Raw genomic sequence first — 114,703 nt, 5'->3', positions numbered from 1 at the left:
GCCACTTCAACTGGTTTTGAATGGCGGGTATCGGCGGAAATCGAAAGAGGCCGGTACCGGTCGTTTAATGCTGTCTGGTTGATCGCATCTGCCAGATGGAAATTTTTATAACTCAAGGAGAACAGACGTGGCACGTATCGCTGGCGTCAACATCCCGACGAACAAGCGCGTTGTTATTGCGCTTCAGTACATTCACGGGATCGGACCGAAATTTGCTCGGGAAATCGTAACGAAAGTCGGCATTGCTGACGATCGTCGCGTTAACCAGCTGTCGGATGCTGAAGTCCTTCAGATCCGCGAAGCAATCGATGCTGACTACCAGGTCGAAGGTGACCTGCGTCGTGAAGTTTCGATGAACATCAAGCGCCTGATGGATCTGGGCTGCTACCGCGGTCTGCGTCATCGTCGTTCGCTGCCGGTTCGCGGCCAGCGCACGCACACCAACGCACGCACCCGCAAGGGTCCGGCGAAGGCAATCGCAGGCAAGAAGAAGTAATTTCGACGGGACATATGTTCCGTCGGGCCTTTCCGGTGCGCCGGTTGGGTTTGATGCTGGTCCTTTCTTGAGGACCGGTGTAGCCGCTGGAATTACGGCGGTGTAGAGATCGATTGAAAGGACTGTCATGGCCAAGGAAGCCACGCGCGTTCGCCGTCGCGAGCGTAAAAACATCTCGTCGGGCGTTGCCCACGTAAATTCGACGTTCAACAACACCATGATCACCATCACGGATGCTCAGGGCAATGCGATTGCCTGGTCGTCTGCCGGTGCTCAGGGGTTCAAGGGTTCGCGTAAGTCGACCCCGTTCGCCGCTCAGATCGCTGCCGAAGATTGCGCCAAGAAGGCTCAGGAACACGGTATGCGCTCCCTCGAAGTCGAGGTTTGCGGACCGGGCTCTGGCCGTGAATCCGCGCTGCGCGCCCTTCAGGCTGCCGGCTTTGTGATTACGTCGATCCGCGATGTTACGCCGATCCCGCACAACGGTTGCCGTCCGCGCAAGAAGCGCCGGGTCTAATCCTCGTTCACATGCCGTACGAGCCTCGGGCTTTTCAAGTTCGGGGTTCCTCTGCGGTTTCTACACTTGATCGCTACGATAGGATGGTAGCGACGATTGATAGAGGGATACTTACATGATCCAGAAGAACTGGCAGGAACTCATCAAGCCGAATAAGGTGGATTTCATCACCAACGGCTCCCGCACGCATGCAACCGTCGTTGCTGAGCCGCTGGAACGCGGTTTCGGTCTGACGCTCGGTAATGCTCTGCGTCGCGTGCTTCTGTCGTCGCTTCGCGGCGCTGCCGTGACCGCCATTCAGATCGATGGCGTTCTGCATGAATTCTCTTCGATCCCGGGCGTCCGCGAAGACGTTACGGATATCGTTCTGAACGTCAAGGAAATCGCCATCCGCATGGAAGGCGAGGGCCCGAAGCGCATGGTCGTCCGCAAGGAAGGCCCAGGCGTTGTTACGGCTGGCGACATTCAGACTGTCGGCGATGTCGAGATCCTTAACCCGGATCACGTCATCTGCACGCTGGACGAAGGCGCTGAAATCCGCATGGAATTCACCGTCAACACCGGCAAGGGCTATGTGCCTGCCGACCGCAACCGTGCGGAAGATGCTCCGATCGGGCTTATCCCGGTTGACAGCCTCTACTCTCCGGTTCGCAAGGTGTCGTACAAGATCGAGAACACCCGTGAAGGTCAGGTTCTCGATTATGACAAGCTGACGCTGAACATCGAGACAAACGGCTCGGTCAGCGGTGAAGACGCAGTGGCGTATGCTGCTCGTATTCTCCAGGACCAGCTGGCGATCTTCGTCAACTTCGAAGAGCCCCAGAAGGAAGCTCCGCAGGAACAGGTTGCGGAACTGGCTTTCAACCCGGCTCTGCTCAAGAAGGTCGACGAACTCGAACTGTCCGTCCGTTCGGCAAACTGCCTGAAGAACGACAACATCGTCTACATCGGCGATCTGATCCAGAAGACGGAAGCCGAGATGCTGCGGACTCCGAATTTCGGCCGCAAGTCGCTCAACGAGATCAAGGAAGTTCTGGCATCGATGGGTCTCCATCTCGGTATGGAAATCCCGTCCTGGCCGCCAGAAAACATCGAAGATCTCGCAAAGCGCTACGAAGACCAATATTAAGACCGGCAATCCGGCTAGAACTAATTAAGGAGAAGGCCATGCGCCACGGTAATGGACAGCGTAAGCTGAACCGCACTGCCTCGCATCGCAAGGCAATGTTCGCCAACATGGCGGCTTCGCTCATCGAGCATGAACAGATTGTGACCACGCTTCCTAAAGCTAAGGAAATCCGTCCGATCGTAGAAAAGCTTGTCACTCTCGGCAAGCGCGGCGATCTGCATGCACGCCGTCAGGCTATCTCGGCTATTCGCGACGTTAAGCTCGTTGCAAAGCTGTTCGATACGTTGGCTGCTCGCTATGCAACCCGCAACGGCGGCTACATCCGCATCATGAAGGCTGGCTTCCGCGCTGGCGACAACGCGCCTCTGGCGGTTGTTGAATTCGTGGAACGCGACGTCGATGCAAAGGGTAAGGCTGACCGCGCCCGCGTCGAAGCCGAACAGGCTGCTGAAGCAGACGCAGCATAATCTGCACTGTTTCTGATTATTGAAAAGGGCCGCCTTGAGCGGCCCTTTTTGTTTGTTCTTGCTGCTGTTCGGCTCTTTCGGATCGATATGTTTCACGAAAAATTGCCGTGCTGCACTTCAAGGTCACAATGTGGCCCTTTATCCTTGTCCTCAGTTGACTACATATGGACGACGAATCTCATATTTTTTCACGGAAGATATGAGTGCCCTCGGAAAGCGCGGAGTATGTGCATGAATTGGCGACGTTTAGGTGTATTGGGTCTTATGCTGACATCCGTGGGGCTGGTTATGCCGCAGGCAATGGCGCAGGATGCGCCTGCAACACCTCCCAAAGAAGTGCCGCTCAGCCGCGCTGATATGCAACTTTCCTTCGCTCCTCTTGTGAAAGAGACGACACCAGCTGTTGTGAATGTCTATGCGGCGCGACAGGTGCAGGCACGGGCACAATCGCCATTTGCAGGCGATCCGTTCTTCGAGCAGTTTTTCGGGCGGCAGTTCGGGGAAAGCAAGCCACGTATCCAGCAGTCGCTCGGGTCCGGCGTGATTGTCGATAGTTCAGGCATTGTCGTGACGAACAATCACGTCATCAAGGATGCCGACGAAATCAAAGTCGCCTTGTCGGACGGTCGCGAGTTCGAAAGCAAGCTGCTTCTGCGTGATGAAACCACGGACCTTGCCGTGTTGAAAATTGAAGCCAAGGACAAGTTTCCAGTGTTGGGCCTCGGCAATTCCGACGAAGTCGAAGTTGGCGATCTGGTGCTGGCCATCGGCAATCCGTTCGGCGTCGGACAGACTGTGACGAGCGGTATCGTGTCGGCGCAATCCCGAACACAGGTTGGCATTTCCGATTTTGATTTCTTTATCCAGACGGATGCGGCTATCAATCCCGGCAACTCCGGTGGCGCATTGATTGACATGCGCGGACGCCTGATAGGTATCAACACAGCGATCTATTCACGTTCTGGCGGTTCCGTGGGCATCGGCTTTGCTATTCCGTCCAATATGGTCCGCGCTGTCGTGGAAGCTGCGCAGAATGGCAGCAAAAGTTTCGAGCGCCCCTATATCGGCGCGACTTTCCAAGGGGTCACCTCCGATCTGGCCGAAGGGCTTGGAATGGAAAAGCCCTACGGTGCCCTGATCACGGCAGTTGCAAAAGGTGGTCCTGCAGAAGCCGCAGGGCTGAAGATCGGCGATGTGGTTCTGTCCGTTCAGGGCGTTCGTGTCGATAATCAGGATGTACTTGGTTATCGTCTATCGACGGCTGGCATTGGTAACACCGTGTCGGTCGAAATCATGCGGGATGGAAAGAACCAGACCATCCCGGTGAAGCTTTCCAAAGCGCCTGAAGTCAAGGAAACTGCGCCGCAGGTGATCAAGGGCGATAATCCCTTCGCCGGTGCAGCTGTTCTTGTGCTGACGCCATCCACCGCTAAAAAGCTGCGTCTCAAGAGTGAAAGCCAGGGGGTGGTCGTTGTTGACGTCTATTCCGGCTCGCCGGCGGCACGGCTCGGATTGCGCCCGGGCGACATTGTTCGAAGCATCAACGGAAATCCTATCCGCTCCGTGGAGGACATGACCGCGATTCTGGATGGGGGACGTGGTCTTGCCTGGCGGCTTGAGGTGGAACGCAACGGAACGTTGTTGCGTCAGTTCGTGCGTTAAAACTGTCGGCCAGTATATCGCCAAAAGTTGCATGCCGCTTCGGGTAGCATTATGCCTGAAGCGGCATTTAATTTATCGATCGAGCGAATGAAATGAGCGATCTTTTCTCAGCAGCGGCAGACCCGAACGCGGACCGCAACCGGCCGCTTGCTGACCGTCTGCGCCCGAAGCATTTGTCGGAAGTAACCGGTCAGGAACATCTGACCGGGCCAGAAGGTGTGCTGACGCGCATGATTGCATCCGGTTCGCTCGGTTCCATGATCTTCTGGGGACCTCCGGGAACCGGCAAGACGACCGTTGCCCGCCTGCTTGCCGGAGAAACTGATCTCGCGTTTGAGCAGATTTCGGCGATCTTCTCCGGCGTTGCCGATCTCAAGAAGGTTTTCGAGACTGCTCGTGCGCGGCGTATGTCGGGCCGGCAGACACTGCTTTTCGTAGACGAAATTCATCGCTTTAATCGCGCCCAGCAGGATTCATTTTTGCCGGTCATGGAAGACGGCACTGTTATCCTGATCGGCGCCACGACGGAAAACCCGTCTTTCGAGCTCAATGCTGCTCTTTTGTCACGGGCGAGGGTGCTTACTTTTCATCCCCATGATGGCGAGAGCATTGCAACACTTCTGACCCGTGCCGAAGAGCAAGAAGAACGTCCATTGCCGCTGGACGAGGAAGCACGGGTAAGCCTTGTTCGCATGGCTGACGGCGATGGACGTGCTGCGCTGACGCTTGCCGAGGAAGTCTGGCGTGCGGCCCGTCCCGATGAAGTTTTTACTGCCGAAAAGCTGCAGGATGTCGTGCAACGTCGCGCCCCGGTTTATGACAAGGGGCAGGACGGGCATTACAATCTGATTTCGGCGCTGCATAAATCCGTTCGGGGATCGGACCCTGACGCAGCGCTCTACTATCTTTCTCGTATGTTCGATGCGGGCGAAGATCCGTTATATCTTGGGCGGCGGCTGGTGCGTATGGCGGTGGAAGATATCGGCTTGGCCGACCCGCAGGCACTGGTCATCTGCAACGCCGCCAAGGATGCCTATGACTATCTTGGTTCGCCGGAAGGCGAACTGGCGCTCGCACAGGCCTGTGTTTATCTTGCAACGGCTCCGAAATCGAACGCCGTCTATGTGGCCTATAAAGCCTCAATGCGTGCGGCCAAGGAGAACGGTTCACTGCTGCCGCCGAAGCATATTCTCAACGCGCCGACCAAGCTTATGAAGAATGAGGGCTACGGCGATGGCTATGCCTATGACCACGACCAGCCAGACGCGTTTTCAGGACAGGATTATTTCCCGGAAAGCATGGGCAGGCAAAAATTCTATGATCCGCCGGAGCGGGGTTTTGAGCGAGATATCCGCAAGCGCCTCGAATACTGGGCGCGGTTGCGACAGGAGCGCCAGGGACGCCGTTGAAGTTTGGAGCAGTTCTGTTCCGGCGCAATCGCTCTAACCATTGGTTTTCACGCAGTTTCGACCGTTGAAAATGCGCTATCCCCATAGTTATCCACATTCATCCACAGTTCGGGCCGCTGTCGTGTTGGCAGCGGCTTTTACTTTGCTTCTTCACGCGAGTTTGAAGGCCCCGGAAAGGGGTGACCTGTCGTTAGAAAGGTCTTCTTAATTTTTACGCTTTATCAATCTTTGCAAAGAGACGAGGTTTTCCATGATGCGCGTTTTGTTTCTCGTCGCGCTCGTGATCCTAGGAGGCTGCGCGACTGCCCCACGGCAGGTCAACAATGTGTGTGCGGTCTTCGATCAACGCGACGGTTGGTTCAATAACTGGCAGACGGCTGCCACGCGGGTTTCGCGCGAGTTCGGCGTGCCGGTTCCGGTTCTGATGGCCACAATCTATACCGAATCCGGCTTCCAGCCCTATGCACGCCCGCCACGGACCAAGATTCTCTGGATCATACCGTGGAAGCGGGCTTCCAGCGCCTATGGCTATTCCCAGGCGCTGAACGGCACGTGGGATCGTTACAAGCGGGAAACCGGTCGCTGGACTGCATCGCGCACCAATTTCGCGGACGCTATCCATTTCATTGGCTGGTATCACTATCAAAGCTATCTGAAAAACGGCATCAATCGCGCCGATGCATATAGCCTTTATCTCGCTTACTATTCGGGTCACGGCGGTTACGCTCGTGGTGTCTGGCGCGGGAATGCTACAGCGCTCAATGGCGCAAAACGTGCCCAATCCATGGCCAATCGTTACGCCACGCAGTTGCGCAGTTGCGGAGGCTTCAGTTAAAAAGCGAAAGGCTGGATTCAAACTCGCATTTGAGACACCATCCGGCCTTAATCGCTATTATCATGCGACGGATTCGCTAATTGAGGATGACCATTTCATGCTGAAGAAGATCGGTATTGCCCTTTTCGCCGCCACATTTCTGGCAGGCTGCACCACCGACCCCTATACCGGGGAACAGAAGATGTCGAACACCGCAGGTGGTGCTGCGATTGGCGCGGCTGTGGGCGCTCTTGGTGGCCTGATGGTCGGCGGTTCCAGCCGTGCACAGCGCAATGCCGTTCTGATTGGTGCCGGTATTGGTGCACTTGGCGGCGGCGCAATCGGCAATTACATGGATCGTCAGGAAAACGAGCTCCGTGCACAGTTGCAGGGCACTGGCGTGTCTGTGACCCGTAACGGCGACCAGATCATCCTTAATATGCCGTCCAGCATCACTTTCGATACCGATCAGGATCAGGTGAAGAGCCAGTTCTACCCGACGCTTAATTCGGTCGCGATTGTACTGCGCAAATTCAACCAGACACTTGTGGACGTTTATGGCCACACCGATTCGACCGGTAGCGTCAGCCACAATCAGGCTCTTTCGCAGCGCCGCGCCGCGTCGGTCGCGAGCTATCTCGGTTCGCAGGGTATCGATCCGCGTCGCTTCGCCGTTATCGGCTATGGCGCGAGCCAGCCCGTTGCCACTAACGCAACACCGGAAGGCCGTGCGCAGAACCGTCGCGTGGAAATCCAGATTTCTCCGCTTCGCGCCGCCAGCTGATTCCCTTCCGAGGGTTAATAGGCTTCAAACAACGCAGTTCTTCGATAGAAGGGCTGCGTTTTTCTTTGCTTTTCCGAATCGGTGGATGGGCAGTTTGGTTTGAATTAAGTTAATTCGTGGATAGTTCGATTATTTTCGTAATTGTTGATGTTAGAGAACGATTATAGAACAAAATTTCGGAACTGTTTTTAATCAATGAGTTAGCCCTATTGTCAAATGAGAACAAAACGAATACAAATAGATCATAGCAACGAGCCTGCCGGGCTTCTAGCGAGACAAGAGGATGGTGTAAGATGTCTCAGAATTCATTGCGACTTGTTGAGGAAAATTCAGTGGACAAGACTAAGGCTCTCGATGCGGCATTGTCGCAAATCGAAAGGGCGTTCGGTAAGGGCTCGATCATGCGTCTGGGGAAAAATGCCCCGGTTATCGAGATCGAAACTGTTCCGACCGGCTCGCTTTCTCTGGACATCGCGCTGGGTGTCGGCGGCTTGCCCAAAGGACGTATTGTTGAGATTTACGGACCGGAAAGCTCCGGTAAGACGACACTCGCGCTGCACACGATTGCGGAAGCACAGAAGAAGGGCGGTATCTGTGCATTCGTCGATGCGGAACATGCGCTTGATCCTGTCTATGCACGCAAGCTGGGTGTCGATCTGGAAAACCTGCTGATTTCGCAGCCAGATACGGGTGAGCAAGCACTTGAAATCACCGACACGCTTGTGCGTTCGGGCGCCATCGACGTTCTCGTCGTCGACTCCGTCGCAGCCTTGACGCCACGTGCGGAAATCGAAGGCGAAATGGGTGACTCCTTGCCTGGCCTTCAGGCTCGTCTCATGAGCCAGGCGCTGCGCAAGCTTACTGCTTCGATCTCGCGGTCGAACTGTATGGTGATCTTCATCAACCAGATTCGTATGAAGATCGGTGTGATGTTCGGTTCGCCGGAAACGACGACTGGCGGTAACGCTCTCAAGTTCTATGCTTCGGTTCGTCTCGATATTCGCCGTATCGGTTCGATCAAGGAGCGCGACGAAGTTGTTGGCAACCAGACCCGCGTGAAGGTCGTCAAGAACAAGCTTGCGCCGCCCTTCAAGCAGGTCGAATTCGACATCATGTACGGTGCTGGCGTTTCCAAGACCGGCGAGCTGGTCGATCTTGGCGTAAAGGCCGGTGTCGTCGAGAAGTCCGGTGCGTGGTTCTCGTATAATTCCCAGCGACTGGGACAAGGCCGTGAAAACGCCAAGCAATATCTCAAGGACAACCCGGAAGTGGCCCGCGAGATCGAAACCACGCTTCGTCAGAATGCCGGTTTGATTGCCGAACAGTTCCTCGAAGATGGCGGACCAGAAGACGATGCGAGTGACGCTGCCGAAATGTAAGATCGCCAGCATCGAATGAATTATCGAAGCCCCGTGCAATTGCATGGGGCTTTTTGTTTAGCAGTGGGTGTTTTTGCGAAGTGAATGGTGCTGGTTTTATCGCTTTCCGGCAGAAATTGCTTTTATGGCGCAGCGTACTTATCTGGACAGAAAAGCAAGGCACCGCTAAAAGCGGTCAACCGAAAACTCCACTTTACCTCCTGGCAGTGCGGGAGAGCCTCGGGCCTTCAATAACGGTTGGCGGCTATGGGAGTTTGAACAGGATAATTGATACAGCTTTCTGCAGAGCTGTATCCGTGCAGGGCAAAAAAGCCCAAGGGTGACTTATGGCTGGCGTCAACGAGATTAGGTCCACATTCCTCGATTATTACCGCAAGAACGGGCATGAGGTCGTTCCATCGAGCCCACTTGTCCCACGCAACGATCCGACGCTGATGTTCACCAATGCGGGTATGGTTCAGTTCAAGAACGTTTTTACGGGTCTTGAACACCGTTCCTACAATCGCGCGACGACTTCCCAGAAGTGCGTGCGTGCCGGTGGCAAGCACAACGATCTGGACAATGTCGGCTATACCGCTCGTCACCATACGTTCTTTGAAATGCTCGGCAATTTCTCGTTTGGCGACTATTTCAAGGAAGATGCCATCAGCTTCGCCTGGAACCTGATCACGAAGGAATTCGGCCTTCCGAAGGACAAATTGCTCGTCACCGTTTATCACACGGACGACGACGCTGCGAATTATTGGAAGAAGATTGCGGGTCTTTCCGATGACCGCATTATCCGCATCGCTACAAGTGATAACTTTTGGGCTATGGGCGATACCGGCCCGTGCGGTCCATGCTCTGAAATCTTCTTCGACCACGGCGACCATATCTGGGGCGGACCTCCCGGATCGGCTGACGAAGACGGTGACCGTTTCATCGAAATCTGGAACCTCGTTTTCATGCAGTTCGAGCAGATTACGCCCGAACAGCGCATCGACCTGCCGCGTCCGTCTATCGACACCGGAATGGGGTTGGAGCGCGTCGCTGCGGTTCTGCAGGGCGTGCACGACAATTACGATATCGATCTCTTCAAGGCATTGATCCGCGCTTCGGAAGAAGCAACCGGCGTCAAGGCTGAGGGCGAATTCCGCGCCAGCCACCGCGTGATTGCCGATCATCTGCGCGCTTCGAGCTTCCTGATCGCTGACGGTGTTCTGCCGTCCAACGAAGGCCGCGGTTATGTGTTGCGCCGCATCATGCGCCGCGCAATGCGTCATGCCCAGCTCTTGGGCGCCAAAGAGCCGTTGATGTGGCGCCTGCTGCCAGCCTTGATCCGCGAGATGGGACAGGCCTATCCGGAACTGATCCGCGCCGATGCCTTGATCTCCGAAACGCTCAAGCTTGAGGAAACCCGTTTCCGCAAGACGCTGGATCGCGGTCTTGGCCTCCTGTCGGATGCGACGGAAAGCCTTGTTGAAGGGGATCGCCTCGACGGCGAAACCGCTTTCAAGCTTTACGACACCTATGGCTTTCCGCTGGATCTGACGCAGGATGCACTTCGTCAGCGCGGTATTGCCGTCGATACGGATGGCTTCAGTGCCGCCATGGAGCGCCAGAAGGCCGAGGCCCGTGCGAACTGGGCTGGTTCTGGTGAAGCTGCAACCGAAACGATCTGGTTCGGTATCAAGGATAAGGTCGGTGCGACGGAATTTCTCGGATACGAGACCGAGGTTGCCGAAGGCGTTATCACTGCGCTTGTCCGCGATGGCGCGGAAGTACAGTCCGTTGCTGAAGGCGATGTTGTTTCGGTCGTAGTCAACCAGACCCCGTTCTATGGAGAATCCGGCGGCCAGCAGGGCGATACCGGCACGATCTCCGGAGAAGGTTTTGCTATCGCAATCAAGGATACGCAGAAGAAGGGCGAGGGCGTCTTCGTTCACATCGGCGAAGTCACCAAGGGGACGGCGAAGACCGGCGATGCGGTCGAGCTGAAAGTGGATTCGGTACGCCGCACGCGCATCCGCTCTAACCATTCGGCGACGCACCTTCTGCATGAGGCGCTGCGTGAAACGCTCGGCAGTCATGTTGCACAGAAGGGTTCGCTCGTTGCACCGGATCGTCTGCGTTTCGACTTTTCGCATCCGAAGCCGATTTCGGCTGAAGAGCTGACGCAGGTGGAAACTCTCGCCAACGAAATCATTCTGCAGAACGCTCCTGTCAGCACCCGCCTGATGGCCGTTGACGATGCCATTGCCGAGGGTGCCATGGCACTGTTCGGTGAAAAATATGGCGATGAAGTTCGTGTTGTTTCCATGGGCACCGCCAAGCACGGTTCGAAGGAAGGCAAGGCCTATTCGGTGGAACTTTGCGGCGGTACGCATGTGCGCCAGACCGGCGATATAGGTCTCGTCCGCATTGTTTCGGAAGGCGCGGTTGCCGCTGGCGTTCGTCGTATGGAAGCGCTGACGGGTGAGGCAGCACGTCTTTACCTTGAAGAGCAGGACGAGCGCGTAAAGGCCATCGCCGGTGCATTGAAGACGACACCGTCTGAAGCACTGGAACGTGTCAACGCATTGCTTGATGAACGCAAGAAGCTGGAACGCGAACTTGCTGATGCGCGCAAGAAGCTTGCGCTTGGCGGTGGTTCGGCAGATGGCGGCAGCGCCGTTGAAGCTGTGAATGGCGTCAACTTCCTCGGCAAGATCGTAACTGGCGTTTCCCCGCGTGATCTCAAGCCGCTTGCCGACGAAGGCAAGAAGCAGGTCGGCTCCGGTGTGGTGCTGTTCATTGGTATCGGCGAAGATAGCAAGGCCAGCGCGGTGGCCGCGGTGACGGAAGATCTGGTTGGTCGCTTTAGTGCGGTTGATCTGGTTCGCGCTGCTTCTGCGGCCCTCGGTGGCGCAGGTGGCGGCGGTCGCCCGGACATGGCGCAGGCCGGCGGGCCGGATGGCGATAAGGCCGACGCCGCGATTGCAGCAGTCAAGGCACTGATCATCTAATTCAAAAGGCCGGGTTAACCCGGCCTTTTTTATCGGTGGAATTAAGCCGCATGAATTGTGCGGCTGTCGTCAGGCGCTTCGCTTCGTTCATCCAGACCATAGTCACGCATGACGCTGGCTACACGCAAACGGTAGTTTTCAAAAACACCATTGCGGCCTTGCCCCTGTGCTACCCTATGAGATGGCAGGTTGCGCCATTCACGCACCGCATCGTCGTCGGGCCAGAACGAGAGCGAAAGCAATTTGTCGGGATCGGCCAGGCTTTGAAAACGCTCGATCGACAGAAAACCGTCAATCCTGGAAAGATCTTCGCGCAGGCTTGCGGCAATATCCAGATACTGTTCACGCCTGTTGCCATCGGCTGGCCAGACTTCGAATATGACGGCAATCATGGCTTGATGAACTCCTCATGCGGTGCGGATTGGAGTTTAAGGAAGATGCGGTCTTCGGATCGGATGAATTGTTCTCTGCGCGCAAACTCGTAATTCTCGCGTCCCAGCGGATCGGCGGCAAGCCGTGCCCGATATGCTTCATACGCGGCAAGGTTTTCGACTGAATAGACGCCGTAGGCTGTGGTCGACGAACCTTCATGCGGCCCGAAATAGCCGATGAGATCAGCGCCGCAGCGCGGAATCGCCTGTCCCCAATTGCGCGCATATTCTGCAAAGGCATCCGCTTTGAACGGGTCGATCTGATAGCGGATGAAACAGGTAATCATGCGTGTCTCCTTCAAAAGCATGTCTTCGATGCTGACAATGTAGCAATTGAAATTTCTCCATAGTTCGGTTAGCATCGAAGTATGAAAGATGGCCCGATCATAGCTTCTGTTGCCGCGCTCCTAGGTGATCCGGCGCGTGCAAACATGCTCACGGTGCTGATGGATGGTCGTGCGCTGACTGTCAGTGAACTCGCGTCAGCCGCAGGCGTGACGCTGCAAACCGCCAGCGGACATCTTGCAAAGCTCGATGCGGCCAATTTGTTGGTTGCGGAGAAGCAGGGGCGGCGCCGCTATTTCCGGCTTTCTGGAACAGACGTAGCGCAGGTCCTGGAAGGTTTGATGGGGCTTGCGCAACGCACCGGCGCTGTGCGGGGGCGGACCGGCCCGAAAGATCAGGCACTACGCAAGGCACGCATCTGCTATGACCATCTGGCCGGTGAGCGTGGCGTGGAAATGCTCGATGCCTCGCATCGGCTTGAGCTGATTGTTGACGACAATGAGCCGGTGCTGACAGAGAAGGGCAAGTCGTTTTTCAGTTGCCTTGGCGTTGATGTGACTACTCTGGAGCAGGGCAAGCGCCCGGTCTGTCGTCACTGCCTCGACTGGAGTGAACGTCGCAACCATCTGGGCGGAGCGCTCGGTGCAGCGCTGTTGAACCATTTCATTTCAAAGGGCTGGGCACGCCGCGAAGCGGGGCGTGTCATCGCGTTTTCGCCAAAAGGTGCACAGGCATTCTCACGCACGTTTGAGCTGGCTGGCCAGATTACGTGACCTGAACAGCCAGCATTATGTTGTTAATGCTGTGTGGCTGCGGCTGCTGCCTCGTCCAGTTCCGTGGCGCGCTTCATGGCAGGACGATCTTTTAGTCGGTCCCAATAGGCGACGAACGCTCCTCTGGCCGGCAACGTGCCGAAGCGCAGGCCCCAGCCGATGTGCGAGCCGACATAAACGTCAGCCGCCGTGAAGCGGTCGCCGGTGATGTATGGATGGTGCGAAACCGCTTTCTCCAATGTGTTGACCACTGTATCGTAATTGCCGTAGCCGACCATTCCCTGCTTGTCTGCGGGGATTTCAAAGCCGAGCGCATGGTTGGACAAGGCGGCTTCCACAGGACCAGATGTAAAGAACAGCCAGCGGAAGAAATCCGCGCGCTCATTGGGGTGAGGCGCCAGACCAGCTTCGGGAAATGTTGTTGCCAGATAGGCGCAGATTGCAGCCACTTCCGTCACCACCGCATCGCCGTGGCGCAGGGCAGGAACTTTGCCCATCGGATTGATTGTGCAGTAGTCAGGCCCCTTCATCGGTGGCCCGAAATCCAGAATTTCCACATCATAGGGTTTGCCGATCTCCTCCAGCATCCAGCGCGCGATGCGTCCGCGCGACATCGGGTTGGTATAGAGCTTCAACTCAGCCATTTCATCCTCCCTGTAAGCGGTGGCAGGATGCGCTTTTTCCCTTGAAAAGGAAATGAAAAAACCCGGCAGCGAGGCTGCCGGGTTTTCCATATCGACGATAAGCGTCGAATATTTTATCAGGCGGCCATGGCCTTCTGAAGGTTCTCGTCGATCTTGTCGAGGAAACCGGTGGTCGAGAGCCAAGGCTGATCCGGACCGATGAGCAGAGCCAGATCCTTGGTCATGTAGCCGCTTTCAACGGTGTCGACGCAGACCTTTTCCAGCGTGTCGGCAAAACGCTTAAGCTCGGCATTGTCGTCGAGCTTGGCGCGGTGTGCGAGACCACGCGTCCATGCGAAGATCGAAGCGATCGAGTTGGTCGAGGTTTCCTCGCCCTTCTGATGCTGGCGGTAGTGACGGGTAACGGTGCCGTGTGCAGCTTCTGCTTCAACGGTCTTGCCATCCGGCGTCATCAGAACCGAGGTCATCAGGCCGAGCGAGCCAAAACCCTGAGCCACGATATCCGACTGCACGTCGCCGTCGTAGTTCTTACAAGCCCAAACATAGCCGCCGGACCACTTGAGCGCCGAAGCGACCATGTCGTCGATGAGGCGATGTTCGTACCAGATCTTTGCAGCCTTGAACTTGTCAGCGAATTCGGTCTGGTAAACTTCTTCGAAGATGTCCTTGAAGCGACCGTCATAAGCCTTGAGGATAGTGTTCTTGGTCGAGAGATAGACCGGGTAGTTGCGCTGCAAGCCGTAGTTCAGCGAAGCACGGGCAAATTCGCGGATCGATTCATCGAGGTTGTACATGGCCATTGCCACACCAGCCGCCGGAGCCTGATAGACTTCGTGTTCGATGGTCTCGCCATCTTCACCGACGAACTTGATCGACAGCGTGCCCTTGCCCGGGAATTTGAAATCGGTCGCGCGGTACTGATCGCCGAAAGCATGACGGCCAACGATGATCGGCTGGGTCCAGCCCGGCACGAGGCGCGGAACGTTCTTGCAGATGATCGGTTCGCGGAAGATCACGCCGCCGAGAATGTTGCGGATCGTGCCGTTTGGCGACTTCCACATTTTCTTGAGCTTGAATTCTTCAACGCGGGCTTCGTCCGGGGTGATGGTTGCGCATTTTACGCCAACGCCGTGTTCCTTGATGGCATTAGCCGCATCAATGGTAACCTGGTCATTGGTGGCATCGCGGTGCTCGACTGACAGATCGTAATATTTCAGATCAATGTCGAGGTAGGGATGGATCAATTTGTCCTTGATGAACTGCCAGATGATGCGGGTCATTTCATCGCCGTCGAGTTCAACGACCGGGTTCGCAACCTTGATTTTTGCCATGGATGAAGCCTCTTTTTCAATGCGTCGCGCCCGTATAGCACTCACGACGAATAAGGCAAAGCGTAAGAGGCTTATTCTTTGGCCTATAGAGCGTTTAGGCGGTCAAAATTTCGGGAGAGACTTGCGAAAAGCGTGAAATGGCTTTTGACGGCACCGATTATGCGGCGCGGTGTGCAGTGCGATTGTCATCACGAGATTTCTCCCAGGAAGATTGCCGCTGGCGATAGTTTTCCTGTTCCCTGACCAGAATGGTATCTGCATCCAGTGTAGAGATGGCGGTCGACTTGTCTGTGGGAACAAGGCCGTTCAGCTGCAACGAAAGATAGCGTCCACAGCAGACCCGCAGGAACGACGCGAAATTGTCGAGGTCGTGCCCCTCATTCCGGGATTCATCGTAAAGCTTGCCGATAAGGCGGCTGACCGTGAGATCATCGCGTGCTGCAATATCTTCGAGAGCCCACCAGAAGAAATTCTCAAGCCGGACGCTTGTCACGACACCATCGATGCGTAGCGAACGTGTTACGCTCAGCCAGAGCTCAGGATCGGCACCGATGAACAGCCTGCACATGATTTCCTCCGGATCATTCTCCCAAACTTACTGTCGCGCAGTTTCGCCCTGCCTGCAACCTTGTTGGGAAACAGGCAGGGCGTTGCGATCAGCTGTGGGTGATCCTGGTGCCGAGCACAGTAAGGAACTGTGACAGCCACGCCGGATGGGCGGGCCATGCGGGCGACGTGACGAGATTTCCATCCGTAACCGCCTGATCGACCGGAATATCGGCATATTTGCCACCGGCGAGTTCAACTTCCGGGCGACAGGCCGGGTAGGCAGAACAGGTGCGACCTTCCAGAACGCGCGCTGCGGCCAGCAATTGCGCGCCGTGGCAGACTGCAGCGACTGGCTTGTTCGCTTCAAAGAAATGCTTCACCACGGCGATAACCTTATCGTCGAGACGCAGATATTCCGGTGCCCGACCCCCGGGAATGACCAGAGCGTCATAGTTCTCAGGCTTAACATCGGCGAAGGTCGCGTTCAGCGTGAAGTTATGGCCGGGCTTTTCTGTATAGGTCTGGTGGCCTTCGAAGTCGTGAATGGCTGTCGCGATATGATCGCCAGCCTTCTTGCCGGGGCAGACCGCATGAACCGTATGACCAACAGTCAAAAGCGTCTGGAACGGGACCATGGTTTCATAGTCCTCACCAAAGTCGCCGCAAAGCATGAGTATCTTCTTACCGGACATGGTTTCCTCCCTTTGATCCTGTATCTGGTGGAACAGTCTGGCATGAATGGGCAGCAAATAGGTGTTATCGGGCTACTACACAGGCTTTTCCCTAAAACACGTAAGGGGAATCTTTGCGATTCTGCGTCAATTATGTAAGGGAAACGCCACGATACGATAGCTAATGCGGAAGAGATCATGGCAGGAACAGATAAACAGCGCCCCTTCATCGCGGAAGGACCGGCAATCGTGCTGGTGGAGCCGCAATTGCCGGAGAATATCGGCATGGTGGCGCGCGCCATGGCGAATTTTGGTCTGGCTGAATTGCGCCTCGTCAATCCGCGCGAAGAGTTTCCGAGTGAGAAGGCAAGGGCGGCAGCCAGCAAGGCCGATCATGTGATCGACAATGCGGTAGTCTATGACGACCTGCCGTCCGCTATCGCCGATCTCAATTTCGTCTATGCGACGACGGCACGTGAACGTGATGGCTTCAAGCAGGTTCGCAGCGCCGTGGAAGCGGGGGGCGAACTGCGCCGTCGTTTCCGGACTGGTGAGAAGACCGGCATCCTGTTTGGCCGTGAACGCTTCGGTCTCAGCAATGAAGAGGTCGGTCTTGCGGATGAACTGGTGACGTTTCCGGTCAATCCGGCTTTCGCATCGCTGAATATCGCTCAGGCCGTTTTGCTGATGTCCTATGAATGGATGAAGTCGGGCCTTGAGACGGAAACGGAGACCGTGTTCCGCGGGCCGGAGCTTGAGATGGCGCCAAAACAGGAGTTGCAGGGGCTCTTCAATCATCTCGAAGAAGCCCTTGATGTTCGGGGATATTTCCGTCCGGAAGCCCGCAAGGAAATCATGGTCAACAATCTGCGCGCCGTGTTGACGCGTGCTGGTTTCGCATCCGCAGAACTCAAGTTGCTGCGCGGTGTTGTCACGTCGCTTGACGTGTTCACGCCGAAGAAACCACGCGGTTCCGGTGCCCCGGAAGGACGTGCGCGTAAGCCTGCGAGTGAGGCTCCGGCAATGAAGGACGAGGACGAATGAAAAACGCACCCGCTGTGAGCTTTGCCGCCATGCCTTCTGCCGATGTCGAAAGACCTATTTTGGTTTTCGACAGCGGTATCGGAGGCCTGACGGTTTTGCGCGAAGCGCGGGTGCTTATGCCGGATCGCCGCTTTGTCTACGTTGCCGACGATGCCGGGTTTCCCTATGGCGGATGGGAAGAGGATGCGTTGAGGGAGAGGATTGTCGAGCTGTTCGGCAAGCTCATTGCCGCCTATGACCCCGAGATCGCGGTCATTGCCTGCAATACGGCCTCCACGCTGGTGCTGGATGATTTGCGGCAAGCCTATCCTTCGGTGCCGTTTGTCGGCACAGTGCCAGCAATCAAGCCCGCTGCCGAAAGAACATCGTCGGGGCTTGTTTCCGTGCTGGCGACCCCCGGTACCGTCAGGCGTGCTTATACGCGCGATCTCATTCAATCTTTCGCCACCCAGTGCCATGTTCGTCTCGTTGGTGCCGATCAGCTTGCGACAGTAGCGGAAGCCCATATTCGCGGCGAAAAGATCGACGAGGCGCTGGTCGTGGAACAGATCGCCCCCTGCTTCATTGAGCAGGATGGTAACCGGACCGACATTGTCGTGCTGGCCTGCACGCACTATCCGTTCCTTGCCAATGTGTTTCGCCGTCTTGCGCCATGGCCGGTTGACTGGCTCGATCCTGCGGAAGCGATCGCCCGGCGTACCGTCTCGCTGCTGAAACCACGCCGCGCCGATGAAGAGCTGCATCATCACAACGATCTGGCGGTCGTGACATCCCGCAATCCGGACTATGCCATCCGCAGGCTCATGCAGGGTTTCGGTCTGCATTTTGCTTGAGCCCTTGTTCTCAAGGTCTTGAATTTTCCGGCTATGTAGCGATCATGGCAATGATCGTTTCATAGGGGAAGATGCAATGACGGGAACCATATCACAGATCACCCTGCCTTCGGGCCAGACGGTTCCAGCGCTCGGGCAGGGCACTTGGTATATGGGTGAGGACAGCACGCAACGCCGCTATGAAATCGAAGCACTGAGAAGCGGCATCGATCTCGGGATGACGCTGATCGATACGGCGGAAATGTATGCTGATGGAGAGGCGGAAGACGTTGTTGGCGAAGCCATTACGGGCCGTCGCGATGATGTGTTTCTCGTCAGCAAGGTATTGCCGTTCAATGCGTCACGGAAGGGTACAATCGAGGCCTGCGAGAGGAGCCTGCAGCGCCTTCGCACGGATCACATTGATCTGTATCTGCTGCATTGGCGTGGGCGATATCCGCTTGAGGAGACTGTCGCTGCGTTCGATGAATTACAGCATGCTGGAAAGATAGTGAGCTGGGGCGTCAGCAATTTCGATACGGATGACATGAAAGAACTCGTCGGTATAGCTGGCGGCAAGGCCGTTGCAACGAACCAGATACTTTACAATCTGACGCGGCGCGGCCCAGAATTTGATCTGATGCCATGGTGTGCCGGGCGTAAGATTCCGCTGATGGCTTATTCGCCTATCGAGCAAGGTCGATTGCTGGGCAATTCCGTACTGGCGGAAATTGCAAGCGAGACGGGAGGAACGCCAGCCTCAGTTGCGCTTGCGTGGGCAATGCGCAGCGGCAATGTGATAGCAATTCCAAAGTCGTCCAATCTGCATCATGTGCGGGATAACAGAAAAGCCGCAGACTTGCGGCTTTCCGAAGATCAATTGAAACGTCTGGACCGGGCTTTCGCACCCCCATCCCGAAAGACGGCGTTGGAAATGCTCTAACCCGCGTCTTTCTGGCGAGTGTCCTTCTTCGCCTGAGCGACACTTGCGGCCTTACGGAGTCGTCCACGCTCTGCAGGGCGGACAAGGCTGTCATATTTCTCGTTCGGGATGTTGCGCATGCCGTTCAGCGCATGACGCGTGTTGAAATCCTTGCCTTTCTTTTCGTTTGCTTCCTTGGTCGCAAGCGCGTTTCGTGCATTGGCGATCAGTTCGGCGCTGGCTGACATGCGACGACGGCGTTCAACTTCGGTGTTGATGCGACGCACCGCCATAGCCAGAACGGAAACTTTCAGATGTGAACCTTCATCCGCCTTGGAGGGTGTCGCGCCACGAGCGGCTCCCTTTCCGCGCACTTCGCGCCTGCGCTGGTGGGCCTGATCTTTTGCCTTCTTGCGGCGTTCGCGGATCAGTTTCGCCAGATGAGAAAGTTCTTCGTCGGGGACGTTCTGCAAAAAAGGATGGTGCGACTTTTCCACCAGCTCTTTTTCGTCGGCATTGAGAGCACGAGCTTCCTGCTTCTTGGTGACGGCCATGGGACATCCTTTCTGCTAACGATAAGAATTCTCCGGAGAAGATATAGGCGTGAACATCCCACCGGAAAGATCGGGTTGCTTATTCTGGTTCTTCGGTCGAGTTTTTTTTGCTTTGCTCTTCAAGGTGCTTCAAGATTGCCTTCAGCTTGTCGAGAGGAAGGTGTTCCGCACCTATGGTCTCACTCCTGGCTGTTGAGACGATGGTCAAAATTTCATCGAGTTTTGCCTGTGTCGCGCTTGCTTCGCGATCCTGTGCGTTCTGGATAAGGAACACCATCAGGAATGTGATGACTGTGGTCGATGTATTCACCACGAGTTGCCAAGTATCCGAGAAGTCAAAGAAAGGCCCGCTAATGCCCCATAACAGGATGAACAAGGTTGCCAGCCCGAATGCCAGATAATGGCCTGCAAGTTCGGCGGCTTTTTCGCTGAGCTTTGTGAAGAACTGTGACATCGCAACCTCCAGACGACAGGCGAGAAACGCTTGATGGAGGGACGCGGTTCCGTAATTGCATAGATATGCGGAACTTTCAGGCGCTGGTCGACTTTTGATCCTCATAGAAAACGCGGAGGTTAAGCGATGGAAATTGTCGAAACCCGCATCAGTTCGGTTGGGGGCTTCAAGCTCTATATGGTGGAGTTCGTCACCGAGGGCGAAGAGAAGATCACTGTCAAAGTTGAGAACGAGACGGAAGCGGAACTGGCGCGCGATGAAGTGATACGTCGTGCCGCGATCAAGCTCGGCGAAGCGCTGGGCGTTGCATGTATGGAATGCGGCATTCAGCCTGAAAACCTGTTGACACGCCCCAGCGCGCGCCGCGCGGGTGACCGGGCAGAGCTGGAGCGCCAGCTTGAAGAGGGCTTGGAAGATACGTTCCCGGCCAGCGATCCAGTATCCGTTACGGGCTCGACGATTGCCGGCTTCGCCGGGCCGAAAAACTGAATGATGGTTCTAGAGCGGTTTCGGTTGAAACGGAGTCGCTGGAACCGCTTTGAGTATTTTTTCGTCGCATTATCTGACGCATCGAAGCGGGATCAGAAATCAGTCCAGTGAACTGATTTCCCCGCGTAGACGCTTTGCACTTTTGCTGGAAATGCTCCAAGCAAGAAGCCGGGCTATTCACCCGGCTTCTGAAGTTGTTCAGAAAATGAGTCCTGTAAAGGGCATATCCATCTGAGAATACTACAGATTACGACGTTTGCCTTCCATCAGGTCGAGCACGGCGCGGGCACAATCAAGCACATTCGAGCCGGGGCCGAAAACCGCCGCCACACCGTGGTCGAACAGATACTGATAATCCTGACGGGGAACGACGCCACCACAGACGACAATGATATTTTCCGCGCCCTTCCTGCGGAGCGTATCCACAAGCTGAGGCAGAAGTGTCTTGTGACCGGCTGCTAGCGACGAAACTCCAAGAACATGCACCTTGGACTTGATCGCCATATCGGCAGCTTCATCCGGCGTCTGGAACAGTGGCCCGGCCAGTATCTCGAAGCCGATATCGCCGAAGGCTGACGCAATGATTTTGGCACCGCGATCATGCCCGTCCTGGCCGAGCTTTGCCACCATCACTTTCGGCGTTTCGCCGATCTGCTTTGAAAAATCGCCAAGCCGCTCAACCAGCGTCTGATATTCGGGCTCGTCCTTATAGGCCGCGCCGTAAACCTTCTTGACGACCTTCGGAACTGCAGCATGATCGCCGAATGCGCGGCGCATGGCGTCGGAAATTTCTCCGACGCTGGCGCGAGCACGGGAGGCTTCAACAGCGGCGGCGAGAAGATTGCCTTCGCCGGTCTTTGCAACTTTTTCCAGTTCTGCCAGAGCTGCTTCGACTTTTGCCTTGTTGCGCGTTTCCTTGATGCGATTGAGACGTGCAATTTGCGACTGGCGAACAGCCGAATTGTCGATTTCCAGAATGTCGATTTCGTCTTCCTGTTCCAGCCGGAACTTGTTGACCCCGACAATGATCTCTTCGCCCTTATCGACCGCCGCCTGCCGTTTGGTCGCTGCTTCTTCGATGAGGCGCTTCGGAAGGCCGCTTTCGACCGCCTTGGTCATGCCGCCCAGACCTTCGACTTCCTCGATCAGCGCCCAGGCCTTTTCGGCCAGCTCGTTGGTGAGGTTTTCGATGTAATAAGAACCTGCCAGCGGATCGACCACTTTGGTTACGCCGGTTTCGTTCTGGAGGATGAGCTGCGTATTGCGAGCGATACGAGCCGAAAATTCGGTTGGCAAAGCAATGGCTTCATCGAAGGAATTGGTGTGCAGCGATTGCGTACCGCCAAGAGCAGCTGACATGGCCTCGAATGCGGTGCGGACGATATTGTTGTAGGGATCCTGTTCCTGAAGCGATACGCCCGAAGTCTGGCAATGCGTGCGTAGCATCAGCGAGCCGGGCTTCTTCGGATCGAATTCCTTCATGATGCGCGACCAGAGCAGGCGCGCGGCGCGCAGCTTGGCGATTTCCATGAAGAAATTCATGCCGATGGCGAAGAAGAATGACAGTCGTCCCGCAAATTCATCGACATTCAGGCCCTTGTTCAGGGCGGCACGCACATATTCACGCCCATCGGCAAGCGTGAAGGCGAGTTCCTGAACCAGTGTCGCGCCCGCTTCCTGCATATGGTAGCCGGAAATGGAAATCGAGTTGAACTTCGGCATTTCGGCCGCCGTATAGGCGATGATATCCGCAATGATCCGCATGGAGGGTTCCGGCGGATAGATATAAGTGTTGCGGACCATGAACTCCTTGAGGATGTCGTTCTGGATCGTGCCGGAAAGCTGGGCGCGGGGCACGCCCTGTTCCTCGCCCGCCACGATGAAATTGGCGAGGATCGGGATCACCGCGCCGTTCATGGTCATGGAAACGGAAATTTGTTCCAGCGGAATGCCGTCGAAAAGGATCTTCATATCCTCGACGGAATCGATGGCAACGCCAGCCTTGCCCACATCGCCTTCAACACGCGGATGGTCGCTATCATAGCCGCGATGCGTGGCAAGATCGAAGGCAACCGAAACGCCCTGCTGACCGGCAGCGAGAGCCTTGCGATAGAAGGCGTTGGATTCTTCGGCCGTCGAAAATCCCGCATATTGCCGGATCGTCCATGGACGACCCGCATACATGGTCGCACGAGGACCGCGCAAGAAAGGCTCGAAGCCGGGCAGGGTGCCCAGATGGTCGATGCCTTGAAGGTCATCTTCCGTATAGAGCGGCTTGACGTCAATGCCTTCTGGCGTTTGCCAAATGAGGCTGTCAGCTGGCCGCTTCAGTTCCTTCTCGGCCAATGCTTCCCAGTCTGCTCGGGTTGTGGGGCGCTCGCTCATATCGACCTCACTCAAATTCCATAATCAGTTCGTCTACGGCAAGGCTGGAGCCAGCCTCCGCTGTGATGCGCTTTACGGTAGCACGGCGTTCCGCACGCAGCACGTTTTCCATCTTCATGGCTTCTACGGTGGCCAGTGGCTGACCGGCTTCGACAGTTTCACCATCCTTGACGAGGATCGATGTGATGACGCCCGGCATCGGGCAGAGCAGCATTTTCGACGTATCTGGTGGCAGCTTTACCGGCATGAGTTTTGCGAGTTCTGCGACACGTGGCTTGCGGACGTGAGCGACCATATCCATGCCGCGCCAGCGCAGGCGCCAGCCAGTGCCCACGCGCGAAACCTTGATGGCAATGGGCTTGCCGCCAACGGTAAATGAGCCCAGATGGCTACCGGGATGCCAGTCGCTGGCAACTGGCAGGCTACCGCCATCCACGAAATTGATCGTCGTTCCGCCTTCGCCTTCCACAATGCGAACCGGCAGGGTGAACCCGCCAAGTGTCGCCACCCAATCAGTCGCGACCGATTGCTTTTCGCTGGAAATCCGTCCGGTAATCTGCATGTTGCGCTGTTCGATCGCCAGATTGATCTGGGCAGCAACCGCAGCAAGCACCCGCGCATCATCTTCCGAAACCGGGACGCCGACAAAGCCGTCCGGATATTCCTCGGCAATGAATGCGGTTGTGAGTGCACCTTCGCGGAAACGCGGATGATCCATTACTGCCGACAGGAAGGGCAGGTTGTGACCGATGCCTTCAACCTCGAATGCGTCCAGAGCATCTCCCATCGCATCGATGGCGCTGGTGCGATCCGGCCCCCAGGTGCAGAGCTTTGCGATCATCGGATCATAATACATCGAAATTTCGCCGCCTTCGAACACGCCAGTGTCATTGCGCACGATCGTACCATCCGAATTGCGGCCTTCGGCTGGTGGGCGATAGCGGGTCAACCTGCCGATAGAGGGCAGGAAGTTGCGATATGGGTCTTCCGCATAGAGGCGGCTTTCCATAGCCCAACCGTTGAGCTTCACGTCGCTCTGGTCGAAACGGAGCTTTTCACCCGATGCAACGCGGATCATTTCTTCCACGAGGTCGATGCCGGTAATGAGCTCCGTCACCGGATGCTCAACCTGCAAACGCGTATTCATTTCAAGGAAGTAGAAGTTGCGGCTGCCATCAACGATGAATTCCACCGTGCCTGCAGAGTAATAACCAACGGCCTTTGCGAGAGCCACTGCCTGCTCGCCCATGGCTTTGCGGGTGGCTTCATCAAGGAATGGCGAAGGTGCTTCTTCAATGACCTTCTGATTACGGCGCTGGATGGAACATTCGCGTTCGCCGAGATAGACAACATTGCCGTGCTGGTCACCCAGAACCTGAATTTCAATATGGCGCGGCTGGGTAACGAATTTTTCGATGAAGATGCGGTCGTCGCCGAAAGAAGACTTGGCCTCATTGCGCGAAAGCTGGAAACCTTCGCGGGCTTCGTCGTCGTTCCACGCGATACGCATGCCCTTACCGCCGCCGCCGGCTGAAGCCTTGATCATGACCGGGTAGCCGATGGATGTGGAAATGCGAACCGCCTCGTCGGCGTCTTCGATCAAACCCATATGACCAGGTACGGTGGAAACTCCGGCTTCGGAGGCAAGCTTCTTCGAGGTGATCTTGTCGCCCATGGCCTCAATTGCGTTCACCGGTGGGCCGATGAAGGTGACGTTGGCGGCTTTCAGTGCTTCAGCGAAACGCGGATTTTCCGACAGAAAGCCATAGCCGGGATGCACGGCATCTGCGCCGGTTTCCTTGATCGCAGCCAGAATCTTGTCGATGACGATATAGGACTGATTGGACGGCGCTGGTCCGATGTGGACCGCTTCGTCGGCCATTTTCACATGCAGCGCATTGCGGTCGGCATCGGAATAAACCGCGACCGTCGCAATGCCCATCTTCTTTGCGGTCTTGATCACACGGCATGCGATTTCGCCGCGATTGGCAATGAGAGTTTTCTTGATCATTTTATCTACTCAACTGAACCGGATCACAGCGGAATGGTGTCGTGCTTTTTCCAAGGCGTGCTCTGCTGCTTGTTGCGCAGGCTGGCAAAAGCGCGTGCAATGCGGCGGCGCGAGGAATGCGGCATGATCACCTCGTCGATGAAGCCGCGCTCCGCAGCCACGAACGGATTGGCAAAACGCGCTTCATATTCCTTCGTGCGCGCGGCGATCTTTTCAGGGTCGCCCAGCTCCGAACGGTAGAGAATTTCCGTTGCGCCCTTGGCGCCCATCACGGCGATTTCCGCCGTCGGCCAGGCGTAGTTGATATCTGCGCCGATATGTTTTGAGGCCATCACATCATATGCGCCACCATAGGCCTTGCGGGTGATGAGCGTGACCATGGGAACAGTTGCCTGGCTATAAGCGAAGAGCAGTTTTGCGCCGTGCTTGATGACGCCGCCATATTCTTGCGCCGTGCCGGGCAGGAAGCCCGGAACATCCACAAGGGTAAGGATCGGGATATTGAAGGCGTCGCAAAAGCGAACGAACCGGGCAGCCTTGCGCGATGAATCGATATCGAGGCAACCGGCAAGCACCATGGGCTGGTTTGCAACGACACCGATAGTCTGACCATCCATACGGATGAAGCCGGTAATGATGTTCTTCGCAAAAGATTCCTGAATTTCGAAGAAATCGCTTTCGTCGGCCAGTGCGTGGATAAGCTCCTTCATATCGTAGGGCTTGGTGGCGCTATCTGGAATCAGTGTGTCGAGCCGCATTTCGAGCCGGGCCGGATCATCGAATACCGGGCGCACTGGCGGCTTCTCGCGATTGTTGAGCGGCAGGAAGTCGAACAGAATGCGGACCTGTTCCAGCGCTTCAATATCGTTCTCATAAGCGCCATCGGCGACCGATGACTTTCTGGTGTGGGTCGAGGCACCGCCCAGTTCCTCCGCGGTGACAATTTCGTTGGTGACGGTTTTCACCACGTCGGGACCCGTCACGAACATATATGAGCTGTCACGCACCATGAAGATGAAGTCGGTCATGGCTGGCGAATAGACTGCACCGCCTGCGCAAGGGCCCATAATGACTGAGATTTGCGGTACCACACCAGACGCATCGACATTGCGCTTGAACACGTCGGCATAGCCCGCGAGTGACGCGACGCCTTCCTGAATGCGCGCACCACCGGAATCGTTGAGGCCGATTACCGGCGCGCCGTTCTTCATGGCCATATCCATGATCTTGCAGATTTTCTGCGCATGGGTTTCGGACAATGAGCCGCCCAGAACGGTAAAATCCTGGCTGAACACGTAGACCTGCCGGCCGTTGATCGTGCCCCAGCCCGTCACGACGCCGTCGCCAGCGACCTTCTGCTTTTCCATGCCGAAGTCGGTGCAGCGATGCGTGACATACATATCGAACTCCTCAAACGATCCTTCGTCGAGAAGCACTTCGATCCTTTCGCGGGCAGTAAGCTTGCCTTTGCCATGCTGGGCATCGATACGGCGCTGACCACCGCCAAGGCGGGCTTCCGTACGGCGGGCTTCGAGTTGCTCAAGAAGTTCCTGCATAAAGTCCCCACTTTTGGGTGGCCTTTGGAAGGCGAGTTATGAAACTGAAAACATAGTCTTTTTCTCCTTCCTGCTTAAAATCCGAAGGCGTTCTGGAAAAGCTTGAAAAGGTGCGATTGTGTAAGATATAAATTTGCAAATAGCGAAATGCGAATTTGCGAAAATGGCACCGAGAAAACTTTATATCGGCAGAAAGATACGCGAAATACGCGAGCAACATAAGGCAACCCAGTCGGGCTTTGCTGAACGCCTCGGTATTTCAACGAGTTATCTCAATCAGATCGAGAATAATCAGCGGCCTGTTTCCGCAGCCGTTTTGCTCGCGCTGGCTGAAAACTACCAGATCGATATAGGCGCCATTTCACTGGGTGATGATGATCGATTGCTTTCAGCTGTTTCCGAGGCACTGGCTGACCCCGTTTTCGACAATTACAAGCCGAACCTGCAGGAACTGAAGCTCATTACGCAAAATGCGCCGGGGCTGGCTCATGCGCTGATTGCCTGCCATCAGGCCTATCGCCGCAACAGCGAACAGCTCGCAAGTCTGGATAATCAGCTGGGTCGCGCTCCGTCTACTGCGGAGCCTGCGCCTTATGAAGAAGTTCGCGACTTTTTCCATTTTATCGACAATTATGTACATGAGATTGATATTGCCGCAGAAAAGCTGGCAGCGGAGCTAAATATTCCGGGTCGGGACATCGGTGTAGCCTTGCCGCAATATATGGCGGAGCACCACCGTGTGCACATTGCGCGGGCCGGGCCGGAGGAGGCAGTCCTGCGTCGGTTCGATCCTGCAGCACGGGTGCTTTATCTCAATCCTTATTCACCCGCTTCGACCCGCAATTTTCAGATTGCGTTCCAGATCGCCGAACTGGAAATGGAAGAACTGGTGAGCACGATTGCTGGACGAGCGGATTTTCGCTCTGCCGAGGCTGTTGAAATTTGTAAGATCGGCTTGCGCAATTATTTCGCCGGGGCGCTGATGCTGCCCTATCAGACATTCCTTTCAGCAGCCAAGGAGCTGCGCCATGATCTGGAGCTGTTGGCATCGCGTTTCGGGGCAAGTCTGGAACAGGTTGCGCATCGGCTTAGCACCTTGCAGCGTTCCGGCCATCGGGGCGTACCGGTGTTTTTTGCTCGCATAGACAGGGCCGGAAACATTACGAAGCGACACAGCGCTGCCAAGCTGCAATTTGCGCGCTATGGTGCTGCGTGTCCGCTATGGAATGTGCATCAGGCATTCGAGACGCCGGGACGGATCATTCGGCAGCTTGCCGAAACGCCGGATGGTGCGCGCTATCTTTGCATTGCGACAGAACTGACCAAGAGCGAGGGGGGATTCAATGCACCTCAGCGGCGCTACGCTATCGCCCTTGGCTGTGAGGTGGCCTACGCGCAGGATTTTGTCTATGCGGATGGGCTCGACATCGCAGTGCGCTCTGCCTTCGATCCGATTGGCGTTTCCTGCCGTATCTGTGAACGCGCTGAATGTGTGCAGCGCGCCGTTCCGCCGCTTAAAAGCAGATTGGCGGTCGATCACGACCGCCGCGGAATATTGCCTTATCGGCTGCTCTAGATATTTGTTTAACGCGCATCCCGAAAACCGTTTCACACTTTTCGGGATGCGCTCTGAATTTCAGAAGCCTGTATGTTCCTTGAGGAACTCGGTTTCCTCGTGGGTGGTATCGCGACCAAGCACCTTATTGCGATGGGGAAAGCGTCCAAAGCGTTCGATGATATCGTGATGCTGGCGGGCGAAACCGAGCGAGAACTCGTCGCCGAGCCTTTCATAAAGATCGACGCAGCGCTTCTGGTCGCTCAGATGCTCACTATGCATGAATGGCAGATAGAAGAACTGGCGTTGTTCGGGCGATAGTTTGCGGTCGAAATCGTGATCGAGCGCCTGCGCCGCCACATCTCGGGCCAGCCCGTCACTTTCAAAAGAACGCGGTGAACCACGGAACATATTGCGCGGAAACTGGTCGAACAGAATGGTGAGCGCAAGCGCACTTTCGGGCTGTTGTTTCCAGTGTTCCAGCTTGTCGGCGCGAGCATCTTCGTAAGCCGTCAGAAATTTCTCACGAATTTCCGCGTCGATCTCATCACTTTTGCTGAACCAGTTCTCTCGCATCTTCGGCGAGAACCAGAAATCGAGAACGTCCTTGGGTTCGATAGCCATGACAGGCCTCCTTTCTGGTTTTACTGTGCCTTCTGGTTTGTAGCTTCCGGCTGCGGGCAGGGCGGTTCGCCCTTGAAATTGCGCGACATGCAGGCGAATCGATCAAAACTCTTGCCTGTATCCATGGCCGCCTTACCAGCTCCCCCGCATCCGGCAAGAACGGCCAGAGAAATCAGAATAGCGAAGTTTTTCATGGGGGTCCTTTCAGGGGCCATGTGGTCTGCTTCTATAATAGGGATCGTGATCTTCAGTCGCAACAGCGACTCCGATTAACTGGAGCGGTTCCAGTTAAAACGGGTTCACTGGAACCGCTCGATCTCTTTGTTTTCGCATTATCCTACGCAAAACTGCTTCGCACTTTTGCTGGAGATGCTCTAGCCTCTACCACGATAGTTGGGCACGCCTTGTTCCGGTATCCAGACGTTCTGCGGCGCCGCTCCGGTCTGAAAGAAAACGTCGATGGGTATACCGCCACGTGGATACCAGTAGCCGCCGATCCTGAGCCATTCCGGCTCCAGCAGCTCGACGAGGCGCTTGCCGATGGTTACCGTGCAATCTTCGTGAAATGCACCGTGATTGCGGAAGGAAAACAGGAACAGTTTCAGAGATTTGCTTTCCACCAGCCACTGGCCGGGAACATAGTCGATGACCAGATGCGCAAAGTCTGGCTGTCCCGTCATTGGGCATAGCGAGGTGAATTCAGGTGCGGTGAAGCGCACACAGTAAGGCGTTCCCGCTTGCGGATTTGCGACCCTTTCAAGGATGGCATCTTCCGGATTTTGTGGGATCGAAGCGTTGGAGCCGAGCTGCTTGAGATCGGAATATATCGTCTTTTCAGACATTTGCGTGCCTTTGTTTCAAGCCACGTCGCAGTCTTGCAGCGCTTGATTGCGCTCATCCTTGTTTTGACCGGGTAGGCTGCGACCGGTGGCAAACTGCCAATGACCGGGAGCTAGCAGACCACAACCGTCTCGTAAAGAGTGCAAACAAAAGCCCGCGCATTGAGCGCGGGCATAAGTATCAGGCTGTTCTTGCTGTTCAGCGGCGATCAGAAATGGCGCACCCGATGGCAACACCGATGAGAATACCGATAATTCCGGCAGTTCCGAAAAGGGTCGTGGCTGTGCCTGGGTTTTCGCGAACCGTTTCGGCAACGACCTGACCGCGTTCACGCACGGCCTGCGCGGCATGACGGAAACGACCGGACGCATCATCCATGACATCCTCCGCGCGTTCTCTCAGCTCGCCAGAATGTGACGCCAGCGACTTTGAAAGGCGCTTCAGTTCAGTGCGCATATCGGCAATCTGCTTTTCGAGAGCCTGCTGGATGTCGTTCGTGATCTTTTCGTCGGCCATTTGAAGTCTCCGTTGAATTGATGACGATAAAACGAGTGAAAACGCGTTCGGTTCCATGCTGCGACAATGCGGTTAACAAACATGGTAAACCGCTCGTAAACCATTTTAATTTATCATTTTCGAATACAAGAACGATCTGGAGCGGGGCCAGAATGTATATCGAAAAAGATACGTTTGTCGGTGGCTGCGAGCCGGTAGCTGCGCGCGTTGTCCGCACTGCTCAGTTGGCCCGGCAATGTATTGACCAGCTTCAGTCTGATCATGTTCGTGCACATGCAGAAGCCGCATTGACGCTTTTGCTTGATGATCCTTCCCCGAAAGTTCGCATGGCTATTGCAGATGTGCTTTCGACCAGCGTGCATTCGCCTTTGCATATCGTAACGGCGCTTGCAGCCGATCAACCTGAGGTGGCGGGATATATCCTTGCACGCTCAAAGCTTCTTAGCGACGCTGATCTGATTGATCGTGTGGCCTATAGCGCTCCATCGATGCAGGTTTTGATTGCCGCGCGCCCGCATGTTTCATTCGCAGTCGCGGCGGCAATCGCCGAAGTCGGGAATAATGAAGCTGTTGCTGAAATGCTCTTCAACAGCTGCGCCCGTATCGCCCCCGTTTCGTTTCGGCGCATCAGCGAGCGCTGCGGACATGATGCTGTCGTACGGGAAGCCTTGCTGGCCCATCCGCATCTTCCGGCTGAATGCCGTCATCTACTCGCAGTGAAAGTCGGAGAGGTTCTCCAATCTCTTCCACTGGTGAAATTGCTTCTGGGTCAACGCCGCGCCGATAAGGTTGTAGGCGATGCGACCGCTCGTGCCTCAATGCAACTGGCGGAAAACTGTTCACAAGAAGAACTCCCGGCGCTGGTCGAACATCTGCGTCTGCGCGGTGAAATCACGACCAGTTTTGTTATCCGTGCCGTTGCCGGAGGCCGTATAGATTTCTTCGCCAGCTTGCTGGGCGCACTTTCCGATCTCGATGATAGGCGGATTTGTGCGATTATTTCGGGCGGACGTCCTGCTGCCCTTGCTGCGCTTCTTCGCTCTTCCGGATTGAGCGATGCCACGCATGCGCCCTTGATTGTTGCCATCGAGGCCTGGCGGGCGGTTGCTGCCGGGCGAAAGCGTATGGGCGCTGCGGAAATATCAGCACTCATGTGTGAGGCTGTCGGGGGCGGCCGATTTGCTGCTGCCAATGACGATCTGGCCGCATTGCTACGTTCGATCCATCTGGAATTCATGCGTGAAACGGCAGGCGACAGACTGAAGGCTATTCCCGCTGCCTGATCAGCCTTCTTGCCGGAAAGGGCGCATAAGGCTGAGGCCATAGCCAACAGCAATGCCAAATATGGCTCCGGCCGCCTTGAAAACAAAGTCTATGAACTCGCCGTGACGCCCAGGTGCCAAACGTTGCATCAGTTCGAAAAGTGCGGCGCAGCCGACTGTCAGCAGAAGAACACCCATCCAGTGGCGAGGATAGGCGAGGGCGAACAAGGCTCCGACCAGAAAGAAAGCCGCAAACCGCTCTAGATCGACGGGCTCACCTGTCACGGGGCGGAATTTAATCGGGCTGATCGTAACTGCAAGGATGGCCAGAAGTATCATCCAGGCGCCAATGCGCAAAAATCGCTTCATGAAGAGCGCCTTTATTCATCCGTATGATCGCCGGGTGGTTCATCTTGCTTCGGATCGCCACAACGTTGGTACATTCGGTCGGTTATTGACTTTTTCAATGCGTTACCGAATGGCAACTCATAATGGGAAATGACATCGACGCCCATACACCATTTAACGTCGTGAGGCGACAGGGCATAATTGGTTTCGAGAAAGCCAAGCGCGTAATTCATGCCTTCGTCGCATTGCTCTGTCTGACAGAAATTACCGTCTCTGGCGAGCTGACGAATCGAACCTTCTCCGATCTTCACGACAATTGGTTCGACGGCAAATGGGGCCGCGCCTATCACAGCGATGACGACAAGTCCGATCAAGGTAAATTTTATAGAGCGCCGCATGAATCGCCATTTGTAACTGGTTTCCGCAAGTTCATAACGCATGAGCGGCAATATGATGGCAAGTCGCAATCCATGGGAAATCAGCGGAAATTAAGGGGTTTCAGCTCAATACCCTTTGGAAAAGCCTTCACCGTTTGTGGCGGTAAGTGAAATTGATTATTCCGGTTTTCGGCCAAATTGTAGCTAGATGTATTTTAGTTCGCATCGGTTTAATGTTGACTTTTACGTAAATGGGGGAGCACAACTTAGCCTCTGAACACAATTCGGTTTAGAGGCTGGTCCGCTTGATATAAGGCAGGAATGTTGTGGTGCGCGAATATTATACGATCACAGAGTTGACGCGCGAGTTCGGTATTTCAACCCGTACTTTGCGCTTCTACGAAGATGAAGGCCTGATCGCTCCTGTGAGACGTGGCCGCACACGACTGTTCCGTCCCGCCGACCGTCATCTTCTCAAGCAGATTCTGCGTGGCAAGCGGCTTGGTTTTTCGATCGCCGAAATCCACGAAATCATCCAGATGTATCGTGAGCCGCCCGGCGAGACGGGGCAGCTGAAGCTGCTCATGAAGCGCGTTGAGGAAAAACGCGCCGATCTTCGCCAGAAGCGACGCGACATTGAGGAGACGCTGGGCGAACTCGACCAGATCGAGGAATCCTGCATCGAACGTCTTGCCGAACTGGGCGTCAATACCTGATCTGTTTTACTGAGTATCGGGCACCGGTGAGCACATTTGTGCGATATCCTGGACCGTGCTGTTGTTCTCCTGATCAATCTTGCCGCTAAAGACATCATCAAACAGTTTTGCCTTGTCCAACTCTGTTACGACACAGCCACAGAACTGCTGGCATAGCTGTTCGCTTCCGTTTTGCAGGCATGCAGCCACACAGGATTGCGTGAAAGCTTCTCGCGGTGTTGGCTGTGCCGGAGGCATCAGTTGTGAGAAGACATAAACTAGCGCGATCAGAACTGGCTGATGAATGAGATAAAAAGCCAGACTATGCCTGCCGATAAATGTCAGCGGCTTTTCAAGAAACTGGGGTTTGATCCCGCCAGCCAAGAGCTGAAGCCATCCAAAACGCTGAAACATGCGCGCCGCCGCCATGCCGATAAGGACAGCTCCGAACCAAGGAAACAGCGGCACATAATCGTTCGAACGCGGCGCTACGGTCGAAAGGCCGACCCAGCTGAGCGCGGGATTGTTGAAAATATCGGCGCTTGCGTAAAGTGGGGCGCTGATGACCAACGCTGCAATGATCAATGTTGCAATGGCGGGCAGCCGCAGGAAAATAAGACCGAGCACACTTGCCAGAGCGATCTGGTGAAGGATGCCGAAGAAGATGAAACTGTCCGGCGACATATACCATGTGACTGCTGAAATCGCGGCCGCAGCGATTACGATTTGTGTCAGCCGTTTCGCCATTGATTTCCAGCGAATCCCGTTGCCATGCGCCAGAACGAGGCTGAAGCCGACCAGAAACAGGAAGCTTGAAGCAATACAGCGGGCGAAAAGCTTCCAGCCCCCATGGGCAGTTGTGGCAGGCGCCATATAGCCGAAAAACTCAAGATCCCAGCCAAAATGGTAGATCGCCATGGCAATCAGCGCGATCCCACGCGCAATATCGATGCGCCCGAGACGAATACGGGACGAAGGTGCAATATCCTGGGGCGTGATGTTAGACATGGTTCCTTCCGGCCGGATAGCGCTATCCGGCGTTTTTCGATTCCCGGCAAATCTCTAACACAGGCTTTTGCAACACTATAGTATGCGGTCGCACACGGATTCGTGCTGGCATGGGCACGGACAGAGGGCTGGATATTGGAGAGCTTGATTGTTTTTTAGTCTGTCGAAGATTTTCTGGCTGTTTTTCCAACCTGTTACGATAATTCTCGTTCTTGTCCTGATTGCTTTTCTGGCCATATGGCGAGGTTCCCGACGGCTCAGTATGAGTGTGCTGGGGTTGTCTATCGCCATTCTGTTTTTTGCGGCTTTCACGACACTGGGTTCTGTTCTGCTTGCCCCGCTGGAGGATCGTTTCGCGAAGCCGGATGCAATGCCACGACATGTGGATGGGATCGTTGTTCTTGGCGGCTATATGAATGGCGACGTTAATGCCGGGCGCAAAGGTTTCGAGTTGAATAGCGCGGCCGACCGCATTTTCGAAGCGATGCGGCTGGCGAGATTATATCCAGACGCCAGGGTTATTGTTTCCGGAGGTGATGGAGCCTTTTTCGAAGAATCCGTCAAAGAGGCAGATAGCACGCGGCAGATGCTGGTAGATTTCGGCTTTTCCGGCGAACGTTACATCTATGAAAACAAGTCTCGGAACACGGTTGAGAATGCAATTTTCTCGAAAGAACTGGCCCAGCCCAAGCCCGGCGAAACGTGGCTTCTGGTGACTTCCGCATATCATATGCCGCGATCCGTTGGCTGCTTTCGCAAGGCGGATTTCGATATTGTCGCCTGGCCGGTAGACTACAAGACGCGCGCCAGCGAGCGTTTTGCCCTTTATCTCGAATCCCCGAATGAAGCGCTTTCGCGGTTCAGCGTGGCCATGCGTGAGTGGGTAGGACTTGCCGCTTACTGGTTGGCGGGCAAGACAGATATGCTTCTACCTCAAACCTGATGCCGCATTTCTGCCGTCACTTTAAAGCTTTTGTTAAGGTTATCTATTGGTAACTGATTGATAAAGAAAGCTTTCATGAAGCGTATGTTCAATCCTGAAAATTCATCGCCACAATTCAGTCGCTTTTCGCCGTTGCGTTCCGTTGTTCACGAAGCTATATGATTGGTAACAGCGTTGTGAAGGACGCTGTGTAAAAGAGTTGCACAACAAGGTTGCCAAAATCTCCATGGACGAAACCGTTCAAAAATCCTGCTGGGGCGTTACGCTCTGGGCAGTCGTTGGTCTCGCTGCTGTCATCCTCATGGCCTATCTGTTCTCCGTCTAGAGCATGTCTCCCGAAAGTGGGAACCGGTTTCGGGATAAAGACATGCGTGAAAACAAACGGATAGAGCATTTCCAATGAATCAAACAAAACAGGAAATGCTCTAGAAGTCAGGCGGCGTTACGTATTCCGGAAATTTGATGCCGCATTTCAGCATTCCGTTTGCGTTGATCCTTTCCTACACTATCTGATAGAGATACGCGGTTTCTGCGTTAGCGACTTTTTGCCGATTTTTGTCTAGAATGGACGATCAGGCAAATCGCGGGCGACGCTGCGATCAGGAATCAATCAGCCTTTATGACGGCTGCAGAAGGTGTGGAATGTTTCTGTCGGTTTTCGATCTTTACAAGATTGGCATTGGGCCTTCCAGTTCGCATACGATGGGCCCGATGACGGCTGCGCGCATGTTTCTCAATGAAATTATAGGCGGAAACTGGCCACGGCCTGCGCATTCGAAAATCCACCGGTTGAAAGCGAGCCTGCACGGCTCTCTTGCATATACCGGCGTCGGGCATGCGACGGATCGAGCCGTTATTCTGGGGCTCTGCGGTCATCTGCCGGATACGATTGATCCCGACATTATGGACGTTGAAGTTGAGAAGGTTTTTACCGAGAAGAAGGTGAAACCCGAAGGACATCCGGCCTATCATTTCGATCCGAAGGTCGATCTCGTACTGGATCGGAAGACTCCTTTGCCGGGGCACGCCAACGGCATGGCTTTCTCTGCATTCGATGCCGATGACAATCTTCTCTTGCGTCGGGCATACTTTTCCATCGGTGGCGGCTTTGTGGTGACCGAAGAAGAGCTGAGCCGCGTTCAGCGCAGCGGTGCAAAGCAGGACGACAAGGCTGATGTGCCGTTTCCGTTCCGTAGTGCTGCTGAGATGCTTGAGATGGCCCACGACAGCGGGCTGTCGATCGCCGAAATGAAGCGGGCCAATGAAGAAAAGCATATGGCACGCGGTGATCTGGATAATGGTCTCGATCGTATTTGGGGGGCCATGCGTGGCTGTATCGAGCGTGGACTGAGCCGGGACGGTGTCATGCCGGGCGGCCTGAATGTCCGTCGTCGTGCGCGACAGCTTCATGATAAGCTTCAGGATGACTGGCGCAATAATCGCAGTAACCCGCTTCTGGCAAATGACTGGCTTTCGGTTTACGCGATGGCAGTCAATGAAGAAAACGCGTCCGGTGGCCGGGTAGTCACCGCACCAACAAATGGCGCTGCAGGCGTTGTACCGGCGGTTCTGCGCTATTATCTGCATTTTCATGATGATGCCGATGAGAAAGGCATTCGCGATTTTCTCCTGACGTCTGCCGCAATTGGTGGTGTCATCAAGCACAACGCATCGATTTCTGGCGCGGAAGTTGGTTGTCAGGGCGAAGTAGGATCAGCATCGGCAATGGCGGCAGCGGGTCTTGCCGCTGTGCTTGGCGGATCGCCTGAGCAAATTGAAAATGCTGCTGAAATTGCGCTCGAACACCATCTTGGCATGACCTGCGACCCGGTTGCCGGACTTGTGCAGGTGCCGTGCATTGAACGTAACGCGCTTGGTGCGGTGAAGGCGGTGACCGCAGCGTCACTTGCTGTCAAGGGCGACGGCAAGCATTTTGTACCTCTCGACGCTTGTATCGAGACAATGCGCCAGACCGGTCACGATATGAGCGAGCGTTACAAGGAAACCAGTCAGGGTGGTCTCGCCGTCAACGTGGTCGCCTGTTGATTCGCAATTCTGGGCGGAATGCGATGCTTCAGGCTTGAAGCGCGCATTCGTCTTGGCTAAATCACCCCTATGGCTCTCAATCTCGTCAAACTTTGTGTCGGCTGCGACAGTATCGAAGATCTCGCGGCTTGGATCGATTTCCGTCTCGCTGAACAGCGTGCGGCCGGTTTGGTGCCGGAACAGTTTCACACAACGAGAATGGTTCCGAAACGGATCGATGAGCTGCTGGAAGGTGGCTCGCTCTACTGGGTTATCAAGGGCAACGTCCAATGCCGTCAGCGCCTGCTGGATGTTCGTCCATTTACGGATGAGCAGGGTATCAATCGCTGTCACCTTGTTCTCGAACCCAAGGTCATTCCGACCGAGTGGCAGCCACGCCGTGCTTTTCAGGGTTGGCGCTATCTGGCTGAAAATGAAGTCCCGCGTGATGAAGCCGCGGGTAAAGCGGGCAGGGCTGCCTTGCCTGCTGAATTGCGCCAGGAGCTGGCGGCTCTGGGATTGCTTTGAAGATTGACACACTCATGTAAAAGGGCCTGCCGGGTAACCGGCAGGCCCTTTTTCATTTCATCTGGTGTTCATTCAGTTTTCTATCGTCAGGCGCACAGAAACTCGGTCGAAATTCACCGGCAGGGTCATCCGCATGGACGCCCGTGGCTGAACTAGTCGCTTGTTGCGGGCTGCATGGCAGATGAGCAGCCCGACCAGATCTTTGGTCTGAAAGCCGGTGCCTCGCCTTACATCGGCAATTCGCAGGGCAGCCTGCTTGAGGCCTTGCACCGAGAACAATGCACCGAAGGCTGAAGTCTTGCCTTCATCCTGTGTCCAGTCGGCAGTCTTGAACGGCGGCTGGCCGAAAGTTTCTCTCATATTTGACATCTCGAAACCCTCTACGCACTACAAATTCGGGTTTGAAGCTGGCAACGAGGGGGCAGAACCTCTCGCAATCGATTAGTTCGCGACTGCATAGCAGCCGAAGTTTTTCTTCTTCAGCGAGGCGCAGGCATCCCAAGCAGCCTGCTTGGAGGAGAAGCCAACAAAGCGCGCGCGGTAGAAAGTTGCGCTACCCTTGTTGAAGGTCTCGGTATAGGGCGACGCCGCACGCAGTGTGCCACCTGCTGTGGCAGAAGCCTTGGCAAGCATGTCCCGCGCCTGACCTTCGCTCGGGAGGGAGCCGATCTGGATTGCCCAGCCACCGGCAGCAGGAGCTGAGGCGGTTGTGACCGGATCGACTTCCTGAGCCTGTGCAGACGGGACGGCGGCCTTCGGTGTGGGGCGAATCGCAGCCTGCGCGGCCAGCGCAGCAGGACGCGCGGTCGGTGCTGCAAGTGCCAGAACCTGAGGCTGGTCGCTATCGCCTTCACCGCTTTCGTTGTTGATGATGTCATCCACGGCTGCAACCTGACGAGTTACCGGAACAGGGGCATTCTTGGCCTTGGGAAGATCGATCGAAGCAACGACCTGCGGTGCATCGTTGCGCATGGCGACGAGCGGTGCAGCGTTACGGCTACGCGTTGCCATAGGAAGATACTTGCGGATGAGCTGAGTCATATGGGCGTCGCGGCTGGCACCGGTATTGCCGCCCATGACCACCGCTACGAGCCTGCGGCCATCCAGACTGACTGAAGAGGCCAGATTGTAACCGGATGCATTGGTGTAGCCGGTCTTGATGCCGTCCACGCCCTCAACGCGACCGAGCAAACGGTTGTGACCGTTGATGGTCTGTCCGCGGAAAACGAAGCTGCGGCGGGAGAAATAGGAGAATTCGTTCGGGAAATGCTGGCGAAGCGCGATGCTGAGGATCGCCATGTCGCGTGCAGTCGTATGCTGCGCCATGTTCGGCAGGCCCGATGCGTTACGGAACGTCGTGTTACGCATGCCAAGACGGCGAGCCTTTGCTGTCATCATCTGCGCAAAGCGCTCTTCGGAGCCGCCGATATACTCGCCGACGGCAGTTGCCACGTCATTGGCCGACTTTGTGATCATGGCCAGCGCTGCATCTTCAGCACGAATGCTTTGCCCCGAACGGAAGCCGATTTTTGTGGGCGGACGTGCGGCGGCATAGGCGGACACCGGGATACGCGTGTCCTTGTTCATACGCCCTGCCTGCATTGCCTCGAAAAGCATATACAGAGTCATCATTTTGGTGAGGGAAGCTGGATAGCGCTGCGCATCCGCATTCGAGGCAAACAGCGTTTTGCCCGTGTTCGCATCGATCACGATCGCTGCATATCTATCGCTAGCCGCTATCGCCGGTATCGTTGTCGAAGCTGTCGAACACCCCGTTACAACTGCAAGAAGAAGGGTGGCTTGCGCCGCTCTTTTCAAGGCATATGCGACTTTACTAAATGCGGTACGCACGATGATGACCTACCTGTATCCCGGATTTTTTGAACTGCGACACAAAAGGCACACAGCGTCTAATTCGGTGATCCTACTGCCATCAGCGTTACCAATCCGTTTATGGTAACCGTGTTGTTCATAAATTTCGGAAAAATTTTGAGGAAGCCGTAACGCTGACAGTCCGTTCAGGCCCGGTGCGTTGCGAACGTTCACGCAGATGTGTCAATGAAATGCGGTGTTCGTATCAGGGGAAGGCAGTGGTGTCACAACACAAAAAAACCCGCTTGCGCGAGTTTAGTTTTGCTGCTGCCTTGTTTGGGTGGAAGGGGAGAGGCAGCCTCTAGAAATGAGCGGGTTTTAAAAAGTATGTTCTGTTAGTAGCCCTAATGCATTTATTAATGTTTTGATTATGTGAGAAAATTAGTACTTTTTTCGTATTCGTGAAACCGCAATTTGTGTTCCGCTTTTTATAGGGTCGAGTTTATTAGGTCCAATTATTAGTACCTATATTATTTGGCAGCGAAGTGCTCCGGCTATTTTACATAGAGCTGTTTTGTCATGACCTATCGTTCGGACGACATCATATAACTGTGTCAAGCCTCGTTATTGCAATAAGTCCCGGTTGCAAGTGCCAATGAAGGGCTTAAAATCACCACATGACGACCTACATAATAGGGCAAGTTGGGTCAGGCAGATGGGCATCCGGGTAATAGGTTTCATGAGGCATCTCGATATAGTCATGCAAAGCAAGACTGACGGCGGAAATGGTCCGGAAAACGGCACCGTTGTAGTTACGCGTACACAGCCGAAAACCAAGAAGCCCAGCCTCTATCGTGTCCTGCTCCTCAATGACGACTACACACCCATGGAGTTCGTCGTTCATGTCCTGCAGCGGTTTTTCCAGAAGAACCAGGATGATGCCACGCGCATCATGCTGCATGTTCACAATCACGGCGTCGGCGAGTGCGGCGTATTTACATACGAAGTCGCCGAAACCAAAGTTAGCCAGGTCATGGATTTCGCCCGCCAAAACCAGCATCCGCTGCAATGCGTGATGGAGAAAAAGTGAGGTCATATGCCATCGTTCTCCCCAAGCCTTGAAAGGGCCCTGCATCAAGCCCTCACAATTGCAAACGAGCGGCATCACGAATATGCGACGCTCGAACATCTTTTGCTTGCCTTGATCGACGATCAGGATGCGGGCGCAGTGATGCGTGCCTGCAGCGTCGACCTTGAGCATCTCAAACGTATCGTTACCGACTATATTGATCGCGAACTTGATAATCTCGTCACGGGTTATGACGAGGATTCCAAGCCAACTGCCGCTTTCCAGCGCGTCATTCAGCGCGCGGTCATTCATGTGCAATCCTCGAACCGTGAGGAAGTAACCGGTGCCAACGTGCTGGTTGCCATTTTTGCGGAACGGGAAAGTCATGCTGCCTATTTCCTCCAGGAGCAGCAGATGACACGTTATGATGCCGTGAACTATATTTCGCATGGCATCTCCAAGCGCCCGCAGAACAGCGAAACTCGCCCGCCGCGCGGTGCAGAGAGCGCAAGTGAAGAACGCACCAGCACAGAACAGGAAGAAAGCGCCAAGAAGAAGCAGGACGCCCTGTCTGCCTATTGCGTCAATCTGAATGAGAAAGCCAAGGCCGGGCGTATCGATCCGCTGATCGGTCGTGACAGCGAAATCAGCCGCACCATTCAGGTACTCTGCCGTCGTTCGAAGAACAACCCGCTTTATGTGGGTGATCCCGGCGTCGGCAAGACCGCGATTGCCGAAGGTCTTGCCAAGCGGATCGTTGAAGGACAGGTGCCTGAAGCGCTTGCCGATGCGACGATATTCTCGCTCGACATGGGTACGCTTCTGGCTGGCACCCGCTATCGCGGTGACTTCGAAGAGCGTCTGAAGCAGGTCGTCAAGGAGCTCGAAGAGTATCCGGGTGCGGTTCTGTTCATCGACGAGATTCATACAGTCATCGGGGCTGGCGCCACTTCGGGCGGCGCGATGGATGCATCGAACCTGTTGAAACCGGCGCTTTCATCGGGTGCTATCCGCTGCATCGGATCGACGACCTATAAGGAATATCGTCAGTTCTTCGAGAAAGACCGTGCTTTGGTGCGTCGCTTCCAGAAGATAGATGTCAATGAGCCTTCGATCCCGGATGCGATTGAAATCATGAAGGGGCTGAAGCCCTATTTCGAGGATTTCCATAAGGTCAAGTACACGGTCGATGCCATCAAGACGGCAGTGGAACTTTCTGCGCGTTATATTTCGGATCGCAAATTGCCAGACAAGGCAATTGATGTGATTGACGAAACAGGTGCCAGCCAGATGCTATTGCCTGAGAACAAGCGCAAGAAGACCATCGGCGTGAAGGAAATCGAAGCGACAATCGCAACGATGGCCCGTATTCCGCCGAAGTCGGTATCGAAGGATGATGAACAGGTTCTCTCGCATCTGGATGCTGAACTGAAGCGTGTCGTTTACGGTCAGGATCTGGCCATCGAAGCGCTGTCAGCGTCGATCAAGCTCGCCCGTGCGGGATTGCGCGAACCGGACAAGCCAATCGGCTCGTACCTGTTCTCCGGCCCGACCGGCGTCGGCAAGACGGAAGTCGCCAAACAGCTGGCAAGTTCGTTGGGCGTGGAACTCCTGCGTTTCGATATGTCGGAATATATGGAGCGTCACACCGTATCGCGGCTCATCGGTGCGCCTCCCGGCTATGTTGGCTTCGATCAGGGCGGACTCCTGACCGATGGCGTCGATCAGCATCCGCATTGCGTGCTGCTGCTTGATGAGATCGAGAAGGCACACCCCGATCTGTTCAACATCTTGTTGCAGGTAATGGATCATGGCTCGCTGACCGATCACAACGGCAAGAAGATCGACTTCCGCAATGTGATCCTGATCATGACCACCAATGCCGGTGCGTCGGATATGGCGAAGGCAGCAATCGGCTTCGGTTCCACGCGTCGCGAAGGCGATGACATGGAAGCGATCAACCGCTTGTTCACGCCTGAGTTCCGTAACCGACTGGATGCGATCATTCCGTTCGGTCCGTTGCCGGTTCCCGTCATTCATCAGGTTGTGCAGAAGTTTGTGCTTCAGCTTGAAGCACAGCTTGCTGAGCGCGGCGTGACCTTCGAACTGACCGAAGGTGCAATCGCTTGGCTTGCTGACAAGGGTTACGACGAGCGCATGGGTGCACGTCCGCTTGCCCGGGTTATCCAGGAACACATCAAGAAGCCATTGGCTGATGAGGTGCTCTTCGGAAAACTCAAGCATGGTGGCACGGTCCGTGTGGACGTCGTGACGAAACCGGACGGCAAGACCGATCTTTCGCTGGAAAGCGTGGCTGATAAGCCGGTAAGTCCGAAGAAGGATATTCCGGCTGAGAAGAAGCAGCTGCAACGCAAGAAGGCTGCGCCGAAGAAGGCAGAGAAGGAGAAGGTGCTGGCGGGCAAGGCCGAACCGGCGCCGAAATCTTCCTCGAAGTCCTCGGCGGCCAAATCTTCGGTGCCGAAAGTGCCACGTAAGAAGTAACAAGCAAGCGAAACGGCCCTCTCTGAGGGCCGTTTTGTTGTGAGCATGAGGCTGGTGTGAAGGAAAACTGAGTTTTTCCGATCTGAGCGGTAAAAACCGGGTGCAACTTGCTCGGACCTTGCTCTAACGTGACTCCATGCCACCGATTCATTCCGATTATCCTGAGCAAAATTCAGAAGACCATCGTCACCTGCGATGGTTCTTGCGCGGCTGCACACGCATTGGCAGTATTCCAGCTCTATTGTTGATGAGTTCGTTTATCGGTTTTGCGGGACTGGCAATTGAAAGCGGCATCACCGTTGTTCAAGCCGTCTTTATGACTCTGACCATCTGGGCGCTTCCGGCAAAGGTCGTTCTGATCGGAGCGATCAGTGCAGGTGTGGCTTTGCCTGCCGCGGCTCTCGCAGTGGGACTTTCGTCCGTGCGTTTGATGCCAATGGTGGTCGCGCTGCTTCCCGAGTTGCAGGGACCGAAAACGCGAAAACTGACGCTCGCTGCTCTGTGTCATTTCGTTGCCGTCACCGCCTGGGTCATGGCCATGGAGGAGCTGCGCAAGATCCCGCGTGATATGCGGACGAGCTATTTTGCGGGGATCGGTATGGTTCTGGTGGGAACCAATGCAATTGTCGTTGCTATCGTCTATTCGTTATCGACGTCTTTTCCGCCAATTGTTTTCGCGGCACTTTTCATGCTGACGCCGATGTATTTTCTGACGTCGCTCTGGCGTTCAGCCAGAGAAAGGGCAGGGCAGGTCGCAATGATTTCCGGGATCGTTCTGTTCCCCATATTTCATCATCTGGCTCCTGGATATGACCTGCTGATCACGGGGGTTCTCGGTGGGCTGATAGCATTTGGTTTTCACCGGATGCGCCGCGTATCGGTGGGGGCAACTGAATGAACTGGGACAGCTTTTCGACCTGGTGGTGGCCGTTTCTATTTATCCTCCTGGCTGGAGCGCTTCCAACCTATCTGTTTCGGCTGATGGGGGTGCTGGTTGGTGGGCGCGTGCGGGAGGATTCAGAAGTTCTCGTTTTCGTGCGCTGCGTCGCAACTGCGCTGGTTGCAGGCGTTATCGCGCAGCTTATTCTCTATCCTAATGGAGAACTGGCCAATTCGCCGCTCTGGCTCCGCGCTGGTTCCGCTGCGGCAGGATTTGCCGCCTTTCTCACTACCGGTAAGCGATTGCTCGTCGGCGTGCTCGTTGCGGAAATCCTGCTGGTAATCGGCCTGCTTACACTTTGAAAGTGTGAGTCTTATCAGAGCGCTGCACGAATCTTTTCAGCGTTTGCGGAAAGAACCGCTGCGTCTTCCATCTGTCCGGTATGGGGCTTGAGCGCCACGCCTTCAAAGCGCGGGATCACATGAAAGTGCAGATGATAGACGGTCTGGCCGGATGCCGGTTCGTTGAACTGCATGACGGTTACGCCATCGGCATTGAATGCCTTCTTCACTGCCTGCGCGATTTTCTGCACCACTTCAACAACATTCGCGAGGGTTTCCGGCTTGGCATCGAGCAGATTGCGGGAAGCAGTCTTTGGCACAACCAGCGTGTGGCCCGTGCCTTGCGGCATCACATCCATGAAAGCAACGACGTCATCGGTTTCGTAAACACGGGTGGACGGGATTTCGCCGCGCAGAATTTTGGCGAAGATATTGTTGTCGTCATAGGTGGCGGACATGCGATTCTCTCCAATGCGAAAATGTTTGACAGGATCAGACCGTATCAAGTCGCGTTAGGCAAGGTGGATAGAGCGAGCGCATCCCGAAAGGTGTGAAGCGGCTTTCGGATGAGATGCGCGTCAAAACAAACAATCAGGACGCATCCCTGAATGGCGAGTGTTCTTCCAGGGCGTCCTGAATTTGTTCGACTTCGCGACGTTCATGATCGAGATAGTCGCGTACGGCATTCCGAAAGCCTTCATGGACAATATAATGCGCTGAATGGGTTGTTACCGGCACATAACCGCGGGCGATTTTGTGCTCGCCCTGTGCTCCGGCTTCCACGACGCTGAGCTTTCGATCAATCGCAAAATCGATCGCCTGATGATAGCAAACCTCGAAATGCAGGTATGGGTGATCTTCGATGCAGCCCCAATGACGGCCGAAAAGTGTATCACCACCGATGAAGTTGATCGCGCCGGCAATGTAATGTCCGTTGCGTTTGGCCATGACGAGCAGAATGTCTTCCGCCATGGTTTCGCCGATCCGCGAAAAGAACTGCCTGTTCAGATAGGGCCGTCCCCATTTGCGGCTACCGGTATCCGTATAAAACGCGAAGAAGTCGTCCCAGACGGATTCCGTGAGGTCGCTGCCGGTCAACCAGTCGATTTCGATACCATCCGACAAGGCTTCACGTCGTTCTTTCTTTAACGCCTTGCGTTTCCGAGATACCAGCTCATTCAGAAAATCATCGTAGCTTTTAAAGCCATTGTTTTTAAAGTGAAACTGCTGATCCTTGCGATGAAGAAACCCTGCGCGCTCAAGCGCGATGATCTCACCTGGTAGTGCAAATGTGACATGCGCTGATGAGACGCCGGATTGATCAGCCAGTTCCCGCAGTCCGCCAGCCAGCGCCAGTCGAACGGTTTCGCTTTCATAGGCGATGTGATTGAGGAGGCGCGGACCGGTAGCCGGTGTAAACGGCACTGCGGCCTGAAATTTTGGATAGTATCGACCACCGGCGCGCTCGAAAGCATCAGCCCATCCATGGTCGAAGACATATTCTCCCTGACTATGCCCCTTGAGATAGTTCGGCACGGCTCCGATGAGGTGGCCCTGATCATCTTCAAGGCGCAAATGGCGCGGAAGCCAGCCCGCTTTTCGTGAAACCGAGCCTGATTCTTCCAGAGCCAGCAGGAAGTTGCGAGTAATGAAGGGATTGTAATGCGCGTCCTGCCGGGAAGCCCCGACAAGACTGTTCCATTCGCCTGCCGTGAATTCGCTGATATTCTCAACGACACGGAGAACAAAGCTTTGCTCATTCTGCGGATCTTCGTCGTTCACCGCTATTCCTTTGCCGTTATCGCACATATTTTGCGGCGTTCGGCGTGTTGTCGTCAAGCCACGAGGGCGCGTGGATCAAAGCCCTCGAACGTGATCTGGTCGACATTGAGATCGCTATGTTTCTGCATTTCCCGATCCCTCACTGTCCAGCTGATCACAGGCATTTGCAATTTCTCCCGAACGAAGGTGACGAACGGGTTGGGCAGGTGATGCACATTATAGGAGACGAAGGAGATGCCATGCGCCAGCATGGAGAAATGTCTTTCATAGTCTTCCCTGCGTGTACCTTCGGCTGTCAGACCGCCAGGAATTCCCGGTGCATCTGCCGCAAAACGGCGGATCAGGTGGTGATCGAAAGACATGATCGCGGCTTCGCCCTTATAGGACGCCAGTTCTTTGGCAACGGCGGCAACGAGACCGTCATCTTTACCTTCGATACCCTTCAACTCGATAACGAGGGGAACGCGACCATCGACCAGATCAAGCATTTGACGAAGCGTCGGCACATGATCGGCGGTGCCGCCAATCTTCAGTGCGGTGGCTTCCTTCAGTGTCAGATCGCTGATGTAGCCTTCGCGACCGGCAAGGCGCTTCAGTTCATCGTCATGAAAGACCACAACGCCGCCGTCAATTGTGAGATGCACATCGCATTCGATAGCGAAACCCGCCTTTGCTGCTGCCTCGAACGCTGAAAGAGTGTTTTCCCAGCGCTCTTTGTTGAGATCGTGCAATCCGCGATGAGCAACAGGACGCTTCTTGATCCAGTCGATGGAAGTCATGTCAGGCAACCTCGATGATCGCTTCTATTTCAACAGGTGCATTGAGGGGTAGGCTCGCAACACCAACAGCCGAGCGGGCATGTTTGCCAGCGTCGCCGAGAACCGCCACGAGGAGATCGGAGGCGCCATTGGCCACAAGGTGCTGTTCCACGAAATCAGGTGTGGAAGCCACGAAGGCGGTAATCTTCACAATCCGCTTGATGCGGCCAAGGTCACCAAGAGCAGCCTTTGCCTGGGCAAGGATGTTGACAGCACAGGCGCGTGCAGCCGCTTGTCCGTGCGCAACCGTCAGCTCATCACCAATCTGCCCCGTGTGCACAAGCTTGCCGCCTTCCAGCGGAAGCTGGCCAGATGTGAGAAGCAGAGAACCGCTTTGCGCAAAAGGAACGTAGTTTGCGGCGGGTGCTGCGGCCTCCGGGATAGATATACCCAGATTTTTGAGGCGGCTGTCGATCGTGTCGGTCATTGTATTAATCCTTGCTTGCAAAGGTACTTCGCGATCTACCTATAGGCAGAATCGGTGAAGCTTTTGGGAAGGGTGCGTTTTTTGCCTCGCTTCCGCCACGAGTTTTTTTATCATGCTCGTCAACTCATCGGGAGATTCATGTATGCGTTTTTTCAAGAGTGCGGTTGCGGCGAGTGGAACGGCTGCTTGTGTATGGGCTGGATTCGCTGGCGTCGCTCATGCGGCCTCGACGGTAACGTTGGTTCCACATCGCGCAGTCTATGATCTGACCCTGGATCGTGCCGATGAAAAATCGGGGATCAGTGGTTTGACCGGTCGTATGGTCTACGAGTTCAACGGATCTGCGTGTGAAGGCTACACCACCAATTTCCGTTTCGTGACGCGGATCGATATGGAAGAACAGCCGCAGCGTGTGACCGACCAGCAGACGACGACTTTCGAAGGTGCAGACGGAAAGAACTTCCGTTTCGTCAACAAGACCTTCGTGGACAAGGAACTGGTCAAGGAAGTGCGTGGTGACGCGAAACTCGAGGGCGGCAAGACAGTCGTTGAACTGAACAAGCCGAAGGAAAACAAGCTTGACCTCAAGGGAACGCAATTTCCGACCGGACATATGGAAGAGCTGATCGGCAAGGCGGAAGCCGGGCAGAAATTTTACCAGACGTCGCTTTTCGACGCGTCCGAAGATGCCGACCGGGTGGTTGCTACCACCGTTGTCGTCGGCAAGGAGCAGTCTCTGCCGGATGATGAGACCAAGGTCATGGGTAAATTTTCCAAGGATCAGGTCTGGCCGGTGACGATTGCTTATTTCGATGACAAGGAAAAGCAGGACGGCCTGCCGATCTACCGCATTAATTTCAAGCTCTATCGCAATGGCATCACCCGCGACCTCACTATGGACTATGGAGATTTCTCCATGCGCGGGAAGCTTGTGAAGCTTGATGTCTATGACGCGGCAAAACAGACCGCGACCTGCAAATAAGCACCCCGATTGGCGTGTTTGTTCGCCTGTTCGATGCTATATTGTGTAGACGACTTGCAATTTACGGCGTGATCAGTTAACAGCGCGCCTATTCCACACACGGGATTGGGCTTTTGTCGGGAGAAATCCGGCAAAAACCTCCGGTGGCGAGAAATCGCCTCAGCCCGTGGAGGTTAAACCGGAAAAGGAAAATAAAGATGGCATTGCCTGATTTCAGCATGCGCCAGCTTCTGGAAGCTGGTGTTCACTTCGGCCACCAGACCCATCGCTGGAACCCGAAAATGGCACCATACATCTATGGTGACCGTAACAACATCCACATTCTCGATCTGTCCCAGACCGTTCCTCTGCTGCACAATGCGCTGAAGATCGTTTCGGACACGGTTGCTCGCGGCGGTCGCGTTCTGTTCGTCGGCACGAAGCGTCAGGCTTCGGACATCATTGCCGATGCTGCCAACCGTTCGGCACAGTATTATGTCAATGCACGCTGGCTCGGCGGCATGATGACCAACTGGAAGACGATCTCCAACTCGATCCAGCGTCTGCGCAAGCTCGACGAACTTCTGGCTGGCGAAGCTCAGGGCTTCACCAAGAAGGAACGCCTGAACCTTGAGCGTGAGCGTGAAAAGCTTGACCGCGCCCTCGGTGGCATCAAGGACATGGGTTCGGTTCCGGACCTGATGTTCATCATCGACACCAACAAGGAAGCGATTGCTATTCAGGAAGCCAAGCGTCTTGGTATCCCGGTTGTCGCAGTGATCGACTCGAACTGCGATCCAGACCAGATCGACTACCCGATTCCGGGTAACGACGACGCTGCACGCGCTATCGCTCTCTATTGCGATCTGATTGCTCGCGCTGCTCTCGACGGCATTGCTCGTCAGCAGGGCGCAATGGGCATCGACGTCGGCGCGCAGGCTGAAGCTCCGGTTGAGCCAGCCCTCGAAGCTCCGGCTGAAGGCGCTTAATCAGCGTATGATTTCATCCATCCGTCATATCTGCGATAGGGCGGGTGGATAATCTCGTTTCATCCCGGTGCGGGATTGTGATTCCTGAAGTGCAATGCTCAGGGTGATCGCGATCCAGAAACCAAGCGCCGGTTAAAAGTTGGCACACCCATCCGGTGTGCCTTCGCTTTCATGAAAGGCGATATCATGAGCATTTCCGCATCTCTCGTCAAAGAACTCCGCGACCTCACCGGCGCCGGCATGATGGACTGCAAGACAGCACTTGCTGAAACCAATGGCGATATCGAAGCTGCCGTTGACTGGCTGCGTGCCAAGGGCATTGCAAAGGCTGACAAGAAGGCTGGCCGTACGGCTGCCGAAGGTCTGGTTGGCGTTGCAGCTTCCGGCAACAAGGCTGTTGTCGTTGAAGTCAATTCCGAGACCGACTTCGTTGCCCGCAACGATGCTTTCCAGGATCTGGTCCGCAAGATCGCCCAGGCTGCTCTGTCGACCGACGGTTCGACCGAAGCTGTGGCCAACGCCAACGTTGACGGCAAGACCGTTACCGAAACGGCAAAGGACGCTGTTGCCACCATCGGTGAAAACATTGGCTTCCGCCGTTCGGCTGCGCTGACCGTCCCGCAGGGCGTTGTCGCGACCTACATTCACAACGGCGTTGCTGATGGCCTCGGCAAGCTCGGCGTTCTCGTAGCAATCGAAACCGCTGGCGATGCAGAAGCTGCAAACGCATTTGGTCGTCAGGTTGCCATGCACGTTGCTGCAATCAACCCGCTGGCTCTCACCGCCGAGGACGTTGACCCGGCTGCTGCCGAGCGCGAAAAGGCGATTTTCATCGAGCAGGCCCGTGAATCCGGCAAGCCGGACAACATCATCGAAAAGATGATCGAAGGCCGTATGCGCAAGTTCTACGAAGAAGTTGTTCTTCTTTCGCAGGCTTTCGTCATCAATCCTGACTTGACGGTTGCAGCTGCCCTCAAGGAAGCTGAAAAGACCATCGGTGCACCGGCCAAGATCACCGGCTTTGTCCGTGTTGCTCTCGGCGAAGGCATCGAGAAGGAAGAAACCGACTTTGCTGCTGAAGTAGCTGCTGCTGCCAAGGGCTAAGTGGCTCCGTTTTTTCAGCGCATTTTGATCCGAAAACCGGTTTCCACTTTTCGGAATGCGCTGATTGCCTGAAAAGGCTTTTGATTATGAAGGGCATCGCGTGACAACGCGGTGCCCTTCGTGTATCGGAACCCAAACACAACCACTTGATCACAATCTGCGGAGAGCATCCAATGTCCGGTAAGCCCGCCTACAAACGCGTCCTTTTGAAAGCCTCGGGCGAGGCATTAATGGGCAGTCAGGGCTTTGGCATTGATGTTTCCGTTGCAGACCGTATTGCAAACGATATCAAGCAGGCACGATCGCTTGGCGTTGAAGTTGGCGTCGTGATCGGCGGCGGCAATATTTTTCGCGGTGTCGCTGTGGCGTCCAAGGGCGGAGATCGCGTCACGGGCGATCACATGGGTATGTTGGCCACGGTCATCAATTCGCTGGCGCTGCGTACTTCCCTGCACAAGATCGGCGTCGATTCTGTCGTGCTCTCGGCCATAGCCATGCCTGAAATCTGTGAGAGCTTCTCACAGAGACAGGCTACGGCTTACATGGATGAGGGCAAGGTCGTGATCTTTGCTGGTGGCACCGGAAATCCTTTCTTCACGACGGATTCGGCAGCAGCTCTTCGTGCTGCGGAAATTGAAGCGGATGCGCTTTTGAAGGGTACGCAGGTTGACGGAATCTATTCTGCCGACCCGAAGAAGGATCCGAACGCGACGCGTTTTGACAGTTTGACCCACAAAGAAGTTCTCGATCGCGGGCTCGCAGTCATGGATACAGCCGCTGTTGCCCTTGCGCGTGAGAACAACATTCCGATAATAGTCTATTCCATCCATGAAAACGGCGGCTTGGCCGAAATTCTGCAAGGCAAGGGACGCTGCACGATCGTTTCCGATAATTGATCGACCTTTGCTGCGTATCGAAGGAGAAAATGCATGAGTGATGCTTTCGACATCAACGACCTGAAACGCCGCATGGAAGGCGCTATCAACTCTTTGAAGCACGACCTTAACGGTCTGCGCACGGGCCGCGCTTCAGCAAGCTTGCTGGAGCCGATCGTGATCGAGGCCTATGGCTCGACCATGCCGATCAATCAGGTTGCCAATATCACTGTTCCCGAATCGCGTATGCTTTCGGTTTCCGTCTGGGACAAGAGCATGGTGGGCGCTGTGGAACGCGCAATTCGCGATTCCGGCCTCGGTCTCAATCCCATCACCGATGGCACGACGCTGCGCATTCCGCTGCCGGAATTGAACGAACAGCGCCGCAAGGAACTGGTCAAGATCGCGCACCAGTATGCTGAGCAGGGTCGTATCGCTGCCCGTCATGTTCGTCGTGACGGTATGGACACGCTGAAAAAGCTGGAGAAGGACAGCCTCATCAGTCAGGATGATGGCCGCGTTCTGTCTGAAAAAGTGCAGAAGCTGACGGACGAAACCATCGCGGAGATGGATAAGGTCGTTGCAGTGAAAGAAGGGGAGATCATGCAGGTCTAGTACCTGCATGGTTTTCATTGAGGGAGAGCTTCGCCATGTCCAATCCGCGCCACATCGCCATTATCATGGATGGCAATGGCCGTTGGGCGAAGGCGCGCAATTTGCCGCGCAGCGCCGGGCACCGGGCAGGCGTGGAAGCTCTTCGTGAGATTGTACGGGCGGCCGGGGATCGTGGCCTCGGCTACCTTACATTGTTTGCGTTCTCTTCAGAAAACTGGTCCCGCCCCAGCGGCGAGGTGAACGATCTTCTGGGGTTGCTGAAGATTTTCATCCGACGCGATCTTGCTGAGCTGCACCGCAATAATGTGCGTGTCAGTATTATCGGCGAGCGCGAGGAACTTGCCGCCGATATACGTGCGCTATTAGTCGAAGCGGAAACGCTTACGCGTCGCAATACAGGCCTCAACCTGATTATAGCTTTCAATTACGGTTCCCGCGACGAGATCGTCCGTGCCGTTCGAAGTCTGGCGCGTGATGTCGCTGCCGGACTGCTTGATCCTGCTTCCATTTCCAGTGAACTGGTTTCCGCAAATCTCGATACAGCCGGGATACCCGATCCCGATCTTATCATCCGTACGAGTGGGGAAATGCGCCTGTCGAATTTCCTGCTCTGGCAAGCGGCGTATTCCGAGTTTCTATTCCTGCCCATTCATTGGCCTGATTTCCGCGCGTCTGATCTTGATGCAGCCTATGAGGCTTTTCGCCAGCGCGAGCGTCGGTTTGGCGGCGTTGAAGTGCGCGCCGGACTGGAAGACCGTGAAGAAGAAATCGCATGCCCTTCGACCAAGGGGGCGGCAGTCTAAGGTGGTTCCCGAGAGTTGGGACGACTGAAAATGCTCTAATATGGCGTAAGCCAGTCCGTCGAAAGGTCTCAATGTCCAATCTGCAAACCCGCATCATTACTGCCATTGTCCTCGGTGCAGCCGCCTTGTGGCTGACGTGGGTCGGCGGTTTGGGTTTCACACTGTTTTCGATTGCAATCGGATTGGCCATGTTCCACGAGTGGACGAGCCTGACCGCACCGAAGCAGACAGTGTTCTCGCGTGTGTTCGGCTGGGCATGGCTGGTGCTCACAAGCGTTCTGCTTGTTATGGACCGGAGCGCTTTGCTGACGATTGGCGTTCTGTTGGTGGGCACCCTCATTCTTCTGGCCACGCAATGGCGGACAGGGCGCGGCTGGCCAGCGGCGGGGCTTTTCTATGCAGGTTTCTCCGCCGTTTCGCTTTCACTCCTGCGCGGCGATGAGCCCTTTGGCTTTACTGCGATTGTTTTCCTTTTCGCAGTTGTCTGGTCCACGGATATCGCGGCCTACTTCAATGGCCGGGCACTGGGCGGTCCGAAACTGGCACCGCGCTTTTCACCGAACAAGACATGGTCAGGCGCCATCGGTGGCGCCGCGGCTGCGGTAGCCGGTGGCATTCTGGTTGCCTCACTGGTGGCTGCTCCCGGCAGCTGGCTGGTACCGCTACTCGCATTGCTGCTGTCTGTCGTTTCGCAGATTGGCGACCTTGCAGAATCATGGGTGAAGCGCCAGTTCGGCGCAAAGGACTCTGGCCGTCTTTTGCCGGGGCATGGCGGTGTTCTGGATCGCGTGGACGGGCTTGTCGCTGCTGCCGCACTTTTGTACCTGTTTGGTGCAATTTTTGCAGAGCCAGACGTGCCGTCCGCTATATTCTTCAGTTTCTAAGGGTGCGACGGATGAGTTTGTGGGATTGCTCAAAACGCATTCGGTTCTTCGGAAGCCCACTAGCGTTGTGTAAGGAGTAGTGATTTGCAGGAGGCGTTGGCCTTTTTTCTGGGTGGCGAAAGTCTGCTTGTCGGGACCATCATTCCATTCCTCTTTGTTTTGACCGTTGTGGTCTTTGTTCATGAAATGGGCCACTATCTGGTTGCGCGCTGGTGCGGCATTGGCTCACAGGCATTTTCTATCGGCTTCGGACCTGAGCTGATCGGTTTCACGGACAAGCACGGCACGCGGTGGAAGATTTCTGCCATTCCGCTTGGTGGCTATGTCAAATTCATCGGTGACGAGAGCGCCACGAGCTCTCCAGTTGACGTCGATAATGCAAGCCTGAGCGCAGATGAGCAGCGAAGGGCATTCCATACCCAGCCTGTGTGGAAGCGTGCGGCGACCGTCTTTGCCGGTCCTGCTTTCAATATCATTCTGACGATCGTTATCTTCAGTGTCTTCTTCGCGCTCTATGGGCGTCAGATTTCCGATCCGCTCATAGCTGGCGTTCAGCCTGGCAGTCCTGCTGCTGAAGCAGGGTTTGAAGCCGGGGATCGCTTTATCAGCGTTGAGGGCGAAAAGATCACAACTTTTTCCGACGTGCAGCGCATCGTATCCGGACGGGCCGGGGACAAGCTGAACTTCACTGTCGAGCGTGATGGCAAGATGGTGGATTTGCAGGCCGTTCCGGCAATCGTCGAGCGTACGGATCCGCTTGGAAACAAGATCAAGCTTGGCGCCATCGGCGTGGAAACCACTGAAGCTGTCGGTAATTTTCGCCGGATTGAATATGGTCCCCTCGAATCAGTGGGACAGGCTGTCATGGAAACGGGCTACATTATCAGCCGGACAGGAGAGTTCTTTCAGCGTTTTGCGGTCGGGCGTGAGGATAAATGTCAGCTCGGTGGTCCGGTGAAAATTGCCAATATGGCTGGTAAGGCTGCAAGTCAGGGTTTTGACTGGCTTATCCAGCTAATGGCAATGTTGTCGGTTGGTATCGGGCTTTTGAACCTGTTTCCATTGCCTCCGCTGGATGGCGGTCACCTGGTTTTCTATGCGGTGGAGGCCATAAAGGGTAGCCCGGTATCTGTTGCGGCGCAGGAAATTTTCTATCGTGTTGGGTTCCTACTTGTTATGGGATTCATGGGGTTCGTACTTTTCAACGACCTGTTTGCCTGCTAGATGACTCTCCGGCTGGCTCAGGTGGTGATCTTGGGGATCGGTGCAGGCTGGAGGGTTCCAGTCAGCTAACCGCTATGATGCGCATCTTCTCTGGCGAGGATCGGGGAAGGTGTTAAACAGAAGTGAAAATTGGGAGTGACTGCTCGAAAAGCTAAGCGATTTGTTTACCATAACGCTCAAATCGCGTGGCGCGGATGCCACGCTGGTTGCTTAAGTAAACAGAATTTAACCGTGACGCTTGCTTGTATGGAAAAACCGGGTATGACGGTTGTATCTGTACGTGCTTTTCTGGGTTAATCGCCCCGGGGACAGAAAGAAACGAAGGTTCGGAAAGCCTATGACGGCAAGTTCTAAATTCTTTGGCGCCGCTTCTGCGCTCGCCATGTCAGTGGCTCTTGTGGCTTCGGGTACTGCTGCACTCTCGCTGGCTTCGGTCAATGTTGCCGAGGCTGCTGTCGTTAGCCGTATCGAGGTACGCGGTAATACACGCGTCGACGCACAGTCCATCCGTGACAATATCGACATTCGTCCGGGCAAGGCCTTCACCAGCGCTGATATTGATGCTGCGGTGAAGCGTCTGTTTGCGATGGGTCTGTTCTCGGATGTTCGCATCAATCAGTCCGGCAGCACGCTCGTCGTGAATGTTTCTGAGCGTTCCGTCGTCAACAACGTCCTTTTCCAGGGCAACAAGAAGATCAAGGATCCTGATCTTACTCGTGCTGTTCAGCTCAAGCCGCGTTCGCCTTATGACGCTGCGACGATGGAAGCTGACGTTGAAGCGATCAAGGGAGCCTATGCGCATATCGGGCGCAGCGATGCGACCGTGAATGCACGTACTGTTGATCTTGGTCAGGGGCGTGTGAACGTCGTTTATGAAATCAACGAAGGTTCGCGCACGAAAATCGCAAATGTCGATTTCGTTGGCAATCAGGCATTCGGCTCTCGTCGTTTGCGCGACGTGATTTCGACCAAACGTTCGAATCCGCTTTCGTGGCTGACGCGTAATGACGTATATGACGAAGGGCGTCTTCAGGCTGACGAGGAAACGCTCCGTCGTTTCTATTACAATCGCGGCTATGCGGATTTCCGCGTTATTTCATCGAATGCAGTTCTCGATCCGTCGACAAACGAATACACGATCACCATCACGGTTGATGAAGGTCAGCGCTATACATTCGGCAATGTAAGCGTCGAGAGCAACGTTGATGGCGTTGACGGGCAGGCCTTGGATCATCTGGTCAAGACTCGTTCGGGTAAGCCTTACAGCGCCAAGGAAATCGAAGATTCGGTTCTCGCAGTTACCGAAAATGTTGCCGGTAGTGGTTATGCTTTCGCCAAGGTTGAACCGCGTGGCGATCGTGATTTCGAGAACCATACGATTTCGGTCGTCTATAGCGTTGACGAAGGTCCGCGCGCTTATATTCAGCGCATTGAAATTCGCGGTAACGACAAGACGCGTGACTTCGTGATTCGTCGCGAATTCGATATGAACGAAGGTGATGCCTTCAATCAGGTCATGGTACAGCGCGCGAAGCGTCGTCTCGAAGCGCTTGACTTCTTCCAGACGGTCAATATCTCGACGGCGCCTGGCTCTGAGCCGGATCAGGTTATTCTTGTCGTTGATGTCGTTGAAAAGTCGACCGGCGAATTCTCGATCGGTGGCGGTTACACGACAGGCGGCGAATCGCCGGGTGCGCAGGTCGAAGCTGCTATTACCGAGCGTAACTTCCTCGGACGCGGCCAGTACATCCGTATCAGCGCCGGTGCCGGTCAGGATGATATGCGCAATTATGGCCTGTCGTTTACGGAGCCATATTTCCTCGGATATCGTCTCTCGGCTGGTTTCGATGTATTCCGTCGTACGTATCGCGTAAACGATGATTACGACGTCGAGCAGACCGGTGGTACGATCCGCTTCGGTCTTCCGATCACGGACAATTTCTCGGCAGGTATCGCGTATAACCTCGTTCAGGAAAAGTATGACCTGTTCCGTGCGGACGCTGACAACTACTATGCGCCTGCCTTGCTAGAGGCTGCTGAGCATAGTCCGTGGTTGCGTTCGTCGATCAGCTACTCGCTGACCTACAACTCCATCGACGACATGAAGAATCCGCATGACGGTCTTTATGGCAAGTTCACGCAGGAGTTCGCAGGTCTTGGCGGCGATGCCAAGTACATCAAGACCACGTTCAAGGGTAACTACTACAAGACGCTTTCTCAGGAAGCCGATATCGTCGGTATGCTGGGCATTGGCGGTGGTTATATCCATGAATTCGGTGATGATGGCGTCCGCATCTTTGATCTGTTCAAGAACAATTCGGACATCATCCGCGGCTTCAAGTTCAATGGTATCGGTCCATATCAGGATGCCGCGAACGGCAAACGCTACTGGATGGGCGGAACGACCTATATCAACGGTACGGCTGAAGTTCAGTTCCCGATGCCACTCGTTCCTGAAAGCTTGGGTATCCGTGGCGCCTTGTTTGCTGATGCCGCAACGCTTTATGGTAATGACTCCTCGCAGGGCGGTTCGCCAATCTATGGCGACGACAAGAAGCTTCGCGCTTCGGCAGGTATAAGCCTGATGTGGGCTTCGCCGTTCGGTCCTCTGCGTTTTGACTATGCGTTCCCGATCGCGAAGGCTGATACCGACAAGGTTCAGAACTTCAACTTCGGTGTTTCGACCAAGTTCTAATAGATTTGCCTTTTCCCGGGGTATAACAACCCCGGGGAAGAAAGTGTTTTGATGGCAGATCCTGTTTTTTTCGCGCCTTCGCGTGAACTCACGATTGGCGATATCGCAGATTTTACCGGTGCAAGACTTCGTGACCCGAAGCTTGCACCGCGTTCTGTTGCGCGTCTTTCTTCGCTTAAAGATGCTGTTGAGGGTTCTCTTGTTTTCGTCGAAGGCAAGAAGAATGCCGACGGTCTCTCATCGATCAATGCCGCGGGCGTTCTATGTAGTGAGGCTGTGGTGGATAGCGTGCCGTCGCACATAGCTGCACTGGTTACCCGCAATCCGCAACGGGACTTTGCATCCGTTGGTCGAATGCTGTTTCCAGCGTCCGTCAAACCGGTCAGCTGGTTCGGAGAAACTGGTGTTTCTTCAGCGGCGATTATTCATCCGACAGCACATATCGAGGATGGTGCGACCATCGAGGCCGGCGCAGTTATCGGCAGGGGCGTAAGTGTCGGCAGCGGTACGCTGATCGCGTCAACAGCGGTTATCGGTGAAGGCAGCCAGATAGGTCGCAACAGCTATATTGCCCCCGGTGTAACCGTTCAGTGTGCTTTCATCGGCAATCAAGTGTCTCTTCATCCTGGTGTGCGGATTGGGCAGGACGGTTTCGGCTACGTCCCAGGTCCCGCCGGCTTGGAGAAGGTTCCCCAGCTCGGCAGAGTCATCATTCAGGACAATGTCGAGATTGGCGCCAATACGACGATCGACCGTGGTTCGTTGAACGACACCGTCATTGGCGAAGGTACAAAGATCGATAATCTCGTACAGATCGCCCACAACGTGCGAATCGGCCGTTTTTGTATTGTTGCGGCTCATTGCGGCATTTCCGGCAGCTGTGTCATCGGTGACCAGACGATGCTGGGTGGTCGTGTGGGACTTGCCGACCATTTGATTATCGGTTCGCGCGTGCAGATTGCTGCAGCGAGCGGCGTTATGAATGACATACCCGATGGCGAGCGCTGGGGCGGTATTCCAGCTCGGCCTATCAAACAGTGGTTCCGAGATATCGCGAACATACGTAGCATCGGGCAATCGAGAAAGGAGCAATCCTCTGATGAGTGATGCAAATCAGACCAAGCTGGAAGCAGCAGATATCCAGGATCTTCTGGCAGTGCTGCCGCATCGCTATCCATTTTTGCTGATCGACCGGATTGTTGACATTGACGGCGACGTCTCCGCAACCGGCATCAAGAATGTGACGATCAACGAGCCGCATTTCACCGGACATTTCCCTGAAAAGCCGATTATGCCGGGCGTATTGATTGTCGAAGCCATGGCACAGACGGCGGGCGCTATTTCTCTGCTTCAGCGCAAAACCGGACGCCCTGGCGTGGTCTATTTCATGACTATAGATAATGCCAAATTCCGTCGCCCGGTCATACCGGGAGATCGACTTTTGCTTCACGTAAAGAAGATCAAGCAACGCGCAAATATCTCGAAATACGAATGCATTGCCGAAGTCGATGGTGTAAAGGTTGCGGAAGCTGAAGTCGCTGCCATGATCAGTACAGCTGAAGAAAGCCAGTGAGCATATCAATGAAAGAAACATTTATTCACCCCACCGCTCTTGTTGAGCAGGGTGTGGAACTGGGGCAGGGTGTGTCTGTCGGCCCCTTCTGTCACATTCAGTCTGGCGCCGTCATAGGCGACAATTCGGAATTGATGAGTCATGTAGTGGTGACTGGTGCAACGACGCTTGGCGCAGGTGGAAAGGTTTATCCGCATGCCGTTCTGGGTTGCGATCCGCAGAACAACAAGCATAAGGGCGGTCCAACGAAGCTGAACATTGGCACAAATTGCCTGATCCGCGAAGGCGTGACCATGCACAAGGGGTCAGACAGCGCACGTGGTTACACTTCGGTTGGCGACAACTGTTCGTTCCTGGCTTACGCGCATGTGGCACATGATTGTGACATTGGCGACTACGTCACCTTCTCCAACAATGTGATGATTGGTGGCCACACGACAATCGGGCATCACGCTATTCTGGGTGGTGGTGCCGCTATTCATCAGTTTGTGCGCGTTGGACATCACGCTTTCGTTGGCGGCATGGCTGCGGTTGTAAGCGATCTTATCCCGTACGGCATGGCGATTGGCGTGCACGCTCATCTCGGTGGATTGAACATCGTCGGCATGAAGCGTTCCGGTATGGAACGCAAAGAGATTCATAATCTCCGTCATGCAGTTCGGATGCTGTTCGATCGCACAAAGCCCATTCGGGACCGTGCAAAGGACGTCCTGACTGCGATACCGGATTCTCCGGCTGTCATCGATATGATCGACTTCATCAATGTCGATACCAAACGTGCCTACTGTACACCTCCGCTTGATGCGGTCCATGGTGGGGCCGGGCATGACAGCGGCGAAGATTGAGCAAATACCGCGTCTTGCAGATGATGCGGGACGCGTTGCAATTATCGCTGGTAATGGCCTGCTGCCGATCAGTGTGGCGGAGGCCCTTGAGGCTGCGGAGAAGAAGCCATTCCTCGTACCGTTGCGAGGGGAGGCTGATCCGGTACTCTACAAGTACGAGCATCAGGAAATTTCCATCGTAGAGTTTGCAAAGCTCGTGCGGTCGATGAAGGCTGCCGGTGTGGATCGCGTTGTCCTCGCTGGTGGCGTGACAAGCAGGCCCCATGTCAGTGATCTGAAGTTTGACTGGCCTACTCTGCGCGCAGTGCCTTACGTTTTACGTGCGTTGGGACAAGGCGATGATGCTCTTTTACGTGCATTTATCGGTCTGCTGGAGTCCTTCGGTTTCAAAGTTGTCGGGGCTCACGATGTTGTTCCGAATTTACTTTCTCCATCGCCAGCTCAAATTTTGACGCGAAATGCACCGGACGCGAGAGAACGTCATAATCTTGAACTTGCAATGGAATCTGCGCTTCGTCTGGGTGATCTGGATGTCGGGCAGGGTGCTGTTGCGGTTGGCGGACGTGTCGTTGCGCTCGAAGGGGCGGAAGGCACAGATCAAATGATAGAGCGTGTGCGCGAGTTACGTGCAGCTGGCCGCATACCTCGTCGTGGCGGTGTTCTCGTCAAGATGGCGAAGCCGCGACAGGACGAAAGAGCAGACCTTCCGACCATCGGAATTTCTACGATTGATAATGCCGTAAAAGCGGGATTATCAGGAATAGCTGTTGAGGCAGGCAGGACATTCATTCTAGGCTTCGGTGAAACCATCGCGGCGGCCAATGCAAGAGGCCTTTTCGTAGAGACGGTCAGTCGCGAGAAAAAGGATATCAAGAAGTGAACACCACCAGCCGGCCGTTGAAAATAGCAATAGTGGCCGGTGAAGAATCCGGTGATCTTCTAGGTGCCGACCTTATCGATGCGTTGCGGAGCCAGACAGACCGCTTGGTTGATATCATTGGTGTCGGTGGTGATCACCTTGCGGCCCGGGGAATGAAGTCCTTTTTTGATCCGCACGAGATTGCGCTTATGGGGCTGGGCGCAATTCTGAAGAACTTACCGGGTCTAATGCGGCGTATTGGCCAGACCGCTAGAAGCATCATCGCTGAGAAACCGGATTGCGTACTTCTGATTGACAGTCCGGAGTTTACACATCGCGTCGCCAAGAAGATCAGGGCTGCAAATCCATCGATTCCCATCGTGAAATATATAGCACCAAGCGTGTGGGCTTGGCGGCCGCAACGCGCGCGGGCGATGAAAGCCTATTTCGACCATGTGTTGACTATTCTTCCATTTGAGGTGGAGGTCATGCAGCGGTTAAGCGGGCCGAGTGCCACTTATGTCGGGCATCGCCTTTCCAGCTATGAACCGATACTGCGGGCACGGGATGAGCAAAAAAACCTGGAAGCGCGACGGACTGTTGAGTCCCGGAAAACATTGCTCGTTCTGCCGGGGTCTCGTCGTACTGAAATCCAGATGCTCATGGAACCGTTCGGGCAGGCTGTTGGTGAATTAGCTGCCCGGGTCGACAAGCTTGACGTCGTTCTGCCGACACTGCCACGCATTGAGGAAATGGTTCGCGATCTTTCAAAGGACTGGGCTGTCAAACCGCTTATGGTGTTGGGTGATGAGGAAAAGTGGAAAGCTTTTTCTAAAGCCGATGCAGCGCTTGCCGCTTCAGGGACGGTTTCGCTGGAACTGGCTCTATCGCGCATTCCAAGCGTGCTTTCCTATAAGGCGGACTGGTTCGCAAGCAAGTTTCTGATGCCCAAGATCACGATCTGGAGCGCTGCCTTGCCAAATATCATCGCCGACGAACCGGTCGTTCCTGAGTATTTCAATGAGTTTGTCCGTCCGGGAATGCTTGCACGCAACCTTGAACGGTTGATGCGGCCTGGATCGGCACGTCAGGCGCAGCTGGACGGATTTGATAAAGTTGCGTCGATCATGGCGACGGAGCAACCCTCTGGCGAGATCGGGGCGCGCGTCATTCTGGAATTGGCAGGCAATTCCAAGAGCTGATTTTGACTGTAGATAGAATACGAAAAACCCCGGTTGTTTTGGCAACCGGGGTTTTTATTATAGTCTGATACTTACTTACGCTTTGCGAGCGGCACGTAATCCCGCTCGGGAGCGCCGGTATAGAGCTGGCGTGGACGGCCGATCTTCTGCTGCGGATCTTCGATCATTTCCTTCCACTGTGCGACCCAGCCGACGGTGCGGGCGAGAGCAAAGAGAACCGTGAACATTTCGGTCGGGAAACCGAGGGCCTTCAGCGTGATGCCGGAGTAGAAGTCGATGTTTGGATAAAGCTTCTTCTCAATGAAGTATTCGTCCGTCAGGGCGATCTTTTCCAGTTCCATTGCAACGTCGAGCAACGGGTCGTCCTTGATGCCCAGTTCGCCCAGAACTTCATGGCAGGTCTTCTGCATGATCTTGGCGCGTGGATCGTAGTTCTTGTAGACGCGGTGACCGAAGCCCATCAGACGGAACGGATCGTTTTTGTCCTTTGCACGGGCGATGAATTCTGGAATGCGGTCCACAGAACCGATTTCAGCCAGCATGTTGAGCGCAGCTTCATTTGCGCCGCCGTGGGCAGGGCCCCAGAGGCAGGCAACGCCGGCAGCGATACATGCAAACGGATTGGCCCCAGAAGAACCGGCAAGGCGCACGGTCGAGGTCGAGGCGTTCTGCTCATGATCTGCGTGGAGAATGAAGATGCGGTCCATTGCACGAGCCAGAACCGGATTGACCTTGTAATCCTCGCATGGAACGCCAAAGCACATATGCAGGAAGTTCGACGCAAAATCGAGATCGTTCTTCGGGTACATAAACGGCTGGCCGATATGGTACTTGTAGGCCATGGCGGCAAGCGTTGGAACCTTGGCGATCAGACGGATCGACGCGACCATACGCTGATGCGGGTCGGTGATGTCGGTCGAGTCATGATAGAAAGCCGACATTGCACCAACGCAGCCAACCATGACTGCCATGGGATGAGCGTCACGACGGAAGCCCGTAAAGAACTTCGTCATCTGTTCGTGAATCATCGTGTGGCGTGTCACACGGTAGTCGAAGTCAGACTTCTGCGTCGCGGTAGGCAATTCGCCGTAGAGAAGCAGATAGCAGGTTTCCAGAAAATCACCGTGTTCGGCAAGCTGATCGATCGGGTAACCGCGATAGAGCAGGGTGCCTTCATCGCCATCGATGTAAGTGATCTTGGATTCGCACGATGCCGTGGACGTGAAGCCGGGATCGTACGTGAACATCTGCGAGTTTTTGTAAAGTGGACCGATATCGACGACGTCTGGTCCGACAGTGCCTTGTCGTACAGGCAGGTCGAATGTTTTGCCTTCTAGTGTAAAGCTGGCTGTCCTATCTGACATCGTGTTTCCTTTCATGTCCACTTTGCCGCCCGCACGACGGCAGAATTGTAATCGTCGTTATAATTTGTCTTTTATCTCTTGGCATGGTCCCCGCCCCTATGGGGACCATCAGCGTTTAGCGCATTATCCTAACGATTTTGCCCGTCAAACTATCCCAAACGGTTCGCGATGCAATGCGTAATTTGAACTATTTACGCCGGTTTTGTCACGTCAGCGTGAATGTTCCCACCTTAACCGATTTGATCGCGAATACGTCCGAGGGACTCTTCGCGTCCAAGGACGAAAAGCACGTCGAACACGCCCGGAGAGGTGGCGCGACCGGTCAGAGCTGCACGTAAAGGCTGTGCAATCTTGCCCAGTTTCAGGCCGGTTTTTTCTGCGTGAGTCCTTACGACAGCGTCTAGAGATTCAACGGTCCATTCGCCAGATGCTTCCAGATCCGGGAGTACGGATTTGAGCACGGCCCGGCCTTCGTCGTTCAGGAGAGAAGCTGCCTTTTCGTCAAGATCAAGAGGACGGGCAGCAAAGATGAATTTCGAACCATCAGCCAGTTCCACCAAAGTTTTGGCGCGGTCCTTCAGGCCCGGCATAGCGGCAAGCAATTGTGCGCTTCGCTTGTCGTCGAGAGCGTCGGCAATTTCCTTGCCACCCTCGATCTCCGGCAGAACAGCGATAAGCGCATCATAAAGCGCCTTGTCGTCACTGGCGCGCATATAGACGCCATTGATTGCCTCAAGCTTCTGAAAATCGAAGCGAGCTGCCCCCTTGTTGATATCCTTCACATCGAACCATTCGATCATCTGTTCGGTCGACATGATTTCGTCGTCGCCATGGCTCCAGCCGAGGCGTACAAGATAGTTGCGCAGAGCAGCAGGCAGATAACCCATCGCACGGTAGGCATCCACACCCAAAGCGCCATGACGCTTGGAGAGTTTTGCACCGTCCGCACCATGAATGAGCGGGATATGCGACATTTGCGGCACGTCCCAACCCATTGCATCATAGATGACTGTCTGCCGCGCAGCATTGGTCAGATGATCGTCGCCGCGTATGATATGGGTCACGCCCATATCGTGATCATCGACAACGACTGCATGCATGTAAGTCGGCGTACCATCGGAACGCAGAATGATGAAATCGTCCAGGTCTTTGTTGGGGAAGCGCACATCGCCCTGCACAGCGTCCTGCACGAGGGTTTCGCCTTCCTGCGGTGCCTTGATCCGGATGACCGGCTTTACGCCTGCAGGCGCTTCTGACGGATCGCGATCACGCCAGCGACCGTCATAGCGCGGCGGACGGCCTTCTTCGCGTGCTTTCTCGCGCATTTCGGCCAGTTCTTCTGGTGTTGCATAGCAATAATATGCCTTGCCGAGAGTGACGAGCTCTTCCGCGACTTCGCGATGGCGAGGCGCGCGCTCGAACTGAGAGATGGCATCGCCGTCCCAGTCCAGACCAAGCCAGGTCAGGCCATCAAGAATGGCAGCCGTCGCGGCGTCGGTGGAACGTTCCCGGTCGGTGTCTTCAATGCGCAGCAGCATCTTGCCGCCGCTGTGCTTGGCATAAAGCCAGTTGAACAAGGCAGTGCGCGCACCACCAATGTGCAGGTACCCCGTGGGCGAGGGGGCAAAACGGGTAACGACCGGTTTCGGCATGATAGCTCCACTATGTCGTGCGCCTTTTTAGAGCAGCGGCAAATGCCGGAGACACAGGCGCGAACTTGAATTCCTATGCCTGCGCGAGACTGCCCGGCAGGTAATCGGGGTTCGTTATGCGAACCCACTCGATTTCGGCTGCGGTTCATGTAGCATAGGCAGCAATGTGCGCAAGGGCCTCGCATCCCTTTCGCACGAATGTGCCGTCGTTCTTTCGGGGTATTCCGGCGGTTGGGCCAACTTTTGCGGTCAGGCGGGGGCATGACAGGCATCAGGGAAGCGAGCGATGCAAACGAACGGGCGCTTGTGAAAAGCTTGCCCGACGGTTTGGTGCGCGCTTTGTTGCCAGAGGTCTGGCCTCCAAATGATGTCGAGATTCCGGTAAATCCACCGCCGGTCAAGCCTCGTGCGCCAAGCTTGCGTGAACGACTTTTGTCTATACCGTCGGTCACAGGTCGACAGTTCAAGGCTGCGGCTGAAACTGAAGCGGGACGCGGTGTATTTTTTCTTCTGCTGCCGGTTTTTGCCGGTGTTGGCGCAATCATCTATTTCACGCTCTCATTCGAACCGGCATGGATACCGCTTTTGTCCATGCTCGGTATGGCCACTATCTTGCGAATTGCGACGCGCAAACAATTCGCCGCTGCCCAAGGCGTGACATTGGCAATCGCTCTGCTGGCGGGGTTTGTGGTCGGCAAATGGGAAACGGAACGTCGTGCCACGCCGATGCTGGGCTCTGACGTGGCAACACGTGTAACGGGTCGGGTTGTCGCTCTTGAATATCAGGACAATGGCAGCTGGCGGATAACACTTGATGTGCTCCAGACAGAGCGTCCAAAACTCCGTTTTCCACCGAAACGCATTCGTGTCAATGCGCGGGACATACCGGCGTCAACGGCCATTGGCAGCGGACTGGCAGGTTTCGTGCGATTGCGTATTCCGTCGGGTCCGGTTCGCCCGGGTAACTACGATTTCTCGTTTCATGCCTATTTCAATGGTATTGGTGCCAATGGTTTCTTTCTCGGAACACCCAAAGTGGCGACGGTTTCTCAGCCAGACGAACTGACTGCGGAAATTTCCCAATGGATCGCCATGTTGCGCGTGCGGGTGTCTGAGCGAATCGAGGAAGTGATCGGTGGCGAGGACGGCAGTGTTGCTTCGGCGCTTGTGGCAGGCACGCGTGCGGGGATCAGCGAGCGGACAAATGAAGACCTGCGCAAGGCGGGGCTCGCACATATTCTGTCGATCTCGGGCTTGCATATGGCGCTTGCCGCTGGCGTTGTCATGCTGACGTTGCGATCCGTCTTCGCGCTATTTCCGGCTTTCAGTGTGCGGCATCCGGTGAAGAAATATGCGGCCTTTCTCTCCCTGTTGAGCTGTACCTTCTATCTTGCCATGTCAGGTGCGGATGTCGCTGCACAACGAAGCTATGTGATGATTGCAGTCATGCTCGGAGCTTTGCTGGTAGACCGAGCGGCCATCAGTATGCGCAATCTGGCGATTGCGGCCATCGCTATGATTGCAATTTCGCCGCATGAGATACTGGGACCGAGTTTTCAAATGTCTTTTTCGGCTACGGCTGCGTTGATTGCCGGTTATGCCTGGTGGAGCGAGCGCTACGCGATCAGGCAGGTTGGCACGGAAAAACGTGGGAAGACCGCTTATAGCTTCGCTGGAAAAATCCTGAAGCCGATCTCAGCGGCGGCGGCTACTTCGCTCATCGCCGGATTGGCGAGCGGGATTTTTGCAGCTTATCACTTCAACAATACAGCGCCGTTCGGTCTTGTAGGAAATGTCCTCGCTGAGCCTGTAATAGCTCTTCTCGTGATGCCGTTTGCCGTCTTTGGTCTTGTGCTGATGCCATTGCAACTGGACTGGGTGCCTTTGCAGATAATGGGCTGGGGCATTTTCGCAGTCAGGCACATTGCTGCCTTTGTTGCAAAGTGGTCACCAGACGGTAATCCTGGGGCCATGCCCGCACTCACTATCGTTCTCTGGACCATTGCGCTCGTTCTGGTTGTTGTTCTGTCGACCAGATTGAAGGTGTTGGCGCTGCCGTTCATCGTTCTAGGGTTTGCTGCTTTCGTCAGGGAGCCCTTTCCTGACATCGTGATCTCGGAAGATGCCAAACTGGTGGGGGTTCGGCTCGCGGACGGGAAGTTCGCAGTCAATCGAAGCCGACCGTCACAGTTCACAATCGACAATTGGAAAACCGCTTATCTGGTGGAAGAGTTCATTGCGCCGCCATCCGGCAAAAACAAAAAGCGAACTGATGGGGACGGGTTCGAATGCGAAGATGGACTTTGCACGATCAGTCTGCGTGATGGTCGTACACTAGCCTACACCGCAGATGTCGCGATGCTGGAAATAGCCTGCAATATCGGCGATGTGGTTATTCTCGCCGTTTCCGGCAAAGATCTGGCGTGCGAACGTTCCACTATCCTGAGTATCAGCAAGCAGGAACTGGCACTAAAGGGAGCCGTCGAGATCAGGCTCGGAGAAAGGCCAGATCAAAATCGATCTTTCAGAGCTGTACCGGGCGACACCTACGACGTCGCAAAGCCCGGGATGAGCCAGCAAACATCTGAATTGCAGCCGGAGGACCGAATTACCTATGCAATTGATGCGCCAAGTCGTCCCTGGCATCTGCACCGCATCCATTCGCGTCCAGCACGTGGCTTGTCCGAGCGCGAGTACAAACCAAAATCCCACTCCGCTCAAAATGCCGGAGTTTGTTCATCAGGTGTTAGCGATGAACCAACGCGCTGCAACTAAATAAAGAGCGGTTCCACGTTTCTGTTCTTAACTGGAACCGCTCCATTGTTTGAACTCGGAGCTTATCTCCAAAACCGGCTACACTACGATCTAGTAGCGGCGGATCAGGCCCACAAGCTTGCCCTGCACACGAACCCGATCCGGGCCAAATATTCTAGTTTCGTATGCCGGGTTTGCGGCTTCCAAAGCGATGGATGCACCCTTGCGGCGAAAGCGCTTCAAAGTCGCTTCCTCGTCATCGACAAGTGCCACCACGATTTCGCCGGGGTTTGCTGAATCACCGCGTTTAATGATGACGGTATCACCGTCGAAAATGCCGGCGTCGATCATTGAATCACCTCTGACCTCAAGCGCGTAGTGCTCGCCCGCACCGATCATTTCGGGCGGAAGGCTGAGGGAGTGTGTCTGATTCTGGATTGCTGAAATCGGTACACCCGCAGCAATTCGCCCCATGACCGGTACGGACACAGTTCCAGACGTGTCGTCATTGGTAGCCACGGGGGCGGGGCGTGCCGGTGGCGGAGGCGTTTTGCCCAGGCTGCCTTCGATAACGCTGGGAGCGAACTTCTTTTGTGCATTGAGGCCCGGAGCGATGGAATCCGGCAGACGTAACACCTCAAGCGCACGCGCCCTGTTCGGCAGACGGCGAATAAATCCACGCTCCTCAAGGGCGGTGATCAGACGATGGATACCCGATTTTGAAGCCAGATCGAGCGCTTCCTTCATTTCATCGAAAGACGGGGGAATGCCCGTTTCTTTTAGACGTTCATGAATGAACAGCAGAAGCTCGTGCTGTTTACGGGTTAACATGCGCGACACCCTCCCGGCCAAGAATCGAGAAAAACAAAACCAGAACGAACACTATATGTTCCAGTCTTGTTCTGCAATGGTTTTAAAACCATTAACGCTCAGGGTGAGATTGAACGGAATACTTCAGGGCAAGACCATCACGGGCACGGCATGTCAGATGCTGCTTCGAATAACATATATTTTATGATGACTTAGGTCTGTTTTCTCAAGCTTTAGTGAGGCCGAGAATTGCGCTCGATCTACAGCATGAGAACGCGACAATCATCGCCAACAGTGGCAGCAGGAGCGTTTTCATCCCTGATGAGAAGCGCTTTTGAACCGACGAGAGCTGAAAGCATGGACGAATCTTGGACCGGAAACGGCTTTGCGGTCAGCGTTCCATCAGGGTTTGATTCGATTGTGGCCCGGATATAATCGCGGCGGTGGTCATTCGCAGGCAGGTCAGTGCCCAGCTTTGCAGGTCGGATATCGGCATCGAGGTTCGTTCCGGCAAGCTTGGCGACGAGCGGACGGAGAAAAACGAGGCTGCATACCAAGCTCGAAACGGGATTGCCCGGTAGTCCGATGACATGCACGATCTTGCCGTTCACTTCGATGCGCCCATACATCAGGGGCTTGCCGGGCCGCATGGCGATCTTCCAGAAGTCGAGATTGACGCCCTGTTTCTGCAGTGCTCCATGCACAAAATCCCGGTCACCGACGGAAGCGCCGCCGATCGTCACCAGAATGTCGATGCCGCTTTGCAGGCTGTCTGCTATTGCCCGTTCGATTTTGGCAGGATCATCCGGAATGATCCCTTTATCATGTGGCGCTCCGCCGGCTCGCCTTACTATCTCGGCGATTCCAACGCTGTTCGATGCAACAATCTGGTCTTTTCCGGGTGTTTCCCCCGGCGGAACCAGTTCATCGCCGGTCGCAATGATTGCTATTTTGGGCTTTTGAAACACGTCGATTTTCGCATTGCCACTGGCCGCTGCCAGCGACAGGGCTGCAGCATCCAGCGCCCGCCCGCTCGGAATGACGATGTTATCGGGTGAAAAATCGAGGCCTGCGCGGCGTATATGTCGTCCCGGTTCTATGCCTTCGTGAACGGTTAGCCGGTTATCCGAGCGCTCAGTGTGTTCCTGAATAACGATCGTGTCCGAGCCTTTGGGCAGTGGCGCGCCGGTGAAAATCCTGACTGCCTGACCAGTTCCCGTTTCACCTTCGAAACGATTTCCCGCTGCCGATTCGCCGATGATGTCGAACTCGACGGGATAAGAGATGTTGTCTGGCGCGATCAGGGCGTAACCGTCCATGGCCGATCCGTCGAACGGCGGCTGCAGAAAATGTGCCAAAACAGGTGTTGCAACCACGCGCCCACCTGCATCTGACAATGCGACCTGCTCTTTACCGTGCGGTTCTGCGGATTTCAGGATGCGGGCCAGTGCTTCATCGACCGGGAGAAGGGACATGGCGTTTCCTCTCGAACTGAATTGTTGACCCGTCTAGACCACAGAATCTGTCCAGATGAGTTGATCCAGAGCAAAGTCTAGCGGTTTATGCTTTCCAGTCACCTGATTTGCCGCCGCTCTTTTCGGTAACGCGGATACCGCCGATCTCCATATGTTTGTCGACGGCTTTGGCCATGTCATAGATCGTAAGACATGTGACAGAAACGGCGGTGAGGGCTTCCATTTCCACGCCGGTGCGCCCCTTGAGCTTGGCCAGCGCACGAACGCGCAAACCGGGCAATGTCTGATCCGGCTCGATTTCGACGGCTACTTTGGTCAGCATCAGCGGATGGCATAGGGGAATCAGATCGGCGGTCTTTTTGGCCGCCATGATGCCAGCCAGACGCGCAGCACCAATGACATCACCTTTCGCGGCGTTGCCTTCCAGAATGAGCGCCAGCGTTTCGGGCTTCATTCTGACCGATCCTTCGGCCACAGCCTGTCGTTCAGTCTCGTCCTTGGCACCAACATCCACCATATTGGCAGCGCCGGTCTGGTCGATATGGGTGAGTTTGGATGGCATCGATCAAGCCTTGCCAGTCAGCAGTTCACGGGTAGCCGCTGCAACATCGGCCTGCCGCATCAGGCTCTCTCCGATGAGGAATGTCCCGATTCCAGACTTTTTCAGACGCAGGCAGTCTTCGTGTGTGAATATGCCGCTTTCACCGACCAGAACGCGATCGGCTGGCGCCATTTTCGACAGCCGTTCCGAAACGGCCAGATCGACCTCAAATGTACGCAAATTGCGATTGTTGACGCCGAGCAGACGCGATGAAAGCTTTAGTGCGCGTTCCATCTCGGCTTCGTCATGCACTTCGATGAGTGCATCCATGCCAAGCTCGAACGCGGTTTCTTCCAACGCCTTTGCAAGATCATCGTCGACGCTTGCAAGAATGATCAGAATGCAATCTGCACCCCAACTACGGGCTTCGTGTACCTGATAGGTATCGAACAGAAAATCCTTGCGCAGAGCCGGGAGACTGCAAGCGTTGCGAGCTGCCGTCAGAAATTCCGGCGCTCCCTGAAAGGAAGGCGTGTCAGTCAGCACTGAAAGACATGCAGCGCCACCAGCTTCATAGGCTTTTGCAAGTGCAGGCGGATCGAAATCAGGACGGATCAAGCCCTTCGATGGGCTTGCCTTCTTGATTTCAGCAATCAGCGCGAATTCACCGGCGGCGCGTTTTGCCTCCAGCGCTTTGAGAAAACCACGCGGCGCTTCCTGATCCTGTGCGTGTGCCTTCAAATCAGCGACGGTGCGCTCGGCTTTTGCAGCAGCGATTTCTTCGCGCTTGTAAGCCTCGATCTTGCGCAGAATGTCGGTGGACATGAATTGATCCTTTCCGTCAGGCGGCTTTGTCGTTGGAAACGGCAATCACCTTCTGCAAAACATCAAGTGCTGCGCCGCTGTCGATGGATTGTGCCGCGAGTGCGATGCCTTCTTTCAGGTCCTTCGCGTTGCCAGCAATCACAAGCGCCGCGCCTGAATTGAGCAGGACGATGTCTCGATAGGCGTTTTTCTCGCCTTCAAGTACGCCCAGCAGAGCCTTGGCGTTTACCGAAGCCTCGCCACCTTTCAGTTCGGCCGGGTCGCAACGACGCAATCCAACTTCTTCCGGCGTAATTTCAAAGGTACGAATCTGACCGTTTTCGAGGGCGGCAACTTGTGTCGTTCCTGCGGTAGTCATCTCGTCGAGGCCGTCGCCGTAGACAACCCAAGCCGCTTCGGAACCCAGTTCCTTGAGCACTTCAGCCAGCGGCACAAGCCATTGTGGTGCGAATACCCCCACAAGCTGACGCTTGACGCTGGCCGGATTGGAGAGGGGGCCAAGCAGATTGAAGATGGTGCGGGTGCCGAGTTCTACGCGGGAGGGGCCGACATGGCGCATGGCGGAATGGTGCATCGGTGCAAACATGAAGCCGAGGCCAGCTTCTGTGATGCTGCGACCGATGATGCTCGCGTCGGCCTCGATATTGATGCCGAGCGCGGCGAGTGCATCGGCTGCACCAGAGCGGGAGGAGAGGGCGCGGTTGCCATGTTTTGCTACAGGAACGCCAGCTCCAGCAACAACAAATGCCGAGCAGCTGGAGACATTGTATGAACCCGACTGATCGCCACCAGTGCCAACAATATCGATGGCATTGTCGGGAGCGGAAACTCCCAGCATACGCGAGCGCATGGAGGCAACGGCACCGGCGATTTCCGGTACTGTTTCACCGCGTACGCGCAACGCCATCAACAGTCCGCCGATCTGCGACGGCGTTGCCTGTCCTGACATCATGATATCGAAGGCGGCTCTGGAATCCTCAAGCGAAAGCGGCTCGCCTGATGCAGCTTTCGCGATATAGGGTTTTAGATCAGCCATTTTGGATGCCCACCGTCCTTAAAACGCCAGAGCGTTGTTGATGACGGTCTGGTTTATCTTAACAGGATACTGCTTCTGCAATTCGCCGACGAGCTGTTCGAGAACATCATCCGAGAGCGATGTCGCCAGATATTTCTGCTGCTGTTCCGGAATAGCTTCCGGGCCAGCTCCGGCAGGTTCGGTCACTTCAACAACCTTGAACAGAATCTGGGCATCGTCCGAAGGTGCAGCAGCGCTACCAGTGAAACCATTCGCTCCCCGGAAAATCTGCGCCGCCGCCGCTGTTCCGATATCGGCATCGTTGGTCGTGCGGACAATACCACGCTTGGTCTGCTTTTCGACGCCCAGCTCTGTAGCGATCGCGTCGAGTGTCGCGCCGCCATCGAGGCGTTTCTTCAACTCGTCTACGCGCTGGTTGAGACGCTTGACTGCTTCTTCGCCCTTCCACGCCGCTGCAACCTTGTCCTTGACTTCGTCGAGCGTACGGTCGCGTGCCGGAGTTACACTGTCAACCTGATACCAGAGATAGCCAATATTGCCCATGGTCAGGGCGTCGTTGTCAAAACCCTGGTCGGCCTGGAAGGCAGCAGAAAGCAGCGCTTCGGAGTTTGGCAGCTGCACTGGATTACCAGAAGGATCGTTACCTTCGGCGTCGACGGATTCCACGATGACGGACTTGAGGCTTAGCTTCTTTGCCACATCAGCCATTGATGCGCCGTCGGAACGGTCCTGCTCATAAGAGTCATGAATGCCGCTGATGCTGCTTGCTGCGATATTGTTGGCAAGCGTGATGCGAATTTCGCCTTCAACTTCGGCTTGTGGCTTCACATGAGCCGGTTCGATCTGCGTCACGCGCAGGATAACAGGACCAAAGCCACCCTTCACCACCGGGCTCACGCCATTCTCTGCCAGTGCAAAAGCTGCATCGGCAACTGCCTGATCAGGAATAGCGGATTTCTCAAACGTGCCAAGCTTCAGGTCGTCTTCTGTTTTACCCTGTTCCTTGCCAATATCGATGAAGCTTGTTCCAGCGGCAATTTTCTGCTGGGCAGCTTCAGCTGCGGCGTCATCGGCAAAGCTCAACTGCTCAATAGTACGCTTTTCGATCGTGCTGAAGCGGTCCTTGTTCTTTTCGTAATATTCGTTGATTTCGTCCTGCGTGACGGCGGACGGATCAGCAATATCAGCCGGCTCCAGCTTCACATAGGTTATTTTCCGGTACTCCGGTGCCTTATACTCGTCCTTGTGTGCGTCAAAATAGGTCTTGAGCGCATCTTCGGACGGGGCAGGGACAGCATCGGCCTTTTCAGCCTGAATGGTCACATAGTCAACGCTGCGGGTTTCACCTTGATATAGAGCCAGCGCCTTCAACGCTGTATTCGGAAGCTTGATGCCGTCCGTTGCAGCTTCCACGATCTGCTGGCGGCGAGCCACTTTCGCGCGGTTGTCGAGATAATCCTGAGCACGAATGCCAGATTGACGAAGCACTGCATCGAACTGTGCACGATTGAAGTTGCCGCTTGCGTCATGGAAAGCCGGATCTTCACCGGTCAGTCGAGCAATTCCGTCCTTGGAAAGGCCGAGCTGCATGTTGCGCGCACCTTCATCCAGAACCACACCGGCTGCGAGCTGGGCGAGTACCTGATTTTCGACACCGAGCGTTTTTGCCTGTTCGCGCGTCAGACGCTGGCGAAACTGTTGAGACAAACGCATCATCTGCTGTTCATAGGCGAAACGATAATCAGTGGCGCTCACTTCGGAACCGCCAGCCGTCAAAGCGGCATTGCCTGACAGGCCGCCGCGAAAGACATCGGAGATGCCCCAGATCGCAAAGCTCAGTACAAGCAGGCCAAGCAGAAGTTTGGCGACCCAGGATTGAGCGGCAGAACGCAGGCTGTCGAGCATTGGAAACCCTTCAAGTATAAATCTAAGCTCGGCTTTCATAGATAGAGCCAGTCAGGGGATAACCTCAAGCCAGCCCTATATGCAAGGTCTCATTGCATGTAGGCACTCAAGAACATTTGCATTGCGGCACGAATACGCTTAGTCAGTGGCAAATTTTGGCGCTGGTCCGCTTTCAAGAGGTGACCGCGTCTACTGTTTTGAACAGGCGAGGAGAATGAAATGACTCCGGGAATCCGTCCGCTGGTTGCTGGCAACTGGAAGATGAATGGCACGGGAGAGTCCCTGACCGAATTGCGTGCGATTGCTGCCGGCCTGAGCTCCGATCTCGGCCGCAAGCTTGACGCCGTCATTTGTGTACCTGCGACGCTTCTTTCCCGCGCGGCGGAAACGCTCGAAGGCGAGACTGTTGGTCTCGGCGGTCAGGATGCTCACCATAAAGTGTCTGGCGCGCATACAGGCGATGTCTCTGCAGAAATGCTTAAGGAAGCGGGCGCTACGCATGTCATAATCGGTCATTCCGAACGCCGGACCGACCATCATGAAAGCAATGACACTGTTCGCGCCAAGACCGAGGCCGCATGGGCTGCCGGATTGGTTGCAATCGTTTGCGTCGGCGAAACTGCCGATGAGCGCAAGGCGGAGCGTACTCTGGATGTAATCGGCAAGCAGCTTGCTGGCTCTTTGCCGGATGGCGTCAATGCCGAGAATACGATCATTGCTTACGAACCGGTTTGGGCAATCGGTACAGGGTTGACGCCAACAGTGCAGGACGTGCGTGCCGCTCATGCTTTCATGCGTGAGCAGCTAATTGAACGTTTCGGCACGAAAGGCGCACATCTTCGGCTGCTCTATGGCGGTTCGGTCAAGCCTTCAAACGCATTGGAATTGCTCGGCGTCGCGGATGTTGATGGTGCGCTTGTTGGTGGTGCGAGCTTGAAGGCGAACGATTTTCTCGCCATATGCGAAACCTATCGTAATTTGTAACCGGCACATCACGTCTGTCTATCTTGGTCTCGGGGCTTGGATTATCGGACAATAGCGTGTAAAGAGCCGCTCTAGTTTTAGGGATATAAAGACCGTAACCCATGCAGACCGTAATCATTGTCATTCATTTGTTGATCGTGCTGGCGCTTGTCGGCGTTGTGCTTATCCAGCGTTCGGAAGGCGGTGGCCTTGGCATTGGCGGTGGTTCGGGGTTCATGACGGCTCGCGGCGCAGCCAACGCGCTGACCCGCACGACAGCCATTCTCGCGATCGGTTTCTTCGCGACCTCGCTTATTCTCGGCATCATGGCACGCTACGGCGAAAAGCCGACCGACATTCTCAATCGTATCCCGGCGGCAACCGGCAGTCAGTCAGCTCCGGCAGGCGGCAATGGCGGCGGTATCCTCAATCAGCTGGGTGGCGAGTCTTCGCGTCCTGACGCCAATCAGACTGCACCTGCAGTTCCAGGTGCTGCGGCACCGGCAACACAGCCCGACGCTACCCAGCCGCAGGCTCCGGTTGTTCCGGAAACCCCGGCCAACCCGGTTCCTAGCTCGCAGTAAAAGGTCGAGCAAAGTGAACAGAATGCGAAACCGGCCCTTGTGGCCGGTTTTCTTTTTGTTAATCATGAGACTGCAAAGTGTTGCAGCTAGGCAATACGCTGCCGCGAATCGCATTGCAGAACGATGGCAGCGAATTGAGAACCGGATCGCTTTGCAGTAAGGAAAGCGAAAGTCTGGTCGCAATTAATGCGGCAGACATTTTTCCCTTGTGCTTGAATTTTCGGGAACCGAACATGTTTTCACGCCGTATTTTGATGGCAGGTATTGCAACTCTCTGCATCGGAGCGACCGCTCCTGCATTTGCAACTTCGCCGGTAAGCGCTGAAGCGCAGCTCAATGAAGCTGCTGCGTCTGTTCAGCAAGTTGCTCTCTCAAGCGATGCCAAGGCCAATCCTGAAAAGCCGAAGAAGAAAAAGGCTTCCAAGAGCGGCAATGCAGTTAAGGCCAACAAGTACAACATCGATCCGAAGTTCCGGGCGCAGGAAGTGGCTTTTACCGGCTATAAGCCTGGTACCATCGTGATCGACCCGAAGCAGCGTTTCCTTTACCTTGTTGAAACGTCGACGACTGCTCGCCGCTATGGCATCGCTGTCGGCAAGCAGGGATTGGAATTCAAGGGCACTGGAACAATCAACGCGAAGCGGGAGTGGCCGCGCTGGATTCCGACCAAGGAAATGATCGAGCGTGATCCGGCTCACTATGGTCGTTTCAAGAACGGTATGGATGGTGGTCCAGGCAATCCACTTGGTTCGCGCGCTCTGTACTTGTTTCAGGGCAACAAGGACACCTACATCCGCATTCATGGCACGGTACAGCCATGGACTATCGGTAGCTCGGCTTCCAACGGCTGCTTCCGCATGATCAATGAGGATGTGATGGATCTTTATGAGCGCGTCGGTCTGGGTACCGAAGTGGTTGTTCTCTGATCTGTAAATGACTATGTGAATGTGGCCGGGCTTATGGGCTCGGCCTTTTCTTTTGTGCCAATGGCTATTCTGGCAGGTGGAAGCTGTGGATTTCGAGCTTCGACATGGCTTTATGTGAATAGGGGCGCTAGAGAGTACAGACGTATTCGCTCCGGGGTTTCTGGCTCCGGTTTTTCTTTGTGCAACGACGATTACCGCTTGGCTTCGGTGAAAAAACACTGCCGGGGTGCATTTTTTTGTGGCGGAATCAATCAAGAAAGTCTAACGAGATAAGCCCATGGCGCGATATGTATTCATCACTGGCGGCGTGGTTTCTTCCCTTGGAAAAGGCATAGCTGCCGCAGCACTGGCTGCACTCCTTCAGGCACGTGGTTACCGCGTGCGTATCCGTAAACTCGACCCTTATCTGAATGTCGATCCCGGCACGATGTCGCCTTACCAGCATGGTGAGGTGTTCGTCACTGACGATGGTGCCGAAACCGACCTTGATCTGGGCCATTACGAGCGGTTCACCGGTCGTCCTGCCAACCAGCAGGACAACATCACCACCGGCCGCATCTATCGGAACATCATCGAAAAGGAACGCCGCGGCGATTATCTCGGTGCGACGGTTCAGGTCATTCCGCATGTGACCGACGAGATCAAGAACTTCGTCCTTGAAGGCAACGAAGACTATGATTTCGTTCTTTGCGAAATCGGCGGCACGGTTGGCGACATCGAAGCCATGCCGTTCCTCGAAGCGATCCGTCAGCTTGGCAATGAACTGCCGCGCGGAACGGCAGTTTATATCCATCTGACCTTGATGCCGTATATTCCGGCAGCTGGTGAACTGAAGACCAAGCCGACCCAGCATTCGGTCAAGGAGCTGCGCTCTATCGGTATTGCTCCAGATATCCTTCTGGTCCGCGCCGATCGCGAGATTCCGGAATCAGAACGTCGCAAGCTGTCGTTGTTCTGTAATGTCCGCGAAAGCGCGGTCATTCAGGCGCTCGACGTAGCAACGATCTACGATGTGCCGATTGCCTACCATAAGGAAGGCCTTGATTCGGAAGTTCTGTCGGCATTCGGTATCGACCCGGCTCCGAAGCCCCGTATGGACCGCTGGGAAGAGGTCTCCAACCGCCTCCACAATCCGGAAGGCGAAGTGACCATCGCTATCGTCGGCAAATATACCGGCCTTAAAGATGCCTATAAGTCGCTGATCGAAGCGCTCTATCATGGTGGTCTTGCCAACAAGGTAAAAGTCAATCTCGACTGGATCGAGGCTGAAGTCTTCGAAAGCGAAGATCCGGCCCCATATCTGGAAAAGGTTCATGGCATTCTGGTGCCGGGCGGTTTCGGCGAACGTGGCGCGGAAGGCAAGATTCTTGCAGCGAAGTTCGCTCGTGAACGCAAGGTTCCTTACTTCGGTATCTGCTTTGGCATGCAAATGGCTTGCATTGAAGCAGCACGTAATCTCGTTGGTATCGAAAACGCATCTTCGACCGAGTTCGGTCCGACCAAGGAGCCGGTTGTCGGTCTCATGACCGAGTGGCTGAAGGGCAATATGCTCGAGAAGCGCGCTTCGGCTGGTGATCTTGGCGGTACAATGCGCCTTGGTGCATATGAAGCGGCGTTGAAGTCGGGCTCGAAGATTGCGGAAATCTACGGATCGACCGATATTTCCGAGCGCCATCGTCATCGCTATGAAGTCAATATCGACTACAAGGAACGTCTGGAATCTGCCGGACTGAACTTCGCAGGCATGTCACCGGATGGTGTTCTGCCGGAAACAGTCGAATATCCTGACCACCCTTGGTTCATCGGCGTTCAGTACCACCCTGAACTGAAGTCTCGACCGTTCGAACCGCATCCGCTGTTTGCTTCCTTCATCGAAGCGGCAATCGAGCAGAGCCGTCTGGTCTGAAAATCTAACGCGCCTTTCGGGGCGCGTTTTCATTTCCGCTTTCAGGCCGTGGTCTTGTTTTCGACCCACCTTTACGCCAGATAAGGTGCCTGCAAGGCATTCAATATCGAGGTTCACGTCATGGCGACTGCCAATTCATCCGTAAAAATCGGAAACGTTACTTTTTCAAACAGTGCGCCGTTTGCCCTGATAGCGGGCCCGTGCCAGATGGAAACGCGTGAACACGCTTTCGATATGGCAGGCCGTCTCAAGGAGATGACCGATAAGCTCGGCATCGGTCTTGTCTACAAGTCCAGCTTCGACAAGGCCAATCGCACATCCTTGAAGGCTGAGCGTGGAATCGGCCTCGAAAAGGCAATGGAAGTTTTTGCGGATCTCAAGAAGGAGTTCGGCTTTCCGGTGCTGACGGATATCCACACTGAAGAGCAGTGCGCCGCAGTTGCTCCTGTGGTCGATGTCCTGCAGATCCCGGCATTTCTCTGCCGCCAGACCGATCTGCTGATTGCTGCCGCCAAGACGGGACGTGTCGTGAATGTCAAGAAGGGCCAGTTTCTGGCGCCGTGGGACATGAAAAATGTTCTTTCCAAGATTACGGAAAGTGGCAATCCGAATGTGCTGGCGACCGAACGCGGTGTTTCGTTTGGCTATAATACGCTCGTTTCCGATATGCGTTCCTTGCCGATCATGGCAGGCCTCGGTTCGCCAGTAGTCTTCGATGCGACTCATTCCGTACAGCAGCCGGGCGGGCAAGGTGGTTCGTCGGGTGGTCAGCGCGAATTCGTTGAGACGCTGGCACGCGCAGCTGTAGCCGTTGGCGTTGCCGGGCTCTTCATCGAAACGCATCAGGATCCGGACAATGCTCCTTCCGATGGCCCGAACATGGTGCCGGTGGATAAAATGCCCGCGCTCCTCGAAAAGCTGATGGCTTTCGATCGTATCGCGAAAGGGCTTTAAACAGTTCTCGGAGAATTTAAAAAGGCGGGGGATTTTCCTCCGCCTTTTGTTTCGCTAAGCCATTCTCGCCGCTTTTTTTGCGGTTAGGGCTTAAAAATTGGCCTGGTGCATAATCTTTTCTGAAATGTCTGCAAAGTTTCAGGATTATGCGCTAAGAAATGGCCGCATCGGATTTGTTAAGCGCCTCGCACATCTGGCGGGGCAATCTATAGGGAAGGACTGGTTCCTATGACTGCAATCATCGACATCGTCGGCCGCGAAATCCTCGACAGCCGCGGCAACCCGACCGTCGAAGTGGACGTTGTGCTTGAAGACGGCTCTTTCGGACGTGCTGCGGTTCCGTCTGGCGCATCGACTGGCGCGCATGAAGCTGTAGAATTGCGTGATGGTGGCAGCCGCTATCTCGGCAAGGGTGTGGAAAAGGCCGTCGAAGCTGTCAATGGCAAGATTTTTGACGCTATTGCGGGCATGGATGCGGAAAGCCAGCTGCTCATCGACCAGACGATGATCGAGCTTGACGGCTCGGCCAACAAGGGCAACATCGGCGCCAACGCTATTCTGGGCGTTTCGCTTGCCGTTGCCAAGGCTGCGGCCCAGGCAACCGGTCTCCCACTTTACCGCTACGTTGGTGGGGCAAATGCCCATGTTCTGCCGGTCCCCATGATGAATATCATTAATGGCGGTGCACATGCTGACAATCCGATTGATTTCCAGGAGTTCATGATTCTGCCAGTGGGGGCTTCGTCCGTTCGTGAAGCTGTTCGTTATGGCTCGGAAGTTTTCCATACCCTCAAGAAGCGTCTGAAGGATGCCGGTCACAACACCAATGTTGGCGATGAAGGCGGCTTTGCTCCTAATCTGAAGAATGCCCAGGCTGCGCTCGATTTCATCATGGAATCGATCGAAAAGGCCGGTTTCAAGCCGGGTGAAGATATTGCTCTTGGCCTCGACTGCGCTGCGACCGAATTTTTCAAGGACGGTAATTACGTCTATGAAGGCGAACGCAAGACGCGCGATCCAAAGGCTCAGGCCAAGTATCTCGCCAAGCTCGCCAGCGACTATCCTATCGTCACTATCGAAGATGGTATGGCTGAAGACGACTGGGAAGGTTGGAAGTACCTGACCGATCTTATTGGCGACAAGTGCCAACTCGTTGGTGACGACCTGTTCGTCACCAATTCCGCTCGTCTCCGTGACGGTATTCGTATGGGCGTTGCCAACTCGATTCTCGTCAAGGTCAACCAGATCGGATCGCTGTCTGAAACGCTCGACGCGGTCGAAACGGCTCATAAGGCTGGCTATACTGCCGTCATGTCGCATCGTTCGGGTGAAACCGAGGATTCGACGATTGCCGATCTCGCGGTTGCTACCAACTGTGGTCAGATCAAGACTGGCTCGCTGGCCCGTTCGGACCGTACGGCCAAGTACAACCAGCTGATCCGTATCGAGGAGGAACTTGGCAAGCAGGCCCGCTATGCAGGTCGCAGCGCACTGAAGTTCCTCTGATTTTTCTCTGAGACTGATAAAGGCGGGCTTCGGTCCGCCTTTTTTCGTTTTCGCCCTATATGACTTCCAATGCTTGGCATTTGACCGGATGCAATTATATTGATATCAATGTTATTGCATTGGTGTTTGAGCTGATGAGGCAGCGGCTTGGAATTCAGATGATGAAGCCGTGGGGGAGTTAACAACGGGAGAGAGAAAATGGCTTATATCGAAGGATTTGTTGTCGCCGTCCCCAAGGCGAACAAGGAACTTTATCGCAAGCATGCCGCCGAAGCTGCTGTATTATTCAAGGAGTTTGGCGTGACGCGTATGGTCGAAGCATGGGGGGATGATGTGCCGGATGGCAAGGTCACCGATTTTCGACGTGCGGTTAAGGCCGAGGCCGACGAGGAGGTTGTTTTCTCCTGGTTCGAATATCCCGACAAGGCAACGCGCGACGCTGCAAATAGCAAAATGATGAGTGATCCGCGTATGAAGGCGATGGGTGACCAGATGCCATTCGACGGCAAGCGCATGATCATGGGCGGGTTTTCCACAATTGTAGATGTTTGATCCTGTCAAACATTTTATCAATCTGAATGAGCGGCTCGTCTTTATGATGAGCCGTTCTCGCTTCCTGACGGGTTTGAATGGTTTGCGCGAGGTTCACTTCTTCCAGCTGTTACGAAAACTAGTCCCGACTGCTCCTGACATCGGTTCTTGGTAAATCTCTGTTAAGCAAAATAATGCTTGATGGTGGAATTCGGATTGATGCCCTTCGCAGGATTCGTAGTGGCACCGAATATCCGGGAAGGAAGCCGAAATGTGGACCAAGCAGAAGCGTAAATCGATCCGTGGGCGTTTTGTGTTGCCCATTCTGACGGCTGCATTTCTGAGTTACTTCGGCTTTCACGCCTATCACGGCGAATATGGTCTCTACTCCCGTATTCAGCTGGAAGAGCAGAAAAGCCTTCTGGCCAAGCAGCTCGAACAAGTGACGGCAGATCGCAACGCGCTCGAAAAACGAGTCACGCTTTTGCGCGATGGTTCCATCGAGAAGGATATGCTTGACGAGCAGGCACGCAGAGCGCTTAATCTCTCCCATCCCGATGAAGTGACAATTATCACCTCCAGGGAAGACCGTTCAAATTAACTGAAATCCGGTTAATTGTCTTTTTGTGATATGTTTTTAAGGGCTTGGCGACATAGCAGCTATGCTCTGGGCGCATATTGTATCTTGTGATATGCCCGTATAACGTCACAATAGAACGACAATTTAGGGAGCGAGATATGGCACCGAGGGCTAAAAAGTCGCCTGCTAGCAAAACGCAGGCGACTTCTGTGACTGCACCCAAGGCACCTGCACCTGTGAACTTCGACAAGAAGCAGGAGCTGGACGCTTATCGCGAAATGCTGTTGATCCGGCGTTTCGAAGAAAAAGCCGGCCAGCTTTATGGCATGGGCTTCATTGGTGGTTTCTGCCACCTTTATATCGGCCAGGAGGCCGTGGTGGTCGGCATGCAGATGGCGCTGAAGGAAGGTGATCAGGTTATCACTGCCTATCGCGATCATGGTCATATGCTTGCAGCGGGCATGAGCGCGCGCGGCGTGATGGCTGAACTGACCGGACGTCGCAGCGGCCTTTCCAAGGGCAAGGGCGGCTCCATGCACATGTTCTCCAAAGAGAAGAACTTCTACGGCGGTCATGGTATCGTCGGTGCGCAGGTTTCGCTCGGCACAGGCCTCGCATTCGCGAATCGCTATCGCGACAACGACAATGTAACGCTGACCTATTTCGGCGATGGCGCTTCCAATCAGGGTCAGGTCTACGAAAGCTTCAACATGGCATCGCTATGGAAGCTGCCGGTAGTCTACATAATCGAGAACAACCGCTACGCCATGGGCACTTCGGTTTCGCGCTCGTCCGCAGAAACGGACTTCTCGAAGCGCGGTCTCTCTTTCAATATTCCGGGTATCCAGGTGGATGGCATGGACGTTCGTGCGGTCAAGGCTGCTGCCGATCTGGCCGTGGAATGGACGCGTTCCGGCAAGGGGCCGATCATTCTCGACATGCAGACCTACCGTTACCGCGGTCACTCCATGTCGGACCCGGCAAAGTATCGCTCGAAAGAAGAAGTGCAGAAGATGCGCTCCGAGCATGATCCGATCGAGCAGGTCAAGCAGCGTCTGATCGACAAGGGTTGGGCAACCGAGGAAGAGCTGAAGGAAATCGACAAGGATGTCCGCGACATTGTCGCTGATTCTGCTGATTTCGCTCAAAACGATCCGGAGCCGGATGCATCCGAGCTCTACACGGATATTCTGCTCTAATTCCAGGAAGGTGTTGTCATGCCCGTAGAAATTCTCATGCCCGCACTTTCCCCAACCATGGAAGAGGGCAAGCTCTCCAAATGGCTGAAGAAAGAAGGCGACAAGGTTACGTCCGGCGATGTGATCGCCGAAATTGAAACCGACAAGGCGACGATGGAAGTCGAAGCTGTCGATGAAGGCACGATTGGCAAAATTCTTGTCGATGAAGGCACCGAAGGCGTGAAGGTCAATACGCCGATTGCCGTGCTTCTCAGTGACGGTGAAAGCGCTTCCGATATCGGTTCTGCTCCCGCCGCCAAAGCCGAGGCACCATCGAGCGAAGCCAAGGAAGAGCCAAAAGCCGAAGAAAAGAAGACTGATTCTGTTCCGGCTGCTCCAAAGGCTCCAGCACTCGAAGTCGCGTCCGACCCGGACATTCCGGCTGGCACCGAAATGGTTTCTACGACCGTTCGTGAAGCGCTTCGTGATGCGATGGCCGAAGAAATGCGCCGCGACCCGAGCGTTTTCGTTATGGGTGAAGAAGTTGCCGAATATCAAGGCGCTTACAAGGTAACTCAGGGACTTCTCGATGAATTCGGTTCCAAGCGCGTTGTAGATACCCCGATCACCGAACATGGTTTCGCCGGTGTAGGTGTAGGGGCTGCTTTTGCAGGTCTGCGTCCGATCGTTGAGTTCATGACCTTCAACTTTGCCATGCAGGCAATCGACCAGATCGTGAACTCTGCTGCCAAGACGCTTTATATGTCCGGCGGACAGATGGGCGCTCCGATGGTCTTCCGTGGTCCGTCCGGTGCGGCTGCGCGTGTTGCTGCCCAGCACTCGCAATGCTATGCGGCCTGGTACAGCCACATTCCGGGTCTCAAGGTCGTCATGCCGTACACGGCAGCCGACGCCAAGGGCTTGCTGAAGGCTGCCATTCGCGATCCGAATCCAGTGATCTTCCTCGAAAACGAAATCCTGTACGGTCATCATTTCGATGTACCAAAGCTTGACGATTTCGTGCTGCCGATTGGCAAGGCCCGCATTCACAAGCAGGGCAAGGACGCCACCATTGTTTCGTTCGGTATCGGCATGACCTACGCCGTCAAGGCGGCTGAAGAGCTGGCCCAGCAGGGTATCGATGTTGAAATCATTGATCTGCGCACGATCCGCCCGATGGATATTCCAACTGTAGTCGAATCGGTCAAGAAGACTGGCCGACTTGTGACTGTGGAAGAAGGTTTCCCGCAGTCGTCCGTTGGTACGGAAATCGCCACCCGCGTCATGCAGCAGGCTTTCGATTATCTCGATGCGCCGATCCTGACCATTGCTGGTAAGGATGTTCCGATGCCTTATGCGGCAAATCTGGAAAAGCTGGCGCTGCCGACTGTCGCCGAAGTGGTCGAAGCGGTGAAAGCCGTTACCTATACCGCGTAACGAAAGGGTCTGGACATGCCGATCAATATCACCATGCCAGCGCTTTCTCCGACGATGGAAGAAGGCAACCTGTCGAAATGGCTGGTCAAGGAAGGCGACAAGATCGCTCCTGGCGATGTTATTGCTGAAATCGAGACCGACAAGGCCACGATGGAAGTGGAAGCTGTGGACGAGGGCACGATTGCCAAGCTCGTGGTTCCCGCTGGCTCCGAAGGCGTCAAGGTCAATGCGCTGATCGCTATCCTCGCCGAAGAAGGCGAGGACGTGGCGGCTGCAGCAAAGGGCGCGGCTTCTGCTCCGAAGACAGAAGCTAAGGTCGAGGCTCCCAAGGAAGAGCCGAAGCCAGCCGCAGCTCCTGCAGCGGTGCCTGCACCAGCCAAGGCAGAGCAGCCCGCTGCTACGAATAAGGGTGACCGTGTGTTTGCGTCGCCGCTTGCACGCCGTATCGCCAAGGAATCCGGTGTCGATATCGCCGCTGTGAAGGGTACCGGTCCGCACGGCCGTGTCGTTCAGCGCGATGTGGAAGCTGCTCTGGCTTCCGGTGGTGCCAAGGCTGCTGCGCCGAAGGCGGAAGCTGCCGCACCGAAGCCGATGTCGGATGAAACCGTTCTCAAGCTCTTTGAGGAAGGCACCTACGAGATCGTTCCTCACGATGGTATGCGCAAAACCATTGCCCGCCGTCTGGTGGAATCGAAGCAGACTGTTCCGCATTTCTATCTGACGATTGATTGCGAACTGGATGCACTTCTGGCTCTGCGTTCGCAGATCAATGCAGCTGCGCCGATGATCAAGACTGAAAAGGGTGAGGTTCCGGCCTACAAGCTTTCTGTCAACGATCTGGTGATCAAGGCTGTTGCTCTTGCACTGCGTGACATTCCTGAAGCCAATGTCTCCTGGACTGAAGGCGGTATGGTCAAGCACAAGCGTGCTGATGTCGGCGTTGCAGTCTCCATTCCGGGCGGTCTGATTACACCAATCGTGCGTCAGTCGGACTCGAAGACGCTGTCCGCTATCTCCAATGAGATGAAGGACCTTGCCAAGCGTGCGCGTGATCGCAAGCTGAAGCCTGAAGAATATCAGGGCGGTTCGACCTCCGTGTCCAACCTTGGCATGTTTGGCGTGAAGGACTTTGCCGCGATCATCAATCCGCCGCATGCGACCATTTTCGCAATCGGCGCAGGTGAACAGCGTGCAGTGGTCAAGAACGGTGAAATCAAGGTTGCGACCGTTATGTCTGTAACCCTTTCAACCGATCATCGTGCCGTCGACGGCGCGTTGGCTGCTGAACTTGCACAGGCCTTCAAGCGTCACATCGAAAACCCGATGGGTATGCTGGTCTGATTGATCAACTTCAAGGGCGTCGCGTTCTGCTGAACTCGACGCCTGAGGTTTTTGAATGGCTGGACAACCGAACCTACGCCCGGCTGAACGCCGTGAAGCCGCAGAGATCGCCATTCTTGTCGATATCTCTTCGCACGGTTTTGCGTCATGGCTCTGGTACGGGGCCGTTCTTGACGGGCGAACCGAAACGGCCATGGAACGCGGTCGGCAATATATGCGCGCTGACGGGAGCGAAGGCTGGCAGAGCGCGACCATAGCCGAATGGGCCGACGATATTGCTGGGCTTTCCATCGGCTTCACTGTGGACGAAAGTATCAACGATCTGCCCGAAAAACATCCGGTTACGGATCAGCTGATCGCGATGCAGCGCAAGGTCATTGGCAACCGTTTTATAGATAGTGTTGGCGTTTATCGGGAGTTTCGCGGCAAAGGTATTGGCCGTGCACTCGTCGCCAACGAGATCGACCTGGCGTACCGGAACGGTAATCCGGCAATCAGCCTGATAACCGAAAGCCACAACGATGTGGCGCTTTCCCTTTACGGCGCCCATGGTTTCAAGGAAATTGAGCGGCTCGAAGCGATAGAACGCATTGGGCAGGACAAAAGACACGACTGGGTGCTGCTCACCCGAGAAGTGAACTGAGCAAAGGCAGGACAATATGGCCGACATTTACGACGTTATTGTTATCGGCTCGGGCCCGGGTGGTTATGTTACCGCAATCCGCGCTGCGCAGCTTGGCCTGAAGACGGCTATCGTTGAGCGTGAACATCTGGGTGGCATTTGCCTCAACTGGGGCTGTATTCCGACCAAGGCGCTTTTGCGCTCGGCTGAAATCCTGCATTTTGGCGAACACGCCAAGGATTACGGCCTGAAGCTGGAAGGAACGATCACACCTGATGTGACGGCTGTGGTACAGCGGTCGCGCGGTGTGTCCGCACGTCTTAACGGCGGCGTCGGCTTCCTGATGAAGAAGAACAAGATCGACGTGATCTGGGGCGAGGCAAAGCTTGTAAAGGCTGCTTCGGGCAACAATCCGGTTGAGATTTCGGTCGGCAAGTCGTCAAAGCAGCCGATGCAACCGCAGAACCCTGTTCCGAAGGGCGTTCTGGGGGAGGGCACCTACAAGGCGAAGCACGTTATCGTCGCCACTGGCGCACGTCCGCGTTCTTTGCCGGGCATTGAGCCGGATGGCAAGCTGATCTGGACCTATTTCGAAGCAATGGTTCCGCAGGAACTGCCGAAGTCCATGCTGGTTATGGGGTCGGGTGCGATTGGTATCGAGTTTGCCTCTTTCTACAATGACATGGGCGTTGACGTGACGGTCGTGGAATTGATGCCGCAGATCATGCCGGTTGAAGATGCGGAGATTTCCGCACTCGCGCGCAAACAGCTTGAAAAGCGTGGCCTGAAGATCATTACCGATGCCAAGGTTACCAAGGTCGAGAAGGGTGCAAATAATGTGACCGCCCATATCGAGACCAAGGACGGCAAGACGCAGTCGTTGACCGTGGACCGTATGATCTCGGCAGTTGGCGTTCAGGGTAATATCGAAAATCTTGGCCTTGAAGCACTCGGTGTGAAAACAGACCGTGGATGCGTCGTCATTGATGGATATGGCAAGACCAACGTTGCTGGCATCTATGCTATCGGCGACGTTGCCGGTCCGCCAATGCTAGCACACAAGGCCGAGCATGAAGGCGTTATCTGCATCGAGAAGATTGCAGGCCTTCCGAATGTTCATCCGCTCGAAAAGAACATGATTCCAGGCTGCACCTATTGTAATCCGCAGGTCGCTTCCGTTGGTCTGACCGAAGCAAAGGCCAAGGAAAAGGGCTACGATATCCGCGTTGGTCGCTATTCGTTTGCTGCAAATGGCAAGGCGATTGCGCTCGGTGAAGATCAGGGACTGGTTAAGACCATCTTCGACAAGAAGACGGGACAGCTGCTTGGTGCTCATATGGTCGGTGCGGAAGTGACTGAACTTATCCAGGGTTTCGTGATCGCCATGAACCTTGAAACGACTGAGGAAGAGCTGATGCATTCGGTCTTCCCGCACCCGACCCTTTCCGAGATGATGAAGGAAAGCGTTCTGGATGCGTATGGTCGTGTGCTGAACGCATAATACGGAGGGACGCTCATTCCGCTGATCGAGAACGGAGGGCCATGGCGGCGTGCCGCCTGGCCGATCATTAAGTGGTGTACTGTTGGAGGACTGGTGCTGGGCTTTGCAGCCGGCACCTTGAGTGTTCTTGGCGGCAACACCATATCGGTCAACGGAGTGGCCATAACCGGTTGGTATGGTGTCTGGGTGCTCACATTGGCGCTCGGCACTGCAGGCTTGGTATTTGGCCTGATATGGGCATTAGTTTTCCGGGCTCTTGGACTGGCGGCGCGGCGATGAGTAGCAAATCGCTCAAGTTGACAGGGTTGAGGGCAGGGATTAGGACCGAACCGAATTTGGGAGCATTTCAGGTCCATTCATGAAAATGCTTCGGATAGGCAGGAAAAAGCATGGTTACAGTTCTCGATCTGGTGAACCAAGGCAAGCGTGAGCGGCATCCAGAGAAGGCGCATCGTCCGGACAATGTTGTCCTGAAGAAGCCCGATTGGATTCGTGTCAAGGCTCCTGTCTCACGCGGCTACAGCGAAACGCGCGATATCGTTCGCTCAAACAAGCTGGTCACGGTTTGCGAAGAGGCAGGTTGCCCGAACATCGGCGAGTGCTGGGAAAAGAAGCACGCGACCTTCATGATCATGGGCGAGATCTGCACGCGTGCCTGTGCTTTCTGTAACGTCTCGACCGGTATCCCGACTGCGCTCGATCCGAACGAACCCGAGAATGTTGCCAAGGCCGTCAAGCAGATGGGCTTGACGCATGTGGTTATTACATCGGTGGATCGCGACGATCTTGCCGATGGTGGTGCGCAGCATTTTGCTGAGGTCATTCAGGCCATCCGCGAAGCTACTCCTGCTACCACGATTGAAATCCTGACACCGGATTTCCTGCGCAAGGAAGGCGCTCTCGAAGTCGTGGTGAAAGCCCGTCCCGACGTGTTCAACCACAATCTGGAAACTGTGCCGTCGCGTTATCTGAAGGTTCGTCCTGGCGCTCGTTATTTCCATTCGATCCGTCTGCTGCAGCGCGTCAAGGAACTGGACCCAACCATTTTCACCAAGTCCGGTATCATGGTCGGTCTTGGCGAAGAGCGGAACGAAATCCTTCAGTTGATGGACGATCTGCGTTCGGCTGATGTGGATTTTATGACCATCGGCCAATATCTTCAGCCGACCCGCAAGCATCATCCTGTCATTCGCTTCGTGACACCCGACGAATTCAAGTCGTTCGAGACGATTGGTCGGACGAAGGGCTTCCTGCTGGTTGCATCCAGTCCGCTGACGCGTTCATCGCATCACGCTGGCGATGATTTCGCGAAGCTGAGAGCCGCGCGTGAGGCGCAGATCGCTGCACGGGCCTAAGACAGGAAATGCCGCAGTTTACGACCGTCAGGCGGGTACATCACCGGGCAGAGCAAATGTTCGGTCTCGTTGCGGATGTCGAGAAATATCCGCAGTTTCTGCCAATGTGCGAGGCCTTGTCTGTTCGCTCCCGCAAGGAGCGTGACGGAAAGTCTCTTCTCATTGCCGACATGACCGTTGGTTACAAGCTTATCCGTGAGACATTCACCAGTCAGGTGCTGCTGAAGCCCGAGGAAAACGTCATTGATGTAAAATATCTCGACGGGCCGTTTCGCTATCTCGACAACCGCTGGACCTTCAAGCCGGTGGGAGACGGAAGTGAGTGCGATGTCGAATTTTTCATCGATTATGAGTTCAAGAGCCGTACCCTCGGTCTTCTCATGGGAACGATGTTCGATCTCGCTTTCAAAAAATTTTCCGAAGCGTTTGAGAAGCGGGCCGATCAGATATACGGACTAACCTGAGAAAAGCCCTGGTTTTCCGGGGCTCTCATTTTTTCTTTTCACGCACATCTTATCTGAAAACCGTTTCACACTTTTCAGGATGTGCTTTTACTGCGCCGTATAGCCGCCATCGACCAGTATGGATGCTCCCGTGACGAAGGAAGATTCGTCGCTTGCCAGAAAAAGCACGACGCTGGCTACTTCTTCGGCGCGACCGAGACGACCTATAGGATGCAGGGCTACTAGAGCCTGTTTCTTGTCGTCGGGTATATCCTTGAGAAGCGGCGTATCGATATAGCCGGGACAAACCGCATTCACCCGGATGTTTTGCGCACCGTAATCAATGGCAAGTGTCTGCGTCAGAAGTTTTACGCCGCCCTTTGCAGCCGCATAGGCGGTGACGCCTGATTTCCCGACATGACTGTGAATGGAGCCGCAATTCACGATCACTCCGCCGCCCTGTGAGCGCATCTGGTCAATCGCGTATTTATCGCAAAGATAGACACCGGTAAGGTTGATATCGATGGTTTTCTGCCAGGCAGTTTCATCCAGCTCGTCTATCGGGCCATCTGCGGCGATGCCTGCATTGGCGAACATGATGTCGAGGCGACCATAAGTTTCGACGGTTTTTGCAATCAACGCCTGCACGGCTTTCGTATCGGTTACATCGGTTTTGACGAATATTGCCCGTTCGGTGCCGCTTGCAAGCTCGCTGGCCAGTTGCTGGCCATGCTCCGAATAATCCGCGATAACGACATTCGCTCCCTCGCGAACAAAAGCCCGAACAGTCGCTTCACCGATACCGCTCGCCCCACCTGTAACGATTGCCACCTTACCATCGAAACGCATCGCCATGTTCTCCTTGTCTGATCAAAGACAAGGATAGGGCGCGACAGATAAAAGTATATGCTTCAGACTATCGAAGGTTTTCCAGAACGAGGTCCAGTGCGGCGAGAACCGTTGCGTGGCGAATTTCGGCTCTGGTTTTTGGACCGAAATGGTATTCGCGATGAAGGGGCGGGTGGCCTTTTCGCGCCGATGCGATGTGCACGAGACCGACAGGTTTTTCATCGGAACCGCCGCCTGGCCCCGCAACGCCCGTAACCGCCACCGTTACACCGGCGCGGGAGCGAGAAAGTGCCCCTTCAGCCATGGAAAGCGCCACTTCTTTCGAGACAGCGCCAACGCGATTGATCAATTCCATCGGAACACCGATCATTTCGGCTTTCGCTTCGTTGGAATAAGTAACGAAGCCGCGATCCACGACATCGGACGAACCGGCGATGTCGGTCAGAGATCCAGCTATAAGCCCGCCTGTGCAAGACTCGGCCATCGCGATCATTACACTGGCCTTGCGGCAGGCTTCCAGCACGGCAATAGCTTTGTCTTCTGCGATGAGCGCGCTCATTCGGGAACCTCGCCGGGATAGATGACGGTTGCCGTTGCAATGGCAGCGATACCTTCACGGCGTCCGACGAAGCCAAGTTTTTCGTTGGTTGTGGCTTTAATGGAAACGCGATCGGCGGCAATTCCCAGCATGTCGCAAAGAGCTTCCGTCATTGCTGCACGATGTGGGCCGATCTTCGGTGCTTCGCTGATAAAGGTCACGTCGACATTGGCGATACGACCGCCAGCTTCACGCACGATACTGGCAGCATGTTCGATAAAGATGCGGGAAGCAGCGCCTTTCCATTGTGGGTCGGAAGGCGGGAAATGCGTGCCGATATCACCCGCTCCTCGCGTCGCAAGCAGGGCGTCGGTCAGCGCATGAAGTCCAACATCGGCGTCTGAATGGCCATTGAGTTTCGCTTCGTGGGGAATTTTCACACCGCACAGCGTCACATGATCGCCGGGTTCAAAGGAATGGACGTCATAACCATTGCCAGTACGAATGTCGGGAAACGAGACGTGGTCTTGCCGCAGGCGTTTGTCAGCCATTTCGATATCCTTTGCCCAGGTAAGCTTGGTATTGTCCGCCGATCCTTCGATGATGCGGACAGCGATACTTTGCCATTCGGCAATGGCAGCATCATCCGTGAAATCAGAGCGACTGATCGCGAAGGCCTTTTCATGTGCATCAAGGATTGGCGTATAGGGAAATGCTTGGGGGGTCTGTGCAGCAAAAAGACCAACGCGAGGCACCGTCGTTTTTACTGTTCCGTCTGTGGCTGACTGTTTGAGAGTGTCCGAAACTGCCAGAGCCGGTAGAACGCCTTCATCAGGCGCGAGATTTTCGACGATACGCTTCAGTAAATCCTGACTGACAAACGGTCTCACACCATCATGGATCATGACATATTGCGGTGCATAATCTCGCAATGCGAGGAGACCAAGGCGCGTTGATTCCTGCCGGGTAGCGCCGCCATTCACGACGAGAATGGTGCCGCAGTTTTCCGGGAGGGCGCGTTCGTAAAGCACATGGTCGTCTGGATGAATGACGACAACGATGCTATCAACCAGCGGGCAGTCGATAAAAGCGCGCAAAGTGCGGGCAAGTACGGCTTCGCCACCGATGCGCCGGTATTGTTTCGGCCCTTCGATGCTCTGCCCGGCTCGCTCTCCGCGGCCAGCTGCCACAATGACTGCTGCTATCTTTGAAATGGTTGTCGCCTCTGCCAAAGGTTGCATCTGTTCAAATTTGCCTTTTCAAGCCGAATAATGCCTTGTGCAGATAAATGCCAGACGGCAATTGATTTATCGTGATTTTGCGCGCGCTTTTCCTTGCGTTGAAAATTGAGACTGATTAATGTATGTGCTAATTGCACTATGCACATCAAATAGGCATTTATTGGTGAGTTTTCTCGATCAACCTTTGACCATTGGCGATGTGGCCCTTGCCAATCGCGTTTTCCTCGCGCCGATGTCTGGCGTTTCGGACCTTCCGTTCCGCAGGCGTGCCGCAGAGGCTGGCGCTGGCATGGTCGTGTCTGAAATGGTCGCCAGCGCCGAACTCTGTAACCGTCACAAGGAAAGCCTTCTGCGTCTTTCGGGTGAAGGGCTTGGAACGCATGTCGTGCAGCTCGCGGGACGAGAAGCACACTGGATGGGCGAGGCGGCCAGGATCGCCGAAGGTGAAGGCGCTGATATCATCGATATCAATATGGGGTGTCCGGCCAAGAAAGTGACGGGCGGTTATTCGGGATCTGCGCTGATGCGCGATCTCGATCACGCAATGACCCTCGTCGAGGCCACGGTTAATGCGGTCCGCGTTCCGGTCACACTCAAGATGCGGCTGGGATGGGACGAGAAAAGCGTCAACGCGCCTGAACTTGCAAGGCGCGCTGAAGGAGCCGGTATTGCCATGGTGACTGTCCATGGGCGCACGCGTTGTCAGTTCTATGAAGGTAAAGCGGACTGGAATGCAATTCACGCCGTCCGGGATGCAGTCGGGATTCCTCTGATTGCCAACGGAGACGTGGCGTGTCGACCTGATGCGGAGGAAATTTTACGCCGTTCCGGAGCGGATGCCGTGATGGTTGGGCGTGCCTCTTATGGACAACCATGGCTGGCCGGTGCAATTGCTGGAAGCGATCTTGCCCCACAGTCACGAAGTGAAATTCTTGATTATATTATAAAGCACTACGAAGATATGCTCGAGCATTATGGAAGTACGACGGGCATCCGTCATTCGCGCAAACATCTCGGCTGGTATCTTGATCGTCATGCTGGCGCTGCATGTACGCCAATCGAGAAAGCAGAAGTCATGACCCTGACTGACCGGAAAGCCGTCATCGATGCCTTGCGTCGTATATTCATGCGCGAAGTTCCTGAAACCGCGCTCAAAGAGGTTGCCTGATGCGCGAGAGAACCGAAACGAACGGTATTCCGTCTGTTGTACTCGATGCGATCAGCCAACCGGTTATTATGGTTAGCGCCGAGAATTATATCGCCTATGCCAATCTGGACGCGGAACAGTTCTTTCGTTCCGGCTCGTCCATTCTGGCGCGCAACCGGCTGGAATCCTTTCTGCCCTTCGGCAGCCCGCTTCTGGCACTCGTCGATCAGGTTCGCACCAGTCAGATGCCGGTGAACGAATATCGCGTCGATGTCTCGTCGCCGCGTCTTGGGGCAGAGCGCATCGTTGATGTTTACGTAGCGCCTGTAGCGGAGCTGCCGGGAGCTGTGGTCATCCTCTTCAAGGAAAAGACGATGGCTGAAAAGATAGACCGCCAGATGACGCATCGAGGTGCTGCGCGGTCCGTGACCGGGCTTGCCTCAATGCTGGCCCATGAAATCAAAAACCCTTTATCCGGTATCCGCGGTGCGGCACAATTGCTGGAGCAGGTTGTCAGCGATGAAGATCGAGCGCTTGCGCGCCTCATTACCGACGAAACGGATCGGATTGTTTCACTGGTTGACCGCATGGAAGTTTTCTCGGACGAGCGCCCCATCGAGCGCTCTGCGGTCAACATTCACGCGGTTCTGGATCATGTGAAGGCGATTGCGAAGAACGGGTTCGCACGGAAGATCCGCTTTGTGGAAGATTATGATCCTTCTCTCCCGCCGGTTTTCGCCAATCGTGACCAGCTCGTGCAGATCTTTCTCAATCTCCTGAAGAATGCCTCGGAAGCCATAGGCGATCGTGAGGGCGGCGAGATTGTCCTGTCCACGGCTTATCGTCCAGGCATTCGTCTACAGGTGCCGGGCGCACGGGACAGGGTGGCGCTGCCTCTCGAATTCTGTGTGCATGATAATGGTCCAGGTGTGCCGCAGGATATGCTGCCGCATTTGTTCGATCCGTTCGTGACCACGAAGACCAATGGCTCGGGGCTGGGATTGGCACTCGTTGCGAAGATCATTGGCGATCATGGTGGCATTATCGAATGTGACAGCCATCCTTCGCGAACGACTTTCCGCGTTCTGATGCCCGCATGGAAAAATACTGAACTGGCAGCTGGAAATACTGGAGATAACGCATGATCGCAGGACGTCCGACGGGAACCATATTGGTGGCGGATGACGATGCAGCCATTCGGACCGTGCTGAACCAGGCATTGTCGCGAGCAGGCTACGATGTGCGCGTAACTTCCAATGCTGCCTCGCTCTGGCGATGGGTGGCTGCAGGTGATGGTGATCTGGTCATTACAGACGTCAATATGCCGGACGAGAATGCCTTTGATCTTCTGCCGCGCATCAAGAAGATGCGTCCCGACCTGCCGGTTCTGGTGATGAGCGCGCAGAACACATTCATGACGGCAATTAGGGCATCCGAGGCGGGAGCCTACGAATATCTGCCGAAGCCATTCGATTTGACGGAACTCATTAATATCGTCGGTCGTGCGCTGTCTGAACCAAAACACAAGCCCATTGCCGCTCTATCGGATGAGCAAGCAGATAACATGCCGCTGGTGGGCCGTTCGCCTGCGATGCAGGAAATATACCGGGTGCTGGCGCGCATGATGCAGACGGACTTGACCGTGATGGTTACGGGTGAATCCGGTACGGGCAAGGAACTGGTTGCGAGCGCCCTGCACGAATATGGACGCCGTCGAAAAGGACCGTTTGTTGCGATCAATATGGCGGCAATCCCACGCGACCTGATTGAGTCTGAGTTGTTCGGGCACGAGAAGGGCGCTTTTACCGGCGCACAAAACCGCTCGAGCGGTCGCTTCGAGCAGGCGAATGGTGGAACACTGTTTCTCGACGAAATCGGTGATATGCCGATGGAAGCACAAACCCGACTTTTGCGTGTGCTGCAACAGGGCGAATATATGACAGTCGGCGGACGCACGCCGATCAAGACCGATGTGCGCATCGTTGCAGCAACCAACAAGGATTTGCGGCAGTTGATTGCACAAGGACTTTTCCGCGAAGACCTTTATTATCGGCTGAATGTCGTGCCTCTGCGCTTGCCGCCGCTTCGCGAGCGCAGCGAGGATGTGGCGGATCTCGTGCGCCATTTTTTCAAGCGGGCTGCCGAAGAAGGTCTGCCCGAAAAACGTATCAGCACTGCTGGCCTGGAAATGATGCGCCGGTACCCATGGCCTGGAAATGTGCGTGAGCTGGAAAATCTCGTGCGAAGACTGGCGGCGCTTTATCCGCAAGAGGAAATATCGCCGGAGATCATCGAAACCGAATTGAAGTCTGAGTTGGCCAAGCCGGATATCGTTCCCGCCGGTGGTGGCGATATGGAGAACATTTCCATATCGCAGGCTGTCGAGCAGAATATGCAGCGTTACTTCGCGTCATTCGGTGCCGACCTGCCGCCTCCAGGTCTCTATCATCGGGTTCTGGCGGAACTGGAATATCCCTTGATCCTTGCCTGTCTTACGGCAACACGTGGAAATCAAATCAAGGCGGCAGATCTTCTGGGATTAAATCGGAACACGCTGCGCAAGAAAATTCGTGAGCTAGGGGTCAATATATATCGCGGCAACAAGGGAAACTAAGCGGTAGTTGGGCGCTAATAACGCATTAACTACATTATTTAATAGGCGATTAAGTCTGCTCGACTACTGTTAGTTGCATGAGAGATCAGCAATCCACGCGAAGCAAGAAAACCCGGCGCATTCTCGAACCGGCTGTAAGGAGCGGCATTCTTGCTGCGCCTTTGATATTGATGCTAGCGATCGTCGTCATCTTGTCTGGAGCAGAGCCTAAACTCTCTGCGATGATAGATCAAACCTTCACCGGTTCGATAAGCCCCATCATAAAGTAATGCTCATTAGCCTTGAAGAAGACGCCTGAAGTCCTACTCTTTTAGGATAGCTAAAGGAGATAACCATGCGTCTTGCTGTTACGACTTTGTTTCTCGGTCTGTCTGTTGCTGCGGCCTATGCCGCTCCGCCACCGGAAGGCACCAAACTTTCGGAAATAATCGCGAAAATCGAACAGAATGCGGATACTGCTTTCATTGATGAAGTCGACTGGAATGATCGTGGTTATTACGAGATCGAATATGTCACCAAGGCTGGCGCCAAGGTGGAGGTGAAGGTCGATCCAAAAACCGGAGAAAATGTTCGCTAGTCTCTGACACTTGTGCGAGCGATTATGTTGGAGCGGGTAGCGGGAATCGAACCCGCGCGTTCAGCTTGGGAAGCTGACAGGCTACCATTACATCATACCCGCAAACTGTAATGTATTTCAGTCGATTAGCGACAAATTCGACGAGGCCGCTTTAGAAAGTTTTACAGTTGGTTTTGCCAAACTATGTTCTCTTTCTGGTCTCGTCAAACTGTTTTGTCGACAGGTCGGCCTTGTCACTACATGCGGTCTCATGACCTCACGAAACACTACAGTACCGTGACAAATTTTTCATGAACCATTCCATTGATATCCAAGATTGAGAGGCCATCTGCAGGTAACGCTCCCAACCATGCAGCCAGATTTGCAGGCTGTTGCAGATGACAGGAAGTCCATGGGTAAGACCACAAAGCGCCGAGCACTACTTATCGTAAACCCACATGCCCGAAATGGCAGGGGATACGGCGCGGATATTCGTGCAGCATTGGAACGCGGTGGCCTCCAGCTCATAGAACGAAATCCGCAGGACGATGAAACAATTTCAGATGTGATCCTTCGTGAAAGAGATTGCGATCTGGTTATTGTCGGTGGTGGCGACGGTTCGCTGAACGCTGCGGCCAAAGGATTGATGGAAACCGGATTGCCGCTTGCAATCCTTCCGCTGGGAACCGCAAACGATTTTGCCCGAACCATTGGCATTCCTGCCGATCCAGTTGAGGCAGCGCGTCGCCTTGCATCCTACGAGGTGCAGCCCATCGATCTGGGTGAGGTGAACGGTCACCTTTATTTCAATGTCGCAAGTATCGGTTTCAGTGCTGAATTGGCGCAGCAACTGAGTTCCGCGGCGAAGAAGAAATGGGGGAAGCTCGGTTATGCGATTGTCGCAGCGCGCATCCTCATGCGCTCCGAGCTTTTCACAGTCTATCTGGAACATGACGGCATGACAGAGAAAATCCGTACGTTGCAAGTCTCTGTCGGGAATGGAAAATTCTACGGCGGCGGTATGGCTGTCGAAAAGGATGCGACAGTGGATGACGGTAAGCTGGATTTCTATAGTCTGGAAGTCGATCACTGGTGGAAGCTTTTGCGCCTGCTTCCAAGCTTGCGTCGCGGTACCCATTCCAAATGGGATGATGTACGGGCTTTCCCGACGACCGAAGTTATTGTGCGCACCAAGAAGCCGCGTGCCGTAAACACAGATGGTGAACTGTCAACCTGGACACCTGCCCATTTTCGTCTGCTGCGCAAAGCAATCAATGTTTACATGCCAGATTCAAAATTGAGGCGGTGATGTTGATCACGCAAAAAAAGACCCGCCTTGTTGGAGCGGGCCTAATCCATGACGTTAGGTGACTGGCTCGGAGGTCATAAGAGCCGTATGAATAACGATTGAAGGGTCTGAACGTTCCACATTTAAAAGAAAAAATACCAGATAAGCAGCACGACAACGAGTGGAACCCCCATCAGCCAAAGGATCATTGCTCTCAACATTTTTGTTCTCCTTCCTGTTGAAAATTCAACGTTTCGAATGAGCGATTGTTCCACAAGTCAGGACATTCATGGCGCGTCCGCGTTGAGCCCGTGCCGTTCAATGCGACTCAAAATACGCGGAATTTCAAAAGCTTTAATGATCCGTCAATGAATCGGTGACATCACTAAATTCTAAAAGGCGTGACCAGCGTTTCCGGTTGCGTTGTTGAGTAACGGGCGTGTGGCGTATGGATTCGAAACGAGGGCTGAAACATTCGGTCAACGGCAAGGCAGTGAAGCTGCGCGATAAGCGCGGTTCTGTCGTTCTGTTGTCGTTTATGGCCATTGCTGTTGCCTTGGCGGGTTGTGCATCGGCACCGCAGCCGAAATCGAAGACAAAGCGCTCGAAGGAATATTTCGCCGAATCCAAATATGGCGTGAAAGCCAGCCCACGCGTAGCCTTTTCGAAAGGAAAGCCTCTACCACGTGGTGGCGGGCGCGATCAGACCGGTCAGCCATACAAAGTTAAGGGGCGCTGGTATTATCCCAAAGAAGACAAGAAATACGTCAAGGTCGGCCATGCCTCCTGGTATGGCGAAGCTTTCCATGGTCGTCTGACTGCCAATGGTGAAGTCTATGACATGACGCATCTGACCGCAGCGCATCCAACGATGCCGTTGCCGAGCTATGCCCGCGTGACCAATCTTGCCAATGGCAGTTCGGTGATCGTGCGTGTGAACGACCGTGGTCCATACGAATATGATCGCGTGATCGATCTTTCCCAGAAAGCTGCCGAAATGCTTGATTATCAGCATCACGGTACAGCGAATGTGAAGGTCGAATATGTCGGAAGAGCTCCGTTGAACGGCAATGATGATGCATTTCTGATGGCGTCGTACCGTCCGGCAGGTGGCGATGCGATCGGCCAGCCCGCAACTGGCGTCATGATGGCAATGAACGGGCCGACGCCGACCTCACCGAAGTCACGCGTTCCGATGCCTGTAATGGACGCGGTTCCGGTGTCCACGCCTATACCTGAAAACTCACCGTTTGCAGTCGATCCTGCTTATAGCGATCCGTCGGGTGGAGCAGCTCCAATGTTACCGGCAAATGTACCGGTACCGTCGCAGCGCCCCGGCTCAAGCTTCGGAGTGGCTAATGCTGCCGGTGTCAGCGGTCTCGCGGGCTATGCGTCTGACCGGCTTGCAGCAACGGCCTATGCCAAAGAGCGCGCCTATGGCAGCATCCTGACCAAGGATGCGATCTCAAGCGCCTGGAAGCGTCGTGAAGCCGAGGAACACGGCGAATATGTTGAGATTGGCACATTCAAGACGCTTGAAGAGGCCAAGCAGGTTCAGGCTTCATTGCCAGGCTCAATCAGATTTACGCTCACGAAGATTCCGACCGAAATCAGTGAGTTGTACGAGTTGACAGCCGTGGCCGAGAAGGGTGGAAATGATGCTCTGCTGCGTGCTGCCTGGAAGGCAGGCGCAGAAAATGCGTTTGTGGTGCGTCTCGATTGATCGCTCACGATACGGTGATAAACACTGGCATATTGATTTTGGTCGGATTCGTTGCGTAAGCTCTATCACATTGCTCACGTAACGGGATTTGCATGGGGCTGATTTCAAAAACACTGGTGTTTGCTCGTGCCGTCACTGTCGGCGTTTCGCTGGCTGTTGCCATGCCGGTTACTAGCTTGGCGGCACCTGTCGAAACTGCATTCGTTACAAAAGCTCCGCAGGTCTTGCTCGTCGATGACCGGAGCGGAACTGTGCTTCTTTCCAAGAATGCCAATGTTCCGATTCCTCCTGCGTCTCTTGCCAAGCTGATGACTGCGGAAGTGGTATTTGAAGCGCTCGAACAGGGTGCCACGACACTCGGTACACCATACACAGTCAGCGAAAATGCATGGAGAACCGGAGGTGCACCCTCGGGGACGTCAACGATGTTCGCGCGTATCAAGTCGACGCCGACCGTCGCTGATCTTTTGCAAGGAATGATTGTTCAGTCAGCGAATGACGGAGCTATCGTACTGGCAGAAGGACTGGCAGGCAGCGAGCAGGCTTTCGCAGACCGCATGAATGACCGTGCGAAGGAGCTAGGCTTGACCGGCTCCAAATTCGTAAACTCGACAGGTTTGCCTGCTGAAGGGCAGGTTGTTTCGCTGCAGGATTTGGTCAGATTGGCGCGACATATCCGAACCGCCCATCCTGAATACTATAAGTACTATGCTCAACCGGCCTTCACCTGGAACAACATCATGCAGCGCAACCGCAATCCGTTGTTACGGCTTGATGTCGGGGCTGACGGCATGGGAACAGGCTTTACGGAAGCGTCGGGCTTTGCGCTGGTCGGGTCGGCGGAACAGAACGGTCGCAGGCTTTATCTGGCGATGAGCGGCCTTGCCAGCATCAAGGAGCGTGAAGAAGAAGCAAAGCGTCTCCTGCAATGGGGGATGACGGCATTTGATGATGTGCAGCTTTATCCGGCGGACGAAATCGTGGGTGAGGCGCAAGTTTTCGGTGGTGCGCTCACGCACGTGCCGTTGAAGGTCAAGGATCGCGTCGAGCTGTTGCTGCCCAAGGACGGTCGCGACAAGCTGAAAGCGCGTATTGTCTATAAGGGTCCACTCGATGCACCTGTTGCCGACAACCAGCAGGTCGGCGTTCTTCGGCTGGAGCTTAATGGTAGTATTCTTCGCGATGTTCCTGTTTTTACAGCGCAATCTGTAGAAGAGGGGAGCCTTTCGAAGCGCGCATTGGGTGCGGCAATGGAGCTTTCCACTGGCTGGCTGCGGAAATATCTTTAACCTGTGCTACGCGTATTCCAGGCTCGACCTGATAGCCAAAGGCCGATAATAACTTTCATAGAAGTCCATTCGGACATCGATTCAAACATTTGGAAGTTGGTTTGTCGGGATTGTTCATCACATTCGAAGGCGGCGAAGGAGCGGGCAAATCAACGCAAATTGCGTTGCTGGCCAAGCATTTGCGGGCAAACGGCTTCGATCCGGTCACCACGCGAGAACCGGGTGGTTCTCCTGGTGCGGAAGCAATTCGCCATGTCATATTGAGCGGCAATGCGGAGAACTACGGCGCAGCGATGGAGGCGCTTCTGTTCGCGGCGGCAAGAGCAGACCATGTGGACCAGCTTATCCGCCCGGCGCTGAATGAGGGGCGGGTGGTCCTCTGTGACCGTTTCATCGACTCAAGTCGTGCGTATCAAGGTGTTACCGGCAATCTCGACAGAACCTATATGGCGGCGGTGGAGCGCATTGCGATCGATGGCGCCATGCCTGACATGACGATCATCCTCGATATTCCCGCAGAGAAGGGTTTGTCTCGTGCTGGAAAACGGCGCGGTAGCGAGACGGCGGACCGGTTCGAGAAGGAAGATATTGCGGTGCACGAGGCACGACGGCAAGCCTTTCTCGCAATCGCCGAGGCGGAACCTGAACGCTGCAAGGTGATCGATGCTGATCGCCTGCAAGACCAGATTGCAAGTGATGTCGCAAAAGAGGTTGATAGTGCTTTGAAGGAAAGGGGGTTGTTGTGATTGAGGAACTCGACGTCCCTAAAGCGCACGATTCCATTGAGGGTGTACCAGAGCCTTCTGCGAGTGATTATGTTGCCGGGCACCGGGAGATTAGTGACTTTTTGGCGCAAGCCTATCGCGAGGGGCGTATGCATCATGCGCTGCTCTTTGAAGGTGCGCAGGGGATCGGTAAGGCAACGCTCGCTTTTCACCTGGCAGGGCATATGCTGGCGCATGGCGACAATAGCGAGGCGCCGGAGCATATTGCTGTTCCGGATTTTGCAAGACCGCTCTGGCGACAGATTGCAGGCGGGATGCATCCCGCTGTCCTGCATATTAATCGCCCATTCGATCAGAAGACCGGGAAATTCAAAACGGGTATTCCTGTGGAGGAAATCCGCCGGGTTACACATTTTCTGACCAGAACGGCATCAGACCACGCTTGGCGCATCGTTATTGTCGACCCTGCCGATGATATGAACCGCAATGCCGCCAATGCACTCCTGAAAACCCTGGAAGAGCCTCCTGCACGGGCGCTCTTTATCCTGATTTCCCATTCGGCGGGACGCTTGCTCCCGACAATCCGGTCGCGTTGCCAGAGCATCGGCTTCAAGCCACTCGACGATGCTGGGTTGACGGATGCCTTGACACATGTCGGTCCCGGTGTCGGAATGCAGGCTGATGCTGTTACGCAAACACTGCTCCAGCGATCGGAAGGCAGTGTGCGTAAGGCACTTCTGCTGGTAGCGAATGGCGGTATCGAAATCTCTGACACTGTCGATTCCCTTCTCGAAGGACAAAATTTCGATTTGCCGAAAGCGCAGGCGCTCGGCGGCATATTGAATGGTCGTGAGTCGGAGGTTCAATATGAGCTGTTCCGTGATCATCTGCTTGGGCAGGTTGCAATCGAAGCTCGTCGTCGTGCGGAGGCAGGGCAACTGCGTGATGCAGATCGCTGGTCGCGTTTCTGGAGTGATCTCGTACGCGAGACCGTGGATGCTGAAACCTACAATCTCGACCGCCGGCAAGCTGTGGTAATCCTTTTGGAAAAAACGCATCGCGCTTTTCGTTCCGGTCAGCCTCCGCTTGCGTGACATGGCCGCTGACATGCGTTATGTCACCGCTGATAATTTTCTCCTCGTGTGTCTGCTAATCATTCAGGCGCGCTTTCAAACTTCGAAAGACCGGGTCCATAATGAGCCGCGAAAAATATTACATCACCACCGCGATTGCTTATCCGAACGGAAAGCCGCACATCGGCCACGCGTATGAGTTGATCGCGACCGATGCAATGGCGCGTTTTCAGCGCCTGAATGGCAAGGATGTTTTCTTTCTGACCGGTACGGACGAACACGGCATCAAGATGTTGCAGAGCGCGCGCAAGGAAGGCATTACGCCGCGCGAGCTCGCAGATCGCAATACGGCTGCGTTCCGCCAGATGGCGGATGTGCTGAACAGCTCGAATGACGACTATATTCGCACCTCGGAAGAGCGCCATTACAAGGCGAGTCAGGCTATCTGGAAAGCGATGGTTGACAATGGCGATATCTACAAGGGTGGATATGCCGGCTGGTATTCCGTGCGTGACGAAGCCTATTACGGCGAAGAGGAAACGGAAGTCCGCGAGGATGGTGTGCGCTACGGTCCGCAAGGGACTCCTGTCGAATGGGTTGAGGAAGAAAGCTATTTCTTCCGTCTCTCAGCCTATCAGGACAAATTGCTCGATCTTTACGAGAAGAATCCGGGCTTCATCATGCCTGCGGAACGTCGCAACGAGATCGTGAGCTTCGTAAAGTCGGGTCTGAAGGACCTGTCGATTTCGCGTACGACATTCGACTGGGGCATTCCGGTGCCGGGTGACGAGAAACACGTCATGTATGTCTGGGTCGACGCCCTGACCAATTACATTACTGCTCTTGGCTATCCTGATACTTCGGATGAAAAGTGGGGTTATTGGCCTGCCGATGCGCATATCATCGGCAAGGATATCTCGCGCTTTCACGCTGTCTATTGGCCTGCATTCCTGATGTCTGCTGGTATTCCGCTGCCGAAGCGGGTTTTCGCACATGGCTTCCTGTTCAACCGCGGCGAGAAAATGTCGAAGTCCCTTGGCAATGTGATCGATCCCTTCGGTCTCGTTGAACGTTATGGGCTCGATCAGCTGCGCTATTTCCTGATGCGTGAAGTACCATTCGGTCAGGACGGCAGCTACAGTCATGACGCCATCGTCAACCGCACCAATGCCGATCTGGCCAATGATCTCGGTAATCTGGCGCAGCGTTCGCTGTCGATGATCGCCAAGAATTGCGAAGGTAAGGTTCCGGTTCCGGGTGAATTCTCCGACGCGGATAAAGCCATTCTCGATCAGGCCGATGCGGCGCTGGAAACGGCGCGTAAAGCTATGGACGACCAAGCGCTGCATCTGGCGCTCGGCGCGATCTTCGCCGTCGTTGCGGAAGCCAATCGTTACTTCGCAGGGCAGGAGCCTTGGGCTCTGCGCAAGACCGATCCTGCACGCATGGGCACTGTCCTTTATGTAACAGCTGAAGTCATTCGCCGTGTCGGCATTATGGTGCAGCCGTTCATTCCGCAGTCGGCAGAAAAGCTTCTCGACATACTGGCAATTCCTGCCGACAAGCGTCAGTTCTCTGACGTTACGGCAAGCCAGCTTGTCGGGGGGGCCGATCTGCCAGCCCCGCAGCCGGTATTTCCGCGCTATGTGGAAACAGAAGAACAGAACTGAGTTCGATGATGCTTGTCGACAGTCATTGTCACCTCGACTTTGCCGACTTTGAACCGGAGCGTGATGATATTGTTCAGCGCGCTCTGGATGCCGGAGTTAGGCGCATGGTGACGATTTCCACGAGGGTGAAGAAATTCGATACGATCCGTGCGATCGCGGAAGCCTATGATTCCGTTTATTGCTCGGTCGGCACCCATCCGAACAACGCGCATGAAGAACTCGATATTACGGCTGATGATCTCGTGCGTCTTTCGGAACATCCGAAGGTTGTCGCCATAGGCGAGGCGGGTCTCGATTATCACTACGACTATGCCCCACCGGAAGCGCAGCGCCAAGGTTTCCTCGTACACATCGAGGCGGCGCGTCGGACTCAGTTGCCGTTAGTCATTCATGCCCGCAGTGCGGATGAGGATATGGCCGAGATACTGGAGCGTGAGACGGAGAAGGGCGCTTTTCCGTTTATCCTGCACTGCTTCTCTTCCGGTCGTGCTCTGGCTGAAAAGGGCATCGCGCTCGGCGGTTATGTTTCTTTCTCAGGGATTCTGACTTTCAAGAACTCACCGGAGATCCGCGAAATAGCGACCATCGTTCCGCGTGACCGCCTGCTGGTGGAAACGGATGCGCCGTTCCTTGCTCCGTTGCCGCACCGGGGCAAGCGTAACGAACCGTCTTTCGTGCAGCATACGGCGGCCGTGCTGGCTGAGACAATTGGCGTGAGCAATGACGAAGTCGCGCGTATCACGAGCGACAATGTGTTCAGGCTGTTTTCCAAGATGCCTCGGCCTACACTGGCATTGTAAGGGGGGAAGATTGAGCGTGACTCCCCCCAAAAATTGCCTGCGTTTCACGGTTCTGGGCTGTGGTTCGTCGCCCGGCGTGCCGCGTATCAATGGCGATTGGGGCAGTTGCGATCCCAATAATCCGAGAAACAAACGTCGTCGCGCATCGCTATTGGTTGAGCGATTTGACGATACAGGTAACAGCACAACAGTTGTGATCGATACCGGGCCGGATTTCCGTGCTCAGATGATTGATGCAGGCGCACACAGCCTCGATGCGGCTGTTTATACACATCCGCATGCTGACCATATTCACGGTGTCGACGATCTTCGCACATATGTCGTTGAAAATCGTCGTCTCATGGATGTCTATGCCAATCGATTGACGCGGAACCGGCTCTTCGAGGCATTTGGCTATTGTTTCGAAACACCTGCCGGATCGAGCTACCCGCCGATCCTCAGCATGCACGACATTGCTCCGGAGACGCCGTTTTCCATATCGGGAGCGGGTGGCCCAATCCGCTTCGAGCCGTTTAGTCAGGTGCACGGCGATATTGAATCGCTCGGCTTTCGTATCGGATATGTTGTTTATTGCACCGATGTGAGCGCTTTCCCTGAAACAAGCCTCAAGTATTTGGGCGGGGCCGACGTGCTCGTCATCGATGCATTGCAATACCGCCCACATCCAAGCCATTTCTCGCTTGGCGAAGCGCTGGAATGGATCGAGAAGCTGGCGCCCAAGCGCGCCATTCTCACGCATATGCACGTTCCACTCGATTACGAGACCGTCATGCGTGAGACACCGGGCAATGTCGAACCGGGATATGATGGGCTCCGCTTCGAGGTACCGTTTTAGATTTTAGGCCATGAAGACAAAGCCCGCGATGAGATCATCGCGGGCTTTTCATTTGAAAGCTCTATGATTTAGCCCACCGCGCCCTTGGACGGGAACGGCATCACATTGCTACCCTCGACAGCTTTGGGCGCTTTGTCCTCCAGCATGAGGCCGCCAGCACGAAGAAGGTCGGTAAAGCGACCGCCGCGTGCGGCCAGTTCATCGAAGCTGCCGCTTTCGACCAGGTGGCCCTTGTCCATGAAAAGGACCAGATCGGCGGAGCGGACTGTAGAAAGACGGTGAGCAATGATGAAGGTCGTGCGGTTGTGGCTGAGATCGTCAACCGCCTGCTTCACCTTCTCTTCGGTTTCAACGTCAAGCGCACTGGTGGCTTCATCCAGAACGAGGATCGGCGAATCCTTCAGGATTGCGCGCGCAATCGCAAGGCGCTGACGTTCACCGCCCGAAAGCTGTGAGCCGCGTTCGCCGACAACCGTATCGTAGCCATCGCTCTTGGCCAGAATGAAGTCGTGGGCTGCTGCGGCACGTGCTGCAGCATGCACTTCCTCATGCGTGGCGCTTTCGCGACCGACACGAATATTCTCCTCGACCGATCGATTGAACAGGCCTGCATCCTGAAAGACGGTTGCGATGGCGTGACGCAGCGAACGACGGCTGACGGTACGCGTATCTGTTCCGTCGATCGTGATGCGGCCAGCTGCCGGATCAAAGACGCGCTGCAACAGATTGATGAGCGTCGTCTTGCCTGCACCGGTTGGGCCGACGATGGCCACCGTCTGTCCCGGCTTGATTTCAAACGATACATCATAGACGCCCTGGCCGGAGTTCGGAAACTCGAAGGTTACATTGTCGAAAATGATGTCGCCCTTGACGTCGTTCAGGTCTGAGACGCTCTGGGGCTCCTGACGATCAGCCGTGGCATCTTCCATCTGAAAGAACTCTTCAAGCTTGGCGCGTGCCGTAACGGTCTGGTTGATGAAGGCGCTGATCTGGTCGAGACGACCGATCATCAGCTGTGCAAAGCCGATAAAGGCAATTACATCGCCGACGCGCATCTGGCCCTTGGTAACGAAGTAAGCGCCGAGAACGAGAACCACCACCATTGAGAAGGTCGATGCCATGCGGTTCAGGCCGCTGGCCAGCGCCCACCAATTGAGAACAGGAAACTGTACCTTCTCCAGGTTCTTGGCATAATCACGCAGAGATTGGGTTTCCGACGCGATGCGGTTATAGCTCTGCACAACCGAGACGTTGCTGATCGTATCGCTCACATGTTCGAACAGCTTGTGGTGATGCTTTTCGACAGCGGTCTGACCATCCTTGGTCTTGCGCATGACGAGCTGGCCAATCATCACATAGATGACACCGAGCACAATGAGCACCAGCGACATGCGCATATCCATGCTCATTGCAACCGGAATGAGCGTTGCCAGAGCAACCACGGTCGTCAGATGCTGGCGCATGAATTCGAGCCAGAGCGTGAAAAGCGAGTCTGTTGCGCGGATCAGCGTGTGGAGTGCGTTGGATGTACCGCGCTTCTGGTGCCACGAAAGCGGCATAGTGATGAGACGCTCATAAGAATCGATCATCACGCCCAGACGACGGCGGTGTGCGAGGCGGTCGGCTCCGCGCGCCACGAAGACTGCAGCAACGATGTTGAAGCCGCCAAGCGCAGCCCACATCGCAAGAGGCGAGAAGATGTCGCCCTTATCGGAGATAGCCTGAATGACCCGACCGAACAGAATAGGTTCGGCAAGTGTGACCAGGGCAACCAGCACGCTGGCGACACACATGGTAATCGTTGCAGTCTTTTCGACCGCAAGGTATTCCATGGCTCGCCAGTAGATTTTGAGCAATGACACTTTCGCACTCCCGCTCGTTCTATTTCACGGGACTAAATGGTATAGCCCCTTAGTTCTATCAATATCTGATGACGACAAGAAGTGGCGATTGGGTGTCAAGATCGACCATAAATTAAGAACGTGTGTAACCGAGTGTGAAGATTCAGTAGTCGAAATGGAATTCTTTAGGGATTGGTGGACCAGTTTCGGCTAAAGCAGCCAAATTGCAGTTTTCAGGAATTCCGCCTAGCAATCGTCGGAACTCGCGTCTATTGACAGGACTTAATGACCGGCGCGCGCGTACGCACCGCAATAGCAAGAGTTGATCGGGTTTCTCCATGGCAGGCGTTGAACAGAAGATTGTGGATACAGGCGAGGCGGGCATGCGGCTCGACCGCTGGTTCAAGGTCCATTATCCGGGGCTGGGTTTCGGCCATCTGCAGAAGCTTCTGCGGTCGGGGCAAGTTCGTATCGACGGCTCAAGGGCCAAGGCAGATACGCGTATTCAGGCCGGACAGACTGTTCGTATTCCACCTCTTGGCGTCGATGAAAAGGCCGTCGGCCCGGTCACGGCGCGCACAATCCGCAGTCAGCAGGACGGCGACGTGCTTTCGCAGATGCTTCTTTATGAAGACCCGAAAGTGTATGTTTTCAACAAGCCTGCAGGTCTCGCCGTGCAGGGCGGTTCAGGCGTATCGCGTCATGTTGATGGAATGCTGGAGGCATGGCGCAACAAGAAGGGCGAAAAACCGCGTCTTGTGCATCGTATCGACCGTGACACATCGGGCGTGCTTGTCGTTGCTCGTACGCGGGGCGCAGCGCAGGCGTTGACCACCGCCTTCCGTGAACGCGACACCAAAAAGACCTATTGGGCTTTGGTCAAAGGCGTTCCACGCAAGCGCGAAGACAAAATTTCCACCTGGCTGGTCAGGGAACAGACACCGGATGGCGACAAGATGCGTGTTTGCCAGCATGGTGAGCCGGATTCCGATCACGCTGTCTCATATTATCGCATCATTGAGAAGGCAGGGAACAATCTGACCTGGCTGGAGATGGAGCCTTATACCGGCAGAACCCATCAGTTGCGCGTTCATGCGGCCTATATCGGTCATCCTATCATCGGTGATCCAAAGTATTTTGAAGCTGACCAGAATTGGGAATTCCCGGGCGGTATACAAAAACGTCTGCATCTTCATGCGCGCCGTATTCGTATTCCAAACCCGTCGGGCGGTACTATCGATGTGACCGCGCCACTGCCGCCGCATATGGTTCAGTCGTGGAACCTGCTCGGCTTTGATGAGGAAAGTGCGGAAGATTAAAAATGTCAGGCGAAGCGGGGGGATCGTCCGAGGGACGAGTTTCGTTCGATGGACTGGCCATCATGCTGGTCATGTTCATCATGTTCAGCTGGGGGCTCAATCAGGTTGCCATCAAGATCGGCAATCGAGGGTTCAATCCCATGCTGATGGCAGCGGGGCGTGCTGCGCTCGGTGGCCTGTGCGTTTTTCTCTGGTGTTACTGGCGCCGTATTCCGCTTTTCAAGCGTGATGGCACGCTCTGGGCCGGAATTGCAGCCGGGCTGTTGTTCGGAAGCGAATTTGTCCTGATTTTTCTGGCGATGGAGCTGACGAGCGTGGGGCGCGTCACGCTCATGATGAACGTTATGCCGTTCTGGGTCGCTATTGGCAGTCATTTCCTTCTCGGCGAGCGGATGTCTGTCCGGGCCTTCGTTGGCATGTGTATCGCCTTTCTGGGTGTGTTTCTCGTCTTCTCCGATCATGTCAGCCGACCGGGGCCGCATGCGATCTATGGTGATATGCTGGCCCTGGTGTCAGGTGTGCTGTGGGGGCTTACCACACTGGTTATCAAGCGAACCCGGCTTGCCTATACGGCTCCAGAAAAGACGCTTCTTTATCAGCTGGTGGTCGCGACACTGGTGCCGCTGCCATTCATCGCGTTGAGCGGCCCATTGCTTCGTAGCCCGGATGTCTTGTCCATATCGGCGTTTCTCTTTCAGGCGATATTCGTGGTGGCTTTCACCTATCCGCTCTGGTTCTGGATGGTGCGCCGTTATCCGGCATCGAAACTTTCTAATTTCGCCTTTCTCACGCCCGCTTTCGGCGTGTTATTGAGCGGTCTGATCCTGAATGAGCTTCTGAGCTGGAAAATATTCGCGGCTCTTGCGCTGATTGGTTGCGGACTGATGATTATCAACAAGCCGGCAAAGGTCACCAACGCCCGATGAAACTGGTCCTTTTCGATTGCGACGGTACGCTGGTCGACAGCGGTGACTTCATTCACAGATGCATGGCTACGAGCTTCGCAGATGCCGGTCTGGAACCTCCCGGAATCGAGGAAACGCATTCGATCATCGGCCTGTCGCTGCATCTGGCTATTGCTAAGATTCTGGATCGCGAGCCGGATGAGCAGGTGCATTGGTTGACGCAACGCTACAAGGAAAACTTTGTGATGTTGCGACAGGCGCCCGATTTCACGGAGCCGCTCTACGATGGAATTATGCCGCTTCTGACGGAGCTCGGGGCGAGGGACGATCTTCTGCTTGGCATAGTGACCGGAAAATCCCAGCGCGGCGTCCGCTCTGTTTTCGAACGTCATGGCATCGGGCATCATTTCGTGGTGACGCGTACTGCTGACGATTGCCCGTCGAAACCACACCCGGCCATGGTGCTTGAATCCTGTGCGGAAATGGGGATGGAACCCAGCCAGACAATTGTTATCGGCGATGCTGTTTATGATATGCAGATGGCACGCGCGGCGGCGGCTATGGCGGTGGGCGTCTCCTGGGGGTATCATAACCGACAGGGACTGATTGAATCTGGCGCCCATCACATTCTGGACACGCCATCTGAACTCCATGCATTGCTGCAAGGTATGGACGAACAGGTTCTCTAGTTGTTGAGCCTTCCACCAAGTCAGCGACACTGAACTGGACAAATCTATGCGTGATATTTTGAGTGATCTTGAGGCAGGAAAGCAGCTTTCGGACGAAAACCCGATCGTGCGGGCACAAAAGCAGATGCTGGCGCAACTGCCTAAACGCTTCTACGAAAAGGCAGAAGTGGCGGAAGTTGAAGGCGGCTTTGCCGTCCATCTGGATGGTCGCCCTGTCAAGACGCCGGCTCGCAATCTGCTGCTGTTGCCGACCAAGGCGGCGGCCCAGATTGTAGCGGATGAATTCACCGCTCAGGAAAAGGTTATCGACCCGGGGAAAATGCCTGCGACCCGTCTCGTCAACACAGCGATTGACGGGATTGCGCAGGATCCACAGGCAGTTTTTGAGGACATTTTGCGTTTCGCGGGCACGGATATGCTTTGCTATCGCGCCGATAGTCCGCAGGAACTCGTTTCCCGGCAGACCGAGCAATGGGATCCGCTGATCGATTGGATGGAAGGCCTTGGCGCACGTTTTTCACTTGCCGAAGGTGTGATGCACGTTGAACAGCCTCGGGAAGCCATCGCGGCATTCGGTGTTCATCTGGCTGGTTTCAAAGACCCAATCGCGCTGGCATCACTGCATACAATGACGACGCTGACCGGGTCAGCGATTATTGCACTTGCTATCGCAAAGGGTGAAATAACAGCAGAGCAAGGCTGGAATCTGGCTCATATTGATGAGGACTGGACTATCGAGCATTGGGGTTCGGACGCGGAAGCCATAGAGCGGCGAGAAAACCGCGAAATTGAAATGATGATGGCGGCGCGCGTGCTCAAAGCACTTTAAATATCAGACTTATCGCATTGATCTAATAAAGAAACCCCGGCAATGCCGGGGTTTCTTTTGCGCGCGCAATCATCAAGTCTTGCGCGTCGTTCCCCTCGGTAAGAGCAAAAGAAATGGCGCGAACGCATTAACGCCCGCGCAGCTTTCTTAAACCGAGTAGTACATGTCGTACTCGACCGGATGCGGCGTCGTTTCATAACGCATCACTTCGGCCATCTTGAGTTCGATGAAGCTGTCGATCTGATCGTCATCGAACACGCCGCCAGCCTTGAGGAATTCACGATCCTTATCGAGCGACTGCAGTGCTTCACGCAGCGAACCGCAGACGGTCGGAATCTTCTTCAGTTCCTTGGCAGGCAGATCGTAAAGATCCTTGTCCATGGCCTGACCGGGATGAATCTTGTTCTTGATGCCGTCAAGACCAGCCATGAGCAGGGCAGCAAAGCACAGATACGGGTTTGCCGCCGGATCAGGGAAACGAACTTCCAGACGCTTGGACTTCGGCGAATTGCCGAATGGAATACGGCACGAAGCCGAACGGTTGCGAGCCGAGTAGGCAAGCAGAACCGGGGCTTCGTAACCCGGAACCAGACGCTTGTAAGAGTTGGTCGACGGGTTGGTGAAGGCATTCACGGCCTTGGCGTGCTTGATGACGCCACCGATGAAGTAAAGGCAGTTTTCCGACAGGCCGGCATATTCGTTACCAGCGAAGGTTGGCTTGCCTTCTTTCCAGATCGAGAAATGGACGTGCATGCCCGAACCGTTGTCACCGAAGATCGGCTTCGGCATGAAGGTTGCGGTCTTGCCATAGGCATTGGCAACCTGATGCACGACATACTTGTAGATCTGCATCTTGTCGGCGTTGCGGACCAGCGTATCGAATTTCACGCCGAGTTCGTGCTGTGCGGAAGCAACCTCATGGTGATGCTTTTCAACCGTGACACCCATTTCGGTGAGGACGGTCAGCATTTCCGAGCGCATGTCCTGCGCGCTGTCGATCGGCGGTACCGGGAAATAGCCGCCCTTGACGCGCGGACGGTGGCCGAGATTGCCTGTTTCATATTCAGTATCGTCGTTCGACGGCAGTTCGGTCGAGTCGAGCTTGAAACCGGTATTGTACGGGTCAGCCTTGTACTTCACGTCATCAAAGACGAAGAATTCAGCTTCCGGACCGACATAGACCGTGTCGCCGATACCGAGCGACTTCATGTAGGCTTCCGCCTTCTTTGCGGTCGTGCGCGGATCGCGGCCATAGGCTTCACCCGAGATCGGGTCAAGAATGTCACAAAGGATGACCAGCGTGGATTGAGCGAAGAACGGGTCGATATGGGCCGTCGTCGGATCCGGCATCAGAACCATGTCGGATTCATTGATGGCTTTCCAACCGGCGATGGAAGAGCCGTCGAACATCACGCCGTCGACAAACATTTCTTCGTCGACGAGGCCGATATCCATCGTAACGTGCTGCAGTTTGCCCTTCGGGTCGGTGAAGCGAAGGTCGACGAACTTGATGTCGTTGTCTTTGATTTGTTTGAGAATATCGTTGGCAGTCGTCATTTTAATTCCCTGTTTGCACGACGATGGATTGTACGCAGGTATTATCAGATTGCGTCCACGCCGGATTCACCGGTACGGATACGGATAACTTCTTCGATGTTGGAGACGAAAATCTTGCCGTCGCCGATGCGTCCCGTCTGGGCAGCCTTGCGGATGGCTTCGATGGCGCTGTCCACGGTTTCGTCTGCGACGATGACTTCAACTTTCACCTTGGGAAGAAAGTCGACGACATATTCGGCGCCGCGGTAAAGCTCGGTATGACCTTTCTGTCGTCCGAAGCCCTTGGCTTCGATGACAGTGATCCCCTGTAAGCCGACTTCCTGAAGGGCTTCCTTCACTTCATCCAGCTTGAAGGGCTTAATGATGGCTTCGATCTTTTTCATCAGAGAATGGTCTCCGCTCTTCTACGGAAATGGACATTGTGCCCGTTTCACCAATAGAGAAGCATGAAGTGTGCCAGTTTGAAGTCTGTATAAAAAATTTCTTCGATTTCGTTCATCCGCAGGCAGAGTGGCACTATTCATGACGCTTGTGCAAGCGGGACTCTGCTGACGGGTATGAAATAGGCACTATCATTCTGGTTTATCTGTCTAAAAATTAGTCATTGTGCATCAAAAGAGGGCAAGCTTGCATAAAGTCCGGTGCCGCGTATTTAATCACAATGAGACCCCGTATTGAGAAGGTACGCGATGTACGAGTTGCTGACCCCGCAGGAAATGGCAGAAGCGGATCGCCAGACGATCGAGGCTGGTATCAAGGATGGTTTCTCACTGATGCTTGCTGCAGGCCGGGCCGTCGCAGAGGTTGCACAGCGGATGTTTCCTCGCAATGCTCCAGTTGCTGTTCTGTGCGGGCCTGGCAACAATGGTGGCGACGGCTACATCGCGGCGCAGTTTCTCCTGGAAACGGGTTTGGAAGTTGTGTGCTTCGCATCCGCTCCCCCGAGGAAAGGCTCCGATGCCATGCGTGCGTCGTTGTTCTACAAGGGGCCTGTCTCGAACTTAGGTGAATTTTCGGTCGCGAGTTTCGGTGGCGTAATCGATGCATTATTTGGCGCAGGCCTCGCCCGCGATGTTCACGGAGCTGAAGGCGTTGCGATTGATGCTGTGAACACTTCTGATGTGCCGGTTGTGGCGGTTGATTTACCTAGCGGCATATCCGGTGAAAGCGGCCATATCCTCGGAACGGCGATCCGTGCACGAGCAACAGTTACGTTCTTTCGCAAGAAACCCGGCCATTTGCTACAACCGGGAAGGGCGCATTGCGGTGTACTTCATGCGGCCGATATCGGCATTCCCGATCACATACTCGCGGCGATCGAACCGCATGCATTCGAGAATGCTCCAGACCTTTGGGCAAGCGCCCTGCCAGTATCTGGCGTTGAGGCCCATAAGTATAGTCGCGGCCATGCAGCCGTGTTTTCCGGTGGCGCTCATTCGACAGGTGCCGCACGCTTATCAGCCCTCGCCGCGGCCCGTAGTGGAGCTGGTGCG

The 114,703-nt window shown here is 54.9% G+C and carries 111 protein-coding genes and 1 tRNA gene (1 of these 112 running past the window's edge); 73 read left to right on the top strand and 39 right to left on the bottom strand.

The annotated features are described in order from the left end of the window. Positions 1–127: 127 nt before the first annotated feature. The 10 genes from rpsM (at position 128) to alaS (ending at position 11,641) form a co-directional block, all read left to right on the top strand. A complete protein-coding gene (gene rpsM / locus CES86_RS04795; protein WP_006467002.1) occupies positions 128–496 on the top strand; it encodes a 30S ribosomal protein S13 in 369 nt (122 codons plus the stop codon). Between the two features lie 127 nt (positions 497–623). Continuing rightward, positions 624–1,013 (top strand): 30S ribosomal protein S11, encoded by a 390-nt coding sequence (gene rpsK / locus CES86_RS04790; protein ID WP_002964339.1) that lies wholly within the window; start codon positions 624–626, stop codon positions 1,011–1,013. A 115-nt stretch (positions 1,014–1,128) separates the two neighbouring features. Continuing rightward, positions 1,129–2,142 (top strand): DNA-directed RNA polymerase subunit alpha, encoded by a 1,014-nt coding sequence (locus CES86_RS04785; RefSeq protein WP_006467001.1) that lies wholly within the window; start codon positions 1,129–1,131, stop codon positions 2,140–2,142. A gap of 38 nt (positions 2,143–2,180) precedes the next feature. Beyond that, positions 2,181–2,609 carry a 50S ribosomal protein L17 gene (rplQ, locus tag CES86_RS04780; RefSeq protein ID WP_010659928.1) on the top strand — a complete coding sequence of 143 codons (429 nt, stop codon included), beginning with the start codon at positions 2,181–2,183 and terminating at the stop codon, positions 2,607–2,609. A gap of 231 nt (positions 2,610–2,840) precedes the next feature. Further along, positions 2,841–4,271, top strand: a complete 1,431-nt coding sequence (locus CES86_RS04775; protein WP_010659929.1) for a DegQ family serine endoprotease — start codon at positions 2,841–2,843, stop codon at positions 4,269–4,271. Between the two features lie 92 nt (positions 4,272–4,363). Next, the gene (locus CES86_RS04770; protein WP_012091914.1) at positions 4,364–5,680 is read left to right on the top strand and encodes a replication-associated recombination protein A; all 1,317 of its coding nucleotides are present in this window, start codon (positions 4,364–4,366) and stop codon (positions 5,678–5,680) included. 250 nt (positions 5,681–5,930) lie between these two features. Next, positions 5,931–6,515 (top strand): transglycosylase SLT domain-containing protein, encoded by a 585-nt coding sequence (locus CES86_RS04765; RefSeq protein ID WP_010659931.1) that lies wholly within the window; start codon positions 5,931–5,933, stop codon positions 6,513–6,515. A 97-nt stretch (positions 6,516–6,612) separates the two neighbouring features. After that, entirely contained in the window at positions 6,613–7,278 is a 666-nt protein-coding gene (locus tag CES86_RS04760; RefSeq protein ID WP_010659932.1) for an OmpA family protein, read from the top strand. Between the two features lie 293 nt (positions 7,279–7,571). Beyond that, positions 7,572–8,657, top strand: coding sequence for a recombinase RecA (recA, locus tag CES86_RS04755; RefSeq protein ID WP_010659933.1), 1,086 nt, complete (start codon positions 7,572–7,574; stop codon positions 8,655–8,657). 326 nt (positions 8,658–8,983) lie between these two features. After that, the gene (gene alaS / locus CES86_RS04750) at positions 8,984–11,641 is read left to right on the top strand and encodes an alanine--tRNA ligase (protein WP_029924613.1); all 2,658 of its coding nucleotides are present in this window, start codon (positions 8,984–8,986) and stop codon (positions 11,639–11,641) included. 41 nt (positions 11,642–11,682) lie between these two features. On the opposite strand, the gene CES86_RS04745 is transcribed toward alaS, so the two are convergent. After that, positions 11,683–12,033, bottom strand: coding sequence for an antibiotic biosynthesis monooxygenase family protein (locus tag CES86_RS04745; RefSeq protein ID WP_094513789.1), 351 nt, complete (start codon positions 12,031–12,033; stop codon positions 11,683–11,685). Beyond that, positions 12,030–12,359, bottom strand: a complete 330-nt coding sequence (locus tag CES86_RS04740) for an NIPSNAP family protein (RefSeq protein ID WP_029924617.1) — start codon at positions 12,357–12,359, stop codon at positions 12,030–12,032. The genes CES86_RS04745 and CES86_RS04740 overlap by 4 nt, the downstream gene beginning before the upstream one ends. Before the next feature lie 81 nt (positions 12,360–12,440). Here CES86_RS04740 and CES86_RS04735 point away from each other — a divergent pair, with 81 nt between their 5' ends. Next, entirely contained in the window at positions 12,441–13,130 is a 690-nt protein-coding gene (locus CES86_RS04735; protein ID WP_094513788.1) for an ArsR/SmtB family transcription factor, read from the top strand. 23 nt (positions 13,131–13,153) lie between these two features. On the opposite strand, the gene CES86_RS04730 is transcribed toward CES86_RS04735, so the two are convergent. The 4 genes from CES86_RS04730 to CES86_RS04715 all read right to left on the bottom strand — a co-directional run bounded on the left by CES86_RS04730 (position 13,154) and on the right by CES86_RS04715 (position 16,346). Further along, complete coding sequence (locus CES86_RS04730; RefSeq protein ID WP_012091919.1) at positions 13,154–13,774, bottom strand: glutathione S-transferase family protein; 621 nt, start codon at positions 13,772–13,774, stop codon at positions 13,154–13,156. 116 nt (positions 13,775–13,890) lie between these two features. Beyond that, complete coding sequence (locus tag CES86_RS04725) at positions 13,891–15,105, bottom strand: NADP-dependent isocitrate dehydrogenase (RefSeq protein ID WP_010659939.1); 1,215 nt, start codon at positions 15,103–15,105, stop codon at positions 13,891–13,893. A 157-nt stretch (positions 15,106–15,262) separates the two neighbouring features. After that, the gene (locus CES86_RS04720; protein ID WP_010659940.1) at positions 15,263–15,673 is read right to left on the bottom strand and encodes a ribbon-helix-helix domain-containing protein; all 411 of its coding nucleotides are present in this window, start codon (positions 15,671–15,673) and stop codon (positions 15,263–15,265) included. Positions 15,674–15,761: 88 nt separating this feature from the next. Continuing rightward, positions 15,762–16,346, bottom strand: a complete 585-nt coding sequence (locus CES86_RS04715; protein ID WP_010659941.1) for a DJ-1/PfpI family protein — start codon at positions 16,344–16,346, stop codon at positions 15,762–15,764. 177 nt (positions 16,347–16,523) lie between these two features. Here CES86_RS04715 and CES86_RS04710 point away from each other — a divergent pair, with 177 nt between their 5' ends. The 3 genes from CES86_RS04710 (at position 16,524) to CES86_RS04700 (ending at position 19,124) form a co-directional block, all read left to right on the top strand. Next, positions 16,524–17,369, top strand: a complete 846-nt coding sequence (locus tag CES86_RS04710; protein ID WP_010659942.1) for an RNA methyltransferase — start codon at positions 16,524–16,526, stop codon at positions 17,367–17,369. Beyond that, positions 17,366–18,202, top strand: a complete 837-nt coding sequence (gene murI, locus CES86_RS04705; protein ID WP_010659943.1) for a glutamate racemase — start codon at positions 17,366–17,368, stop codon at positions 18,200–18,202. Before CES86_RS04710 ends, murI begins: the two co-directional genes overlap by 4 nt. Before the next feature lie 76 nt (positions 18,203–18,278). Then, positions 18,279–19,124: an aldo/keto reductase gene (locus CES86_RS04700; RefSeq protein WP_029924626.1), complete on the top strand. Its 846-nt coding sequence runs from the start codon at positions 18,279–18,281 to the stop codon at positions 19,122–19,124. Here the strand turns inward: CES86_RS04700 and CES86_RS04695 are convergent. Both CES86_RS04695 and CES86_RS04690 read right to left on the bottom strand, forming a co-directional pair. Continuing rightward, on the bottom strand, positions 19,121–19,657 hold the full coding sequence (locus CES86_RS04695) for a hypothetical protein (protein WP_029924628.1): 537 nt from the start codon (positions 19,655–19,657) through the stop codon (positions 19,121–19,123). The two genes, CES86_RS04700 and CES86_RS04695, sit on opposite strands and share 4 nt — an antisense overlap. A 79-nt stretch (positions 19,658–19,736) precedes the next feature. After that, entirely contained in the window at positions 19,737–20,111 is a 375-nt protein-coding gene (locus CES86_RS04690; protein WP_036586694.1) for a low affinity iron permease family protein, read from the bottom strand. Between the two features lie 126 nt (positions 20,112–20,237). On the opposite strand from CES86_RS04690, the gene CES86_RS04685 reads away from it, so the two are divergent. Further along, a complete protein-coding gene (locus tag CES86_RS04685) occupies positions 20,238–20,600 on the top strand; it encodes a hypothetical protein (protein ID WP_012091928.1) in 363 nt (120 codons plus the stop codon). Positions 20,601–20,840: 240 nt separating this feature from the next. Here CES86_RS04685 and scpA read toward each other — a convergent pair whose 3' ends face one another. The 3 genes from scpA to CES86_RS04665 are packed head-to-tail and all read right to left on the bottom strand — an operon-like array spanning position 20,841 to position 26,552. Beyond that, a complete protein-coding gene (scpA, locus tag CES86_RS04675; protein WP_029924632.1) occupies positions 20,841–22,985 on the bottom strand; it encodes a methylmalonyl-CoA mutase in 2,145 nt (714 codons plus the stop codon). Between the two features lie 7 nt (positions 22,986–22,992). Beyond that, positions 22,993–24,996, bottom strand: coding sequence for an acetyl-CoA carboxylase biotin carboxylase subunit (locus CES86_RS04670; protein ID WP_029924633.1), 2,004 nt, complete (start codon positions 24,994–24,996; stop codon positions 22,993–22,995). A gap of 23 nt (positions 24,997–25,019) precedes the next feature. Beyond that, entirely contained in the window at positions 25,020–26,552 is a 1,533-nt protein-coding gene (locus CES86_RS04665) for an acyl-CoA carboxylase subunit beta (protein WP_029924635.1), read from the bottom strand. A 163-nt stretch (positions 26,553–26,715) separates the two neighbouring features. Between CES86_RS04665 and CES86_RS04660 the strand changes: the two genes are divergently transcribed. After that, the gene (locus CES86_RS04660) at positions 26,716–28,128 is read left to right on the top strand and encodes a helix-turn-helix domain-containing protein (protein WP_010659951.1); all 1,413 of its coding nucleotides are present in this window, start codon (positions 26,716–26,718) and stop codon (positions 28,126–28,128) included. Positions 28,129–28,188: 60 nt separating this feature from the next. Here CES86_RS04660 and CES86_RS04655 read toward each other — a convergent pair whose 3' ends face one another. The 4 genes from CES86_RS04655 to CES86_RS04645 form a co-directional block, all read right to left on the bottom strand. Then, positions 28,189–28,731, bottom strand: a complete 543-nt coding sequence (locus CES86_RS04655) for a DUF924 family protein (protein ID WP_010659952.1) — start codon at positions 28,729–28,731, stop codon at positions 28,189–28,191. Between the two features lie 20 nt (positions 28,732–28,751). After that, complete coding sequence (locus tag CES86_RS27445; protein WP_010659953.1) at positions 28,752–28,925, bottom strand: hypothetical protein; 174 nt, start codon at positions 28,923–28,925, stop codon at positions 28,752–28,754. Positions 28,926–29,105: 180 nt separating this feature from the next. Next, the gene (gene queF / locus CES86_RS04650; RefSeq protein WP_012091934.1) at positions 29,106–29,573 is read right to left on the bottom strand and encodes a preQ(1) synthase; all 468 of its coding nucleotides are present in this window, start codon (positions 29,571–29,573) and stop codon (positions 29,106–29,108) included. A gap of 196 nt (positions 29,574–29,769) precedes the next feature. Continuing rightward, positions 29,770–30,087: a DUF883 family protein gene (locus CES86_RS04645; protein WP_010659956.1), complete on the bottom strand. Its 318-nt coding sequence runs from the start codon at positions 30,085–30,087 to the stop codon at positions 29,770–29,772. Positions 30,088–30,239: 152 nt separating this feature from the next. Between CES86_RS04645 and CES86_RS04640 the strand changes: the two genes are divergently transcribed. Further along, a complete protein-coding gene (locus tag CES86_RS04640) occupies positions 30,240–31,370 on the top strand; it encodes a DUF2336 domain-containing protein (RefSeq protein ID WP_029924638.1) in 1,131 nt (376 codons plus the stop codon). Here CES86_RS04640 and CES86_RS04635 read toward each other — a convergent pair whose 3' ends face one another. Both CES86_RS04635 and CES86_RS04630 read right to left on the bottom strand, forming a co-directional pair. Then, positions 31,371–31,718, bottom strand: coding sequence for a VanZ family protein (locus tag CES86_RS04635; protein ID WP_010659958.1), 348 nt, complete (start codon positions 31,716–31,718; stop codon positions 31,371–31,373). Positions 31,719–31,729: 11 nt separating this feature from the next. Next, positions 31,730–32,095: a hypothetical protein gene (locus tag CES86_RS04630; protein ID WP_029924641.1), complete on the bottom strand. Its 366-nt coding sequence runs from the start codon at positions 32,093–32,095 to the stop codon at positions 31,730–31,732. 308 nt (positions 32,096–32,403) lie between these two features. Between CES86_RS04630 and CES86_RS04625 the strand changes: the two genes are divergently transcribed. Further along, positions 32,404–32,790: a MerR family transcriptional regulator gene (locus CES86_RS04625; protein ID WP_010659960.1), complete on the top strand. Its 387-nt coding sequence runs from the start codon at positions 32,404–32,406 to the stop codon at positions 32,788–32,790. A 6-nt stretch (positions 32,791–32,796) separates the two neighbouring features. Here the strand turns inward: CES86_RS04625 and CES86_RS04620 are convergent, their stop codons facing one another. Then, complete coding sequence (locus CES86_RS04620; protein WP_036577842.1) at positions 32,797–33,777, bottom strand: heparan-alpha-glucosaminide N-acetyltransferase; 981 nt, start codon at positions 33,775–33,777, stop codon at positions 32,797–32,799. Positions 33,778–33,925: 148 nt separating this feature from the next. Between CES86_RS04620 and CES86_RS04615 the strand changes: the two genes are divergently transcribed. From CES86_RS04615 to CES86_RS04605, 3 genes are all read left to right on the top strand, one after another. Then, positions 33,926–34,720 (top strand): YdcF family protein, encoded by a 795-nt coding sequence (locus tag CES86_RS04615; protein ID WP_094513785.1) that lies wholly within the window; start codon positions 33,926–33,928, stop codon positions 34,718–34,720. A gap of 642 nt (positions 34,721–35,362) precedes the next feature. Beyond that, positions 35,363–36,766, top strand: coding sequence for an L-serine ammonia-lyase (locus CES86_RS04610; protein ID WP_071630135.1), 1,404 nt, complete (start codon positions 35,363–35,365; stop codon positions 36,764–36,766). A gap of 69 nt (positions 36,767–36,835) precedes the next feature. After that, positions 36,836–37,273 (top strand): DUF1489 family protein, encoded by a 438-nt coding sequence (locus CES86_RS04605; RefSeq protein ID WP_010659965.1) that lies wholly within the window; start codon positions 36,836–36,838, stop codon positions 37,271–37,273. Positions 37,274–37,345: 72 nt separating this feature from the next. Here CES86_RS04605 and CES86_RS04600 read toward each other — a convergent pair whose 3' ends face one another. Next, the gene (locus CES86_RS04600) at positions 37,346–37,642 is read right to left on the bottom strand and encodes a hypothetical protein (RefSeq protein ID WP_094513783.1); all 297 of its coding nucleotides are present in this window, start codon (positions 37,640–37,642) and stop codon (positions 37,346–37,348) included. A gap of 72 nt (positions 37,643–37,714) precedes the next feature. Then, positions 37,715–39,124 carry a D-alanyl-D-alanine carboxypeptidase family protein gene (locus CES86_RS04595; protein WP_012091945.1) on the bottom strand — a complete coding sequence of 470 codons (1,410 nt, stop codon included), beginning with the start codon at positions 39,122–39,124 and terminating at the stop codon, positions 37,715–37,717. Between the two features lie 721 nt (positions 39,125–39,845). On the opposite strand from CES86_RS04595, the gene clpS reads away from it, so the two are divergent. The 4 genes from clpS (at position 39,846) to CES86_RS04575 (ending at position 43,898) form a co-directional block, all read left to right on the top strand. After that, complete coding sequence (gene clpS / locus CES86_RS04590; RefSeq protein WP_061346484.1) at positions 39,846–40,175, top strand: ATP-dependent Clp protease adapter ClpS; 330 nt, start codon at positions 39,846–39,848, stop codon at positions 40,173–40,175. A gap of 6 nt (positions 40,176–40,181) precedes the next feature. Continuing rightward, positions 40,182–42,656: an ATP-dependent Clp protease ATP-binding subunit ClpA gene (clpA, locus tag CES86_RS04585; RefSeq protein WP_043062048.1), complete on the top strand. Its 2,475-nt coding sequence runs from the start codon at positions 40,182–40,184 to the stop codon at positions 42,654–42,656. Between the two features lie 247 nt (positions 42,657–42,903). Then, positions 42,904–43,554 carry an AzlC family ABC transporter permease gene (locus CES86_RS04580; RefSeq protein ID WP_235817397.1) on the top strand — a complete coding sequence of 217 codons (651 nt, stop codon included), beginning with the start codon at positions 42,904–42,906 and terminating at the stop codon, positions 43,552–43,554. Continuing rightward, positions 43,551–43,898 carry an AzlD domain-containing protein gene (locus CES86_RS04575; protein ID WP_029924658.1) on the top strand — a complete coding sequence of 116 codons (348 nt, stop codon included), beginning with the start codon at positions 43,551–43,553 and terminating at the stop codon, positions 43,896–43,898. Before CES86_RS04580 ends, CES86_RS04575 begins: the two co-directional genes overlap by 4 nt. Before the next feature lie 14 nt (positions 43,899–43,912). Here the strand turns inward: CES86_RS04575 and CES86_RS04570 are convergent, their stop codons facing one another. The 4 genes from CES86_RS04570 to CES86_RS04555 all read right to left on the bottom strand — a co-directional run bounded on the left by CES86_RS04570 (position 43,913) and on the right by CES86_RS04555 (position 46,904). Continuing rightward, on the bottom strand, positions 43,913–44,335 hold the full coding sequence (locus CES86_RS04570; protein WP_094513782.1) for an HIT family protein: 423 nt from the start codon (positions 44,333–44,335) through the stop codon (positions 43,913–43,915). A 133-nt stretch (positions 44,336–44,468) separates the two neighbouring features. Then, positions 44,469–45,659, bottom strand: coding sequence for a GNAT family N-acetyltransferase (locus tag CES86_RS04565; RefSeq protein ID WP_029924663.1), 1,191 nt, complete (start codon positions 45,657–45,659; stop codon positions 44,469–44,471). Between the two features lie 53 nt (positions 45,660–45,712). After that, on the bottom strand, positions 45,713–46,438 hold the full coding sequence (locus tag CES86_RS04560; RefSeq protein ID WP_010659974.1) for a glycerophosphodiester phosphodiesterase: 726 nt from the start codon (positions 46,436–46,438) through the stop codon (positions 45,713–45,715). A 1-nt stretch (position 46,439) separates the two neighbouring features. Next, a complete protein-coding gene (locus tag CES86_RS04555; protein WP_006471616.1) occupies positions 46,440–46,904 on the bottom strand; it encodes a RidA family protein in 465 nt (154 codons plus the stop codon). Positions 46,905–47,046: 142 nt separating this feature from the next. Here CES86_RS04555 and eipB point away from each other — a divergent pair, with 142 nt between their 5' ends. The 14 genes from eipB to lpxB all read left to right on the top strand — a co-directional run bounded on the left by eipB (position 47,047) and on the right by lpxB (position 61,533). After that, a complete protein-coding gene (gene eipB, locus CES86_RS04550) occupies positions 47,047–47,886 on the top strand; it encodes a cell envelope integrity protein EipB (protein ID WP_010659975.1) in 840 nt (279 codons plus the stop codon). Positions 47,887–48,083: 197 nt separating this feature from the next. Further along, positions 48,084–48,854 (top strand): 30S ribosomal protein S2, encoded by a 771-nt coding sequence (rpsB, locus tag CES86_RS04545; RefSeq protein ID WP_010659976.1) that lies wholly within the window; start codon positions 48,084–48,086, stop codon positions 48,852–48,854. A 186-nt stretch (positions 48,855–49,040) separates the two neighbouring features. Further along, the gene (gene tsf / locus CES86_RS04540) at positions 49,041–49,958 is read left to right on the top strand and encodes a translation elongation factor Ts (protein WP_036578226.1); all 918 of its coding nucleotides are present in this window, start codon (positions 49,041–49,043) and stop codon (positions 49,956–49,958) included. Positions 49,959–50,131: 173 nt separating this feature from the next. Further along, positions 50,132–50,854 carry a UMP kinase gene (pyrH, locus tag CES86_RS04535; protein WP_010659978.1) on the top strand — a complete coding sequence of 241 codons (723 nt, stop codon included), beginning with the start codon at positions 50,132–50,134 and terminating at the stop codon, positions 50,852–50,854. Between the two features lie 33 nt (positions 50,855–50,887). Beyond that, the gene (gene frr / locus CES86_RS04530) at positions 50,888–51,448 is read left to right on the top strand and encodes a ribosome recycling factor (protein WP_010659979.1); all 561 of its coding nucleotides are present in this window, start codon (positions 50,888–50,890) and stop codon (positions 51,446–51,448) included. A gap of 35 nt (positions 51,449–51,483) precedes the next feature. Next, positions 51,484–52,251: an isoprenyl transferase gene (locus CES86_RS04525; RefSeq protein WP_094513780.1), complete on the top strand. Its 768-nt coding sequence runs from the start codon at positions 51,484–51,486 to the stop codon at positions 52,249–52,251. 71 nt (positions 52,252–52,322) lie between these two features. Continuing rightward, positions 52,323–53,135 carry a phosphatidate cytidylyltransferase gene (locus CES86_RS04520; protein WP_010659981.1) on the top strand — a complete coding sequence of 271 codons (813 nt, stop codon included), beginning with the start codon at positions 52,323–52,325 and terminating at the stop codon, positions 53,133–53,135. Positions 53,136–53,219: 84 nt separating this feature from the next. After that, complete coding sequence (gene rseP, locus CES86_RS04515; RefSeq protein ID WP_012091955.1) at positions 53,220–54,359, top strand: RIP metalloprotease RseP; 1,140 nt, start codon at positions 53,220–53,222, stop codon at positions 54,357–54,359. 337 nt (positions 54,360–54,696) lie between these two features. After that, complete coding sequence (bamA, locus tag CES86_RS04510; RefSeq protein WP_036586699.1) at positions 54,697–57,054, top strand: outer membrane protein assembly factor BamA; 2,358 nt, start codon at positions 54,697–54,699, stop codon at positions 57,052–57,054. Between the two features lie 51 nt (positions 57,055–57,105). Beyond that, positions 57,106–58,161: a UDP-3-O-(3-hydroxymyristoyl)glucosamine N-acyltransferase gene (lpxD, locus tag CES86_RS04505; protein WP_010659984.1), complete on the top strand. Its 1,056-nt coding sequence runs from the start codon at positions 57,106–57,108 to the stop codon at positions 58,159–58,161. Next, positions 58,154–58,627 carry a 3-hydroxyacyl-ACP dehydratase FabZ gene (gene fabZ, locus CES86_RS04500; RefSeq protein ID WP_010659985.1) on the top strand — a complete coding sequence of 158 codons (474 nt, stop codon included), beginning with the start codon at positions 58,154–58,156 and terminating at the stop codon, positions 58,625–58,627. The genes lpxD and fabZ overlap by 8 nt, the downstream gene beginning before the upstream one ends. Positions 58,628–58,635: 8 nt before the next feature. Further along, complete coding sequence (gene lpxA, locus CES86_RS04495; RefSeq protein WP_010659986.1) at positions 58,636–59,472, top strand: acyl-ACP--UDP-N-acetylglucosamine O-acyltransferase; 837 nt, start codon at positions 58,636–58,638, stop codon at positions 59,470–59,472. Then, positions 59,453–60,352, top strand: a complete 900-nt coding sequence (locus tag CES86_RS04490) for an LpxI family protein (protein WP_029924676.1) — start codon at positions 59,453–59,455, stop codon at positions 60,350–60,352. Before lpxA ends, CES86_RS04490 begins: the two co-directional genes overlap by 20 nt. Continuing rightward, positions 60,349–61,533 carry a lipid-A-disaccharide synthase gene (gene lpxB / locus CES86_RS04485; RefSeq protein ID WP_094513779.1) on the top strand — a complete coding sequence of 395 codons (1,185 nt, stop codon included), beginning with the start codon at positions 60,349–60,351 and terminating at the stop codon, positions 61,531–61,533. The genes CES86_RS04490 and lpxB overlap by 4 nt, the downstream gene beginning before the upstream one ends. Positions 61,534–61,604: 71 nt before the next feature. Here the strand turns inward: lpxB and gltA are convergent, their stop codons facing one another. After that, positions 61,605–62,897 carry a citrate synthase gene (gltA, locus tag CES86_RS04480; protein ID WP_010659989.1) on the bottom strand — a complete coding sequence of 431 codons (1,293 nt, stop codon included), beginning with the start codon at positions 62,895–62,897 and terminating at the stop codon, positions 61,605–61,607. A gap of 230 nt (positions 62,898–63,127) precedes the next feature. Further along, complete coding sequence (gltX, locus tag CES86_RS04475; protein ID WP_036586702.1) at positions 63,128–64,549, bottom strand: glutamate--tRNA ligase; 1,422 nt, start codon at positions 64,547–64,549, stop codon at positions 63,128–63,130. A gap of 261 nt (positions 64,550–64,810) precedes the next feature. Between gltX and CES86_RS04470 the strand changes: the two genes are divergently transcribed. Further along, positions 64,811–67,324 (top strand): ComEC/Rec2 family competence protein, encoded by a 2,514-nt coding sequence (locus CES86_RS04470; protein ID WP_094513777.1) that lies wholly within the window; start codon positions 64,811–64,813, stop codon positions 67,322–67,324. Positions 67,325–67,414: 90 nt separating this feature from the next. Here the strand turns inward: CES86_RS04470 and lexA are convergent, their stop codons facing one another. The 6 genes from lexA to CES86_RS04440 all read right to left on the bottom strand — a co-directional run bounded on the left by lexA (position 67,415) and on the right by CES86_RS04440 (position 73,895). Further along, on the bottom strand, positions 67,415–68,134 hold the full coding sequence (gene lexA, locus CES86_RS04465) for a transcriptional repressor LexA (protein WP_010659992.1): 720 nt from the start codon (positions 68,132–68,134) through the stop codon (positions 67,415–67,417). A 239-nt stretch (positions 68,135–68,373) separates the two neighbouring features. After that, positions 68,374–69,588: a molybdopterin molybdotransferase MoeA gene (locus CES86_RS04460; protein WP_029924684.1), complete on the bottom strand. Its 1,215-nt coding sequence runs from the start codon at positions 69,586–69,588 to the stop codon at positions 68,374–68,376. A gap of 85 nt (positions 69,589–69,673) precedes the next feature. Next, a complete protein-coding gene (moaC, locus tag CES86_RS04455) occupies positions 69,674–70,150 on the bottom strand; it encodes a cyclic pyranopterin monophosphate synthase MoaC (RefSeq protein ID WP_029924686.1) in 477 nt (158 codons plus the stop codon). Positions 70,151–70,153: 3 nt separating this feature from the next. Next, positions 70,154–70,954, bottom strand: a complete 801-nt coding sequence (trpC, locus tag CES86_RS04450) for an indole-3-glycerol phosphate synthase TrpC (RefSeq protein WP_029924688.1) — start codon at positions 70,952–70,954, stop codon at positions 70,154–70,156. A gap of 16 nt (positions 70,955–70,970) precedes the next feature. Next, complete coding sequence (gene trpD, locus CES86_RS04445) at positions 70,971–71,990, bottom strand: anthranilate phosphoribosyltransferase (RefSeq protein WP_029924690.1); 1,020 nt, start codon at positions 71,988–71,990, stop codon at positions 70,971–70,973. 18 nt (positions 71,991–72,008) lie between these two features. After that, positions 72,009–73,895: a peptidyl-prolyl cis-trans isomerase gene (locus CES86_RS04440; protein ID WP_029924692.1), complete on the bottom strand. Its 1,887-nt coding sequence runs from the start codon at positions 73,893–73,895 to the stop codon at positions 72,009–72,011. A 219-nt stretch (positions 73,896–74,114) separates the two neighbouring features. Here CES86_RS04440 and tpiA point away from each other — a divergent pair, with 219 nt between their 5' ends. The 16 genes from tpiA (at position 74,115) to CES86_RS04360 (ending at position 89,743) form a co-directional block, all read left to right on the top strand. Next, positions 74,115–74,879, top strand: a complete 765-nt coding sequence (gene tpiA / locus CES86_RS04435) for a triose-phosphate isomerase (protein WP_029924694.1) — start codon at positions 74,115–74,117, stop codon at positions 74,877–74,879. Between the two features lie 101 nt (positions 74,880–74,980). Continuing rightward, the gene (secG, locus tag CES86_RS04430; RefSeq protein ID WP_029924696.1) at positions 74,981–75,442 is read left to right on the top strand and encodes a preprotein translocase subunit SecG; all 462 of its coding nucleotides are present in this window, start codon (positions 74,981–74,983) and stop codon (positions 75,440–75,442) included. Positions 75,443–75,675: 233 nt separating this feature from the next. Continuing rightward, entirely contained in the window at positions 75,676–76,368 is a 693-nt protein-coding gene (locus CES86_RS04425) for a L,D-transpeptidase (RefSeq protein WP_010660000.1), read from the top strand. A gap of 277 nt (positions 76,369–76,645) precedes the next feature. Further along, entirely contained in the window at positions 76,646–78,274 is a 1,629-nt protein-coding gene (locus CES86_RS04420; protein WP_010660001.1) for a CTP synthase, read from the top strand. 120 nt (positions 78,275–78,394) lie between these two features. After that, complete coding sequence (gene kdsA / locus CES86_RS04415; RefSeq protein ID WP_010660002.1) at positions 78,395–79,228, top strand: 3-deoxy-8-phosphooctulonate synthase; 834 nt, start codon at positions 78,395–78,397, stop codon at positions 79,226–79,228. A 228-nt stretch (positions 79,229–79,456) separates the two neighbouring features. Next, a complete protein-coding gene (eno, locus tag CES86_RS04410; protein ID WP_029924698.1) occupies positions 79,457–80,734 on the top strand; it encodes a phosphopyruvate hydratase in 1,278 nt (425 codons plus the stop codon). Between the two features lie 198 nt (positions 80,735–80,932). Continuing rightward, positions 80,933–81,286, top strand: coding sequence for a DUF1428 domain-containing protein (locus CES86_RS04405; protein ID WP_010660004.1), 354 nt, complete (start codon positions 80,933–80,935; stop codon positions 81,284–81,286). A 250-nt stretch (positions 81,287–81,536) separates the two neighbouring features. Next, positions 81,537–81,866 (top strand): FtsB family cell division protein, encoded by a 330-nt coding sequence (locus CES86_RS04400; RefSeq protein WP_010660005.1) that lies wholly within the window; start codon positions 81,537–81,539, stop codon positions 81,864–81,866. Positions 81,867–82,003: 137 nt separating this feature from the next. Further along, positions 82,004–83,044, top strand: a complete 1,041-nt coding sequence (gene pdhA, locus CES86_RS04395) for a pyruvate dehydrogenase (acetyl-transferring) E1 component subunit alpha (RefSeq protein ID WP_010660006.1) — start codon at positions 82,004–82,006, stop codon at positions 83,042–83,044. Between the two features lie 18 nt (positions 83,045–83,062). Further along, on the top strand, positions 83,063–84,460 hold the full coding sequence (locus tag CES86_RS04390; RefSeq protein WP_029924700.1) for a pyruvate dehydrogenase complex E1 component subunit beta: 1,398 nt from the start codon (positions 83,063–83,065) through the stop codon (positions 84,458–84,460). Positions 84,461–84,475: 15 nt separating this feature from the next. Continuing rightward, positions 84,476–85,801, top strand: a complete 1,326-nt coding sequence (locus tag CES86_RS04385) for a pyruvate dehydrogenase complex dihydrolipoamide acetyltransferase (RefSeq protein WP_029924702.1) — start codon at positions 84,476–84,478, stop codon at positions 85,799–85,801. 55 nt (positions 85,802–85,856) lie between these two features. Continuing rightward, a complete protein-coding gene (locus CES86_RS04380; RefSeq protein ID WP_010660009.1) occupies positions 85,857–86,444 on the top strand; it encodes a GNAT family N-acetyltransferase in 588 nt (195 codons plus the stop codon). Between the two features lie 16 nt (positions 86,445–86,460). After that, complete coding sequence (lpdA, locus tag CES86_RS04375; RefSeq protein WP_036586703.1) at positions 86,461–87,924, top strand: dihydrolipoyl dehydrogenase; 1,464 nt, start codon at positions 86,461–86,463, stop codon at positions 87,922–87,924. Between the two features lie 93 nt (positions 87,925–88,017). Then, positions 88,018–88,203, top strand: coding sequence for a hypothetical protein (locus CES86_RS04370; protein WP_036578910.1), 186 nt, complete (start codon positions 88,018–88,020; stop codon positions 88,201–88,203). 110 nt (positions 88,204–88,313) lie between these two features. Next, positions 88,314–89,279 (top strand): lipoyl synthase, encoded by a 966-nt coding sequence (gene lipA, locus CES86_RS04365; RefSeq protein ID WP_010660012.1) that lies wholly within the window; start codon positions 88,314–88,316, stop codon positions 89,277–89,279. A gap of 8 nt (positions 89,280–89,287) precedes the next feature. Beyond that, positions 89,288–89,743 carry a type II toxin-antitoxin system RatA family toxin gene (locus CES86_RS04360; protein WP_029924707.1) on the top strand — a complete coding sequence of 152 codons (456 nt, stop codon included), beginning with the start codon at positions 89,288–89,290 and terminating at the stop codon, positions 89,741–89,743. A gap of 87 nt (positions 89,744–89,830) precedes the next feature. On the opposite strand, the gene CES86_RS04355 is transcribed toward CES86_RS04360, so the two are convergent. The 3 genes from CES86_RS04355 to CES86_RS04345 form a co-directional block, all read right to left on the bottom strand. Beyond that, positions 89,831–90,571, bottom strand: a complete 741-nt coding sequence (locus CES86_RS04355; protein WP_029924709.1) for an SDR family NAD(P)-dependent oxidoreductase — start codon at positions 90,569–90,571, stop codon at positions 89,831–89,833. Positions 90,572–90,638: 67 nt separating this feature from the next. Beyond that, positions 90,639–91,130: a CinA family protein gene (locus CES86_RS04350; RefSeq protein WP_029924711.1), complete on the bottom strand. Its 492-nt coding sequence runs from the start codon at positions 91,128–91,130 to the stop codon at positions 90,639–90,641. Beyond that, on the bottom strand, positions 91,127–92,350 hold the full coding sequence (locus tag CES86_RS04345; protein WP_036586704.1) for a bifunctional 2-C-methyl-D-erythritol 4-phosphate cytidylyltransferase/2-C-methyl-D-erythritol 2,4-cyclodiphosphate synthase: 1,224 nt from the start codon (positions 92,348–92,350) through the stop codon (positions 91,127–91,129). Before CES86_RS04345 ends, CES86_RS04350 begins: the two co-directional genes overlap by 4 nt. Positions 92,351–92,513: 163 nt before the next feature. Here CES86_RS04345 and dusB point away from each other — a divergent pair, with 163 nt between their 5' ends. The 4 genes from dusB to CES86_RS04320 all read left to right on the top strand — a co-directional run bounded on the left by dusB (position 92,514) and on the right by CES86_RS04320 (position 96,688). Continuing rightward, positions 92,514–93,518 carry a tRNA dihydrouridine synthase DusB gene (dusB, locus tag CES86_RS04340; RefSeq protein WP_181834056.1) on the top strand — a complete coding sequence of 335 codons (1,005 nt, stop codon included), beginning with the start codon at positions 92,514–92,516 and terminating at the stop codon, positions 93,516–93,518. Next, complete coding sequence (locus CES86_RS04335; protein WP_010660018.1) at positions 93,518–94,642, top strand: two-component system sensor histidine kinase NtrB; 1,125 nt, start codon at positions 93,518–93,520, stop codon at positions 94,640–94,642. The genes dusB and CES86_RS04335 overlap by 1 nt, the downstream gene beginning before the upstream one ends. Further along, positions 94,639–96,111, top strand: a complete 1,473-nt coding sequence (gene ntrC / locus CES86_RS04330; protein WP_029924717.1) for a nitrogen regulation protein NR(I) — start codon at positions 94,639–94,641, stop codon at positions 96,109–96,111. Before CES86_RS04335 ends, ntrC begins: the two co-directional genes overlap by 4 nt. Positions 96,112–96,445: 334 nt before the next feature. After that, complete coding sequence (locus tag CES86_RS04320; protein WP_029924719.1) at positions 96,446–96,688, top strand: PepSY domain-containing protein; 243 nt, start codon at positions 96,446–96,448, stop codon at positions 96,686–96,688. Positions 96,689–96,716: 28 nt separating this feature from the next. On the opposite strand, the gene CES86_RS04315 is transcribed toward CES86_RS04320, so the two are convergent. Continuing rightward, positions 96,717–96,790, bottom strand: a tRNA-Gly gene (locus CES86_RS04315). A 289-nt stretch (positions 96,791–97,079) separates the two neighbouring features. Here CES86_RS04315 and CES86_RS04310 point away from each other — a divergent pair. The 8 genes from CES86_RS04310 (at position 97,080) to CES86_RS04275 (ending at position 106,070) form a co-directional block, all read left to right on the top strand. Beyond that, positions 97,080–97,976, top strand: a complete 897-nt coding sequence (locus tag CES86_RS04310; RefSeq protein ID WP_029924721.1) for a lipid kinase — start codon at positions 97,080–97,082, stop codon at positions 97,974–97,976. Between the two features lie 427 nt (positions 97,977–98,403). After that, positions 98,404–99,678 (top strand): septal ring lytic transglycosylase RlpA family protein, encoded by a 1,275-nt coding sequence (locus CES86_RS04305; RefSeq protein WP_029924724.1) that lies wholly within the window; start codon positions 98,404–98,406, stop codon positions 99,676–99,678. A gap of 92 nt (positions 99,679–99,770) precedes the next feature. After that, complete coding sequence (locus CES86_RS04300; protein WP_029924726.1) at positions 99,771–100,967, top strand: D-alanyl-D-alanine carboxypeptidase family protein; 1,197 nt, start codon at positions 99,771–99,773, stop codon at positions 100,965–100,967. A gap of 101 nt (positions 100,968–101,068) precedes the next feature. Then, a complete protein-coding gene (tmk, locus tag CES86_RS04295) occupies positions 101,069–101,713 on the top strand; it encodes a dTMP kinase (RefSeq protein ID WP_029924729.1) in 645 nt (214 codons plus the stop codon). Next, on the top strand, positions 101,710–102,786 hold the full coding sequence (locus CES86_RS04290; protein WP_029924731.1) for a DNA polymerase III subunit delta': 1,077 nt from the start codon (positions 101,710–101,712) through the stop codon (positions 102,784–102,786). The genes tmk and CES86_RS04290 overlap by 4 nt, the downstream gene beginning before the upstream one ends. Before the next feature lie 101 nt (positions 102,787–102,887). After that, positions 102,888–104,435 (top strand): methionine--tRNA ligase, encoded by a 1,548-nt coding sequence (gene metG / locus CES86_RS04285; protein WP_010660026.1) that lies wholly within the window; start codon positions 102,888–102,890, stop codon positions 104,433–104,435. Between the two features lie 8 nt (positions 104,436–104,443). After that, the gene (locus tag CES86_RS04280) at positions 104,444–105,235 is read left to right on the top strand and encodes a TatD family hydrolase (RefSeq protein ID WP_010660027.1); all 792 of its coding nucleotides are present in this window, start codon (positions 104,444–104,446) and stop codon (positions 105,233–105,235) included. Between the two features lie 16 nt (positions 105,236–105,251). Continuing rightward, positions 105,252–106,070 (top strand): MBL fold metallo-hydrolase, encoded by an 819-nt coding sequence (locus CES86_RS04275; RefSeq protein ID WP_029924733.1) that lies wholly within the window; start codon positions 105,252–105,254, stop codon positions 106,068–106,070. A 68-nt stretch (positions 106,071–106,138) separates the two neighbouring features. Here CES86_RS04275 and CES86_RS04270 read toward each other — a convergent pair whose 3' ends face one another. Further along, entirely contained in the window at positions 106,139–107,932 is a 1,794-nt protein-coding gene (locus CES86_RS04270) for a glucan ABC transporter ATP-binding protein/ permease (protein WP_010660029.1), read from the bottom strand. Between the two features lie 317 nt (positions 107,933–108,249). On the opposite strand from CES86_RS04270, the gene CES86_RS04265 reads away from it, so the two are divergent. The 4 genes from CES86_RS04265 to CES86_RS04250 are packed head-to-tail and all read left to right on the top strand — an operon-like array spanning position 108,250 to position 111,653. Beyond that, a complete protein-coding gene (locus tag CES86_RS04265; RefSeq protein WP_010660030.1) occupies positions 108,250–109,230 on the top strand; it encodes an RluA family pseudouridine synthase in 981 nt (326 codons plus the stop codon). Between the two features lie 2 nt (positions 109,231–109,232). Then, on the top strand, positions 109,233–110,156 hold the full coding sequence (locus CES86_RS04260; protein ID WP_029924736.1) for a DMT family transporter: 924 nt from the start codon (positions 109,233–109,235) through the stop codon (positions 110,154–110,156). After that, a complete protein-coding gene (locus CES86_RS04255; RefSeq protein WP_029924738.1) occupies positions 110,153–110,824 on the top strand; it encodes an HAD-IA family hydrolase in 672 nt (223 codons plus the stop codon). Before CES86_RS04260 ends, CES86_RS04255 begins: the two co-directional genes overlap by 4 nt. A 46-nt stretch (positions 110,825–110,870) precedes the next feature. Then, the gene (locus CES86_RS04250; RefSeq protein WP_010660033.1) at positions 110,871–111,653 is read left to right on the top strand and encodes an ATP12 family chaperone protein; all 783 of its coding nucleotides are present in this window, start codon (positions 110,871–110,873) and stop codon (positions 111,651–111,653) included. A gap of 147 nt (positions 111,654–111,800) precedes the next feature. On the opposite strand, the gene glnA is transcribed toward CES86_RS04250, so the two are convergent. Together glnA and CES86_RS04240 are read right to left on the bottom strand one after the other, a co-directional pair. Continuing rightward, on the bottom strand, positions 111,801–113,210 hold the full coding sequence (gene glnA, locus CES86_RS04245) for a type I glutamate--ammonia ligase (protein WP_010660034.1): 1,410 nt from the start codon (positions 113,208–113,210) through the stop codon (positions 111,801–111,803). A gap of 44 nt (positions 113,211–113,254) precedes the next feature. Further along, entirely contained in the window at positions 113,255–113,593 is a 339-nt protein-coding gene (locus tag CES86_RS04240; RefSeq protein WP_002964122.1) for a P-II family nitrogen regulator, read from the bottom strand. 306 nt (positions 113,594–113,899) lie between these two features. On the opposite strand from CES86_RS04240, the gene CES86_RS04235 reads away from it, so the two are divergent. After that, positions 113,900–114,703: the 5' portion of an NAD(P)H-hydrate dehydratase gene (locus CES86_RS04235; protein ID WP_094513774.1), read on the top strand. It continues 699 nt past the right edge of the window; the window shows 804 of its 1,503 coding nt (coding positions 1–804); it begins with the start codon at positions 113,900–113,902; its stop codon lies off the right edge, out of view.

The organism is Brucella lupini (genome assembly GCF_002252535.1).
Classification (GTDB): Bacteria; Pseudomonadota; Alphaproteobacteria; order Rhizobiales; family Rhizobiaceae; genus Brucella; species Brucella anthropi.
The sequence above is the reverse complement of the archived record's forward strand: the minus strand, read 5'-3'. Positions and strand labels throughout refer to the sequence as shown.

Bases quoted from the DNA above. Each gene is read 5' to 3' on its own strand.
- rpsK (WP_002964339.1), top strand. From the start codon at position 624: ATGGCCAAGGAAGCCACGCGCGTTCGCCGTCGCGAGCGTAAAAACATC.
- CES86_RS04785 (WP_006467001.1), top strand. From the start codon at position 1,129: ATGATCCAGAAGAACTGGCAGGAACTCATCAAGCCGAATAAGGTGGAT.
- rplQ (WP_010659928.1), top strand. From the start codon at position 2,181: ATGCGCCACGGTAATGGACAGCGTAAGCTGAACCGCACTGCCTCGCAT.
- CES86_RS04775 (WP_010659929.1), top strand. From the start codon at position 2,841: ATGAATTGGCGACGTTTAGGTGTATTGGGTCTTATGCTGACATCCGTG.
- CES86_RS04770 (WP_012091914.1), top strand. From the start codon at position 4,364: ATGAGCGATCTTTTCTCAGCAGCGGCAGACCCGAACGCGGACCGCAAC.
- CES86_RS04765 (WP_010659931.1), top strand. From the start codon at position 5,931: ATGATGCGCGTTTTGTTTCTCGTCGCGCTCGTGATCCTAGGAGGCTGC.
- CES86_RS04760 (WP_010659932.1), top strand. From the start codon at position 6,613: ATGCTGAAGAAGATCGGTATTGCCCTTTTCGCCGCCACATTTCTGGCA.
- recA (WP_010659933.1), top strand. From the start codon at position 7,572: ATGTCTCAGAATTCATTGCGACTTGTTGAGGAAAATTCAGTGGACAAG.
- alaS (WP_029924613.1), top strand. From the start codon at position 8,984: ATGGCTGGCGTCAACGAGATTAGGTCCACATTCCTCGATTATTACCGC.
- CES86_RS04745 (WP_094513789.1), bottom strand. From the start codon at position 12,033: ATGATTGCCGTCATATTCGAAGTCTGGCCAGCCGATGGCAACAGGCGT.
- CES86_RS04740 (WP_029924617.1), bottom strand. From the start codon at position 12,359: ATGATTACCTGTTTCATCCGCTATCAGATCGACCCGTTCAAAGCGGAT.
- CES86_RS04735 (WP_094513788.1), top strand. From the start codon at position 12,441: ATGAAAGATGGCCCGATCATAGCTTCTGTTGCCGCGCTCCTAGGTGAT.
- CES86_RS04730 (WP_012091919.1), bottom strand. From the start codon at position 13,774: ATGGCTGAGTTGAAGCTCTATACCAACCCGATGTCGCGCGGACGCATC.
- CES86_RS04725 (WP_010659939.1), bottom strand. From the start codon at position 15,105: ATGGCAAAAATCAAGGTTGCGAACCCGGTCGTTGAACTCGACGGCGAT.
- CES86_RS04720 (WP_010659940.1), bottom strand. From the start codon at position 15,673: ATGTGCAGGCTGTTCATCGGTGCCGATCCTGAGCTCTGGCTGAGCGTA.
- CES86_RS04715 (WP_010659941.1), bottom strand. From the start codon at position 16,346: ATGTCCGGTAAGAAGATACTCATGCTTTGCGGCGACTTTGGTGAGGAC.
- CES86_RS04710 (WP_010659942.1), top strand. From the start codon at position 16,524: ATGGCAGGAACAGATAAACAGCGCCCCTTCATCGCGGAAGGACCGGCA.
- murI (WP_010659943.1), top strand. From the start codon at position 17,366: ATGAAAAACGCACCCGCTGTGAGCTTTGCCGCCATGCCTTCTGCCGAT.
- CES86_RS04700 (WP_029924626.1), top strand. From the start codon at position 18,279: ATGACGGGAACCATATCACAGATCACCCTGCCTTCGGGCCAGACGGTT.
- CES86_RS04695 (WP_029924628.1), bottom strand. From the start codon at position 19,657: ATGGCCGTCACCAAGAAGCAGGAAGCTCGTGCTCTCAATGCCGACGAA.
- CES86_RS04690 (WP_036586694.1), bottom strand. From the start codon at position 20,111: ATGTCACAGTTCTTCACAAAGCTCAGCGAAAAAGCCGCCGAACTTGCA.
- CES86_RS04685 (WP_012091928.1), top strand. From the start codon at position 20,238: ATGGAAATTGTCGAAACCCGCATCAGTTCGGTTGGGGGCTTCAAGCTC.
- scpA (WP_029924632.1), bottom strand. From the start codon at position 22,985: ATGAGCGAGCGCCCCACAACCCGAGCAGACTGGGAAGCATTGGCCGAG.
- CES86_RS04670 (WP_029924633.1), bottom strand. From the start codon at position 24,996: ATGATCAAGAAAACTCTCATTGCCAATCGCGGCGAAATCGCATGCCGT.
- CES86_RS04665 (WP_029924635.1), bottom strand. From the start codon at position 26,552: ATGCAGGAACTTCTTGAGCAACTCGAAGCCCGCCGTACGGAAGCCCGC.
- CES86_RS04660 (WP_010659951.1), top strand. From the start codon at position 26,716: ATGGCACCGAGAAAACTTTATATCGGCAGAAAGATACGCGAAATACGC.
- CES86_RS04655 (WP_010659952.1), bottom strand. From the start codon at position 28,731: ATGGCTATCGAACCCAAGGACGTTCTCGATTTCTGGTTCTCGCCGAAG.
- CES86_RS27445 (WP_010659953.1), bottom strand. From the start codon at position 28,925: ATGAAAAACTTCGCTATTCTGATTTCTCTGGCCGTTCTTGCCGGATGC.
- queF (WP_012091934.1), bottom strand. From the start codon at position 29,573: ATGTCTGAAAAGACGATATATTCCGATCTCAAGCAGCTCGGCTCCAAC.
- CES86_RS04645 (WP_010659956.1), bottom strand. From the start codon at position 30,087: ATGGCCGACGAAAAGATCACGAACGACATCCAGCAGGCTCTCGAAAAG.
- CES86_RS04640 (WP_029924638.1), top strand. From the start codon at position 30,240: ATGTATATCGAAAAAGATACGTTTGTCGGTGGCTGCGAGCCGGTAGCT.
- CES86_RS04635 (WP_010659958.1), bottom strand. From the start codon at position 31,718: ATGAAGCGATTTTTGCGCATTGGCGCCTGGATGATACTTCTGGCCATC.
- CES86_RS04630 (WP_029924641.1), bottom strand. From the start codon at position 32,095: ATGCGGCGCTCTATAAAATTTACCTTGATCGGACTTGTCGTCATCGCT.
- CES86_RS04620 (WP_036577842.1), bottom strand. From the start codon at position 33,777: ATGTCTAACATCACGCCCCAGGATATTGCACCTTCGTCCCGTATTCGT.
- CES86_RS04610 (WP_071630135.1), top strand. From the start codon at position 35,363: ATGTTTCTGTCGGTTTTCGATCTTTACAAGATTGGCATTGGGCCTTCC.
- CES86_RS04605 (WP_010659965.1), top strand. From the start codon at position 36,836: ATGGCTCTCAATCTCGTCAAACTTTGTGTCGGCTGCGACAGTATCGAA.
- CES86_RS04600 (WP_094513783.1), bottom strand. From the start codon at position 37,642: ATGTCAAATATGAGAGAAACTTTCGGCCAGCCGCCGTTCAAGACTGCC.
- clpS (WP_061346484.1), top strand. From the start codon at position 39,846: ATGCAAAGCAAGACTGACGGCGGAAATGGTCCGGAAAACGGCACCGTT.
- clpA (WP_043062048.1), top strand. From the start codon at position 40,182: ATGCCATCGTTCTCCCCAAGCCTTGAAAGGGCCCTGCATCAAGCCCTC.
- CES86_RS04580 (WP_235817397.1), top strand. From the start codon at position 42,904: ATGAGTTCGTTTATCGGTTTTGCGGGACTGGCAATTGAAAGCGGCATC.
- CES86_RS04575 (WP_029924658.1), top strand. From the start codon at position 43,551: ATGAACTGGGACAGCTTTTCGACCTGGTGGTGGCCGTTTCTATTTATC.
- CES86_RS04570 (WP_094513782.1), bottom strand. From the start codon at position 44,335: ATGTCCGCCACCTATGACGACAACAATATCTTCGCCAAAATTCTGCGC.
- CES86_RS04560 (WP_010659974.1), bottom strand. From the start codon at position 46,438: ATGACTTCCATCGACTGGATCAAGAAGCGTCCTGTTGCTCATCGCGGA.
- CES86_RS04555 (WP_006471616.1), bottom strand. From the start codon at position 46,904: ATGACCGACACGATCGACAGCCGCCTCAAAAATCTGGGTATATCTATC.
- eipB (WP_010659975.1), top strand. From the start codon at position 47,047: ATGCGTTTTTTCAAGAGTGCGGTTGCGGCGAGTGGAACGGCTGCTTGT.
- rpsB (WP_010659976.1), top strand. From the start codon at position 48,084: ATGGCATTGCCTGATTTCAGCATGCGCCAGCTTCTGGAAGCTGGTGTT.
- tsf (WP_036578226.1), top strand. From the start codon at position 49,041: ATGAGCATTTCCGCATCTCTCGTCAAAGAACTCCGCGACCTCACCGGC.
- pyrH (WP_010659978.1), top strand. From the start codon at position 50,132: ATGTCCGGTAAGCCCGCCTACAAACGCGTCCTTTTGAAAGCCTCGGGC.
- frr (WP_010659979.1), top strand. From the start codon at position 50,888: ATGAGTGATGCTTTCGACATCAACGACCTGAAACGCCGCATGGAAGGC.
- CES86_RS04525 (WP_094513780.1), top strand. From the start codon at position 51,484: ATGTCCAATCCGCGCCACATCGCCATTATCATGGATGGCAATGGCCGT.
- CES86_RS04520 (WP_010659981.1), top strand. From the start codon at position 52,323: ATGTCCAATCTGCAAACCCGCATCATTACTGCCATTGTCCTCGGTGCA.
- bamA (WP_036586699.1), top strand. From the start codon at position 54,697: ATGACGGCAAGTTCTAAATTCTTTGGCGCCGCTTCTGCGCTCGCCATG.
- lpxD (WP_010659984.1), top strand. From the start codon at position 57,106: ATGGCAGATCCTGTTTTTTTCGCGCCTTCGCGTGAACTCACGATTGGC.
- fabZ (WP_010659985.1), top strand. From the start codon at position 58,154: ATGAGTGATGCAAATCAGACCAAGCTGGAAGCAGCAGATATCCAGGAT.
- lpxA (WP_010659986.1), top strand. From the start codon at position 58,636: ATGAAAGAAACATTTATTCACCCCACCGCTCTTGTTGAGCAGGGTGTG.
- CES86_RS04490 (WP_029924676.1), top strand. From the start codon at position 59,453: ATGACAGCGGCGAAGATTGAGCAAATACCGCGTCTTGCAGATGATGCG.
- gltA (WP_010659989.1), bottom strand. From the start codon at position 62,897: ATGTCAGATAGGACAGCCAGCTTTACACTAGAAGGCAAAACATTCGAC.
- gltX (WP_036586702.1), bottom strand. From the start codon at position 64,549: ATGCCGAAACCGGTCGTTACCCGTTTTGCCCCCTCGCCCACGGGGTAC.
- CES86_RS04470 (WP_094513777.1), top strand. From the start codon at position 64,811: ATGACAGGCATCAGGGAAGCGAGCGATGCAAACGAACGGGCGCTTGTG.
- lexA (WP_010659992.1), bottom strand. From the start codon at position 68,134: ATGTTAACCCGTAAACAGCACGAGCTTCTGCTGTTCATTCATGAACGT.
- CES86_RS04460 (WP_029924684.1), bottom strand. From the start codon at position 69,588: ATGTCCCTTCTCCCGGTCGATGAAGCACTGGCCCGCATCCTGAAATCC.
- moaC (WP_029924686.1), bottom strand. From the start codon at position 70,150: ATGCCATCCAAACTCACCCATATCGACCAGACCGGCGCTGCCAATATG.
- trpC (WP_029924688.1), bottom strand. From the start codon at position 70,954: ATGTCCACCGACATTCTGCGCAAGATCGAGGCTTACAAGCGCGAAGAA.
- trpD (WP_029924690.1), bottom strand. From the start codon at position 71,990: ATGGCTGATCTAAAACCCTATATCGCGAAAGCTGCATCAGGCGAGCCG.
- CES86_RS04440 (WP_029924692.1), bottom strand. From the start codon at position 73,895: ATGCTCGACAGCCTGCGTTCTGCCGCTCAATCCTGGGTCGCCAAACTT.
- tpiA (WP_029924694.1), top strand. From the start codon at position 74,115: ATGACTCCGGGAATCCGTCCGCTGGTTGCTGGCAACTGGAAGATGAAT.
- secG (WP_029924696.1), top strand. From the start codon at position 74,981: ATGCAGACCGTAATCATTGTCATTCATTTGTTGATCGTGCTGGCGCTT.
- CES86_RS04425 (WP_010660000.1), top strand. From the start codon at position 75,676: ATGTTTTCACGCCGTATTTTGATGGCAGGTATTGCAACTCTCTGCATC.
- CES86_RS04420 (WP_010660001.1), top strand. From the start codon at position 76,646: ATGGCGCGATATGTATTCATCACTGGCGGCGTGGTTTCTTCCCTTGGA.
- kdsA (WP_010660002.1), top strand. From the start codon at position 78,395: ATGGCGACTGCCAATTCATCCGTAAAAATCGGAAACGTTACTTTTTCA.
- eno (WP_029924698.1), top strand. From the start codon at position 79,457: ATGACTGCAATCATCGACATCGTCGGCCGCGAAATCCTCGACAGCCGC.
- CES86_RS04405 (WP_010660004.1), top strand. From the start codon at position 80,933: ATGGCTTATATCGAAGGATTTGTTGTCGCCGTCCCCAAGGCGAACAAG.
- CES86_RS04400 (WP_010660005.1), top strand. From the start codon at position 81,537: ATGTGGACCAAGCAGAAGCGTAAATCGATCCGTGGGCGTTTTGTGTTG.
- pdhA (WP_010660006.1), top strand. From the start codon at position 82,004: ATGGCACCGAGGGCTAAAAAGTCGCCTGCTAGCAAAACGCAGGCGACT.
- CES86_RS04390 (WP_029924700.1), top strand. From the start codon at position 83,063: ATGCCCGTAGAAATTCTCATGCCCGCACTTTCCCCAACCATGGAAGAG.
- CES86_RS04385 (WP_029924702.1), top strand. From the start codon at position 84,476: ATGCCGATCAATATCACCATGCCAGCGCTTTCTCCGACGATGGAAGAA.
- CES86_RS04380 (WP_010660009.1), top strand. From the start codon at position 85,857: ATGGCTGGACAACCGAACCTACGCCCGGCTGAACGCCGTGAAGCCGCA.
- lpdA (WP_036586703.1), top strand. From the start codon at position 86,461: ATGGCCGACATTTACGACGTTATTGTTATCGGCTCGGGCCCGGGTGGT.
- lipA (WP_010660012.1), top strand. From the start codon at position 88,314: ATGGTTACAGTTCTCGATCTGGTGAACCAAGGCAAGCGTGAGCGGCAT.
- CES86_RS04360 (WP_029924707.1), top strand. From the start codon at position 89,288: ATGCCGCAGTTTACGACCGTCAGGCGGGTACATCACCGGGCAGAGCAA.
- CES86_RS04355 (WP_029924709.1), bottom strand. From the start codon at position 90,571: ATGCGTTTCGATGGTAAGGTGGCAATCGTTACAGGTGGGGCGAGCGGT.
- CES86_RS04350 (WP_029924711.1), bottom strand. From the start codon at position 91,130: ATGAGCGCGCTCATCGCAGAAGACAAAGCTATTGCCGTGCTGGAAGCC.
- CES86_RS04345 (WP_036586704.1), bottom strand. From the start codon at position 92,350: ATGCAACCTTTGGCAGAGGCGACAACCATTTCAAAGATAGCAGCAGTC.
- CES86_RS04335 (WP_010660018.1), top strand. From the start codon at position 93,518: ATGCGCGAGAGAACCGAAACGAACGGTATTCCGTCTGTTGTACTCGAT.
- ntrC (WP_029924717.1), top strand. From the start codon at position 94,639: ATGATCGCAGGACGTCCGACGGGAACCATATTGGTGGCGGATGACGAT.
- CES86_RS04320 (WP_029924719.1), top strand. From the start codon at position 96,446: ATGCGTCTTGCTGTTACGACTTTGTTTCTCGGTCTGTCTGTTGCTGCG.
- CES86_RS04310 (WP_029924721.1), top strand. From the start codon at position 97,080: ATGGGTAAGACCACAAAGCGCCGAGCACTACTTATCGTAAACCCACAT.
- CES86_RS04305 (WP_029924724.1), top strand. From the start codon at position 98,404: ATGGATTCGAAACGAGGGCTGAAACATTCGGTCAACGGCAAGGCAGTG.
- CES86_RS04300 (WP_029924726.1), top strand. From the start codon at position 99,771: ATGGGGCTGATTTCAAAAACACTGGTGTTTGCTCGTGCCGTCACTGTC.
- metG (WP_010660026.1), top strand. From the start codon at position 102,888: ATGAGCCGCGAAAAATATTACATCACCACCGCGATTGCTTATCCGAAC.
- CES86_RS04280 (WP_010660027.1), top strand. From the start codon at position 104,444: ATGCTTGTCGACAGTCATTGTCACCTCGACTTTGCCGACTTTGAACCG.
- CES86_RS04265 (WP_010660030.1), top strand. From the start codon at position 108,250: ATGGCAGGCGTTGAACAGAAGATTGTGGATACAGGCGAGGCGGGCATG.
- CES86_RS04260 (WP_029924736.1), top strand. From the start codon at position 109,233: ATGTCAGGCGAAGCGGGGGGATCGTCCGAGGGACGAGTTTCGTTCGAT.
- CES86_RS04255 (WP_029924738.1), top strand. From the start codon at position 110,153: ATGAAACTGGTCCTTTTCGATTGCGACGGTACGCTGGTCGACAGCGGT.
- CES86_RS04250 (WP_010660033.1), top strand. From the start codon at position 110,871: ATGCGTGATATTTTGAGTGATCTTGAGGCAGGAAAGCAGCTTTCGGAC.
- glnA (WP_010660034.1), bottom strand. From the start codon at position 113,210: ATGACGACTGCCAACGATATTCTCAAACAAATCAAAGACAACGACATC.
- CES86_RS04240 (WP_002964122.1), bottom strand. From the start codon at position 113,593: ATGAAAAAGATCGAAGCCATCATTAAGCCCTTCAAGCTGGATGAAGTG.